A 113,950-nucleotide genomic window follows, 5' to 3' on the forward strand; every position below is an offset into this window, starting at 1 on the left:
CGGATCGATGACATCACCCAGCGCCTGTCCCTGGAAGAAATGATGGTGCAGTCGGAGAAGATGCTCTCCGTGGGTGGCTTGGCCGCCGGCATGGCCCATGAGATCAACAACCCGCTGGGGGCGATCCTGCACAACGTGCAGAACATCCGTCGCCGCCTGTCCCCCGAGTTGCCCAAGAACCTGGAGCATGCGGAGCAGGCAGGCATCGAGCTGGAAACAGTCAACCGCTACCTGCAAAGCCGCGAAGTGCCGCAACTGCTCGATGGCATCCAACAGGCTGGGGCGCGGGCGGCAAAGATCGTCACCCACATGCTCAGTTTCAGCCGGCGTAGCAACCGACAGATGGCCCCCTGCGATTTGCCGGCGCTGATCGACCAAGCCGTGGAAATCGCTGGCAATGACTTCGACCTGGCCATCGGCTTCGACTTCAAGGGCCAGGCCATCATCCGCCAGTTCGACCCTCAACTCGGCCCGGTGCCCGGTACCGCCAACGAACTGGAACAAGTACTGCTCAACCTGCTGAAAAACGCCGCCCAGGCCATCCATTTGCGTGAAGACGACAGTGAGCCGGGGCGCATCATCCTGCGCACGCGCCTCAACCCGCCGTGGGCGGAGATCCAAGTAGAAGATAACGGCATCGGCATGAGCGAGAACGTGCGCAAACGCACTTTCGAGCCGTTCTTCACCACCAAGGAAATCGGCCAGGGCACAGGACTCGGGCTGTCGGTGTCGTATTTCATCATCACCAACAACCACAAGGGCCAGATGGAAGTGCATTCCACCCTGGGCCAAGGCACCTGCTTCACCCTGCGCCTGCCGTTGGCCGGCAGCCAACTGCCCCCTTACGAACTGAACCAACTGGAGCACTGACCATGGGCTTTCGCCTGTCGAAGATCTACACCCGCACCGGCGACAAGGGCGAAACCGGCCTGGGCGATGGCCGCCGCGTGCCCAAGGACCACCCACGGGTGGAAGCGATTGGTGAGGTGGATACGCTGAACAGCCAGCTGGGTTTATTGCTGGCCAGCCTGGAAGAGCAGAGTGGCAAACATCCGGAACTGAAGGATGTGATCGAGGTGCTAACGCCTTGCCAGCATCGTTTGTTCGACCTGGGCGGTGAACTGGCAATGCCGGTGTACAAAGCCTTGAACGCTGCGGAAGTGGATCGGCTGGAAGCCGCGATTGACCGCTGGAATGAGGAAGTGGGGCCGCTGGAGAACTTCATCCTGCCCGGTGGCTCGGCATTGATCGCCCAAGCCCATGTGTGCCGCAGCCTGGCGCGCAGTGCGGAGCGGCGGTGTCAGCAATTGAATGCGGTGGAACCGTTGGAAGGGGTGGGGTTGGCGTACATCAATCGGTTGTCGGATTTGCTGTTTGTGGCGGCGCGGGTGATTGCCAAGCGCCAGGGTGTGGCTGAGGTGTTATGGCAAGCAGCTGCTAAACCCCATTGATTACTCAGTGCCTGATCTGACGCCTTCGCGAGCAAGCCCGCTCCCACATTCGACCGTATTCCAAAGGTGGAACTCGATCGAATGTGGGAGCGGGCTTGCTCGCGAAGAGGCCAGTCAAGACAGCATCAAACTTCCGGCCAGAACGCTCTAATACCTGCAACACCTTGGGCCCCAACTTCCCAAGCCTGCTCTCGCTCGACAGGCCCCACCCCGCCCAACAGAAACACCGGTTTGCTGAACCCACGGATCAACTCTGCCGCCTGCTCCCATCCCAATGGCTGGGCATCGGGGTGAGTCTGGGTCGGCTGTACCGGCGACAGCGTGACGAAATCCACGTCCATCATTTCCGCCAGCGCCAGCTCCTCGGCATTGTGGCAAGACGCCGCCAACCAACGATCTTTAGGAAGCGGTCGACCTTTGCTCGCGTATTTACGCAGTTGTGCCGAGGTCATGTGCCAACCGGCCGAAGGAAAATCCCCCAGCCACTCGAACGGCCCCTTGAGCATCAGTTGTGCCTTACCCGCGCACAGCCCCACCGCATCCACCGCGAGGTCACGGTATTTAGGGTCGTAGCCGTTGGGCGCACGCAGTTGCACCAGCTTGATACCGCCAGCAATGGCTTTCTGAATACCCCGCAGTAACGTCGGGGTTTCCAGTTCGCCTGGGGTGATCAGGTATTCAGCCGGCAAACGCGCCGCCGCCACAATCGGCGCATTGGCCGCCGGGAACTCGTAGTTGATCAGGTCCCGAGGAGCGACCCATTCCAACGGTTGCCATTCAACACCATGAGGCTCGCCGGTAAACGCCGACACTTCCCAGACATCCAGCAACACCTGCTTGTCCGGGTAATCATGCTGCACCTTGATCAGCGGCCGCGCGGTAGTGACCTGTATACCCAGCTCTTCCTGCAATTCGCGGGACAGCGCGTTGGCGACCGACTCATCAGCCTCCACCTTGCCGCCGGGAAACTCCCAGAGGCCGCCCTGATGCTGGGTATCGGCGCGGCGCGCCAACAGGATTCTGCCGTCGACACCGCGGATCACCGCGGCTGCTACATGCACTCGTTTCACCGCGCGTTTCCTCTTAAGTACGGTATTCCGCGTTGATCTTCACGTATTCGTGGGACAGGTCGGTGGTCCAGATGGTTTCGCTGCACGCGCCGCGGCCCAGCTCGATACGGATGGTGATTTCTTCCTGCTGCATCACCGCCGAGCCCTGGGCTTCGGTGTAGGTCTCGGCACGGGCGCCTCGGCTGGCGATGCACACGTCGCCGAGGAACACGTCGATCTTGCTCACGTCCAGATCCGGCACACCGGCACGACCCACTGCCGCCAGGATACGGCCCCAGTTAGGATCGGAGGCGAACAAGGCCGTCTTGATCAGCGGCGAATGCGCCACGGTGTAGCCCACATCCAGGCACTCTTGGTGATTGCCGCCGCCGTTGACTTCAACGGTCACGAACTTGGTAGCGCCTTCACCGTCACGCACGATGGCCTGGGCCACTTCCATGCACACTTCGAACACCGCCTGCTTCAACGCCGCGAACAACGGGCCGCTGGCCTCGGTGATTTCCGGCAGGTCGGCCTGGCCGGTGGCGATCAGCATGCAGCAGTCGTTGGTCGAGGTGTCGCCATCGATGGTGATGCGGTTGAACGACTTGTTGGCGCCGTCGAGGATCAGGCTGTGCAGCACGTCGCGGGAGACTTTGGCGTCGGTGGCGATGTAGCCGAGCATGGTGGCCATGTTCGGACGGATCATGCCCGCGCCCTTGCTGATACCGGTCACGGTGACGGTCACGCCATCGTGCACGAACTGGCGGCTCGCGCCTTTGGGCAGGGTGTCAGTGGTCATGATCCCGGTCGCTGCCGCGGCCCAGTTATCCACCGACAGGTCGTCCAGCGCAGCTTGCAGCGCGCCTTCGATTTTTTCTACCGGCAATGGCTCACCGATCACGCCGGTGGAATACGGCAGCACTTGGCTGGCGTCCACGCCGGTCAGCTGGGCCAACTTGGCGCAGGTGCGCGCGGCGGCCACCAGGCCTGGCTCGCCGGTACCGGCGTTGGCATTGCCGGTGTTGGTCAGCAGGTAACGGATCGTGCCGGCAACGCGTTGCTTGGCCAGGATCACCGGTGCGGCGCAGAACGCGTTGAGGGTGAACACACCGGCGACGGTCGAACCTTCGGCACAGCGCATCACCACCACATCTTTGCGCCCAGGGCGCTTGATGCCGGCCGAAGCGATACCGAGTTCAAAACCGGCAACCGGGTGCAATGTGGGCAAAGGACCAAGACCAACAGCCATGAATGCGCTCCTTAAAGATCAGATAATGTCTGTGCCGTCGTGAGCGACGGCGAAATTAATGGCAAAACGCCGCGACGGCAGAGGCCGGTCGCGGCGCGGGGTGTTGCAGCGTCAGGCAAAAATCTTATTCGATCTGGCCGTGGCAGTGTTTGAACTTCTTGCCCGAACCGCAGTAGCACAGCTCGTTGCGGCCCAGCTTCTGGTCATTGCGAACCGGGGTTTGAGCCAGGGCCACGTCGACCTCTTCGCCCAATGCCTCAGGCGCTTCCAGGCCCGGTGCTTCGTCATGCTGGAACTGCATGCGCGCAGCCAGAGCCTCGGCTTCCTGACGCAGGCGGGCTTCTTCCTCGATCGGGTCTTCGCGACGCACCTGAACGTGGGACAGCACGCGGATCGAATCGCGCTTGATCGAATCCAGCAGTTCGGAGAACAGCGTGAACGACTCGCGCTTGTACTCCTGCTTCGGGTTCTTCTGGGCGTAGCCACGCAGGTGGATACCGTGACGCAGGTGGTCCATGGTCGACAGGTGGTCTTTCCACAGGTCGTCCAGCACGCGCAGTACGATTTGCTTCTCGAAGGTGCGCAGTGCTTCGGCACTCGCCTGCTCTTCTTTCTCGTTGTACGCGGCCAGCAGCTCGGTCATCAGCTTCTCGCGCAGCGTTTCTTCGTACAGGTGATCGTCTTCGTCCAGCCACTGCTGAACCGGCAGGTCCACACCGAAGTCGCTCTTCAACGCGGCTTCCAGACCGGCAACATCCCACTGCTCTGGCAGAGACTGTGGCGGGATGTGTGCGCTGACGGTGGCGTTGAGTACATCCTGACGGAAATCAGCGATGGTCTCGCCAATGTTGTCGGCGGCCAGCAACGTGTTACGCATGTGATAGATCACTTTACGCTGTTCGTTGTTGACGTCATCGAACTCGAGCAGTTGCTTACGGATATCGAAGTTGCGGCCCTCGACCTTGCGCTGGGCCTTCTCGATGGCGTTGGTCACCATGCGGTGTTCAATCGCTTCACCGGACTGCATCCCTAAGGCCTTCATGAAGTTCTTCACGCGGTCCGAAGCGAAGATACGCATCAGGCTGTCTTCCAGGGACAGGTAGAAGCGGCTGGAACCGGCGTCCCCCTGGCGACCGGCACGACCACGCAGCTGGTTGTCGATACGGCGCGATTCGTGACGCTCGGAAGCGATCACCTGCAGGCCACCGGATTCCAGCACGGCCTGGTGGCGTATCTGCCAGTCAGCCTTGATCTGGGCGATCTGCTCAGGGCTCGGGTTTTCCAGTGCCGCGACTTCCACTTCCCAGTTACCGCCCAACAGGATGTCGGTACCACGACCGGCCATGTTGGTGGCGATGGTCAGTGCGCCTGGGCGACCGGCCTGGGCAATGATCTCGGCTTCTTTTTCGTGGAACTTGGCGTTGAGGACCTTGTGCTCGATGCCTTCCTTGTTGAGCAGGTTCGATACGTGCTCGGAAGTCTCGATGGTGGCGGTACCCACCAGGATCGGGCGACCCTGGGCCATGCCGTCCTTGATGTCGTTGATGATGGCCGCGTATTTCTCTTCGGCCGTCAGGAACACCAGGTCGTTGAAGTCTTTACGCGCCAACGGTTTGTTCGGCGGAATGACCATTACCGCCAGGTTGTAGATCTGGTGGAATTCGAACGCTTCGGTGTCGGCCGTACCGGTCATGCCGGACAGTTTGTTGTACAGACGGAAGTAGTTCTGGAAGGTGGTGGACGCCAACGTCTGGCTTTCAGCCTGGATGTTGAGGTGTTCCTTGGCTTCGATGGCCTGGTGCAGGCCTTCGGACAGACGACGACCCGGCATGGTGCGGCCGGTGTGTTCGTCAACCAGCACGACCTGGCCGTCCTGCACGATGTATTCGACGTTGCGATGGAACAGCTTGTGGGCGCGCAGGCCGGCATACACGTGGGTCAACAGGCCCAGGTTGTGTGCCGAGTACAGGCTTTCACCCTCGGCCAGCTCGCCGATCTGGGTCAGCATTTCTTCGACGAACTGGTGACCGGCTTCGTTGAGTTCGACCTGGCGGGTCTTCTCGTCGATGCTGAAGTGACCTTCTTTGGTCACCACGCCTTCCACTTCCTCGATGTGCTGCTCCAGGCGCGGAATCAACTTGTTGATTTCGGTGTACAGGCGCGAGCTGTCTTCGGCCTGGCCGGAGATGATCAGCGGGGTACGGGCTTCGTCGATGAGGATGGAGTCGACTTCGTCGATCACGGCAAAGTTGAGTTCGCGCTGGAATTTTTCATCCATGCTGAACGCCATATTGTCGCGCAGGTAGTCGAAACCGAATTCGTTGTTGGTGCCGTAGGTAATGTCGCAAGCGTAAGCAGCGCGCTTCTCTTCCGGCGGCTGGAACGGCGTAACCACGCCGACGGTCAAGCCGAGGAATTCATACAGCGGGCGCATCCAGTTGGCGTCCCGGCGGGCCAGGTAGTCGTTCACCGTCACAACGTGCACGCCCTTGCCGGACAGTGCGTTGAGGTAAACGCCCAGGGTTGCCACCAGGGTCTTGCCTTCACCGGTGCGCATTTCGGCAATCATGCCTTCATGCAAGGTCATGCCGCCGATCAACTGGACGTCGAAGTGGCGCATGCCCATGACACGCTTACCGGCTTCACGGGCGACCGCAAAGGCTTCGGGCAGCAGCTTGTCGAGGGTTTCACCTTTGGCTATGCGGGCCTTGAACTCTTGGGTCTTGGCGCGCAATTGCTCGTCCGAAAGGGCAACCATCTGCTCTTCGAAGGCATTGACCAGCTGCACCGTCTTGAGCATGCGTTTGACTTCGCGCTCATTCTTGCTTCCAAAAAGTTTCTTTAACAAAGGCGCAAACATATCGGCAGGTTCTTCCACACATAGGGATGGAGGGCGCACCGTGAGTGGCCCGAGCAGCCCTCACGGCCGCATGCGAACGCGCATTCTACCCGGATTCGTGGGTGAGGAAAGTGGCGTTGTTCCCCGATGCTGGCATGGTGCTGTGAGAGGGCTTGTTTAAAATAAGGGCTTTTGTCGGAACTTCAACCCATGGAGCGAAGAAGTTACCAATTGATTTCATGAACAAAACCCTACGAATGCATTGGCTGGGGGCGTTCAGGCGCGTTCTGCTAAGATGGCGGCTCTGTTACTTAAGGTGTCCAATAATGGCGTTTCGCCCCTTATCAGCCCGCGCTCCCGCCGTGTTGCTTCGCGATGCCAAGCCGCTGAAAGCCATCTTTGGCCATGCCCAACGCCTGGGCCGCCTGCAACGACTGCTCGAAACTCAATTGCAACCGGCCGCACGCGAACATTGCCGCGTGGCGTCCTGGCGTGAAGGCAACCTGCTGCTTATTGTCACAGATGGCCACTGGGCGACACGCTTGCGCTATCAGCAAAAACGCCTGCAGCGTCAATTGATGGCCTTCGATGAATTCGCTGGCTTGACGCGCATCCAGTTCAAGGTACAGCCGCCCACCACCCAACCTGGCGTGGCGGAACACGTTCATGATTTGTCGACCCATGCGGCCGAAGCCATTCAGGCAACGGCCGACGGGATCAGCAACCCAGGCTTGCGCGCGGCGCTTGAACGGCTGGCGGCCCACGCCAAAGCCAAGCCCTGAGTCGCTACTTGCGTTTGCTGCCGCCCAACAACGACCCCAACAAACCACGGACCAATTGTCGCCCCATCTGATTGGCGGCTTGCTGCATTGCGGACTTCAGCGCCTTACCTGCGGTTGTGCCGAGAAACGCCCCGGCCCTGTCGGTGAAACTAGGCTCCTCGGCGGCCGGCTTGGCCTCTTCGGTCGGCCCAAGCTCTTTGCGTGCCATCAGCACTTCATAAGCGGACTCCCGATCAATCGGCTTGTCATACCGGCCCTGCAACGGTGAACTGGCCACCAATGCAGCGCGTTCGGCCTCGCTGAGCGGCCCGATCCGCGACTGCGGCGGTGCAACCAATACACGCTGGACGACTTCCGGCGTGCCTTTTTCCTGCAGCGTGCCCACCAACGCCTCGCCCGTGCCCAACTCGGTCAATACCGAAAGGGCATCAAAGGCCGGGTTCGGCCGAAAACCGTCGGCTACGGCGCGTAGGGATTTCTGCTCTTTCGTCGTGAACGCCCGCAGGCCATGCTGGATGCGCAGGCCGAGTTGCGCCAGCACGCTGTCCGGCAGGTCGCCTGGCGACTGGGTGACAAAATACACGCCAACGCCTTTTGAACGGATCAGCCGCACCACTTGCTCCAGTCGCTCCTGCAACGCCTTGGGCGTGTCGGCGAACAGCAAGTGCGCCTCATCAAAGAACAGTGCAAGTAACGGCTTGTCGGCATCACCGCGCTCGGGCAGTTGCTCGAACAACTCCGCCAGCAGCCACAGCAGGAAGGTCGCGTACACCTTCGGCGCTTCGTGAACCAGACGGCTCGCGTCCAGCAGATGGATGCGACCAAGCCCGTCACCCGTGGGCTGCAGGATATCTTCCAACTGCAGGGCCGGCTCGCCGAACAAAGCTTCGGCGCCCTGCTGCTCCAACACCGCCAGGCGTCGCAACAACGCCTGGCTGGAACCGGTGGTCATCAGCGCCGCGTCTTCGCCCAACAGTTCGGGGTGGTAGCGCAGATGATTGAGGAGCGCCTTGAGGTCCTTGAGGTCCAGCAACAACAAGCCTTCGCGGTCTGCGACCTTGAACGCCGCGTAAAGCGCCGATTGTTGGCTGTCGGTGAGTTCCAACAGGCTACCGAGCAGCAATGGGCCCATTTCGCTGATCGTAGTGCGCAACGGATGACCGGATTGCCCGTGGATATCCCACAGCGTGACCGGATAAGCCTTGGCCGTGTAATTGAGGAACGGCATGCCGGCGATGCGCTCGGCCACCTTGCCCTGCGGGTTCGCCGCAGCGCCCAGGCCGCACAAGTCACCCTTGATATCCGCCGCAAACACCGCCACGCCGGCATCACTGAAGGCTTCGGCCAGGCGTTGCAGCGTAACGGTCTTGCCCGTGCCGGTGGCACCGGCGATCAACCCGTGACGGTTGGCCAGGCGCATGGCCTGGGCGATGGGCTGGCCGTCGAGGCCGGCGCCGATTAGCAGTTGCGTGGAGTCAGGCATTTCGTCACCCATGGTTAATCTTTAGTGCGGCCAGGTCGATACAGAGAAGTGTGAGACCCACAAAGTCTAAAAATAGGTCAGATAGTTCCCACAGGGACCACCGGAACCATCACAAGAAGTATCACACCTTTTTTGACGCTGCCATTTGCGCCTCCCATAAGGACGCGCTTCGGATATTAAGACCTTAGCGGACCCTACAAGCCATGAATAAAAATCTGCGCTTCAGCCACAAAATCCTGCTTGCAGCCTCCCTTATCGTCATTGCCGCATTCGCGCTGTTTACCCTCTACAACGACTACCTGCAACGCAACGCGATACGCGACGATCTCAACAACTACCTGCATGAAATGGGCGATGTCACCGCCAGCAACATTCAAACCTGGCTTAACGGGCGTATAGCCCTGGTGGAAAACGCCGCGCAAAACATCGCCATCAACCCCGAGCCTTCGGCTGTTGCCAGCCTGCTGGAACAGAAAACCCTGACGTCCTCCTTCATGGCGACCTACGTCGGTGACAGCAAGGGCGCCTTCACCATCCGCCCCGACACCAAGATGCCAGACGGTTTCGACCCGCGTGTTCGCCCCTGGTACAAGGGCGCCCAGAGCAGCAACGGTTCAACCCTGACCGAGCCCTATATCGATGCGGCCACCGGCAAGTTGATCATTTCCGTTGCCACTCCCAGCAACCAAGGCACCCAAAGCATCGGCGTGGTCGGCGGTGACCTGAGCCTGCAAACCCTGGTGGATAACATCGGCGCGCTGAATTTCGGCGGCATGGGCTATGCGTTCCTGGTCAGCGCCGACGGCAAGGTACTGGTACACCCGGACAAAAACCTGGTGATGAAGACCCTGGCCGACGTGTATCCGAAAAATACGCCGAAGATCAGCGCAGACTTCAGCGAAGTCGAGGCCAACGGCAAAGACAACATCGTGACCTTCACTCCGATCAAGGGCCTGCCCTCGGTAAACTGGTACCTCGGCATTTCAGTCGATAAAGACAAATCCTTCGCCATGCTCAGCGAATTCCGCACCTCAGCGGTCATCGCCACGCTCATTGCGGTGGTGATCATCATCGCCCTGCTCGGCATGCTGATCCGTATCCTGTTGCAACCACTGCACGTGATGACCCGCGCCATGCAGGACATCGCCGATGGCGAGGGCGACCTGACCCGCCGCCTGACCATCCAGAACCACGATGAATTCGGCACACTGGGTAACGCCTTCAACCGCTTCGTGGAGCGCATTCATACGTCGATCCGCGAAGTGTCTTCGGCCACCGAACAGGTAAATGAAGTGGCACTGCGGGTGGTCAGCGCCTCCAACTCGTCGATGGTCAATTCCGATGAGCAGGCCAATCGCACCAATAGCGTCGCTGCCGCCATCAATGAACTGGGCGCTGCGGCCCAGGAAATCGCGCGCAATGCAGCGCAGGCCTCCCATCAGGCCAGCGATGCACGGCATCTGGCTGAGGATGGCCAGCAAGTGGTGGAACGCAACATCAAGGCGATGAACCAGTTGTCGTCGATGATCAGCGCCTCCAGCAGCAACATCGAAGCGCTCAATAGCAAGACGGTGAACATCGGCCAGATTCTCGAAGTGATCACCAGTATTTCCCAGCAAACCAACCTGCTGGCACTGAACGCCGCCATCGAAGCAGCCCGTGCCGGGGAAGCCGGGCGTGGGTTTGCAGTGGTTGCGGATGAAGTGCGCAACCTGGCGCATCGCACTCAGGAATCGGCGCAACAGGTGCAGAAGATGATTGAAGAACTGCAAGTCGGCGCGCGAGACTCGGTCAGCACCATGGGTGAAAGCCAGCGCCACAGTCTTGAAAGTGTCGATATCGCCAACCTGGCCGGCGAACGCCTGAACAGCGTGACCCAACGCATCGGCGAAATTGATGGCATGAACCAGTCCGTCGCCACCGCCACAGAGGAACAGACCTCGGTAGTGGAGTCGATCAACATGGACATTACCGAGATCAACACCCTCAACCAGGAAGGTGTGGAAAACCTGCAATCTACGTTGCGTGCTTGTGCCGACCTGGAACAACAGGCTGCACGGTTGAAACAATTGGTTGGCAGTTTCCGGATCTGATCAGGCGTCCTTGGTCTCGGACTTGGCCTGCTCCTGCTCCCACAGTTCGGCGGCGCCGGGAAACTCGGTGCCGTCCTCGCTGCTCAGGTCATCCGGGTCGTATCGACTCAAACAGCCCTCCCCTAATGTGGCGGGGGCTTTTGAAGTGGCTTTGTCCAGCGGATCACTCATGATTCAATCCTCGGCAGCGTACAAAGAAAAAGGGCCTGGATCGATTTAACGCCCAGGCCCTTCATTCTTCAATCACAACAGGTCGATCAGAACACGACCGTCTTGTTGCCATGCACCAGCACGCGGTCTTCCAAGTGGTAACGCAGGCCACGGGCCAGCACCATCTTCTCGACGTCACGGCCAAAACGCACCATGTCCTCAATGCTGTCGCTGTGGCTGACACGCACCACGTCCTGCTCGATGATCGGGCCGGCGTCCAGTTCTTCGGTGACGTAGTGGCAAGTAGCGCCGATCAACTTCACACCCCGCAGCGACGCCTGGTGGTACGGCTTGGCGCCGACGAACGACGGCAGGAAGCTGTGGTGAATGTTGATCACCTTGCCAGCGTATTCGCGGCAGAGTTCCGGTGGCAGGATCTGCATGTAGCGCGCCAGCACCACCACGTCGGCTTCGTGCTGCTTGACCAGACGCGAAACCTCGGCGAACGCCGGCTCCTTGTCCTGTGGATTGACCGGCACGTGGTAGTACGGGATGCCATGCCACTCGACCATGCTGCGCAGGTCGTCATGGTTGGAAATCACACACGCGATCTCGCAGTCCAGCTCATCGCTGTGCCAGCGATGCAGCAAGTCGGCCAGGCAGTGGGATTCACGGCTGGCCATCAACACCACGCGTTTTTTCTGCTCGGTGTCGGTGATATGCCAGGTCATCGAAAACTCTTCGGCGATGGGCGCAAACGCGTCGCGGAAGGCATCAAGACCAAAAGGCAGCGAATCGGCACGAATCTCGTGACGCATGAAGAACCAACCGCTGAGATTGTCCGAGTGATGACTCGCCTCGGTGATCCAACCGTTGTGGGAGGCCAGAAAGTTACTGACCTTGGCAACGATGCCAACCCGGTCCGGGCAAGCAATCACCAGCCGAAAAGTGCGCATTAGGGGGAAACTCCAGAACTTCGCAAAGGCCGCCATTCTAGCGATTGCGCAGGAAAACTGCAGTATTCGTTGACGCTTATTCTGATCGCTGGCCGATGGCTTGCCCCTTAATAGCCTATGGTTTTACCACCTTTATATGAATCTACTCCCTCAACCTACGGCTGTTCCCCGTATTTCAACGAGATTATCTTAAGGCCTACGCCCTAGTAATTAACTCGAATGCATAGCAATGCTACAAACATTCAAAGTAATTCACATAAATGCGAGCTTAAATGTTTACTTGGGCAAACTGCCTGACTATTATTGGGCCACTATCCCTGTCAATCAGCGCTCTACATAAGGTAGTCCACATGTCTCTGATCAACGAATACCGTGCCACCGAAGAAGCTATCAAAGAGCTGCAAGCCCGTTTGAAGAACCTGTCCCAAGACGACAAACTGCAAACCGAGCTGGAATTCGAAGGCAAACTGCGCGCCCTGATGGGTGAGTACTCCAAATCCCTGCGTGACATCATCGCGCTGCTGGATCCAGAATCGAAAGTTAAAGCACCGCGTGGCGCTGTGAAAACTACCGGCACCAAGCGTGCTCGCAAAGTCAAACAGTACAAAAACCCACACAACGGCGAAGTGATTGAAACCAAAGGTGGCAACCACAAAACCCTGAAAGAGTGGAAAGCCAAGTGGGGCGGTGACGTGGTTGAAGGCTGGGCTACCCTGCTGGGCTAAGCCTCGCCAGGCCTGCGCCTGATACGCGATACATTAAAAACGCCAGCTTGCTGGCGTTTTTTATTGCCTGTGTATTGTATGAAAGCCGACTACAGATTCACCTTATGGGCCAGCGCGTCGGCATATTCCTGCCACTGCTCAAGCACCTGCGCCTGAAAAGGCGTCGCACTAACGGCAAATTCCTGTTTAGCCTGCTTAAATGCTGCAAGGGTATTTGGCGCCCCCCACTCTGGGTCCGACAAACGTTGCTGACAGAAAAGCTGCCAGCGTTGTTGCTCCTCACTGTTCAAGGTATCGGGGAAGTTACGCGCTCGGTAGCGAAACAGTAATTCAGGTAAACGATGATCATCAAAAGGCCATTGCTGGCGAGCTAATTGCGCAGGCTCGGCCATCCGGACTTGTTCACATAAGCGCCGATCACGATCTCCGATAAAGCCATCGTAAAGCTGTTGCTCCGGGTCTGAACTCGGCACGAAATCTTCCTCGGCATAAATGGCCGCCAATTTATCGCGCCAAAGTTCCTGTGCGTCAGTTAGCCGCAGGGCGCGCGCCTGAAAAAGATCCATGTCCAAGTGCAGACGCTCACGATCTTCTGCCCGAAGCACATTCAAGGGAGCAACCACAGGGCAGCGATTGATGTGCACCAACTTGAGCGGCACCGGCAACTCGCCCTCGGCAAGATCGTCACGACGGGTATAGAGACGCTGACGCAAGGTATCGGCATCCAGGTCCAACAACCCTTGGGGATCGAGCCCAAGGTCGCAGACGATCAGTGCATTGCGATTGCGCGGGTGCCACGCCAATGGCAATACCACGCCCAGGTAATGACGCTCGGCGGAAAAACGCCCTGAGATATGCACCATGGGTTGCAGCAATCGCACCTGGTCCATCACCGCCTGCTTGCTGCGCAGTTGAAATAGCCACTTATACAGCTTGGGCTGTTTCTCACGAACCAATCGGGCCAGGGCAATCGTGGCTCGCACGTCGGACAGAGCATCGTGCGCCTGGCCATGATCGATACCGTTGGCTTCGGTCAGGCGCTCCAGCTTGAGCGTGACGCGCCCATCCTGTTGCGGCCATGCAATACCCTCCGGGCGCAGGGCGTAGGCGGTGCGGATCACGTCGATGAGATCCCAACGACTGTTGCCGCCCTGCCACTCACGTGCGTAAGGGTCGAAAAAGTTGCGGTACAGGCTGTAGCGCGTCATTTCATCGTCAAAGCGCAAGGTGTTGTACCCGGCGCCACACGTACCCGGAGCCGCCAGCTCGGCATGCACCCGAGTCATGAAATCGGCCTCGGCCAGGCCTTTTTCCGCGAGGATTGCTGGGGTGATACCGGTAATGGCGCAAGCGACGGGATGGGGCAGGATATCGTCGCTGGGCTGGCAATAAAGATTGACCGGCTCGCCTATCTCATTGAGTTCGTGGTCCGTTCGAATGCCCGCTACCTGGAGCGGGCGATCACTGCGCGGATTGATGCCGGTGGTTTCATAGTCGTACCAGAAAATGGAGGTCACGGGCTATTCCTGTACTGAAGATCGACAAAGTCTAGGCGCTGGACGGCGTCCGCGACCAGCACCAAATCAACTGTACAAACATCCAGCAAAACCTTGAATGGTTGCTTCCATCGCCGACACTGCTAGCATCCGTGTCTCCCAGCCACTCTGCACTGCCAAGGATCGCGATGCCGTCAGCCCCATTGGATACCCGCTACCAGATCGAAACCCCGGAGGGCATCGACCTGCCGCTGCGCCCCGCTGGCCTGATGCCACGTGCGCTGGCCTTTGCCTTCGACCTGGGGTTGCGCGGGGTGGTGATGGGCGTTCTACTGGTGCCATTGGCCTTGCTTGGCAATGTTGGCATCGGCCTGGGCTCGCTGCTGCTGTTCCTGATCAGTTGGTGGTACATGGTGCTGTTCGAGGTGCTCAACCAGGGTTGTTCGCCCGGCAAGCAAGTCATGGGATTGCGTGTCGTACACGATGACGGCACCCCGGTCGGCTGGTCCGCGTCACTGATCCGTAATCTGCTGCGGTTTGTCGACATGCTGCCCTTCGGTTACTTCCTGGGCGCGATCAGTTGCCTGCAGCATCCTCATTTCAAGCGCCTGGGCGACCTGGCCGCCGGTACACTGGTGATCTACCGGGAACAACCGCTCATGCGCCCCAAGATTCCTCAAGCGGCCGCCCTACGCTTGCCCTTCGCCCTGGAGCTGAGTGAACAACGGGCCATCCTTGGCTTTGCGGAACGCCAGGGTGAGCTTTCCACGGAACGCGTTCACGAGTTGGCGTCGATTCTCGCTACCCCGTTGCAAGTGTCCCCGGCCCGCTCCGTGGAACAACTCAACGGCGTGGCCCGTGGCCTGTTGGGGCCAACATGAAGCAGAGTCTTTTCGAAAGCCGTCACCAGCCTCAATGGCAGGCCTTTGCCCAACACCTGCAACAGTTGGAACAAGGCAAGGTTAAAACCAGTGACATGGCCGATTTCCCCCATCAGTACCGACGCCTGTGCCAGCACCTGGCCCTGGCCCAGGAACGTGGCTACAGCAGCTATTTGGTAGACCCCTTGCAACAACTGGCCTTGCGCGGCCATCAACAACTCTACCGCCATCGCAGCCAATTGACGGCAAATGTGCTGAGTTTCGTACTTGCCGATTTTCCCCGGTTGGTGCGGGAACAGTGGCGTTTCGTGCTGGTAGCGAGCCTGCTGTTCTTTGGCAGCCTGGTGGGTATCGCGTTGCTGGTCTACCTGTTTCCCGACCTGACCTACAGCATCGTCAGTCCCCAGCAGGTTGCCGAGATGCAGGGCATGTATGACCCTGATGCCAGCCACCTGGGCCGCACCGCTGAGCGTGCCTCGAGCGAAGACTGGATGATGTTCGGCTACTACGTGATGCACAACATCGGTATCGCGTTCCAGACCTTTGCTGCCGGATTACTGTTCGGGCTGGGCAGCGTGTTCTTCCTGATTTTCAACGGCCTGGTCATCGGTGCGGTCTCCGGGCATCTGACCGAAATCGGCTACGGGCAGACCTTCTGGTCATTCGTGATCGGGCATGGGGCCTTCGAGCTGACGGCCATCGCCCTCGCCGGTGCCGCGGGTTTGCAACTGGGCTGGGCGCTGATCGCTCCCGGGCAGTTGACCCGCGGCGAATCACTGCGGCTGGCGGCGCGCAAGAGCGTGCAAATATTATGCGGCGTCATGCTCTTCCTGTTGATCGCAGCCTTCATTGAGGCGTACTGGTCATCCACCACCCTTATAGCTCCCTGGGTCAAATATCTGGTTGGCGCGGCGCTGTGGCTGCTGGTAGTCGCTTACTTGAGCCTTGCCGGAAGGACTCGCCATGCGCCTCAGTGATGCCAGCGTGGTAATCCGCCCACGTACTGCCTGGGAGGCGATGGACCTTGGCGTATTGATGGCCCGTGAGCATCGCCTGCTGTTGATGGGCAGTTGGACGTTGGTGACGCTGCCAGTGTTCGCCGTGCTCACGGCACTGCTGTGGAGGTACCCGTCCACCGCAATGTTCCTGTTCTGGTGGCTCAAGCCGGCCTTTGATCGCCTCCCCCTGTATATCTTGTCCAAGGCCCTGTTTGGCGAAACACCCAGCATCAAGCAGGCCGTTCGTCAGTGGCCGCGCCTGCTCAAGGGTCAACTGTTGGCCAGCCTGACCTGGCGCCGGTTCAGTCTGAGCCGCAGCTTTGTGATGCCGGTCAGCCAGCTCGAAGGCCTGGATGGGCCCGCACGCCAAAAACGACTGGGTATACTGCAGCAACGTAATGCCGGGGCCGCACGCTGGTTGACCACCATTGGGGTGCACCTGGAGATCGGCTTGTGGTTCGGTTGCATGGCGCTCTTCTACCTATTCATTCCCCAAAACGTCGAGATGGATTGGGATTGGCAGCGCCTGGTACTGGCGACAAGCTCGGAAGGGTTATGGCTGGAACATTTGGGCAACGCCTTCTACGCCTTGATCCTGGTGTTTTGGGAACCCATCTATGTAGCCTGCGGTTTCAGCCTCTACCTCAACCGCCGCACTGTATTGGAGGCCTGGGACCTGGAGTTGGTCTTCCGTCGCCTCCGTCAACGTCTGAGCAATGTGGCGCCGCTGCTGTTGCTGATGATCGGGCTGACGCTGCTGCCATTCAGCGCGCACGTCATGGCAGAAACGTCCAGCCCCTCAAAACCACTGAGCACTCAGAGCGCAAGCCAATCTGTCCAGTCCCTACTGGAAAAGCCCCCCTTCAAGAACCCGGAAACCGTCACGCGCTATCGCTTTGGCGAGGAAAAACCGTCGGTTAAAAACAAAGCTCACAGCGACGGCAAGCTTCCGGACTGGCTGAAGGCGCTGTTGGATAACTTCAACAGCAATACTTTCAAGTCGATCGCCCTGGGTTTGGAGGTGCTGTTGTGGGGGCTTCTGATCGGCGCCCTGTTCCTGCTGGCGTGGCGTTATCGTGAGTGGTTGCGCACCTTTGTCAGTCGGCGCAGGCCTCACACGATCAAGGTTGGCGGCCCCGCTCCCACGCAACTGTTCGGCCTTGAACTGGACACGCAGACGTTGCCCGACGATGTGGCCAGTGCCGCCGAGCATTTGTGGGCCACCCATCCCAGGGAAGCCCTTGGCCTACTGTATCGAGGCCTGCTCAGTCGGTTGTTGCATGATTTCAATGTGCCGCTGAAAAGCGCTGATACCGAAGGCCAGGTCCTGGAGCGGGTTCAACGGTTGCAACAACCGCAGCTCCTGGCTTTCAGCGATGAGTTGACCCAACACTGGCAGAACCTTGCCTACGGTCATCACCTGCCTCCCCCCTCAGCCCAGCAAAAACTGTGCAGTGATTGGCGCACCCTGTTCAATCCGGGGAGCAATCAATGAACCGGCCGTTACTGTGGGTCGGGCTATTGTTGGCATGCGTGTTTGGAGCCGGTGCCTTCTACGTGTGGACCAAGGCAATTCCCTACGACGAGGTGGTGGATCGTGGCCCTTCTCCAGAAGCCTTGGCCAACCCCTACTTGGCAGCCGAACACTTTCTACGCCAACAAGGCGTGGCCGTTGAGCACGCCAACAGCCTGGAGCGACTGACTACCCTACTGGGCAAGGGCAACAGCCTGTTGCTGCTCGGCGAGCGCAGCAACATGTCACCCCGCCAGGTAGAGCAACTGCTGAGCTGGGCCAAATCCGGTGGTCATCTGTTGCTGGTGGCCGAGGCGTTGTGGGATGAGGAGACTGGCAAAAGTGGCGACCTGCTGCTCGATCGCTTGCATATCCACCAAACCTTGAGTGACGAACCTGAGGAACCTGCGCCTTCAAGTAAAAAGCCCCTTAAAAACAAAAGCCAGGACCTCACCAAACTCTACGTCGACAATGAAACCGCCTCGGCGTACTTCAGTTTCGACACGGATTTCAATCTCACCGACCCTAGGCACCAGGCCCAATTTTCCGCCAACAGCTCAAGGTCGAGCCACCTGATGCAACTCGACCTCGGGGAAGGCAGCGTCACAGTGATCACCGACAGTGACCTGTGGAAAACCCCGAACATCGGCAAGCACGACAATGCCTGGCTACTGTGGTACCTGAATCAGGGCACGGCCGTGACCCTGTTGTTCAACAGTGACTTCGACGACCTGTTCACGTTACTGATGCGCTATTTTCCCCAGGCCCTGATCGCACTTATTTCGCTGATAGCCCTGGCACTGTGGCGGGCCGGTATGCGTCAAGGCCCGACTCGATCTCCAACCTCCAATGCTCGCCGCCAATTGCAGGAACACCTTAAAGCCAGCGCCGACTTCCTGCTGCGCCGCAGCGGCCAGGGCACGCTGCTGCATGCTTTGCAGCGCGATATCCTGCGCGCGGCCCGGCACCGTCACCCCGGTTTTGAACACCTCGACAGTGCAGCTCAGTGCCGGGTGCTTGAACACCTGACGCGCCAACCCCTTCATGTCATCAGCCAGGTCCTTGACCCACTCCCGCAGAAACGGCTTTCCAGTGCCGATTTCAGCCGGCAGGTCGCGTGCCTGCAAACCCTCAGGAATGCCCTATGAGCGAACTTCCAAGCGCCACTGCCCTGACCAGCGAAACCTTGCAACGTGCCAGCAGGCAAGCCCAGGACCTGCGTACGGAATTGCGCAAGGCGGTGATTGGCCAGGATCCGGTGATCGACGATGTCCTGACCGCGTTGATCGCCGGCGGCCATGTGCTGCTCGAAGGCGTGCCGGGGCTGGGGAAAACCCTGCTGGTGCGTGCCCTGGCACGTTGCTTTGAGGGGGATTTCGCACGAATTCAATTCACCCCGGACCTGATGCCCAGCGATGTCACCGGCCACGCCGTGTATGACCTGCACACTGAACAGTTCAAGTTGCGCAAAGGGCCGGTGTTCACCCATTTGTTGCTGGCCGACGAAATCAACCGTGCCCCGGCCAAGACCCAGGCAGCCTTGCTCGAAGCCATGCAGGAGCGGCAAGTCACCCTCGAAGGCGAGGCGTTGCCCATCGGTCAACCGTTCATGGTGCTGGCGACCCAGAACCCTATTGAACAGGAAGGTACTTACCCCCTGCCGGAAGCGGAGCTGGATCGCTTCATGCTCAAGGTGCGCATGGATTACCCCGATGCGCAGCAAGAACTGGACATGGTGCGTGAAGTCACCCGCTCGTCTCGCGCCGACATGCTGGATGTACATCCCTTGCGCACCGTGCTGCAGGCCGAAGACGTGCTGCAGCTTCAACAGATAGCCAGTGAACTGGCACTCGACGAACAAGTGCTCGACTATGCCGTGCGGCTGGCACGCGCTACGCGCAGTTGGCCGGGGTTGGCCATCGGCGCTGGCCCACGCGCTTCCATCGACCTGGTACGTGGCGCACGTGCCCGCGCCCTGTTGCGCGGTGGTGAGTTCGTCACCCCGGACGATATCAAGGGTTGCGCGCTGGCAGTGCTGCGCCATCGGGTACGCATCGCGCCAGAGCTGGATATCGACGGGCTGGAGGTCGACCAGGTGCTCAAGCAACTGCTCGATCAGATCCCGGCGCCTCGGCAATGACGCGCCCATGAAACCGACCCGTCTGCTGTTGAACTGGCTTGGCGTATTGCTGGGCTTGGACATCCTGCTGGGGATTGCGGCAGCGTTGCAGTTCAAGGTGCCCGACACCTTGCACTCCATCGCGTGGGGTCTGCTACTGGCGCTGTTACTGCTCGCGCTGCTGGATGCGATGCGTCTGCGTAGCCGCCCTTCGCCCCGTGTGCAACGACAAATGCCCGGAAGCCTGGCACTGGGCCGCTGGGGGGAAATACGCCTGGCTCTCGAGCATGACTTCCCGCAGCCACTGAGCGTGCAGGTGTTCGATCATGTCCCTGACGGGTTGTTCGTCGAGCACATGCCCCAATCCATAGACCTGCGCCCCGGTGAACGCAGTGAACTGGGTTATCGTCTTCGCCCCTTGAGGCGTGGTCATTTCAGTTTCAACCGCTGTGAAATTCTCCTGCCCAGCCCCATGGGCCTGTGGTCAGCTCGGCGACTGATCGACGTGAGCGATACCACCCGCGTCTATCCGGACTTCGCCCGTCTCTACGGCGCCCAACTGCAGGGTGTGGATAACTGGCTGAGCCAACTGGGTGTACGCCAACGGCAGCGCCGCGGCTTGGGACTGGAGTTTCATCAGTTACGCGAGTTTCGCGAGGGTGACAGCCTGCGGCAGATGGACTGGAAGGCCACGGCACGGCAACGCACACCCATCGCCCGTGAATATCAGGATGAGCGTGACCAGCAGATCGTGTTCATGCTCGATTGCGGCCGCCGCATGCGCAGCCAGGATGACGAACTGTCGCACTTTGACCATGCCCTCAACGCCTGCCTGCTGCTCAGCTACGTCGCGTTGCGCCAGGGGGATGCGGTTGGGCTGTGCACCTTTGCCGGTGACCAGCCACGCTACCTGGCGCCGGTCAAAGGCAGTAGCCAGTTGAACCGGTTGCTCAACGCGGTATATGACCTTGATACCACTCGCCGGGCTGCCGATTATCAGGCTGCAGCAAGCCAACTGCTGGCTCGACAGAAACGGCGCGCTTTGGTGATCGTGATATCCAACCTGCGGGATGAGGATGATGAAACACTGCTGACGGCCGTCAATCGCATCAGCCGCCATCACAGGGTGCTGGTGGCCAGTTTGCGCGAGGAAGCCCTTGATCAACTACGCCAAGGCCCCGTACAAACCCTGCCCGAAGCCTTGGCCTACAGCGGCACCATCGACTACCTGAATACCCGCAACGAACTGCACGACCGGCTCAGCGCCCAGGGCCTGTCCTTACTAGACACTTTACCGTCTGAACTGGGACCGGCCTTGGTCACACGTTACCTGGGGTGGAAGAAAGCCGGCGTGCTCTGATGAGGGCGCGCCAACTCTCTTCATCTATGCCGAAGCCTGCAACGGATCAAAGCTGAAGTAATTCACCAAGACGTTGATCAACTGCCCATATTCCTCGGGCGCCTGGAGCACCCTGAACCCGGAATCGTAGTGTTGCGGGTTGATGTCCTCATGGCTCCACAGACAGGTCACCGTGAGATCGATGGGGTGGAAAGTGTCGTCAGCGCCTGGAATCTTCAAGCGCAGTTCGAAGTCCACGTCGACCATCATGGGCAATTGGCTGATTAACATCAGCCCGTCTTCCGAGACATTGCCCAAAAACCCGATAGGTTTGTCGGTGAGACGATTAAACACTTGCAGGAAATAGGGTAGTTGATGCCGCTCGATCCGTCGGTCGGTAAACATTTTGAGATCGCCATCCAATGGCCATTACTGCGGCCGTGCCAGTGATTCGGAACGGGCGACAATCGCCCCCTCTCCATGGATCTGGGTGCGACGACAGGCAATTGCCTGTCGCTAGACAGCCACCCAGTCAGGGCCCCACATCCGTTTGCATAGAAACTTATACAAACGAACATTCAAAGGATAGCCCAAGACTGGCGACGGGCCAGTTATTGAATGACGAATATCATCACAAGGGCGCTGGACGCGGTTGCGCGACGCTTGCACCGGGGTAATGCCCCAGTTGTTGCAGGGTGTCGAGCCTCGCACGGGCACGGTAGGCGTACTCACTCGACGGGTATTGATTGATGATGAATTGATAAGTCTGTACTGCGTCGACGAACAGTTTCTGCCGTTCCAGGCACTGGCCGCGCAACATCGAGACTTCCGGCTGTACATAACGTCGGGTGCGACTTTCACGGTCGACCTGGGACAACTCCAGGGTAACGCGCTCGCAGTCACCGACCTTGTAGGCGCGGTAGGCATTGTTCAGATGATGGTCCATCGACCAGCGGGTGCAGCCGACAACACTGACGGCCAGGGCAGCAATGAGCAAAATTCGCATGAGGGTTCTCCTGTCTTGTGCAGTGTATCGACCCCCCGTCGAAAATCTTCAAGGATGTTCGTATTCAGCCGCAACGAAAACAAGTCAATCGTCGATAAGTAGTGCAAACGAACAATGACTACAACGAAAGAGCATAGTAGCCTTCCTCAGCGCTTGAACTCAGGAGTCTGTGCATGTCCGTCCGTCGTACCAAAATCGTCGCCACCCTTGGCCCGGCCAGCAACTCGCCGGAAGTCCTCGAACAGCTGATTCTGGCTGGTTTGGACGTTGCCCGTCTGAACTTCTCCCACGGCACCCCGGACGAGCACAAGGCTCGCGCCAAGCTGGTGCGTGACCTGGCCGCCAAGCACGGCCGCTTCGTGGCACTGCTGGGTGACCTGCAAGGCCCGAAAATCCGTATCGCCAAATTCGCCAACAAGCGGATCGAGCTGAAGATCGGTGATCAATTCACCTTCTCCACCAGCCACCCGTTGACCGAAGGCAACCAGCAAGTCGTGGGTATCGACTACCCGGACCTGGTCAAGGACTGCGGCGTCGGCGACGAGCTGTTGCTGGACGATGGCCGTGTGGTCATGCGCGTCGAAACCGCGACCCCGACTGAACTGCACTGCGTCGTGCTGATCGGTGGTCCGCTGTCCGACCACAAAGGCATCAACCGTCGTGGCGGTGGTTTGACCGCACCGGCCCTGACGGAAAAAGACAAGGCCGACATCAAGCTCGCCGCCGAAATGGAAGTGGACTACCTCGCCGTGTCCTTCCCGCGCGACGCCGCCGACATGGAATACGCCCGTAAACTGCGCGACGAAGCCGGTGGCACTGCCTGGCTGGTGGCGAAGATCGAACGCGCCGAAGCCGTGGCCGATGACGAAACCCTCGACGGCCTGATCAAGGCTTCCGACGCAGTGATGGTTGCCCGTGGCGACCTGGGCGTGGAAATCGGTGACGCCGAGCTGATCGGCATCCAAAAGAAGATCATCCTGCACGCACGCCGTCACAACAAAGCGGTGATCGTGGCGACCCAGATGATGGAGTCGATGATCCAGAACCCGATGCCGACCCGCGCCGAAGTGTCCGACGTGGCCAACGCCGTGCTCGACTACACCGACGCCGTGATGCTCTCAGCCGAAAGCGCCGCTGGCCCGTACCCCCTGGAAGCCGTGCAAGCCATGGCACGTATCTGCCTCGGCGCTGAAAAGCACCCGACCAGCAAGACCTCCAGCCATCGTATCGGCAAAGAGTTCGAAAGCTGCGACCAGAGCATCGCGCTGGCGGCCATGTACACCGCGAACCACTTCCCGGGCGTGAAGGCGATCATCGCGCTGACCGAAAGTGGCTACACGCCGTTGATCATGTCGCGCATCCGTTCCTCGGTGCCGATCTACGCGTTCACCCCGCACCGCGAAGCCCAGGCTCGCGCTGCGATGTTCCGTGGCGTGTACACCATTCCGTTCGACCCGGCCTCGCTGGCACCGAACGAAGTCAGCCAGAAGGCTATCGACGAGCTGGTCAAACGTGGCGTCGTAGAGAAAGGCGACTGGGTTATCCTGACCAAGGGCGACAGCTACCACACCACCGGTGGCACCAACGGCATGAAGATCCTGCACGTGGGCGACCCGCAGTACTGAGTAACACGCTGAAAAACAAAAGCCCCGCCCTGTGAATGGCGGGGCTTTTTGCATTTAAAACCGATTGATGTGTTGGCTTGGAGGGCCCCTTCGCGGGCAAGCCCGCTCCCACAGTTAACCGCGTACATCCTGAAGGAACTCGGTCAGAATGTGGGAGCGGGCTTGCCCGCGAAGAGGCCAGACCAATCACCAAAGCTTCATCGCCGAGTGATAAAAGCCGACAACGCCGCAACCGCCTCCGGCGACCTCAACCGCTGGACAAACAAAGCGCCCTCTTCCTCAATCACCTGCCGCAATTGCTCACGATCCACACCCTTCATCAACTGCTTGGTCACCTGCACCGCACCCGGCGCCAAGGCCTCAAACCGCTCGGCCATTTCCCGCGCCTTGGCCAACGCCGCCTCCCCGCTGCCCAGCGCCTCGGTAGCAATCCCCCAGGCTGCCGCCTGCTCGCCGGTAAAGCCTTCGCCCAGCAGCAATAATTCCGCAGCCTTCGCGTGCCCCAACAACCTCGGCAGTATCAGACTTGAACCAAACTCCGGGCACAGCCCCAGGTTGACGAATGGCATGCGCAGCCGTGCATCACGGCTGATGTAGACCAGGTCGCAATGCAGCAGCAGGGTCGTGCCGATACCCACCGCAGCGCCCGCCACGGCGGCAATCACCGGTTTGCGGCAGTTGAGCAGGCTTTTCATGAAGTAAAACGGTGGACTGTCGAGATCGCTGGGCGGCTGTTCAAGAAAATCGCCAATGTCGTTGCCTGCGGTAAAACAGTCACTGTTGCCCTGAATCAGCACGCAGCGGATGCCCTCATCCGCATCGGCCTGCTCCAGGGCCTCGGCCAGTTGCGTGTACATGGCGCGGGTCAGGGCGTTTTTCTTGTCGGGGCGATTGAGCTGCAAGGTCAGCAACCCGCGTTCGCGGTGTTGCAGGATGGCATCGGTCATGGCGAATCTCGCGGCTGTAGAATTCAGCGCTCAACCACGGGGCAGGAACATATCGGCCAGCAGTTGATTGCGCGGCAGGCCCGCCAGGAACAGACGCTTGGAAAACGCCTCGACACTGGCCGGGTGCCCGCAGAGTAAAGCCAGAGTTTGCCGCGAAACAAGCCGCAGTTGCGCCAATGCCTGGGTCGCCTGCGCCGCCGTCCACAGCTCCACCGTCACGTTGGGATGCTGTGCCGCCAGTTGCGCCAGGGGTTCGGCCAGGTAATGCCCCTCTGCATCATGGGCCAGGTGAATCACGCGAATGTCGCCCTGATGATCCTGGCGCAAGGCCTCACGCAACACCCCCCAAAGAGGGCCAAGGCCGGTGCCGGATGCCAGCAGCCACAACGGCCGACTTTGCCAGTCAGGATCGTATTGCAGCGCACCACCGCGCAATTCGCCCAGACGCAGACGGTCGCCCAGTTGCAACTGGCGAGCAAGATCACTGAACTCGCCAAGCAGACGGCAATCGAGGTGAAACTCCAGGAACGGGTCATCTTGGGGCAAGCTCGCCAGGGAATAGGGCCGCGCCACTTGTCCCGCCCACAACACCAGGTGCTGCCCGGCCCGGTAGCGCAGGCCACGTTCAGGCTGCAGACGCAGGCGCAGCACACTCGGGCTCAACCAATCCACACCCACCACCTGGGCTGGCAACCCGTCACGCGCCGGGTCAAAGGTCTCAACGCGCAGGTCCCCGCTCACCTGGCACTGGCAAGCCAAGCGCCAGCCGTCCTGGCGTTGCGCCGGGCTCAAGGCCTCGGGTTGTTTGTCCTCGACCTCCCCCAGGCATCGCACCAGGCACGCATGGCAACTGCCGGCGCGGCAACTGTAGGGCACGGCCACACCGGCCTGGTTCAAGGCATCCAGCAGGTTGCTGCCGGAAGATACCGACCAATGGCGTTCGCCGACGTAGAGTTCAGGCATATAAGGGCTCAATCACAAGGGGCGCGCACAGGGAATCATGCCTGCGACAGTTTGACCATAGTCGGGTGTATCGGCCACCGAGCCGGGTTATACTGCCGCGCCTTTTTAGCGTCGCGCCTGCACCATTTTGGCGTGCCTTGGAAAGGTGAGCTCAGCCGACCGATGCAACACTGAGCCCACCTTTATTGAATGTTCCCTTATAGAGGAGCGCGACTCATGACCGTGATCAAGCAAGACGACCTGATTCAGAGCGTTGCCGACGCCCTGCAATTCATTTCCTACTACCACCCCGTGGATTTCATCCAGGCCATGCACGAAGCCTACCTGCGCGAAGAATCGCCAGCGGCCCGTGACTCCATCGCCCAGATCCTGATCAACTCGCGCATGTGCGCCACCGGCCATCGCCCGATCTGCCAGGACACCGGTATCGTTACCGTGTTCGTGCGCGTGGGCATGGACGTGCGTTGGGATGGCGCCACCATGGGCCTGGACGACATGATCAACGAAGGCGTGCGTCGCGCCTACAACCTGCCGGAAAACGTCCTGCGTGCTTCTATCCTGGCCGACCCGGCAGGCGCGCGCAAAAACACCAAGGACAACACCCCGGCGGTCATCCACTACTCCATCGTCCCGGGCAACACCGTGGAAGTGGACGTGGCGGCCAAGGGCGGCGGTTCCGAGAACAAGTCGAAAATGGCCATGCTCAACCCGTCCGACTCGATCGTTGACTGGGTATTGAAGACCGTTCCGACCATGGGCGCCGGCTGGTGCCCACCGGGCATGCTCGGCATCGGCATCGGCGGCACCGCCGAGAAAGCTGCGGTGATGGCCAAGGAAGTGTTGATGGAATCCATCGACATCCACGAGCTGAAAAAGCGCGGCCCACAGAACCGTATCGAAGAGATGCGCCTGGAGCTGTTCGAGAAGGTCAACCAACTGGGCATCGGCGCCCAGGGTCTGGGTGGCCTGACCACCGTGCTCGACGTGAAGATCATGGACTACCCGACCCACGCCGCGTCCTTGCCGGTGTGCATGATCCCCAACTGTGCCGCCACCCGTCACGCGCACTTCGTGCTCGACGGTTCGGGCCCGGCATCGCTGGAAGCCCCACCGCTGGACGCCTACCCGGAAATCGTCTGGGAAGCCGGCCCATCGGCCCGTCGCGTCAACCTCGACACCCTGACCCCGGAAGAAGTGCAGAGCTGGCAGCCGGGCGAAACCGTATTGCTCAACGGCAAGATGCTCACCGGTCGCGACGCCGCGCACAAGCGCATGGTCGAGATGCTGAACAAGGGCGAAACCCTGCCGGTTGATCTGAAAGGTCGCTTCATCTACTACGTCGGCCCGGTTGATCCGGTGCGCGAAGAAGTGGTTGGCCCAGCCGGCCCGACCACCGCGACGCGGATGGACAAGTTCACCCGTCAGATCCTCGAACAAACCGGCCTGCTGGGCATGATCGGCAAATCCGAGCGCGGCCCGACTGCGATCGAAGCGATCAAGGACCACAAGGCGGTGTACCTGATGGCCGTGGGCGGCGCCGCCTACCTGGTGGCGCAAGCCATCAAGAAGTCGCGCGTGGTGGCCTTCGCCGAGCTGGGTATGGAAGCGATCTACGAGTTCGACGTGAAGGACATGCCGGTCACCGTTGCTGTCGACAGCAAAGGCGAATCCGTGCACATCACCGGTCCTGCCATCTGGCAGAAAAAGATCAGTGAAAGCCTGGCGGTAGAAGTGCAGTAAGCGCTTCCCCTGCAAACATAAAGGCGACTGTGGCCATGGCCCAGTCGCCTTTTTTATGGCTCATGGTATGGTGCACTCCCTTACCGTGCCTGCCCCTCACCGTATGATCGTGATCCCTCGCCCCCTGCGCCTGACCTTCTATTCCCTGCTGATCATCGCCGGCGCGCTACTGGCCGCAGCCTGGGCCACGCGCCATGCCGAACGCCAGGCGCTGGTGGACGACGCCGCCCGTGCCAATCAGCAGCTCGCGCTGTACGCCAACTCGCTGCATACCCTGATCGAACGCTACCGCGCCCTGCCTGCGGTGCTGGCGCTGGACTCGGAGATGATCAATGCCTTGAAGGGCCCGCTGGATACCGAGACCCAGGACCTGCTCAACCGCAAACTGGAGCGCATCAACGGCGCGGCGCAGTCGTCCACCTTGGAATTGATGGACCGCACCGGCCTGGCCGTGGCCGCCAGCAACTGGAACCTGCCGAGCAGTTATGTGGGGCACAACTACGCGTTTCGCCCCTACTTCAGCCAGACCTTGAGCCAGGGCACCGGGCGCTTCTATGCGGTGGGCGTAACGACCGGCATCCCCGGTTACTTCCTCTCCAGCGCGGTGGTCGACGAACACGAACAGTTCCTCGGTGCGATGGTTGTGAAACTGGAGTTCCCCGAACTTGAGCGCGAATGGGCCCAGGGCAATGACCTGCTGCTGGTCAGCGATGCGCGTGGCATCGTGTTCATCGCCAATCAACCCGGCTGGCGTTACCGCAACCTGCGACCGTTGACGGCCAGCGACCTTGCCGAGCTGAAAGCCACACGCCAATACGACAAGAAACACCTGCAGGCGCTGGAAACCAGCATCCTGCAACGCTTCGACGAAAACAGCCATTTGATGCGCGTCAACGGTCCGGATGGCAGTGCCAATTACATCTGGGAATCTCTGCCGCTGAAGGCCGAAGGCTGGACCCTGCACCTGCTGCGCAAGCCGCAGTTCGCCTTTGAAGATCAGCGCAACGCCGGGTTGGCCGCCGCCGGTTCCTGGCTGGCGCTGGTGTTCCTGGTGCTGTTCCTGACCCAACGTTGGCGCCTGGCCCGCTTGCGTCAGCGCAGTCGCGAAGAGCTTGAGCAACTGGTGGAAGAACGCACCCAGGCGCTACGTACGGCCCAGGATGGCCTGGTGCAATCGGCCAAGCTCGCGGCGCTGGGGCAGATGTCCGCCGCCCTCGCCCACGAAATCAATCAGCCACTCACCGCCCAACGCATGCAATTGGCCACATTGCGCCTGCTGCTGGATCACGGTCGTGTCGACGATGCCTACCAGGCGCTCACGCCACTGGACGACATGCTCACGCGCATGGCCGCCCTCACCGGCCACCTCAAGACCTTCGCGCGCAAAAGCCCGAGCGGCCTGCGTGAACGCCTGGACCTGGCCACCGTGGTCGACCAGTCGCTGCACCTGCTCGATGCGCGCCTGCGCGATGAATCCATCGGCGTGGTGCTCGACCTGACCCGCCCCGCCTGGGTGCGCGGCGATGCGATCCGCCTGGAACAGGTGCTGATCAACCTGCTGCGCAACGCCCTCGATGCCATGGCCGATAAACCGCGCAAACGCCTGGAAATCCGCCTGCATGCCGACCAACAGCTGTGGAAGCTGACCGTCAGCGACAGCGGCGGCGGGATTGCCGACGAGCACCTGAACAGTGTGTTCGACCCGTTCTTCACCACCAAGCCTGTGGGCGATGGCCTCGGCTTGGGGCTGGCGGTGTCCTACGCTATCGTGCACGAATTGGGTGGGCGCTTGATCGCCGGCAATCGTGGCGACGGCGCGGTGTTCACCCTGACGCTGCCTATCGCGCTGGAGACGCCCGACCTATGTTGAACGCGGTGATTGTGGTCGATGACGAAGCCAGCATCCGCACGGCCGTCGAGCAATGGCTGAGCCTGTCGGGTTTTGTGGTTCAGCTATTCAGCCGTGCCGAGGCCTGCCTGGCGCAATTGCCCAAGGATTTCCCTGGCGTGATCCTCAGCGATGTGCGCATGCCCGGCCTCAGCGGTCTGGAGCTGCTGGCCGAAGTGCAGCGCCGCGATGCCGATTTGCCCGTAATCCTGCTCACCGGTCACGGCGATGTGCCGATGGCCGTCGAAGCCATGCGCGACGGTGCCTACGACTTCCTGGAAAAACCCTTCAGCCCCGACGCCCTGCTCAACAGCCTGCGCCGAGCCTTGGACAAACGCGGGCTGATCCTGGAAAACCGACGCCTGCACCAGCAGGCCGATCATCGGGCGCAGTTGGAAACGACCCTGCTGGGTGTGTCGCGAGGTTTGCAAACCTTGCGCCGCCAGGTGCTGGACCTGGCCAGCCTGCCGGTCAACGTACTGATCCGTGGCGAGACCGGCAGCGGCAAGGAAATGGTCGCCCGTTGCCTGCATGATTTTGGCCCTCGGTCGAAGAAACCCTTTGTCGCGCTCAACTGCGCCGCCATCCCCGAGCAGTTGTTTGAAGCCGAGCTGTTCGGCCACGAAAGCGGCGCGTTTACCGGCGCCCAGGGCAAGCGCATCGGCAAACTGGAATATGCCCACGGTGGCACGCTGTTCCTCGACGAAATCGAAAGCATGCCACTGGCCCAACAGGTGAAACTGCTGCGTGTGTTGCAGGAACAGAAACTGGAGCGACTGGGCTCCAACCAAAGTATCCACGTCGACCTGCGCATCATCGCCGCGACCAAGCCGGACCTGCTGGAAGAGGCCCGCGCCGGGCGCTTTCGCGAAGACCTGGCCTATCGCTTGAACGTCGCCCAATTGCGCCTGCCGCCCTTGCGTGAACGCCGCGAAGATATCCCGCTGCTGTTCGACCACTTTGCACAGAGTGCCGCCGAGCGCCTGGGCCGCAACGTCGAGCCCCTGAGCGGCGCGCAACTGGGGCGCCTGCTCAGCCACGACTGGCCGGGCAATGTGCGCGAACTGGCCAACGTCGCTGAACGCCAGGTACTCGGCCTTGGCGAGCCGGAACCGGAAGGCATCGAGGCCGGGCAATCCCTGGCCGCTCAGCAGGAGGCCTTCGAAGCCCACTGCCTGAAAGCCGCGCTGACCCGGCACAAGGGTGATATCAAGGCGGTGCTGGCCGAGCTGCAACTGCCACGCCGTACCTTCAATGAAAAGATGCAGCGCCACGGGCTCGCCCGCGACATGTTCCTGAAGGACGAATGAGCGGATTTCCGCTCATCACCTGAAAATCATCAGCGGCTTTCCGCTCAAAAAAATCCTGCAACCCTTCTATTCCGGGCCTTCATCCATCTGGCACAGCTCCTGCTATAGCTCGAGCCAGGCTGCGCACGCGCCGCTCCATAAAAACAACTAGATGAAGGATCCTTCAATGGATAACTCCAACGCCCTGCCTCTGGGGTCGGCGGCCGCGCCGACGAAAGAGCGCACTACCTCCAGCCGCATCAAATCGATTTTCAGTGGTTCCGTCGGCAACATGGTCGAGTGGTACGACTGGTACGTCTACGCCGCCTTCTCGTTGTACTTCGCCAAGACCTTCTTCCCAAAAGGCGACACCACCGCCCAACTGCTCAACACCGCCGCGATCTTCGCCGTGGGCTTCCTGATGCGTCCGATCGGTGGCTGGCTGATGGGCCTATATGCCGACAAAGTCGGGCGTAAAAAAGCCCTGATGGCCTCGGTCTACCTGATGTGCTTCGGCTCGCTGCTGATTGCCCTGAGCCCCGGCTATGAAATGATTGGTATCGGTGCGCCGATCCTGCTGGTGTTTGCCCGTTTGCTGCAGGGGCTGTCGGTCGGCGGCGAATACGGCACCTCCGCCACTTACCTCAGCGAGATGGCGACCAAGGAACGCCGTGGTTTCTACTCCAGCTTCCAGTACGTGACCCTGATCTCCGGCCAGCTCATCGCTTTGGCCGTGCTGATCGTGCTGCAACAACTGCTGACCACCGAGCAGCTGTACGCGTGGGGCTGGCGTATCCCGTTCGCCATCGGCGCACTGTGCGCAGTCGTCGCGCTGTACCTGCGTCGAGGCATGGAAGAAACCGAATCGTTCACCAAGAAGGAAAAAGCCAAGGAAAGCGCAATGCGCACCTTGATGCGCCATCCCAAGGAGCTACTGACCGTGGTCGGCCTGACCATGGGCGGCACCCTGGCGTTCTACACCTACACCACCTACATGCAGAAATACCTGGTGAACACGGTCGGCATGAGCATTTCCGACTCCACCACCATCTCGGCGGCGACGCTGTTCCTGTTCATGTGCCTGCAACCCATCGTCGGCGGGCTGTCGGATAAAGTCGGCCGTCGCCCGATCCTGATCGCCTTCGGCATCCTCGGCACGCTGTTCACCGTGCCGATCCTCACCACCCTGCACACTATCCAGAGCTGGTGGGGCGCGTTCTTCCTGATCATGGCGGCGCTGATCATCGTCAGTGGCTATACCTCGATCAACGCCGTGGTGAAGGCCGAGCTGTTCCCTACCGAAATCCGCGCCCTGGGCGTGGGCCTGCCGTACGCCCTGACTGTATCGATCTTTGGCGGTACTGCTGAATACATCGCGCTGTGGTTCAAGAGCATCGGCATGGAAACCGGCTACTACTGGTATGTGACCGCGTGTATCGCGGTGTCGCTGGTGGTCTATGTGACCATGAAGGACACCCGTAAGCACTCGCGCATTACCACGGACTAACGTTTCACCCGCAATGCAAGAGGGGCTGTGTCAGCATATGGCACAGCCCCTTTTTTTGTTTTGAAAACCACCAACTGTGCAGTGCACTATGACCGCCTCCCAGAACTGCGCACCAGGAACCCCGGCCATGTCCGACGATATCCATTTCTACGAACCCGCCAACGGCCACGGCCTGCCCCATGACCCGTTCAATGCCATCGTCGGTCCACGGCCGATCGGCTGGATTTCGTCCCACGACAGCGAAGGCCGCCTGAACCTGGCGCCCTACAGTTTTTTCAATGCGTTCAATTACATTCCGCCGATCATCGGGTTTTCCAGTGTCGGGCGCAAAGACAGCCTGAACAACATCGAACAGACCGGCGAGTTTGTGTGGAACCTGGCAACCCGCCCGCTGGCCGAGCAGATGAACCAGAGTTGCGCCCCGGTTTCACCCGAGGTGAATGAGTTCGAATTGTCCGGCCTGACGCCGGTAGCGTCGAAGATCGTGGGCGTGCCACGAGTGGGCGAGAGCCCGGTGTCGTTCGAGTGCAAGGTGACGCAGATCATTCAGCTTCAGCGCGCCGACAAAGCATTGGTGCCGAGCTGGCTGGTGCTCGGCGAGGTGGTCGCGGTGCACATTGCCAAGTGGCTGCTCAAGGACGGCATCTATGACACCGCCGCCGCCGAGCCGATTTTGCGCGGTGGCGGCCCGGCGGATTACTTCCAGTTGGGCCCTGAGGCCCTGTTCAAGATGCATCGACCCAAGGCTTAGGATTCAGCAGCCCACGCCAACTGACCTTCTTCGTCGACATCGACCAACCGCTCCAATTGCAGCGTGGCCGCATCGTCGGCGTCGGAGGCGGTCTTGAACGTCTGGCCATCAAGGATCTTGTGAAAGCGCGGTGCGCCCATGCCATCCAGTGCCTTGACGGCGACGGCGGCGCTGTAGCCACCCTCCCCCGGTACTACGGCGGAAACGGCTTCGTGGTGGGCAAATTGTTTACGTGCCATGTTGCAGGTCCTGGCCAATGGAAAAGTCGGCCATTCTAACCCTCAACCGGCCAGCTGCAGGTACTCGCCGTAGGCATGGGCGGCGGATGCATCGGTAAAGGTCTGGAAGTCCATGCTGCGGACCACCATGTCGTTCAACAGCTCGGTAAAGATCATCAGGGCCGGGGAGTTGAAGTAGGCGCTCATCGCCTGCTCGCTGCTCCAGAAGCCAGAGACCAGCCACACATCGGGATCGACCTGGGAATGCTGCAACGAGAATTGCAGGCAACCCTGAGCCTGACGGCCCGGTTCGATCAAACTGCTCAAGCGTGCACCGAGTTCGGTGCTGCACCCGGTGCGGGCGCGGATAAAGGCCATATGGCTCGCGGGAATGGGGGTGGACATGTTCGACTCTCCCGTTGAGAAGTGATGCTCGGCAAGCACTGTGAGGGCGTGTTGCCACAGGATCAAAGATAACGGCGCGAATGCGAGCGCGGTTAGTCAATTCCTGTCGGCTTATTGCACAATCCTGCGAGAAGCGTAGAGAGGACGTCTGGCGCAGCTGTTTTATTCCATGGGCCAACGCCTTGTTTCAGGGAGATGACAGGTGTTGCGATTGCCTGATTCACGATGCGCCGCAGGATCAGGCAAGGATTGTGCAGAATCGACGTAACACTTTTTGAAAAGCCGCCGCTAAGCTGAGCCCATCGAAGTAGCCAGTAGAGGACGCTCCATGTCGTCGCCCGAACATAAAGCCATCCCCCTCGATGCCGAGATGGAAAAGCAGCGCGCCGAACTGGCCAGCATCGTGCACCGGCACACCTGGGAGGACGGCTCCTACGGTACCGCCATCACCACCTTGTTCCTGAACCGCCATAACACGCCGCGTGACTTCATGCCGGTGTTGGTGGAGCCCGCTCTGTGCATCCTGGCCAGCGGCAGCAAGGAAGTGCGCCTGGCTGACGAGATCTTTGCCTATGACCCACTCAATTACCTGGTGTTCTCGGTGGCGATGCCGGTGGCTGGGCGGATCATCGAGGCCACCCCGGAAGACCCGAACCTGTCGGTGCGCATCAATATCGACCCGGCGCAGCTCACGGCCTTGATCGCGGAAGCAGGCCCGATGGGCGTGCCGTCGCGTCCGACCTCCCGTGGCATGTATGTCGACCGCATCGACGGCCAACTGCTCGACGCCGTGCTGCGTCTGGCGCGCCTGCTGGACTCGCCCAAAGACATCGCCATGCTGGCGCCGCTGATCAACCGCGAAATTCTTTATCGCCTGCTGCGGGGTCCACAGGGTTATCGCCTGTATGAAATCGCCGTGGCCAACAGTCAGAGCCATCGGGTCAGCCAGGCGATCAAATGGTTGAACGGCAACTACGAGCAACCGCTGCGCATCGACGATCTGGCCAAGGAAGTGAACCTGAGCGTCTCGACCCTGCACCACCGCTTCAAGGCCATCACCGCCATGAGCCCGTTGCAGTACCAGAAGCAACTGCGCTTGCAGGAAGCCCGGCGGTTGATGATTGCCGAAGGGTTGGAGGCGTCGGCGGCCGGGTATCGCGTGGGATATGAAAGCCCGTCGCAGTTCAGCCGGGAGTACAGTCGGTTGTTTGGGGCGCCGCCCCTCAGAGATTTGGCCCGGCTGCGCCAGAGCATTTAGTCGAGCGTGCGCGGCAGTTGCAGGGTCACCCGCAACCCACCCTCACGCAAATTCTGCAGACTCACTTCCCCGCCATGGCTATGGGCAATGTTGCGCGCAATCCCCAGCCCCAGCCCGTAGCCCTGTTGCTGCCCGGCCAGGCGGAAGTGCGGTTCGAAGACTTGCTCCAGGCGTTGCTCGGGCACACCGGGGCCTTCGTCATCCACATGCAGGATAAATTCCACGCCATCGTCTTCGATGCGCAGATGGGCGTTCTGCCCGTACTTCAATGCGTTGTCGATCAGGTTGCCGATGCAACGCTTGAGCGCCAGCGGCTTGCCCGGATACGTCGTCAACGCCCGGCCATGCTGGGTCACGCGACCATTGCCGTTCGGCGCCAGGTACGGTTCCACCAGGCAGTCGAGCACATGGTTCAGGTCGACCGGCTCGATGTTTTCGTGGATATCCGTGTCTTTCACGCATTGCAGCGCGCCCTTCACCAACAACTCCAGCTCATCCAGGTCGCGGCCAAACTTGGTTTGCAGGTTCTCGTCTTCCAGCAATTCCACGCGCAGGCGCAGTCGGGTGATCGGTGTGCGCAAGTCGTGGGAAATCGCGCTGAACAACTGGCTGCGCTCGGTCAGGTAACGGCTGATGCGCTCGCGCATGGCATTGAACGCACGGCCCACTTCCACCACTTCGCTGCCGCCACCTTCGGCCACCGGCTCTACGTCGGCGCCCAGCGACATGTCCCGCGCGGCCCGTGCCAAGCGCTTGAGAGGGCGACTTTGCCAGTGCACCAGCAGGCCGATGAACAGCAACAGGAAACCGCTGGTCAGCACGATAAACCACACCTGCTGGGACGGCAGGCCTTGTTCTTCCAGACTGGTGTAGGGCTCGGGTAGTAGCGAGGCGATGTACAGCCATTCGCCGGGCGCGAGCTGGATTTGGGTGACCAGTACCGGCGGGTTTACCGGTTCTAGGGTCAATGCGTAGTGGGCCCATGAACGCGGCAATTCATCGAGTTTGAGACCGGCATTGAAGATGCGCAGGTCTTCGGCGCTGACGAACTCCACCGAGATATGCACATCGGCGCCGAGGGTCTGTTTCAGCACTTCATCGACCGCTTCAAGCACGGCCTGCTTACGCGGGGTCTGCGGCAGGATGGCCATGTCCAGCGGACGATCATTGAGGGTCACGACGAAACGCGTGCCGCCCATGCTGCGCAATTGGTCGAGGACCAATGGGCGATAGGCCACCGGCAATGAACGGAAATAACTCACGCTGGCGGTCATCGAATGCGCCAGGCTGCGGGCGCTGGTGACCAGGCCTTCGAGCTGGGTGGCACGCAACTGCGAGACCCAGATCACGCTGGACAGCGCCTGGGCAAACAACACTGCCAGCAGCGTCAGCAGCAGCATGCGCCCCAGCAAAGAACGGGGCACCGGGAAGCGGCGGCGGCGCTCAGTCAGATGTTCAGTGGGCATTGCCGGCAACCACGCTGGCTGCCAGTTGATAACCGCTGCCGCGCACGGTACGGATCAGCCTCGGGGGTTTTTCAGTGTCGCGCAGGCGTTGGCGCAAACGGCTGACGGCCATGTCGACGATACGGTCCAGCGGCATCAGGTCACGGCCACGGGTGGCGTTGCCGATGGTGTCGCGGTCGAGGATCTGCTGCGGGTGGTCGAGAAACAATTTGAGCAGGGCGAAATCGGCCCCGGAAAGGATCACTTCCTCGCCATCCACATGGAACAGGCGGTGGCTGATCATATCCAGGCGCCATTCATCGAACACCAACACTTCGCCACCACTGCTGCGTTCCTGGCCAAACTGGCAGCGACGCAACAGGGCTTTGATCCGCGCCTGCAACTCGCGGGGGCTGAAAGGCTTGCCGATGTAGTCGTCGGCGCCCAGCTCCAGGCCGATCACGCGGTCGGCCTCGTCGGAACTGGCGGTGAGCATGATGATCGGCACCTGCGCCTGGCGTGGGTGCTGGCGGATCCAGCGGCAAAGGCTGAAGCCGTCTTCGTCCGGCAACATCACATCGAGGATGACCAGGTCGCACGGCGCCTCGTTCATCGCCTGGCGGAACCCCGCGCCATCCGGCACGCCACGCACCTGGAAACCGGCGCGACTGAGGTAGGTCTGCAGCAATTCGCGGATTTCCTGGTCGTCGTCGACGAGGAGAATCGATTTACTGATTACGCTCACGGGGTCCTCCTTGTTGTTATAAGTGTTGCAGGTCAGGCAAACGCCTGTTCCAACGCGACGCCGGCCCCGGTCAACCCGGAATACGGCGCGGTTACCAACCACACCGGAATGCCCTTGAAGTAGTCGCTCATGCAGCCCTTGTCGGCGAAACTCTTGGCAAAGCCGCTGTTGATAAAGAAGTCGGCAAACCTCGGTATCACCCCACCCACGATATACACGCCACCGCGTCCACCGGTGGTCAGCACATTGTTGCCGGCGACGCGGCCCAGCCAGATGCTGAACTGGTCCAATACTTCCATCGCCACCGGGTCGCCGGCCAAGCCTGCGGCCGTGATGGCCTCGGGGGTTTCCAGTACCGGCGTGTGGCCGTCGACCGCGCAAATGGCACGGTACAAACGCGGCAACCCGCCACCGCTCAAGGCGGTTTCGGCACTGACGTGGCCGATCTCAGTGTAGATGTGCTGCCACAGCTGGGTTTCACGCGGGCTGCTCAGGGGCAGGTCGACATGCCCGCCCTCCCCCGGCAACGCCGCAAAACGACCTGCGCCGAGGTCCAGCAGCGTCCCGACACCCAGGCCAGTGCCAGGGCCAATCACTACCGCCGGGCGCAATGGCTCCGGCGTACCCTCGCAAACCACACGGAATTCGTCGGGCTTGAGGCGGGTCATGCCCAGGGCCATGGCCGAGAAGTCATTGACCAGCAGCAGTTCATCGACCTGCAACGTCTTGCAAAACGCAGTCTTGCTCAGGCGCCAGTGGTTGTTGGTGAATTTAAATTCATCGCCGCTCACCGGTCCAGCCACCGACAGGCACACCGCACCGATGTCGCCGATTTGCAGGCCTTCCTCGTTGAGGTAAACCTTGATCACGTCTTCAGGGCTGGAGTGATCCGCCGTGGCATGCACGCGGATCGAATGCAGTTCCTGATCGCGCCACAACGCGAAACGGGCGTTGGTGCCCCCGATATCACCGACCAGCGCAAGCTTCACTTAAGCGTCTCCAAGGCAGAGGTAAAGGCGCTGGCGCCCTGCTCTGCGGAGCTTGCGGCCAAGCGCATAAATGCAAACAGCTCGCGACCGGCCCCCACGTTATTGCCCAACAGGCCCGTGGCAGGCGCGCGCGCTGCAAATTCGTCGGCGTCCACCTTAAGCTCCAAGGTGCCCTTCACGCCATCCACGCGAATGATATCGCCATCGCGCACCCGCGCCAGCGGCCCGCCGCTCTGGGCTTCGGGGTTGACGTGAATCGCGGCGGGGATCTTACCCGACGCGCCGGACATGCGCCCGTCTGTTACCAGTGCGACTTTGAAGCCACGGTCCTGCAACACACCGAGGAACGGCGTCATCTTGTGCAATTCGGGCATGCCATTGGAGCGCGGGCCCTGGAAGCGCATGACGGCGACGAAGTCTTTTTCCAGCTGGCCGGCCTTGAACGCGTCGGCCAGGTCTTGCTGGTCCTGGAACACCACCGCCGGTGCTTCAACAATCTGATGCTCCGGCGCCACGGCCGAGACTTTCATCACACCGCGACCGAGGTTGCCTTCCATCACGCGCAAACCGCCTTCCGGCGAGAACGCACGGGCCACGGGGCGCAGGATGCTTTCATCGAGGCTTTCGATCGGGCCATCGCGCCAGATCAGTTCGCCGTCGACCAGGAAGGGCTCCTGGGTGTAGCGGCTCAAGCCAAAGCCTGCCACGGTGTTGACGTCTTCGTGGAGCAGGCCGGCCTCAAGCAGTTCGCGGATCAGGAACGACATGCCGCCCGCCGCCTGGAAGTGGTTGATGTCGGCCTTGCCGTTTGGATACACGTGGGACAGGGTCGGCACCACCTCGGAGAGGTCGGCCATGTCGTCCCAGGTGAGGATGATGCCCGCCGACATGGCGATGGCTGGCATGTGCAGGGTGTGGTTGGTCGAACCGCCGGTGGCGTTGAGGGCGATGATGGAGTTGACGATGGATTTCTCGTCGACGATCTCGCCGATCGGCATGAAGCTGCCGTTGGCCTTGGTCAGGCGAGTGACCTGGTGCGCGGCTTCGCGGGTCAGCGCATCGCGCAGCGGCGTGTACGGGTTGACGAACGAGGCGCCCGGCAGGTGCAGGCCCATCACTTCCATCAGCAGCTGGTTGGTGTTGGCGGTGCCGTAGAAGGTGCAGGTGCCGGGGCTGTGGTAGGACTTCATCTCCGATTCCAGCAGCTCTTCGCGGGTGGCCTTGCCTTCGGCGTAGCGCTGGCGCACATCGGCCTTCTGCTTGTTGGAGATGCCCGACGGCATCGGCCCGCCCGGCACGAAGATCATCGGCAGGTGGCCGTAGCGCAGCGCGCCCATCATCAGGCCGGGGACGATTTTGTCGCAAATGCCCAGCATCAGCGCGGCGTCGAACATGTTGTGGGACAGCGCTACCGCCGTGGACATGGCAATGACTTCACGGCTGAGCAGGCTCAACTCCATGCCAGGCTCGCCCTGGGTCACGCCGTCGCACATCGCAGGGGTGCCGCCAGCGAACTGGCCAACCGAGCCGACTTCGCGCAGGGCTTTCTTGATTTGTTCAGGGAAATGTTCGTACGGCTGGTGCGCCGAGAGCATGTCGTTATATGACGAAACAATTGCCACGTTGGCGGCATTCATCATGCGCAGACTATTTTTATCTTCAGTGCCGCAACCGGCCACGCCGTGGGCGAAGTTGGCGCATTGCAGCTTGCCGCGCATCGGACCGTCGCTGGCTGCGCCGCGAATGAGCGCAAGGTAGGCCTCGCGGGTGGCGCGGCTACGGGCGATAAGCCGTTCGGTGACCTCAAGAACGCGGGGATGCATGTGTAGAACTCCAGGCTAACGGATGTGGCGACCTGAGTGTCTATGCTGATCAAACGCCCGCAGCGCATGGGATGGCAGGGAGTCGTTTGGATCATCGGACCAGTTGATTCAGGTCACTCGTTGTAGATTGAACAAAATATTGCCACTAAAAAGGCTTGTTTTCTATTTTTATGCGAATAATCTTGTAATTCTTACAACAAATCGACGACAGGCACTTTCCAATGACTCTTCGTATCGCAATCAATGGTTTTGGCCGTATCGGCCGTAATGTCCTGCGCGCACTGTATACCCAAGGCTACCGCCAGGATTTGCAGATCGTCGCCATCAACGATCTGGGCGACAGTTCGATCAACGCCCACCTGCTCAAATACGACACCGTGCATGGCACTTTCGACGCAGAGGTCGCCCACGATCAGGAAAGCCTGACCGTCAATGGTGACCGGATTGCCGTCAGTGCCATTCGCAACCCCGCCGACCTGCCGTGGGCTGCGCACAAGATCGACGTGGTGTTCGAATGCACCGGCCTGTTCACCGACCGTGACAAGGCTGCCGCCCATATTACCGCCGGCGCGCGCAAGGTGATCATCTCGGCACCGGCCAAGGGCGCGGACGCCACCGTGGTCTACGGTGTGAACCACGACATTCTGCGCCAATCCCACCAGATCATCTCCAACGCGTCGTGCACCACCAACTGCCTGGCGCCTGTGGCGCAAGTGCTGCACCGCGAGCTGGGCATCGAAAGTGGCCTGATGACCACGATTCACGCCTACACCAATGACCAGAACCTGACCGACGTCTACCACACCGACCCGTACCGTGCGCGTTCGGCCACCCAGAACATGATCCCGAGCAAGACCGGCGCGGCTGAAGCCGTCGGCCTGGTGCTGCCGGAACTGGCGGGCAAGTTGACCGGCATGGCGGTGCGTGTCCCGGTGATCAACGTGTCGCTGGTGGACCTCACCGTGCAGCTGAAGAAAGAAGCCACTGCCGAACAGGTCAACGCGTTGCTCAAGGATGCCAGCCAGCATTCCAAGATCCTCGGTTACAACACCTTGCCGCTGGTTTCCAGCGACTTCAATCACAACCCGTTGTCGTCGATCTTCGATGCCAATCACACCAAAGTCAGTGGCAAATTGCTGAAAGTGTTGGCTTGGTATGACAACGAGTGGGGCTTCTCCAACCGTATGTTGGATAACTGCCTGGCGCTGTGTAACGCCGAATAACCCTCACGGGAAAAGGCTCACAGAAATAGCCACTTGCCATTTGCGTTGATGATAAGCATTATCATTCACTGCAAATCGGTCTGGTATCACTGTGAGCCAATCTCGCTTCAACCACGTTTTTCTCACCCAACGGGTGGTTCTGCTTCGCACCTTGCAGCGGATGGTGAATAACCACAGCACCGCCGAGGACCTGTTGCAGGAAACCTACCTGCGCGTGACTCGGGCCCTGAGCGAGCGGCCAATCGATCACCTTGAACCTTTTGTCTATCAGACGGCGCGCAACTTGGCGCTGGATCACCTGCGTGCGCGCAGGATTCAGGCCCGCACGCTGCAGGAAGATGTGCCGCTGGACGTCCTGCAAAGCGTCGCCGCCCCCATCAGCACACCCGAAGATGCCACTCAGGCCGAGCAAATGCTTGAAGCCTTGAGCGTCAGCCTGGGCCAGTTGAGCGCCCGCCAACAGCAGATCTTCATCCTCAGCCGCCTGCATGGTTGCAGCTACCAAGAGATCGCCGATCAGTTGGAAGTGTCCTTGAGCACCGTACAAAAGGAACTCAAATTGATCATGGCCATCTGTGTAGGTGTGGCCGAACGGCTGGATCGGCCTTAAGCTTCACCCGAAAGAAGCGTCGACCCAGGCTGTAGGAAAGTTGAATAGAACGTGGCGAAGACCCGAGGAACACCGTGACGGACCCGAATAAACTGCAGCCCCATGAGCTGGCTCATGAGGTGTTGCAAGACACGGCTATGGACCAAGCCCTCGACTGGCTGATCGCCTTGCAGTGCCCGCAACCCGGGCAGCAAGCCGAATTCGAAGCCTGGCTGGCCAGCGATCCCGCCCACGTTCATGCTTTCGCCAAGGCCCAGGCCGCCTGGGGTGGCGCGCCGGTGCACAGTGCCGCCGTCGCACTGGCCGTACCGCGCAAACCCAGCACTTGGCGCCGCATCAAACCGCATTGGAAACCACTGGCTACCGCCGCCGTGCTGCTGATCGGCCTGTTCAGCTTCAGCAACCTGCCGGTACGCCTGCAAGCCGACCACCTCACCGTGGTGGGCGAACGCCAGCGCCTGCAACTGGACGACGGCTCCAAGGTGCTGCTGAACACCAACTCGGCGTTTTCCAGCAGTATCAAGGACCACCAGCGCATCGCCCGCCTGTACCAGGGCGAGGCGTTTTTCGAAATCGTGCCCAGCCACGGCCTGCCCCTGGAAATCGACGCCGGCCCCGTGCGTGCCAGCGTGCGCGATACGGCTTTCGCCGTGCGTTACCTGAATGGCGAAGCCCAGGTGCAAGTGCAACGCGGCGATGTCGACCTGAGCAACACCTTCGATGATGCCCGCGTGCGCCTGAGCGCCGGTGAAAGCATCCGCATCGGGCCCAAGGGCTTCGGCCAGCCGGCCAAGCTGGACGCCAACAAGGACCTGGCCTGGGTGCAAGGCCGGCTGATCTTCGAGAACTGCCCGATGAGCGAAGTGCTCGCCGAGTTGCGTCGCTATTACCCGGGTTGGATCGTCAACACCAATGACCAACTGGCCAGTGTCGCCGTCACCGGCAATTACCGCCTCGACCAGCCTCTGGATGTGGTGCGATCCCTGGCCCACATCACCTCGGCCAAGCTGTCGGAATACCCGGCGCTGGTGATCTTGAACTAAATGAGAATTATTTTTACTCGATAGCTGAGGGTGGTACGTCTCGTCTTAGCCAATGCAACTGATTCCTATTTGTTTCAGTTCGCAACTATAAGATTCGTACCCGGAGCGCTCTCGATGTCCTCTTGTTTCAACCGCCGGTCCTCTTCGCCCGTTCTGTCCTTGCTGACGGCCGCCATTTTGCTGGCCGGTGCGCCAGTGATGAGCGCCACCGCCGCCGAACCTGCTGCGCGCAGTCACGGCAACTACAACTTCAGCATCGAGCAGCAATCGCTGGTCTCGGCCCTCAACGCCTTTACTGCCGTGACCGGCTGGCAAGTCGGCCTGCCCGCTGAGTTGGGCCAGGGGGTGTCGTCCCCTGGCGTGCGCGGCCCGCTGCCGCCGGAAAAAGCCCTGGACCGGCTGTTGGTGGGGACCAACCTGAGCTATCGCAAACTGGGCAGCAACAACATCGTCCTGGAAAAACGCGCAGCGGGCAGCACCCTCAACCTGCAACAGGTGACCATCAGCGCCACCCGCAATGAGCAGGACGTGAGCAGCGTACCGAGCACCGTCAGCGTGCATGACCGCGAAGAGCTGGACCGCCAGAACGTCAACACCATCCGCGAGCTGGTGCGCTATGAGCCCGGCGTTTCGGTCGGTGGCGCCGGCACCCGCGCCGGTAACGCCGGTTTCAACATTCGCGGCATCGACGGCGACCGCATCCTCACTCAGGTCGATGGCGTGGAAGTGCCGGATAACTTCTTCAACGGCCCCTACGCCAAGACCCGTCGCAACTACGTCGACCCGGAAATCGTCAAGCGCGTCGAGATCCTGCGCGGCCCGGCCTCGGCCCTGTACGGCAGCAGCGCCATTGGCGGCGCAGTGAGTTACTTCACCCTCGACCCGGACGACATCATCAAGCCCGGCAAGGACGTCGGCGCCCGTCTCAAGACCGGCTACAGCTCCGCCGATGAAAGCTGGCTGACCTCCGGCACCTTCGCCGGCCGCGTGCAGGACTTCGACGGTTTGCTGCACCTGAGCCAGCGCAACGGTCATGAAATGGAGTCCTACGACGGCAACAACGCCACCGGCCTGGCCCGTACCGGCGCCAACCCGGAAGACGCGCGCACCACCAACATCCTGGCCAAGCTAGGCTGGAATTATGGTGAAGACAATCGCCTCGGCCTGACCTACGAGAAGTACAAGGACGATCGCGACACTAACCAGAAGAACGCCATAGGCGGGCCGTTCAACACTGGCGCCCCCGTCTCCCCCAACCTGTACCGCGCACGCTCGGGCAACGACACGATCACCCGTGAGCGCTTCGGCCTGGAAAACAGCTTCGCGCTGGAGTCGCCGGTTGCCGACCGCATCAAGACCAGCCTCAACTATCAGATTGCCAAGACCGACCAGACCACCGCCGAGATCTACCAGGCAGGCCGTCGCGTGCTGCGGACCCGCGATACGCTCTACCAGGAAAAACAATGGGTATTCGATGCCCAACTGGACAAGGCCTTCAGCATCGGTGAGACCGATCACCAGGTGACCTACGGCACCACCCTCAAGCAGCAGAAAGTCACCGGTTCCCGTGAAGGTGCCGCCACCTGCCTGGCCGTCGGCAGCGGTTGTACCGCCATCGGCGCCCCCAGCCCGTCTGCCACAGACAGCGTGAGAAAGGCCAGCGACTTCCCGGACCCGACCATCAATACCTACTCGCTGTTTGCCCAGGACCAGATCGCCTGGAACAACTGGACCTTCCTGCCCAGCGTTCGCTATGACTACACCCAGCTCAAACCCAAGCTGACCGAGGACTTCCTCAACGCCACCGACCCGAACCGGATCTACCCACACGACGACGACACCAAGACCTGGCACCGTGTTTCGCCGAAATTCGGCCTGACCTACGCGCTGACTGACCACTACACCTGGTTCGGCCAATACGCCGAAGGCTTCCGCACGCCGTCAGCCAAGGCCCTGTACGGCCGCTTTGAGAATATCCAGCAAGGGTACGTGGTCGAGCCAAACCCGAGCCTCAAGCCGGAAACCAGCAAAGGCATCGAGACCGGGATTCGCGGTAACTTCGACGCGGGTAACTTCGATGTCGCAGTGTTCTACAACAAGTACAAAGACTTCATCGACGAGGACAACACCTCTGTCGCCCCCACCGGCACGATCTTCCAGCCGTTCAACATCAAACGCGCCACCATCAAGGGCATCGAAGCCAAGGGCCGCATGAACCTGGACGCGTTTGGCGCGCCCCAAGGCCTGTACACCCAAGGTGCGGTGGCGTACGCCTATGGCCGCAACGACGAGACCGGCGAGCCCCTCAACAGCGTCAACCCGCTCAAGGGCGTGTTCGGTCTGGGTTACGACCAGGAACAATACGGCGCGCTGGTCAGCTGGACACTGGTCAAGAAACAGAACCGCGTCGACAGCACCACCTTCTTCTCGCCAGACGGCGACAAGTCCAAGGGCCCGTTCAAGACCCCAGGCTTTGGCATCGTCGACCTGACCGGCTTCTACAAGGTCACCAACGACGTGACCATCAATGGCGGCCTCTACAACCTCACCGACAAGAAGTACTGGAACTGGGACGACGTACGCAGCTACGACGGCGTCGGCGAAGCCGGCGTGACCTCCCCGGCCAACCTCGACCGCCTGACCCAGCCGGGTCGCAACTTTGCGATCAACGTGATCTGGGACATCTGATCCGCCCCACTCACCTCGTCGAAATCTCATCGACGAGGTGAGGATTTTTTACTGTACCGCGTCTTCTTGTTCGTCTAGTTGATAACAGCTCTCTTTAGGGCACCCAGGCGCTCCCCTTCTCAAGGACTTTTTCATGACCGCTTCTCCAACCGCAGAACGCCCAAACCTTCGCTCCCAGCGCCTGAACCAGATCACCAATGAACCACACACCAAGCTTGACGCCCTGGTCAAAGCCCACGCGCCGTTTGAAACCCAGGCCAATTTCGCCCGCTTCGTGGTCGCGCAGTACCTGTTCCAGTCGGAACTGGTAGCGCTGTACAACGATGCCGAGCTGATCAAGATCGTGCCGGACCTGGCCGAGCGTTGCCGCGCCGAAGCCGCCAAGCTGGACCTGGGCGACCTCGACACCGAAGTGCCTGCACCGGTCGCCGGTGCCGTGAAGAGCCCGAGCAAAGCCGAAGCCCTGGGCTGGCTGTTCGTGTCCGAAGGCTCCAAGCTGGGCGCTGCGTTCCTGATCAAGCGCGCCGTGGGCCTGGGCCTGAGCGAAACCTTCGGTGCCCGTCACCTGGGTGAGCCCGCCGGTGGTCGTGCCGAAGGCTGGAAGCGCTTCACCCGTACGCTCGATGCCCTGGAATTCAGCGCCGAAGAAGAGGCTGCGGTGGAAAAAGGCGCAATCGACGCGTTTGTACGCTTCACCGTCTTGCTGGAACAAGCGTACGCTAGCGCCCCTGAACTGGCCTGATACCCTGTAGGAGCGGCTTCGTCCGCTCCTGCTTCCTCGACTCTGTAAATCGCTCCCATGACCGGCAAAACCCAATCCACCTCGAAAATCGCCCGGATCCTCTTCGGCCTGCTGGCCTACGTCAGCCTGGGCATCGGGCTGGTGGCGATTGTCGTGCCGGGTTTGCCCACCACCGAATTCATCCTGCTCGCCGCCTGGGCCGCCACCAAAAGCTCGCCGCGCCTCAGCGCCTGGCTGGAAAACCATCGGCTGTTCGGGCCCATCCTGTTCAACTGGCGCAACGGCAAGATCATCGCCCGCCGGGCCAAAGTCAGTGCCACGGTGAGCATGCTGCTGTGCGCCATCCTGATGCTGGTGATGCTCGACCATGGCTGGCCGATCTACCTCGCAATCGCCGGAATGAGCCTGGGCAACCTGTGGATATGGTCACGCCCGGAACGGCTTGCAACGCCCGTATAACGGCGCGTGTAGGGTTTTTCCTACCGCTCATCGCCTCTCTCTCATGAATTGATTCATGACGCCGATGTTTCAGACATAGCGCTGAATGGACTTGGCCTGCACTGCGTGCTTTCCAACAAGTCCATTCGTGAGTGAACCTATGTTCGACACCCTCTCCATTCGCTTGAAAATCGTGCTGCTGTCAGGCCTTTGCCTGTTGGGGGTGATCGCGCTGATCATCAGCATCAACCTCTACGAAACCGACCAGAACGACCATCTGATCAGCGCTTCAAGCTCGCGAATGCTCACCAACAGCGTGCAGAACCTGCTGCAATCCAAAGCCGCCGAACAGGCCGTGCAGTTGCAGAAAACCTTTGGCGAAAACCTGTTGGTGGTGACGGCCCTTGCCGACCAGGTCAAGGACCTGCGCGCCCTGGCCGCCAAGCGTTCACTGGAGCCTGGCGCCTTGCGGGAAGAACTCAACCTGAGCCTCAAGACCACCTTCGAGCGCAACAGCAAGGTGCTGGGTATCTGGCTGTCGTTCGAGCCCAATGGACTGGATGGCAAGGACAGCGAATTCGTCGACGACAAGGCCCGCGTGTCCAACGAAAAAGGCCGTTTCTCCAGCTACTGGAGCCGCGCCGGCGGTGAAGGCCTGAACACCATCATGGTCGAGGAAGACTTGACCAAGACCACCCCCAACCTCAGCGGCACGCCCTACAACATCTGGTACACCTGCCCACGGGACACGCGCAAGGTTTGCCTGCTGGATCCCTACGCCGATGAAGTGGCCGGCAAGCAGATGCTGATGACCACCATCGCCTTGCCGCTGATCGTGGACGGCAAAGTCATCGGCGTGGTGGGTATCGACATCGCCCTCAACACCCTGCAGGCCGTGACGGACGCGGCGCAAAAAGAACTGTTCGACGGCGCGGCGCATCTGGAGATCCTGTCCAGCACCGGCCTGATCGCGGCCTACAGCGGCCAACCGGACAAGGTTGGCAAAAACCTGATCGACACCCTCGGCGCCGAAGGCAAGGAAATCGTGCAGTTGCTGGCCGGCGACTCGCCCATGATCCGCGAGCAGGAGGACACTATCCGCGCCGTTCACCCGGTCAAGCCGATTGCGGACGCGAAATCCTGGGGCGTGGTGATCAAGCTACCCAAGAACGTGATGCTGGCTGACACCTTGAAGCTGCAAGACGTGCTCGACAAAGCCCAGGCCGCCGGCACACTCAAGGCCTTGCTGGTCGGCGCTGCCGCCGCGCTGCTGGGCCTGCTGCTGATCTGGCTGACCGCCACCGGCGTCACTCGCCCAATCAACAGCGTGGCCGCCATGCTCAAAGATATCGCCAGCGGCGACGGCGACCTGACTCAACGCCTGGCTTACGCCAAGAAGGACGAGTTGGGTGAACTGGTCAACTGGTTCAACCGCTTCCTCGACAAGCTGCAACCGACCATCGCCCGGATCAAGCAAAGCATCACCGAAGCCCGTGGCACCGCCGATCAGTCCTCCGCCATCGCCCGCCAGACCAGCGAAGGCATGCAAGTGCAGTTCCGCGAAATCGACCAAGTGGCTACGGCCTCCAACGAGATGAGTGCCACTGCCCACGACGTCGCCAACAGCGCCTCCAATGCCGCCAGCGCGGCACGCGGGGCGGATCAGTCGGCGCGCGAAGGCATGTCGATCATCGAGCAGAGCACTCGCGACATCACCACCCTGGCCGAAGAAGTCAGCAAGGCCGTGGGCGAAGTCGAAGCCTTGGCGGTCAACAGCGAGCAGATTGGTTCGGTGCTGGAAGTGATCCGCAGCATCGCCGAGCAGACCAACCTGCTGGCGCTGAACGCCGCCATCGAAGCGGCACGCGCCGGAGAAAGCGGACGTGGTTTTGCGGTGGTGGCCGACGAAGTGCGCAACCTGGCCAAGCGCACCCAGGACTCCGTGGAGGAAATCCGCCTGGTGATCGAACGCATCCAGAGCGGCACCCGTGGCGTGGTGGCGACCATGCACTCAAGCCAGAGCCAGGCCCAGAGCAATGCCGGGCAGATCCATCAAGCGGTGCAGGCCTTGGGCAAGATCAGCGATGCGGTGACTGTGATCAGCGACATGAACCTGCAAATTGCCAGCGCCGCCGAACAACAGAGCGCCGTGGCCGAAGAGGTCAACCGCAACGTCTCGGCGATCCGCACCGTGACCGAAACCCTCACCGGCCAGGCCACCGAGTCGGCGGCCATCAGCAGCCAACTGAATGCGTTGGCCAGCCAGCAGATGAAGCTGATGGATCAGTTCAGGGTTTAAACGCCGGTCCAGGCACTGACAAACGCCGCCACATCTTCCTTGGGCGCTGTGCGCGGTGGATTCTGCGGCGTGCCCAGGTAGAGGAAGCCAATCACTTCCTCGTCTGCCGTCAGCCCCAGGCCTTTGGCGACGTGGGCCGAATAGGACAGTTCACCCGTGCGCCACACGGCGCCAATCCCCTGGGCATACGCCGCCAGCAGGATGCCGTGGGCCGCACAGGCGGCTGCCAGCAATTGCTCGGATTTCGGCACCTTGAAGTGTTCCTGCAAACGGGCAATCACCACCACCACCAACGGCGCGCGCAATGGACCGTTCTGGGCCTTGTCGATGGCGGCTTGTGGCGCATCGGCGTCTTGCAGGCGCGCAGCCTCGGCCAACAGCGTGCCCATTTGCTCACGGGCGGCACCTTCAACGGTGAGGAAGCGCCAAGGGCGCAATTGGCCGTGGTCAGGCGCGCGCATGGCGGCGGCGAACAGCACGTCGCGCTGCTCCTGGGTCGGTGCCGGTTCCAGCAGACGCGGCACGGAAACACGGTTGAGCAAAGCGTCGAGAGCCTGCATTGGCCACCTCCAGAGAAAAATGTGCGGCCATTCTAGCGGGAATGAATCGGATTCGACCAAACGATAATTGCTCTTATTCATTGCGCCCCGCCCTGTTAGACTTTGCGACCTTATTTTTTGCCTTCGTCCGGGAAACTCGATGTTCCGTTCGCTTTTTCGCCTGTCCGCAGCCGTGCTGGCCTTGAGCCTGGCCGCCTGCGATGACGCGCCCAGGTTCACCAAGGCTGAGCCGGGTGAATCACGTGCGGGCGGTGCTGCGACGGTGAACAAGCGCGACCAGAACGCGTTTTCCCTGCCCTCGGCCAACCTGTCGCCCACCCGCCGCCTGGATTTCAGCGTGGGTAACAGCTTCTTTCGCAGCCCCTGGGTGATCGCGCCGTCCACCACCACCGCGCGTGATGGACTTGGCCCGCTGTTCAACACCAATGCCTGCCAGAACTGCCATATCAAGGATGGCCGTGGGCACCCGCCGTTGCCCGACGCACCGAATGCGGTGTCGATGCTGGTGCGCCTGTCGATTCCGGATGCGGCGCCCTATGCCAAGCTCATCGAACAGGTCGGCGTGGTGCCCGAGCCGGTCTACGGCGGTCAATTGCAGGACATGGCTGTGCCGGGCGTGCTGCCGGAAGGCAAAGTGCGGGTCGACTACACACCGGTCAACGTGACGCTCAAGGACGGCACGGTGGTCGAGTTGCGTAAGCCGGACCTGCAGATCACCCAGCTCGGCTACGGCCCGATGCATCCGGATACACGCTTCTCCGCACGCATCGCCCCACCCATGATCGGCCTGGGCCTGCTCGAAGCCATCAGCGACGCCGATATCCTGCGCAATACCGACCCGAAGACCGCCGACAAAGAAGCCATCGTCGGCCGCGCCAATTGGGTCTGGGACGACGCCCAGCAAAAAACCGTACTCGGGCGTTTTGGCTGGAAAGCCGGGCAACCCAACCTCAATCAACAAAATGTTCACGCGTTTTCTGGTGATATGGGCCTCACCACCTCTTTGAGACCCTTCGATGACTGCACCGATGCCCAAGTCGCCTGCAAGCAGGCCCCCAACGGCAATGGCCCCGATGGCGAGCCGGAAGTCAGCGACAACATCCTGCGCCTGGTGCTGTTCTACACCCGCAACCTCGCCGTGCCGGCGCGCCGTGGCGTCAACACGCCGCAGGTGCTGGCCGGTAAGAACCTGTTCTACCAGGCCGGTTGCCAGGGTTGCCACAAACCCGCGTTCACCACGGCGGCCAATGCCGCTGAACCTGAGCTGGCCAACCAAGTGATTCGTCCGTACAGCGACCTGTTGTTGCACGACATGGGCGAAGGCCTGGCCGACAACCGCAGCGAATTCAAGGCCGGTGGCCGCGACTGGCGTACGCCGCCGTTGTGGGGCATTGGCCTGACACAAACCGTGAGTGGCCACACCCAGTTCTTGCATGACGGCCGCGCCCGCAACCTGCTGGAGGCCGTGCTGTGGCACGGCGGTGAAGCACACGCGGCGCAGCAGCATGTGTTGTCCTTTAATGCCGAGCAGCGCGCTGCGTTGCTGGCGTTCCTGAATTCTTTATAAGCTTCGCCCCAATTACAGAAGGGAGCTCGACATGTTCCGTCCCAAGTTGTTGTTCACCAGCCTGGCCGCCCTTGCCCTCGGCGCCTGCTCGCCGCAAGACCCGCAAGCGGTGACCTCGGCGGCCATCGCCAAGCAAGTGATCCTGCCGACCTACAGCCGCTGGGTCGAAGCCGACCGCCAACTGGCCGTCAGCGCCCTGGCCTACTGCCAAGGCAAAGAGAGCCTGGACACCGCGCGTGCCGACTTCCTGCATGCGCAAAAGGCCTGGGCCGAGCTGCAACCGCTGTTGATCGGCCCGCTGGCCGAAGGCAACCGTTCGTGGCAGGTGCAGTTCTGGCCAGACAAGAAGAACCTGGTCGGTCGCCAGGTCGAGCAACTGGTCGCCAGCCAGCCGCAGATCGATGGCGCCGCCCTGGCCAAATCCAGTGTGGTGGTGCAAGGCCTCTCAGCCTATGAATACATCCTCTACGACGCCAAGACCGACATCGCCGACGACGCGCAAAAAGCCCGTTACTGCCCGCTGCTGGTGGCCATCGGCGACCGTCAGAAGGCCCTGGCCGAAGAGATCCTGGCCAGCTGGAACAGCACCGACGGCATGCTGGCACAGATGACCAAGTTTCCGAACCAGCGCTACGCCGATTCCCACGAAGCCATTGCCGATCTGCTGCGCGTCCAAGTGACCGCACTGGACACTCTGAAGAAAAAACTCGGCACGCCAATGGGCCGCCAGACCAAGGGCATCCCGCAGCCCTTCCAGGCCGATGCATGGCGCAGCCAGTCGTCCCTGCAAAGCCTCGAAGCCAGCCTCGCCGCCGCCCAGACCGTATGGGTCGGCGTCGACAACAAAGGCCTGCGTGGCCTGCTGCCGTCCGAGCAGAAGCCGTTAGCCGACAAGATCGACGCCGCCTACGCCGCGTCGCTGAAACTGTTCGCCAGCAACCAGCGCACCCTCAATGAACTGCTGGCCGATGACGCCGGGCGCCAGCAGCTCAACGATATCTACGACAGCCTCAACGTCGTCCACCGCCTGCACGAAGGCGAGCTGGCCAAGGCGCTGGGGATCCAACTGGGCTTTAACGCCAACGACGGTGACTGATGATGCTCAGGCGACAGGCTTTGGCGGTTGGCAGCGTACTGCTCAGTGCGCTCACGTTGGGCGGCTGGACGCTGTTCAAAGGGAAAGACAAGCGCCCGCTGCTGCTCTCGGCGCGGGATGATGCAGACGGCAAGCACTATGCCGTGGGCTATCGCCTGGACGGCAAGCCGGTGTTTGCCACCCAGGTCGGCCAGCGCTGCCACGACATCATCAACCACCCGACGCTGCCGATTGCACTGTTTGTCGCCCGTCGCCCAGGCACCGAGAGTTACCTGATCGACCTGCGCGATGGCACGCTGCTGCAAACCATCACTTCCAAGGCGAATCGCCATTTCTATGGCCACGCGGTCATTCACAAGAGTGGCGACTGGCTGTACGCCACCGAGAACGACACGACCGACCCCGGCCGTGGCCTGCTCGGTGTGTATAAGTTCGAAGGCGAGCGGCTGGTGCATACCGGCGAGATGTCCACCCACGGCATCGGCCCGCATCAGGTGTCGTGGATGCCCGACGGCGAAACCCTGGTGGTGGCCAACGGCGGCATTCGCACCGAAGCCGAAAGCCGCGTGGAAATGAACCTCAACGCCATGGAACCAAGCCTGGTGCTGATGCACCGCGACGGCAGCCTGATCAGCAAGGAAACCCTGAACCAGCAGATGAACAGCGTGCGCCATATGGGGATCGCCAGCGATGGCACCATCCTCACCGGGCAGCAGTTCATGGGCGCGTCACAGGAGCGTTCCGAGTTGCTGGCAATCAAGCGGCCGGGCCAACCCTTCGTGGCGTTCCCGGTGGCTGATGAGCAGTTGCAGGCCATGGGGCACTACACCGCCAGCGTCGCGGTGCACAGCGAGTTGCGCCTGGTGGCGTTGACCGCTCCACGGGGCAACCGCTTCTTTATCTGGAACATGGACAGTGGCGAGCTGCGCCTGGATGGGCCACTGCCCGACTGTGCCGGTGTCGGCGCCGTCGAGGATGGTTTTGTCGTGACCTCGGGCCAAGGTCGTTGCCGGTTCTACGATTGTCGTCAGAAACCGTTGGTGGCAAAGCCGTTGGAATTGCCCGCCGGGCTCTGGGATAACCACTTGCATCTGATCTGAGCTGGCGCACAGCAAAAAAAAGGGCCTCGCATCGCAAGGCCCTTTCCTGGGGGTTTGAATCGTTTCAACTCTGTGGCCTCATTCCTTGAGACATGCCAAACATGAACAGCAACAACTCATGATCAGGCTTGGCTGCGGTGCTCGCCTTGGCGACACGCGGCAACAGGCATTGCGCGCCACCCTGCGTTGCACTGAGCACCTGTGTGCGAGGCTGTTCCCAGGCCGCCAGCGCCAAGGCTGCAACGCCCAACGCCCCGACCAGAAACAAACCTCGTGCTATTTCTAGCTTCATCTGGTTAAACCCTTGATAGCGCTGCCAAACGCCGTCTCGTAAAAGTAGCTGAGTTTCTTCCAGTCCGTGTCGTTCCACGACGAATGGCGGCGCAGTTGCAGCATGTCATGGGAAGCGGCCCGATAAGCGGTCAAGCGCTGACGGCATTTTTCGAAATCCAGCAGCGCCACCTCGACGTTGGCCGAGTCGCCCTGGCCGGTCACCCTTACAAAAATGTGCTTGATGTACAGGCAGCCATGCTGCCAGCGCCCACGGTGCATACGCGCCAAGGTGCCAGCAAGCTCCTTGAGCACGCGCTCATGCACCAGTTCGCCGTACTGTTCACGGCCGCCGGCGGCGTACCAGTTTTCAATTTCGTCGAAGCCGTCCAGAGCGGCGGTCACTAACAGTGCCTGCCAGCGGTGCTCAGGGTCGCGGCGCGCCGCGCAAAAAACCATCTCGGGTACGCGTACATCCAACAGGCGCAGGCCCTTGATGGCATCCCGCTCACGCAACACAGTGGGACGGCCAAACGGGTGCAACCAACTGCGGTAGATATGCCCGGTCTGGCGCTTGCTGTAGAGCAAGCGTCCATTGGCGCTCATCACGCGTTGCACACCACTTTCACCCCCACGCCGACGGTTGGGTTCTTCGACCCACTCGCCTTGCTGGCGCCAGAAATAATCAAAGCGTTCTTGGGGCGCTACATGACTGCCTGCTACGCACTCAACTGCCATCCTGTTACCTCTTGCGCAATACATACACTCGCCACATGGCGTAGAGCGGAATGAAGTCCAGGGACTCCTGAACACGGAAACCGGCTTCTTCGAATTCTGCTTCAACAGTAGCAGCCGGTAACACAAATCTATTTTGGTAACCTTCCTGCTCACCTTTTTTGCGACGCTGCTCTTCGAGACGCTTGCGTTTCCAGGCTTTGAAATTGCCATCGACCCACAGCGAAACGATCACGCTGTCACGGGTAACGCGCTGAAACTCCCGCAATATCGCCAGTCGGTGCGCCGGATCACCAATGTGGTGCAACAGGCGCATGCAAAAAATGCTGTCGACCGAGTTATCCGGCAGATCGATATCAAACGCTGACGTCTGCAAGGGTCGTACCCGTTTCACCACATCGGCGGGCTGGGCGACCGTTGCCACCTTCAACATCGACGCCGAGTTGTCGGCGCCAATGATGACGCGGTTGGGCTTTTCGGCCAGCAGCGGCCAGAAACGCCCGGCACCGCACGGCAAGTCCAGCACCAGGCCAGGCTCACCGGCCATCGCCAGCGCGCCACGGGCCAATTGCTCGTCGCGTTTGTGGGACAACCGGCGGGCCAGATTGTCCTGATGCTTGAGCAAATACTCTTGGGCGTGTTCGTCGTCGTACTTTTCGGAAAATTCGAGTTTGGTCGGGGTAGACATCAACGGATCTCCAGTTGCTGATGCCTACAACCTTAAGCAGCAGTCTGTGATCAACAGGTCAACCCGTTGTGAAAAACTTGTCCTGTCCAATCCCCATACATTTCAAGACTTTACAGACACAAGCAATGGCATGGGGCCATCTTCGCCGAATGACGGTGATCTCTGGCAGGATAGCGGCAGAGGGTGGAGTCAGGCGTTGACCTGACTCAGTTGCACATGAAAGCGGCAGCCATTGGGCTCCATGGTGCTGAGGCTCACGGTCCAGCCCTGGTTCTCGCAGATGCGTTGAACCAATGACAAACCCAGGCCGAGGCCGTCACCACGTTTCTCGTTGCCACGCACGAACGGCTCGAACATCGCTTCGCGCTTGTCTTCGGGAATCCCCACGCCGGAGTCTTCCACTACAAACCCACTGGGCTCCAGGGTCAGGCGGATAAAGCCGTGTTCGGTGTAATGCAACGCATTGCGCAGCAGGTTTCCCATGACAGCGTGCAAGAACGTCGCATTGTACCGGGTGTCCAGGGGGTTGCCCGGCTGATAGATCAACGCCAGGCCCTTGCGCTCGATGGGGTCACGCCAGATACCGAGCAGGTCATCGGCCACTTGCTCCAGGCTGACCTGGGGCGACATGGTGCCGTCGTCGTGTTCGGCACGGGCCAGCATCAGGAAGGTCTGTACCAGTTCGCGCATCTCTTCGCAGGCCCGGGCGATACGCAGCACCTGGTTGCGCCCACGCTGGTCGATGGCCGGGTTTTCCAGCAGCAGCTCGCAGGAGCTGGCCAATACCATTAACGGTGTGCGCAATTCGTGGCTGACATCACTGGTGAACAACTGCTCACGGGACAGCGCCTGACGCAGGCGTCCCAGGGTGGCATCGAAGGCCACGGCCAGTTCACCCACTTCATCCGCCGCGTAATCCGGTGCCAACGGCGGCGCCAGGCCCAGCAGTTGGTCACGGTGACGCACCTGACGGGCCAGCCGCACAACCGGCGCCATCACTTTGCGCGCCAGCACCCAGCCGAGGAATACCGCCAGCGCCAGGCTGAGGACGAAACCCACCAGCACCACGGCAAACAGCACGCGCTCGCGCTCTTCAAAATCGCTTTGATCCTGCAGCAACACGTAGCGCCGACCGTCGACCACTTCGACCATGGCGTGATACGACAACGCTTCGCGGAACACTTCATGGAAGCCGGGCTCAAGGTGACGCAGATCCTTGGGCAACTCAAAATCCCCAGGGCCACCGCTGAAGTAAAACAGCTGATCCGGCTCGGGCCGGTGCCGCCAGTCTTCGACCGTGTCCATCAGCAGCAAGCGCTGCAGGTCACCGCCCAGGCCCGCCGAGATCAACTTCTCTTCCACCAGGTGCACCGTCGCGACGATGCCCATGGCGAAGGCCCCCGCCACCAACGCACTCATCAACGCAAAGGCGATGATGATCCGTTGGGCAAGGCTTTGCTTAAACTCCATCTCGACCCTCAGCCAGGCGATAACCGACGCCGTGCACCGTTTGCAGCAGCGGCTTGGCGAACGGTTTGTCGATCACTTGGCGCAATTGGTGGACGTGGCTGCGCAGGCTGTCGCTGTCCGGGCAGTCGTCGCCCCACAGGGCTTCTTCGAGAATTTCGCGGCGCAACACGTGCGGGCTCTTTTGCATCAGCACCGCCAGCAGTTTCAGGCCAACTGGGTTGAGCTTGAGCAGGCGGCCTTCGCGGGTCACTTCCAGGGTGTCGAGGTCGTAGCTCAGGTCACCCACTTGCAGGGCTCGGCGCCCGCCACCCTGGGCACGGCGCAGCACCGCTTCAATACGCGCGGCCAGTTCCGACAGGGCAAACGGTTTGAGCAGGTAGTCATCGGCGCCAGACTTGAAGCCCTGCAACCGGTCATCCAGTTGGTCGCGGGCGGTGAGCATGATCACCGGTGTGTCGCGGCGCGCATCTTCACGCAGGCGTTTGCACAGGGTGTAGCCATCGATGCCGGGCAGCATGATGTCGAGCACGATCAGGTCGTAATGCTCGGTGGCGGCCAGGTGCAGGCCCGACAAACCGTCCTGCGCACAGTCCACGGTATAGCCTTTTAGCCCCAGGTAATCGGCCAGGTTGGCCAGAATATCGCGGTTGTCTTCAACCAATAGAATTCGCATGGGCAGTGTCTCCGTACGCGGTAACGGCCGTGTTGGCTCGCGCAGCTTAAGGCCAACTGTGACTCAGGGATAGACCTGGAAGGCCCGTCGATTAAGGTTTTCAACCGATATTTTAGTTGAACGAGATTTTCACTATAGCTTCACAAACCAACGACAGGACACTTGCGAAAATGGGCGCCAAACGAACGCCCCTTGCCTCCCTTATTCAAGGGCGTAACACTTGCGCCCATTCTCCGGCGACGACGCCCTTTCATGTCCGACACCCTGCTGCTGATCGAAGATGACCGCCCTCTGGCCGCACTGACCGCCGAGTTTCTGCGCGCCGAAGGGTTTACCGTGTCGGTGGAGCATCGCGGCGATCGCGCGACCCAGCGCATCCGTGATGAGCAGCCGGCGTTGCTGATCCTGGATGTGATGTTGCCGGGCATCGACGGTTTTACCCTGTGCCGACAGATCCGCGACCACTACCCCGGCTTGATCCTGATGGTGACGGCGCTGGACGAAAACGCCGAGCAACTGACCGGGTTCAACGTTGGCGCGGATGACTATGTGGTTAAACCCGTCGACCCACTGCTGTTGCTGGCCCGTATCCGTTCGTTGCTGCGTCGCCATCCGCAAGCCTCGCGTGCTTATTACCAGTGGGGCACGTTTCGAATGGACCTCAACCACCACTTCGCCTGGCTCGATGAGGTGCCCTTGCAGTTCTCAATCGCCGAGTTCGAGTTGCTCACGATCTTCGCCCGCCATTGCGGGGTGCTGCTGACCCGCGAAAAGCTTCTGCAAAGCCTGCGTGGCCTGGAGTACGACGGGCTCAATCGTTCCGTGGACATGCGCGTGTCGCGTCTGCGCAAGAAGTTGATGAGCATGGACTGCCCGGTGACCATCCAGACCATCACGGCCCAGGGCTACCTGTTTGTCGAAATCCCGCAAGGCGCCCAGCATGCGCTCTAACGTGCGGCCATGGATGGCAATCCTGGCGGGCACCAGCTGGGGCGCATTGACGCTTTATCTGTTGTGGCTGTGCGCGAATGCCTCGGTGTTTGTCGGTGAATACAGCTTTTTGCGCTTGATGGCCGGGCCGGGTTACCTGGTGGCGGAGCAGCTCAAGCCGTTGCCGGCCGAGCAGCGTGAAGCGCGCATGGACGCGCTGCGTGCGCGCTTCCAGTACCCGATCAGCCTGGTCAAGCTGGACGCGATCGAACTGCCGCCCGAAGCCCTGATCATGCTCAAGCACCAACAACCGGCGCAGAGCAGCGATGAAGACATCACCTACTTTCCGCTCGACGACACCACCCTGATCCAGTTCGGCCCGATGTGGGGAACGGCTGAGGTCAAGGACCTGCTGCAATTCCCGGTCTATGGCATCACCGCGTGCGTGGCTGGCCTGCCGTTGGTGCTGTGGATGTGGCTGGGTCTGCGCGCTCGCCGCCAGCGTCGCGCCGAAGTGGAAGCACTCAATGCCTGCCTGGGCACCCTGGCTCGCACGCCCAACGCCATGCTGCCGGCCATGGGCAAGGAATGGACGCCGCTGCTGCAAACCGTGCAACAACATGCGCAGGATATTACGGCCATGAGCGAGCGTCACCGGGAGGTGTCCCAAGCTGTTTCCCACGAACTGCGCACACCCTTGGCACGGATGCGTTTCGCCTTGACCTTGCTGAGCAAAAGCGACGACTCACTCACCCGTACCCGCTTGCAGGAACGCCTGCAAACCGATGTGGAAGAACTCGAAGCCCTGGTCCGCGCCAGCCTGACCTTTGCCCGGATGGCCGGTGCGCCCACCGACCTGCAACATGAACCCATCCCTATCCGCGACTGGCTGCATCAGGAGTTTGCCTTGCTCGACGGGCACCAACGCCGCCTGAGCCTGGACACCGAGCCGGCGGACCTGCAATTGATCGGCGACCGCGCCTTATTGCACTTGATCGTACGCAACCTGTTGAGCAATGCCGTCACCTACGCCCGCGAACAGGTGTGCGTCAGCGCGGCCTGCCAGGATGAGCACCATCTTGTGCTGCACGTGGACGACGACGGCCCTGGCATCCTTGCCGAAAACCGCGAAAAGGTATTCGAACCCTTTGTACGACTGGCCATGGGCGGCGATGAGCCCGGCGGCTTCGGCCTCGGCCTGGCGCTGGCCAGGCGTGCGACCCAATGGCATAGCGGCAAGCTGTCCGTTACGCGCAGCCCTTTGGGCGGTGCACGCCTGACCCTGATCCTGCCCCTACGCCCCCAGTAACCCGCGTGTTACAGCCTGTGACAGTGAACCGCTGGCATTCTCCGTAACCTCGCCACCTGATCCAGGATTAGCCCTGTGCCCTGGGTCCTGTCCTTTGGATCAGGTTGGAGAGCCCGTTCATGCGTCCCCCCAAGAAGCATTTGCTCGCGTTGATGCTATCGCTGTGTATCGCCGCCAGTTCACTGCTGGCCTGCCACTGGGGGAGGCCCATACCCCGCACAAGCGCATATGTGCCTGCCGAAGAGCCTCTCGACAGTACGACTGCACCGTGGTCCGCTGCACGTGTGCTCTTTATCGGCCAACCCACCCAGGCCCGCGGGATGACATTCAAGAAGCTGTTGCGTCGACGCGCGATTGGCTGAGCAACAGTCGCCCACAAAAAAGCCCCGCCTGCATCACTGCAGGCGGGGCTTTTCAGTTAGCCGGGTGAGGCTGGCTTACATCATGCCGCCCATGCCACCCATGCCGCCCATGTCTGGCATACCGCCGCCAGCCGAGCCTTCAGCCTTCGGCTTGTCAGCGATGGCCACTTCGGTGGTCAGCAGCAGACCAGCGATCGAAGCAGCTGCCTGCAACGCGGAACGGGTCACTTTGGTTGGGTCCAGGATACCCATCTCAACCATGTCGCCGTATTCGCTGGTTGCAGCGTTGTAACCGTAGTTACCTTTGCCGTTCTTCACTTCGTTGACCACAACACTTGGCTCATCGCCGCTGTTGGAAGCGATCTGGCGCAGTGGGGATTCAACGGCGCGACGCAGAACTGCGATACCGACGTTCTGGTCAGCATTGTCGCCTTTGAGGTCAACCAGAGCTTCCAGAGCACGGATCAGCGCAACGCCACCGCCAGGTACCACGCCTTCTTCAACGGCTGCACGGGTAGCGTGCAGGGCGTCTTCAACGCGGGCTTTCTTCTCTTTCATTTCAACTTCGGAACCCGCGCCAACCTTGATCACTGCTACGCCGCCGGACAGTTTGGCCAGGCGCTCTTGCAGTTTTTCACGGTCGTAGTCGGACGAAGTCTCGGCAACCTGGGCGCGGATCTGGGTGATGCGAGCCTGGATGTCCTGCTCTACGCCAGCACCGTCAACGATGATGGTGTTTTCTTTGGAGATGGTCACGCGCTTGGCACTGCCCAGGTTTTCCAGGGTGGCGCTTTCCAGGCTCAGGCCGATCTCTTCGGAGATAACGGTACCGCCAGTCAGAACAGCGATGTCCTGCAGCATGGCCTTGCGACGGTCGCCGAAGCCTGGAGCCTTGACGGCTGCAACCTTCACGATGCCACGCATGTTGTTCACTACCAGCGTCGCCAGGGCTTCGCCTTCAACGTCTTCGGAAACGATCAGCAGTGGGCGGCCGGCTTTGGCAACGGCTTCCAGCACTGGCAGCATTTCGCGGATGTTGGAGATTTTTTTGTCGACCAGCAGGATCAGCGGGCTTTCCAGCTCGGCAACCATGGTTTCTGGCTTGTTGACGAAGTACGGGGACAGGTAGCCACGGTCGAACTGCATGCCTTCTACAACCGACAGTTCGTTTTCCAGGCCAGTGCCTTCTTCAACAGTGATCACGCCTTCTTTGCCGACTTTTTCCATGGCTTCGGCAATGATGTCGCCGATGGAGCTGTCGGAGTTGGCGGAGATGGTGCCTACCTGAGCGATAGCCTTGGTGTCAGCGCAAGGCTTGGACAGGTTTTTCAGCTCGGCAACAACAGCGATGGTCGCCTTGTCGATGCCGCGCTTCAGGTCCATCGGGTTCATGCCGGCAGCGACGGCTTTCAGGCCTTCGTTGACGATCGACTGAGCCAGAACGGTAGCGGTGGTAGTACCGTCGCCTGCATCATCGTTGGCACGGGAGGCAACGTCTTTGACCAGCTGCGCGCCCATGTTTTCGAAACGGTCTTCCAGTTCGATTTCTTTGGCTACGGAAACGCCGTCCTTGGTGATGGTCGGAGCGCCGAAGCTCTTCTCGATGATCACGTTACGGCCTTTCGGGCCCAGGGTCGCTTTTACTGCGTCAGCCAGGATGTTGACACCGGTGAGCATTTTCTTGCGGGCGGAATCGCCGAATTTAACTTCTTTAGCAGCCATGATCGATAATCCTTAAATACTTTGGAGTAACGGGAAAATGAGCGGGGAAATTACGCTTCCAGTACGGCGAGAATCTCGTTCTCAGCCATGACCAGCAGGTCTTCGCCGTCAACTTTCACAGTGTTGCTGCCGGAGTAAGGGCCGAATACAACCTTGTCACCGACTTTAACGGCCAGAGCACGCACTTCACCGTTTTCCAGGGTTTTGCCTGGACCCGCAGCGACGATCACACCGTGGTTGGCTTTTTCAGCAGCCGAACCTGGCAGAACGATACCGCCAGCGGTTTTCTTTTCTTCTTCGCTACGACGGATTACGACGCGGTCGTGCAGAGGACGAAGCTTGCTCATTGTCGATCTCTCCTAATTGTGTTTTTCATCGGCCGGTGTCAATACCGGCGGGTTGTATTCCGGCTGAGCCGGTCGCGCCTCGCCAAGCAAGACGCGGAAGTCTGTCTGGTGTCGCCACCAGAAACCTTGCGGTGACCGTTACATAAGGGCGCATAAGCTTATTACAAGGGGCCTCGGCGTAATTTTTTTGCGTGTGCCGACGGCTCAAAGCAACACGGCACCCAGAGGTGCCGTGCCAGTGAAGCGGTTATTTGCTGTCGCGGTGTTCGAACTCGCCTTCGATCACATCGCCTTCACGCCCCAGCGGCTGGCGCGGGGCCGGACCGCCACGGGGTTGCAGGTCGTCGGCGAACGCACGCTGGCGAACCGCAGCCTCTTCGGCGCGCTGGCGCATCTTGCCGGCCAGCAGTTTGCGGGTGAACGGCAGCAACATCACCAGGCCCACCACGTCGCTGATGAAACCCGGCAGGATCAACAGGCCACCGGCCAGGGCCATCATCAGGCCTTCGAGCATGGTCTGGGCGGGCAGTTCGCCGCGATTCAGGCTTTCACGGGCACGCAGCGCCGTGGCCAGGCCGGCGACGCGCAGCACCAGGACGCCGAGCATCGAGCCGAGAATGATCAGCAACAGGGCCGGGAAAAAGCCGATCGCACTGCTGACTTGAACGAATACGAACAGCTCCAACACCGGGAACAGCAGAAAGAGCAACAAAAAAGGGCGCATCAAATGGTTCCTCAACGCAAGAATGCCTTGCCAGTCCACCTTAGATGACGTCGCCGTTTCGTGAATTCAAGCGTCAGCGGCTTCTTTTTTCGGCCAGACCTCGGCGTGAGCCAATGAAACCAGGGCTTCGCGTACTTGTGTCGGCGTGTTGCAAGACTCCGCAAACGGCAACCAATATAAGGATTGGCCTATACGCAAGTGCATGCCTTCGCTGTCGATGCCGGCCAACTGGGCAGGCTCGGACGTCGGCAGGCCGGTGAGGTCGACGTAATGGGCAATGGCCTTGGTGTGATCGCTGTTCATGTGTTCGATCATGCTGCGCTCGGCCTTGCCCGCGAACGGGTTGGCCAATGTCAGCTGGTCGACCCAATGAATCGCGCCAAAGCCGCCGATGTAACGGTGACGCACCGGCTTGAGTACCCAGAAGTCAAAATCGTGGGCCTTGTGATAGTTGGCTGAATCGGGGAAGTAGCGGTAATAACGCTCGGCAGCCGCCTCGATGGCAGCGCCCTCCTCCAGTTTTTCGGCTTCGGCCAGGTAGGTCAGGCGCCCGACGGCCTGCACGTCATCCGCCTCGCGCTCACCCACCAGCAGCGAGCACTTGGGGTCTTTCTGCAGGTTGTGAGTGTGCTGGGCAATGCGACTGATCAGGATCAGCGGGCGGCCCTGCTCATCCAGGCAATACGGCACGACCGAACCGAAGGGGAAGCCAGGCATGGCTTTGGACAGTGTGGAGAGAGCCCCACGGTATTCCTTGAGCAACAGCTCTCGGGCGTTCTTGGCAACCTGTGCGCTCAACGTATGACTCCTCGGATAATCAGCCGCCCACGGCCTATAGGGCCTATGGGAATGAATCTCAACGCAAGGTAATCATTATCGGCAAAGGTTGCCAAGCAGGTTTTGTTCGCCCGTGTTACCAGGCCACGCCGAAGCCTGCGGTGTAGCGAGTTTTGCTCAGGCTGCTGTCGGAGTCGCCGCTGATCACGTCGCGCTCGGCCTTGAGGTTGAGCGACGCCCACTCGGTGACTTTGTAGCGCAGGCCCATTTCTGCATCCAGCGAGTATTCGGCCGGGCCGCCGATAGGCTTGCCCACTTCGCCGTTGGTGAAGAACTCGACGGTCTTGCCCACCAGGTAGCGGTTGTAGTTCCACTTCATGGCCAGGGAATAGAAGTTGTCCTTGCCGCCGTCGGCGTATTCATAGTCAGTGCGGTTGACCAGCGAGCCCAGGGAGAACGCGCCGAGTTCATCGTCCCAGAACTGATAGCCGGGGCCGGTGCCGACGGTGCGTTGGCGGGACAGGTCTTCAACCTTGTCGCGCTTGTAGGTCAAGCGGCCCTGCCAGAACCAATGCTCGGTCAGGAAGCGGTCGAGGTCGTATTCCAGGGCCCAGTTGTCGGTGGTGGTGACATCATCCTGGAACTCGCGGTTGTACTCGCCCTGCCCGGTGTGACGCCATTGGCCATGGCGGGCGGTGGTCTTGAAGTCGATGTCGTAGTCGTTGGTGTCTTTGTCGGCGCGTTTATAGTCCAGCGCCATGTCCACGTTGCCTTTCCACACCAGGTCTTCGATCACCGGCTTGGGCTTGATGATCTGTTGGATGCTGGCCAAATCGACGGTCTTGGGCGCTTCACCATTGGCCAGCACCACCTTGCCATCATCCGCTGCTTTCAGCGACTTGGCCTTCTCGCCGGTGTAGGCGTCCTGCTTGACCAGCAGCTCCTGATCACTCTCCAGGGTTTTCACCTGCTTCCAGTCCACCGGGATGGCACCTGCGTAATCGGTCTGGATCAGCAGCTTGCCACCGTCGAAGACCTTGATCTTGCCGGTCAGGCGGTCACCGTTCTTCAACCAGACGGTATCGGCGAGCAAGGGCGTGGAGGCGCTGAAAACAGCGAGGCACAGCAGGGTTCTGGACAACATAAGCGGATCGGGAGCTCAAGGTTGGCGAAAAGGGGCGATTATCGTGTTAGATAGCTAGGACTGACTCAAGGATTTAAGTTGAGTTCAATTCTCATCAACACACTTACAGACCTTTCCTACAATTGTGCCGTCGGTATCAATGGATATGCCCACCGTGAATCAACCCGCTGAAACGCCACAAAGCCCCGCCGAAATGCGCCGTACCGCGCTCTACCTGACCCTGGCCCAAGTGCCCGCAGGCTGCGTGGTGAGCTACGGCGAGCTGGCCCACTTGGCGGGCCTCGGCCGTGCGGCGCGTTGGGTGGGACGCACCCTCAGCCAACTCCCCGAAGACACCAAGTTGCCCTGGCACCGCGTGCTGGGTGCCGGTGGTCGGATAAGTCTGCCGGTGGGCAGTGCCTCGGGTGACGAGCAGCGGGCGCGTTTGCGCGATGAAGGTGTCAATATCCTGAACAATCGCGTTGATATTCAGCGCCATGGCTGGCGCCCGGTAGAGCACAGCGGTTAGAGTGCGCGCTTTGTTTCCGCAAATCTGAGGCAGACTCCAGCCCATGCCCCGTAAAACCTGGCGCGCCGCGCTCGCTGCCTATGCCAGCCCCTCGACGTTAGTCCTGTTGTTGCTCGGCTTTGCCGCCGGCCTGCCTTACATGTTGGTGTTCTCGACGCTTTCAGTGTGGTTGCGTGAAGCCGGTGTGGCCCGCGAGACCATCGGCTATGCGAGCCTGATCGGTTTGGCATATGCCTTTAAATGGGTGTGGTCGCCGCTGCTCGACCAGTGGCGCCTGCCGCTGCTCGGCAAACTCGGACGCCGTCGCTCCTGGCTGGTGCTGGCCCAGTCGCTGGTAATCCTTGGATTGATCGGCATGGGTTTTTGCGACCCACAGAAACACTTGTCCTGGCTGATCGCTATCGCGGTCATCGTTGCCTTTGCGTCCGCCACCCAGGACATCGCCGTCGACGCCTACCGCCTGGAAATCGCCGACGACAGCCGCCAGGCTGCTCTGGCCGCCAGCTACATGTCCGGCTATCGCATTGCAGCCCTGCTCGCCACGGCGGGTGCGCTGTTTTTTGCCGAAGGCTTCGGCTCCACCGGTTTCAACTATAAACACTCGGCCTGGACCGGCACCTATGTGCTGTTCGGCGTCCTGATGGTCCCGGCGCTGCTGACCACGTTCTTCATGCGCGAACCGAATGTGCCACTGCGCACTCAACTGCAAGCTGGGCGCTACAGCTTCGTACACCAACTGGTCTCTGTATTTGTGCTGATCGTGTTGCTGGTGTCGGTGCCGGCGATGTTCACCCAACTGTTCAACACCGATTTCGAAAGCGTGCTGTTCCATGGCATGAGCCTGTGGGACCTGCTGATGGAAGACCGCGCGTTCCTGCGCGCCATCCTCTATATCACCCTCACTGCCCTATGCCTCTCGGCCATGGGCCGCCGTGGTCTGGCGCCGGTGCTGACGCCGGTCAACGACTTCATCCTGCGCTACCGCTGGCAGGCGTTGCTGCTGCTGGGGCTGATCGCCACGTATCGCATGTCCGACACCGTAATGGGCGTGATGGCCAACGTGTTCTACATCGACCAGGGCTTCACCAAGGACCAGATCGCCGGGGTCAGCAAGATCTTCGGCCTGATCATGACCCTGGTCGGCGCCGGCATGGGCGGCCTGCTGATCGTGCGTTTCGGCATCCTGCCGATCCTGTTCATTGGCGGCGTAGCCTCGGCCGGCACCAACCTGTTGTTCGTGATGCTCGCCGACATGGGCCCGGACCTGCAGATGCTGATCTTCACCATTTCCCTGGATAACTTCAGCTCAGGGCTGGCGACCTCGGCATTCGTGGCCTACCTTTCGAGCCTGACCAACCTGAAGTTCTCCGCCACCCAATATGCGTTGCTCAGCTCGATCATGCTGCTGTTGCCGCGCCTGATCGGTGGGTATTCGGGGGTGATGGTGGAGAAGTTTGGCTATCACAACTTCTTCCTGATCACCTGCATGCTGGGTGTGCCGACGCTGGTGCTGATTGCGCTGCATTGGTTTCAGGAGAATCGGCGGGCGAAGTTGGTTCCCCAGGCAGAAGACTGACCTGTGGGAGCGGGCTTGCTCGCGAATGCGGTGTGTCAGTCGCTGGAGATGTTGACTGATCCTACGCATTCGCGAGCAAGCCCGCTCCCACAGACCCCTCTGCATTCTGATGCCTGTACTCCAGCAGCCGGCGCCCGTACAATCCAGAGTCATTTCAAGTCCAAGCAACCGACAACGGCCTACCATGCGTACCAGTCAATATTTGCTCGCCACACAGAAAGAAACGCCTTCCGACGCGGTTGTGATCAGCCATCAGCTGATGCTGCGCGCCGGCATGATCCGCAAACTGGCCTCCGGCCTGTACACCTGGCTGCCCATGGGCTTGAAGGTGATGCGCAAGGTCGAAGCCATCGTTCGTGAAGAAATGAACGCTGCCGGCTCTCTGGAAGTGTTGATGCCGAGCACCCAACCGGCTGAACTGTGGCAGGAGTCCGGGCGCTGGGAAGAGTACGGCCCTGAGTTGCTGCGCTTCAAGGATCGTCATGGCCGCGATTTCTGCGCCGGCCCGACCCACGAAGAAGTGATCACCGACCTGATGCGCAACGAGCTGAGCAGCTACAAGCAGCTGCCGCTGAACCTGTATCAGATCCAGACCAAATTCCGTGACGAAATCCGCCCACGCTTCGGTTTGATGCGCGGCCGTGAATTCATCATGAAGGACGCGTATTCGTTCCACGCCGACCAGGCGTCGCTGCAGGTCACTTACGACCGCATGCACACCGCTTACTGCAACGTGTTCACGCGCCTGGGCTTGAAATTCCGCCCGGTTGAAGCGGACAACGGCTCCATCGGCGGCGCCGGCTCCCACGAATTCCACGTGCTGGCCGAGTCCGGCGAAGACGACATCGTATTCAGCAACGGCTCCGACTACGCGGCAAACATCGAGAAAGCCGAAGCCGTGCCACGGGAAACCTCCCGCCCAGCACCGGCTGAAGAGCTGCGCCTGGTGGACACGCCAGAGACCAAGACCATCGCGGCCCTGGTGGAAAAATTCAATCTGCCGATTGAAAAGACCATCAAGACCCTGATCGTGCGCGCCGAAGAAGAAGGCAAGCTGATTGCGCTGGTGATCCGTGGCGACCACGAACTCAACGAAATCAAGGCCGCCCAGCAACCTGGCGTGGCCAGCCCGCTGGTCATGGCTACCGACGCCGAACTGCGTGACGCCATTGGCGCTGGCGCGGGTTCCCTCGGCCCGCTGAACCTGCCGCTGCCAATCATCATCGACCGTTCAGTCGAGCTGATGAGCGACTTCGGCATCGGCGCGAACATCGACGACAAGCACTACTTTGGCGTGAACTGGGAGCGTGACCTGCCGGTTCCGACCGTGGCCGACCTGCGTAACGTCGTGGCCGGTGACCCAAGCCCGGATGGCAAGGGCACCCTGGAAATCAAGCGCGGTATCGAAGTCGGGCACATCTTCCAGCTGGGTAACAAGTACAGCCAGGCGATGAACTGCAAAGTGCTGGGCGAGAACGGCAAGCCGGTGATCCTGGAAATGGGTTGCTACGGCATTGGCGTCTCCCGCGTGGTGGCCGCTGCCATCGAGCAGAACAACGATGCGAACGGCATCATCTGGAGCGACACCCTGGCGCCGTTCCAGATCGCCCTGGTACCGCTGCGTTATGAAACCGAGCAAGTACGCGAAGCCACCGACAAACTGTATGCCGATCTGACGGCCGCCGGTTTTGAAGTGTTGCTGGATGACCGGGACAAGAAAACCAGCCCAGGCATCAAGTTCGCCGACATGGAACTGATTGGCATCCCGCACCGGATCGTGGTCAGTGACCGCGGCCTGGCCGATGGCAATCTGGAATACAAGAGCCGGACCGAAGCCGAAGCCCAACCGTTGCCGGTGGCTGACGTGCTGTCTTTCCTTCAGGCGCGTATTCGTCGCTGAAAACCAGATCAAGAGAAGTCATGTTCAAGCGAAACACCAGAGCCCTGGGGGGCGCCGCCTTGTGCGGTGCCCTGCTGGTCAGCGGCTGCGCCAACCAGATGTCGCAACGCAGTGAGCACGAGGAACGGGTCGAGCGTAAGTTGCTCGACCACAGCCTGCAGATCGATGTAGGCGAACCCAAAGTGCTGGAACTGCCGCAACGCCGGGTCCGTATTCACGAGCAGAAGACCTTTGAGGTCACCGAGTTCGAAGTCACCCGTCGTTACGACCGCTACACGCCCTACCAGCCCTGGCGCAAACTCTATGAGATGCCGTTGGGTGCCGTAGCCCTGGTGGCCGGCGCGGGCGCCAATGTGGTGAACGTCTTCGCCCTTGGCAACCTGCCGACCAGCGTGACGCGTGACTGGCTGACCTACGGCGTGGACGGTCTCAACCCGTTCATGAACGTGCAGTCCCACGGCCGTGCGCAACAGAACCTGGCGGGGATCGATGAAGTCCAGCGCGACAAGCGTGTGGAGTATTCGAGCCTGCCCTGGAGCGAACGCCCGGTGCAAGTCACCGCCGGCAAGCAGGTCCATGAGCTGACCACTGACCGCAACGGCGTATTGCGCCTGAATCTGTTGGACACCCCGTTTGCCGAGCAGGACCTGAACCGCGTCACGACCTTGAAGATCAGCGTGGAAGATGGCCAGGACGACGTACATTCGGACTCCACGCTGGCGGTCAGCAGCACCTTGCGCAACAAGTTGCTGGAAGCCCACGGCCTGATCTACGACGACCTGGAAGACGACGAAGTCAGCCAGTGGGTGCACCGCGTCAAGCGCCTGTCTGAGCTGGGCCTGGAAGAAGAAGCCAGTGAGCTGGAACAAAGCCTGATCGAACTGACCCGCAATGATCCCGAGTTGCAGCAGGAATTCCTGCAAGCGCTGACCAAGGATGCGGGGCGACTCGTCGCAGATCCTGGCGCTCGCTGAGATCTAAAGCCTGTTGAAGATCTAAATGTGGGAGCGGGCTTGCTCGCGAATACGGAGTGTCAGTCACCGCATGAGTAGGCTGAACCAACGCATTCGCGAGCAAGCCCGCTCCCACATTTGTGCTCCCGGTTTCTACCAGGAAAATTCGAGTTGTTCATTACCGCTGCTTAGGTCCAGCAACCGCACCCCAATCCCCAGCAACCGCACCGGCTTCCCGCCGCGATTGAACGCCTGCGTCAGCAGCTGTTGATAACTCTCCAGATCCCGCCCTGCCCCCGCCTGCTCCAAGGTGGTCTGGGTAAAGTCATGAAACTTCACCTTAACGAACGGCTTGCCCGCCCGATAACTGCTGTCGATGCGCGCCATGCGTCCGGCCAGGGTTTCCATCAGTTCAGGGAGCTTGGCCAGGCAACTTGAGAGGTCCGGTAAATCCACGTCGTAGGTATTTTCCACACTGATCGACTGGCGGCGACTGTCGTTCTGCACCACGCGGTCATCGATCCCACGGGCCAGGCTCCACAGCCGCTCGCCAAAACTGCCGAATTCGCGCACCAGCGCCAGCTTGTTCCACTCGCGCAACTGCAGGCAGTCTTCGATCCCCAGGCGCGCAAGCTTGTCCGCCGTGACCTTGCCCACACCGTGCAACTTGCTCACGCGCAACTGCGAGACGAAGTCTTCGACCTGGTCGGGAGTAATCACAAAGAGTCCGTTGGGCTTTTTCCAGTCGCTGGCGATCTTGGCCAGGAACTTGTTCGGCGCCACGCCGGCGGACACGGTAATGTGCAACTGGTTGGAGACACGCCGGCGAATATCCTGGGCGATGCGCGTGGCACTGCCGCCGAAATGTGGGCTGTCGGACACGTCCAGATAGGCTTCATCCAGCGACAACGGCTCGATCAGGTCGGTGTAGTCGCGAAAGATCGTCTGGATTTCCTTCGACGCTTCTTTATAAGCATCCATACGCGGCTTGACGATGGTCAGGTCCGGGCACAGCTTCAAGGCGTGACGTGACGACATGGCCGAGCGCACGCCATAGGCCCGCGCCTCGTAGTTGCAAGTGGCGATCACCCCCCGTCGGTCGGCCGAGCCACCTACCGCCAGCGGTTTTTGCGCCAGGCTCGGGTCATCGCGCATCTCGATGGCGGCGTAGAAGCAATCACAGTCGACGTGGATGATTTTGCGCTGCGTCATATAAACGGGGTGTGTACCTACGGGTGGCCAGTATCGCATTCACACCTGTATATAGCACCAGTAGTTTGATTCTTCCGCTTGAGCGGTAGGAAAAATCCCAGATAAATTTATTTTCTCAATCGAATTTGGCTTGCTGATAGAGCTGAAACCCTCGGCCAGACTGGGCTGGCGGGGTATCAAGAGGCCTTGTTGGAGAGCTAACCGATTGAACCACAAGCGCTTTTCTTCGATTCACGGGTTGACACACCCGCGTTCCTCTGTAGAATGCCGACACACAGACGCGGGATGGAGCAGTCTGGTAGCTCGTCGGGCTCATAACCCGAAGGTCGTCGGTTCAAATCCGGCTCCCGCAACCAAACATCAAAAAAGGCTACTCGAAAGAGTGGCCTTTTTTGTGCCTGCTCGTTTTTCCTTCCTGTACGAAAATTGTAAGACAAAAAATCTTTACTCGTCGCGCACTTACCGTCCTTGGTCAACGTGTAACGACAAATTCACACTTATTTGACCCATGAGCCCATTAACGGTTGACACCCCGCCGTTGGGCTGTAGAATGCCGCCCACAGACGCGGGATGGAGCAGTCTGGTAGCTCGTCGGGCTCATAACCCGAAGGTCGTCGGTTCAAATCCGGCTCCCGCAACCAAACATCAAAAAAGGCTACTCGAAAGAGTGGCCTTTTTTGTATCCGGTGAAAAAGTTCTTCTGAAACAATGGCATGGCATCTTTCATGAAACCGCTCGCGGTTTGTAGAGTCCATCTCATTGCACGCTATGCTCAATGCTCAAGCGCTACCCTCTACGACCAATGGCCGCAGTCGCCGCACCCGGTGATACGCGTTAATATTTGTAATTATTTTGTCCATAGGGATTGGTAACTTGGCTGGATACCTCCATCCTGTCGCGCACAATCCACGAGGTGATTGATGCGCGCCAACTCGTCTGAACCACAAGACACTGTCACAGCAGAACAACCGATCACACCCACCCGTTTGCGTTGGCTGGATCTGGTGAGCAAGTACCGGCAACCCATCGGGCTGGCCGTCACTCTATTGTTGTTCGCCATCGCCCTGATCGCCTGCCGCCACCTGCTGCTGGAACTGGACCTCTACGCCCTCCACGATTCGATCCTGGAAGTGCCCAAGCCCGCCCTGCTCGGCGCGTTTGCGGCGGCCGTGGCCGGTTTCGTCATTCTATTGGGCTACGAATTTTCCGGTGCGCGCTACGCGGGCGTGAACCTGCCCGCCAAAACCCTGGCCCTGGGTGGCTTTACCGCGTTTGCCATCGGCAATGCGATTGGCCTGTCGATGCTCTCCGGCGGTTCGGTGCGTTACCGTTTATATGCGCGCCATGGCATCGGGGCTTCTGAAGTCGCCCACATGACAGTGTTCGCCAGCCTGGCGCTCGGCACTGCACTGCCGCCGCTGGCTGCATTGGCGACATTGAGCAACCTGCCCGCAGCATCGACCTACCTGCATTTGCCACAGGCCGTACTGGGCGGTATTGCTGGCGCGGTGCTGTTGTTGTCGGCGGTGTTGTGCATCGGCATTTATCGCCGTCGCCTGCCGGAACAACCCTACCCGGATAACCTGTTGGTCAAAGCCGGTCGTCGTACCTTGCGCCTGCCGGGTCGCCGCCTGACCTTCCTGCAACTGATCATTACCGCGCTGGACGTGGCCGCTGCTGCCACTGTTCTTTATATGCTGCTGCCGGAAGCGCCGCCGTTTGGTCCTTTCCTGCTTGTTTACCTGTTGGCCTTGGCTGCCGGTGTACTCAGCCATGTCCCGGGCGGCGTGGGTGTATTCGAAGCGATCCTGCTGGCGGCCTTCGCCGACAAACTGGGTGCCGCGCCATTGGCCGCCGCCCTGCTGCTGTATCGCATGATCTATGTGGTGCTGCCGCTGTTGATTGCCTGCGTGTTCCTGTTGGTCAACGAAGCGCAGCGACTGTTCCAGACCCAGCAAAGCCTGCGGGTTGCCTCTGGGCTGGCCGCGCCAGTGCTGGCCGTACTGGTTTTTTTGTCCGGCGTGGTCCTGCTGTTCTCTGGCGCCACGCCCGAAATCGACTCACGCCTGGAAAACATCGGCTTCCTGATTCCCCACCGCCTGATTGACGCGTCGCACTTTGGCGCCAGCCTGATCGGCGTGCTGTGCCTGTTGCTGGCCCAGGGCCTGCGCCGACGCTTATCGGCCGCCTGGATGCTGACCATGGTGCTGCTGTTGGTCGGCGCCCTGCTCTCGCTGCTCAAGGGTTTCGACTGGGAAGAAGCCAGCCTGATGACCATGACCGCGATCCTGCTGGCGATCTTCCGACGCTCGTTTTATCGCGCCAGCCGCCTGACCGAACTGCCCTTCTCGCCGCTGTACCTGGTGGCCAGTGTCTGCGTGCTGGGCGCTTCGATCTGGCTGCTGCTGTTCGCCTATCAAGACGTGCCTTACAGCCATCAGCTGTGGTGGCAGTTCACCCTCGACGCCAACGCCCCACGCGGCCTGCGCTCGCTGCTCGGCGCAGCTGTGGTGCTGGTGATCGTGTCGCTGACCTGGCTGCTACGCACCGCGCGCCCGGTGATCCACCTGCCCACCCCCGACGAACTGGAGCGCGCCAGCAAGATCCTGATGGCCTCGTCCCAGCCCGACGGTGGCCTGGCGCTTACCGGTGACAAGGCGCTGCTGTTCCACCCCAATGATGAAGCGTTCCTGATGTATGCCCGTCGCGGCCGTAGCCTGGTAGCGTTGTACGACCCGATCGGCCCGACCCAGCCGCGGGCCGAGATGATCTGGCAGTTCCGTGACCTGTGCGACATCCACCACGCGCGCCCGGTGTTCTACCAGGTCCGCGCCGAGAACCTGCCGTACTACATGGACATCGGCCTCACCGCCATCAAGCTGGGCGAAGAAGCCCGTGTCGACCTGAAACGCTTTGACCTGGAAGCCAAGGGCAAAGAGATGAAGGACCTGCGCTACACCTGGAACCGTGGCTCGCGGGACGGCCTGTCCCTGGAGATCTGCGAACCGGGCACCGCGCCGATGGACGAGCTCAAGGTGATCTCCGATGCCTGGCTGACCGGCAAGAATGTGCGGGAAAAAGGCTTTTCCCTGGGACGCTTCAGCGACGACTACCTCAAGCACTTTCGCATTGCGATCATTCGCTTCGAAGGGCGCCCGGTGGCCTTCGCCAACCTGCTCGAGACCTACAACCACGACCTGGCCAGTCTCGACCTGATGCGCGCCCACCCGGACGCGCCCAAGCTGACCATGGAGTTCATGATGGTCGGCCTGATTCAACACTATAAGAGTCACGGCTACGCTCGCTTCAGCCTCGGCATGGTGCCGTTGTCGGGCCTGCAACCACGACGCGGCGCCCCGTTGACCCAACGTCTGGGTTCGATGGTGTTCCGCCGTGGCGAGCAACTGTATAACTTCCAAGGTTTGCGCCGCTTCAAAGACAAGTTCCAGCCTGACTGGGAACCCCGTTACATGGCCGTGCCCGCAGGACTTGATCCGCTGGTGGCACTGGCCGATACCGCCGCCCTGATCGCGGGCGGCTTGACTGGATTGGTGAAACGCTGATGATTCGACGCTCCTGGCGGTATGTATTGGCCTTTGTAGTGCTGCTCGCCCTGGTCCTGGGTGGCGGCTATTGGTACTGGAACCGCCCTGCCCCGCAGCCGACCCTGGAGCAATTGCCCCAGGCCGATGGTTCGGTGATGACCCGCGTCACCCCGAATGGCACGCCGAAAGCCCGCGTGGCCGTGGCCGTGATGGCCGCCGATGTGCTGACCGACAGTCAACTGATTGCCTTGAGCCAAGGCGGCAAGGCGCAGATCGTCCAGGTGATCCTGCCCAAGGATGACTGCAAGCTGCAGGAGCAAGCGCTGCAAAGCGCCCTGGGCCAGCTCAAGGGCCCCGCGACGCTGGTCAGCGGCATCGGCCCTGGTGCAAGCCTGGCATGGCGCTGGTTGGCCGCACAGAACGACGACAAGGCCAACGCCATCTCCGTCGGTTTCGCCATGACCCAGGAAGGTTGCAAGGACCCGCTGCCGAAAACGGCCGCCCACGGCAATTGGCTAGTGGCCTGGAACGACAACCCTGAGGATGATGCTGCCAGTTTCGTACGCGACACTCCGCGTGCCACCACCAGCATCAGCGACTACGACATTCACTACCCGCAAGAACTGAACAACGAGTTGCGCAAGCAACTGGTGGGTTCGGACAACGGCGGCCTGGCGATTCCGGTGGTTGAAGTGCCGGCCGGCCAAGCGAAAGATACCGTCACCCTGTTCCTCTCCGGTGATGGCGGCTGGCGTGACCTGGACCGCGACGTGGCGGGCGAGATGGCCAAGATCGGCTACCCGGTGGTGGGTATCGACACCCTGCGCTACTACTGGCAGCACAAGACCCCGGAACAAAGCGCCAAGGACCTCACCGAACTGATGCAGCACTACCGTCAGAAATGGGGCACCAAGCGCTTCGTATTGACCGGTTATTCGTTCGGCGCCGATGTGTTGCCGGCCATCTACAACCGTATGCCGGAAAACGAGCAGCAGCGTGTGGATGCAATCATCTTGCTGGCGTTTGCGCGCACCGGCAGCTTCGAGATTGAAGTGGAAGGCTGGCTCGGAAACGCCGGCAAGGAAGCCGCCACTGGGCCAGAAATGGCCAAGCTGCCACCTGAGAAAGTGGTGTGCATCTACGGTGCGGAAGAGGTCGACGAGAGCGGCTGCACGGATAAGACGGCCGTGGGTGAAGCGCTGAAGTTGCCAGGCGGGCATCACTTCGATGAGAACTACCCGGCGCTGGCCAAGCGGTTGGTGGATATCATCGTCAAACACCAGGCCAAAGCCGAATAGCCTCCCCCTCTGTAGTGAGCGGGCTTGCCCCGCGCTGGGCTGCGCAGCAGCCCTAAAACCAAACGCCGCATTCTGCCTGACAGAATACGGCGTTTTTATTGGGGCGGCTTCGCCACCCAGCGCGAGGCAAGCCCGCTCACCACAACAAGCCCGCTCACCATAAAAAAACCGCTGAGATTTAGCGCGGTTCGATGTGGGCAATCATCAACTGCACAGTCTCATTCCCACGAAACTCGTTCACATCCAGCTTGTACGCCAATTCCACCCAACGCACGGTCGGGTTCGGCCAGACCTCACGGTCCACCCCAAACGCAATGCCATCGAGCTTCACCGAACCGCATTCAGTCTTGAGCACCACCTTCAGGTGACGCTCACCCACCACGCGCTGCTCCACCAACTGGAATACACCGTGAAAGACCGGCTCGGGAAAGTGCTGCCCCCACGGCCCGGCATGCCGCAGCGCGCGGGCCAGTTCCAGGTGAAATTCTTCCACCGCCAGAGTGCCGTCTGACAGCAGACGACCGGTCAGGTCTTCTTCACGCAATTGGCGACGCACTTCAGCATCAAAGGCTTCGGCAAACAGCGGGAAGTTTTCTTCGGGCAACGTCAGCCCTGCCGCCATGGCGTGACCGCCGTACTTGGCGATCAGGTTGGGATGCTGGCTCGCAACCACCGCCAGCGCATCACGGATATGAAACCCCTGCACAGAGCGCCCTGAGCCCTTGAGCAGGCCATCACCGGCGTCGGCGAAGGCGATGGTCGGGCGGAAGTAACGCTCTTTCATACGCGACGCGAGAATCCCGATCACGCCTTGGTGCCATTCCGGATCAAACAGGCACAAGCCGTAAGGCATCGACTCCACCGGCAAGTCCTTGAGCTGGGCCAGGGCCTCGCGCTGCATGCCTTGCTCGATGGATTTACGGTCCTGGTTCATGCCGTCCAGTTGCGCGGCCATTTCCCGCGCCGCGGCAACGTCGGTGGTGAGCAGGCATTCGATGCCCAGGCTCATGTCATCCAGGCGACCGGCAGCGTTCAGCCGTGGCCCGAGGATAAATCCCAGGTCGGTGGAGGTGATACGCGCGGCATCGCGCTTGGCCACTTCCAGGATCGCCTTGATCCCTGGCCGCGCACGACCGGCGCGGATACGCTCCAGGCCCTGATGCACCAGGATGCGGTTGTTGGCGTCCAGGGGCACCACGTCGGCGACGCTGCCCAGGGCAACCAGGTCGAGCAATTCACCGATGTTGGGTTGAGGCTTATTCTCGTACCAGCCCAAACTGCGCAGGCGTGCGCGCAGGGCCATCAGCACATAAAAGATCACGCCGACACCGGCCAGTGCTTTGCTCGGGAATTCGCAGCCAGGCTGGTTCGGGTTGACGATGGCATCCGCCGCCGGCAATTCATCACCGGGCAAGTGGTGGTCCGTCACCAGCACCTGCAACCCCGCCGCTTTCGCCGCCGCCACGCCTTCGACGCTGGAAATGCCGTTGTCCACAGTGATCAGCAATTGCGGCTCGCGCTGCAGGGCGACTGCAACGATTTCCGGGGTCAGGCCATAGCCGTACTCGAAACGATTGGGCACCAGATAGTCGACATGGGCCGCACCGAGCAAACGCAAGCCCAAGGTGCCCACGGTACTGGCCGTGGCGCCATCGGCGTCGAAGTCACCCACGATAAGGATGCGCTGGCGCTGCTCCAACGCGGTCACCAGCAAGTCCACCGCCGCGTCGATCCCCTTGAGCTGCTGGTAGGGAATCAACCGCGCCAGGCTTTTATCCAGCTCAGCCTCGGACTGCACCCCGCGCGCGGCGTAGAGACGGGTCAACAGCGGTGGCAATTCACCGAGAAACGGCAGGACGGCGGGTAACGGGCGAGGATCGATACGCATGGGGTGACGGAGACTTCTCTTCTGATACGGAAATAAAACAGGTGACCGGCGGCGATCCAATCAACCGCGTTCGCCGACCAACCACTGCAACTGCACTTCATGCTGGCCACGGTCGTCGGTGACGAACATCGTGCCTTCGCTGATCATCACGTCCCACTTGATGACGCGGGGCATGTCCTTGGCCAGGGTCTCGAGAACTTCCTGAGGCACGGCGGCGATGTGTACGTTTTTCAGGTTATTCGCTACCGGCACGACCTTGCCTTCCCACACGCGCAAGCTGCCGTAGGCCAGCAGGCTGGTGCGCTCGGTGCGACGCGAGCACCAGGTGAGGCGATCGGCGTCGGGCTGGCCGACTTCGATCCAGTGCAGAACCCGATCATCCAGGCTTTTTTCCCACAGGGCTGGCTCGTCTACATCTGACAGTCCGCGCCCGAAAGACAGCTGCTCGTTGTACCAGAGGGCGTAGGCCAGCAGGCGCACAGTCATGCGCTCTTCCGTTTCCGACGGATGGCGGGCGATGGTCTGTTTGACACTCTCGTACACCGAGCGATCAAGGTCGGTGAGGTTGAGTTCGAATTTGTAGGTCGTGGACGGCTGGGCCATGAACGGGCTTCTAGAGACAGAGTAAGGCGGCCAGTCTAACCGATGGCGGGGTCATTCAACGAATCGTGCGCTGCATCATCCTTATCACTGGCCTGCCCGCCTATGTTAAAAGGCATCACATTACCGCTCTTGCGCAGACAAGGATCCTCATGCCGTTCAACGCCAAACCGCTTGCCGGACTGAAAGTCATCGAACTCGGCACCCTGATCGCCGGCCCGTTTGCCTCACGTATCTGCGCGGAATTCGGCGCTGAGGTGATCAAGGTCGAATCGCCCGACGGCGGCGACCCCCTGCGCAAATGGCGCAAGCTGTACGAGGGCACGTCGCTGTGGTGGTTCGTGCAGGCGCGCAACAAGCAGTCGCTGACGCTGAACCTCAAGCACCCGGACGGCCTGGCCATCCTCAAGCAGTTGCTGGCCGACGCCGACATCCTGATCGAGAATTTCCGCCCCGGCGTGCTGGAGAAACTCGGCCTGAGCTGGGAAACCCTGCACGCCCTCAACCCCAAGCTGGTGATGGTGCGCCTCTCCGGCTTTGGCCAGACCGGGCCGATGAAAGACCAACCCGGGTTTGGCGCCGTGGGCGAATCCATGGGCGGCTTGCGTTACATTACCGGCTTTGAAGACCGCCCGCCGGTCCGCACCGGTATTTCCATCGGTGACTCGATCGCCGCGTTGTGGGCGGTGATTGGTGCGTTGATGGCGCTGCGTCATCGCGAAGTCAACGGCGGCCTGGGCCAGGTGGTGGATGTGGCGCTGTACGAAGCCATCTTCGCCATGATGGAAAGCATGATCCCGGAGTTCGACGTGTTTGGCTTTATTCGCGAACGCACCGGCAACATCATGCCCGGTATTACGCCGTCCTCGATCCACACCAGCGCCGATGGCAAGCATGTGCAGATTGGCGCCAACGGCGATGCGATTTTCAAGCGCTTCATGTCCGCTATTGGCCGTGAGGATTTGGCCAACGATCCTGTACTTGCCAGCAATGACGGGCGCGATAGCCGCCGTGATGAACTGTACGGCGTGATTGATCGCTGGGTGAATTCGCTACCGCTGGATCAGGTGATAGAGATCCTGAATAAGGCCGAAGTACCCGCCAGCCGCATCTACAGCGCCGAGGACATGCTCGGCGACCCGCAATTCCTGGCCAGGGAGATGTTCCTCAAGGCCAAGTTGCCTGGCGGCAAGGACTTCAAGATGCCCGGCATCGTGCCCAAGCTGTCGGACACACCAGGCAGCTGCGAGTGGGTCGGGCCACAATTGGGTGAGCATAACAGTGTGGTGCTGGGCGGACTGGGTTACGACGCTGCCGCCATTGTGCGTTTACGCGAGGCAGGCGCGATCTGATGGTCCGCAGGCTTACTCAGCTTTGCCTGAGTGCCCTACTCGCCTGGGCCCCGATCGCCAGCGCAGAAGACACGCTGGTCTGGTTATTGCGCGACTTGCCACCACTGACCATTTTCGAAGGCCCAAGCAAAGGCCAGGGCGCGCTGGATCAGTTGCTGCCGATACTCATCGAACGCCTGCCGGAATATCGGCACCAGGTGCTGCACGTCAATCGCGCGCGGGGCATGCAAATGCTGCGTGAGCCCACGTTCACCTGTGACCCCTCATTGTTGTGGACAGCCGAACGAGCCAGGTACATCGTGTTTTCCAGCCAAGCATTTGTGGTCGCCAGCAATGGCGTCACCGTGCGGCGCAACCAGCAAGAAGCCATGGCGCCCTACATCGCGCAAGGCCAGTTTGACTTGCAGGCGTTCCTCGATGACCACAAAACCCGGGTGGGTGCCATCGCAGAGCGCAGCTACGGGCCTGTCATCGATGAACGGCTCAAGCACGCCGATGCGCACAAGCTCGCACTGCATTACGGTAACGATGCCTTGGGTAGCCTGTTGCAGATGCAGCGCCTGGGCAGGCTTGAGGCGGTATTGGGTTATTGGCCGGAAATCCGTTATCACGCGATGCAACAGGGCATCGCCTCGGACGACCTGATCTTTTACCCCATCCAAGGCTCGGCACCTTACCAACACACGCACATTGGCTGTTCGGACACGCCTCAGGGACGCCAGGCCATCGAGCGGATCAACCAGGTATTGCACGAGATCCCACAGGAGCAGGTACAGCAGTCCTACGCCTCATGGCTGGACCCGGTCATGCGCGAACAGTATCTGCGGGATAACCCAAGCTTTTTCCAGGATTCGCCGGAGCCGTGACAAATCGCGGGCAAAAAGAAACCCCGAAGCGTGGGGAGACACTTCGGGGTTAAACTTGGCCTACAAAGACCAGTACAACAAGGCACAAACACCGGAGCACAATGTTTGCTCTTGCTGTTACGAAATCTGACCGGCCACGTTGTAGGAAGTTTCCACAGTTAAACAATTCTTCATGCGGCGGTGGCGCTGCGGGTCTGAGCTGCGTTGCGCAAGGCCGCGATGACCGAGGGCTCCAGGCGCCCTTCAGCGATTTTAATGTCGCGTAGCAGACAGTCCACCACATCCACCAGCACGCGCTTGTCCATCAATTGGGCGCGGTCGACTTCACGTTCGACCACGATGGCGCCAGCAGGATTCTTCACGGTTACCAGGCACTCGTCCTGCACACCAGAGGTGGTCAGCGTAACCTGATAAGGGCTCAGTGCTTCTTCGAGCAATAGGCTGATACTTTCCATCTCGATCACCACTCAATAGTTCGGGAACAATCGTTTCAACGGGAGCTGCATCTATCCTAAGTGACTGTTTGTGACGTAGGAAAGTTCGCTTTATCGTCTTTATGGGGCCGTCAGGGGGTGACGGACTCCAGCATGCGCTTGCAACATGACAGGGAAAAAACGGCGGCACATAACTGCTAACGCAATGGGCGGCTGTTTTGGGGTTGGCCGAGGGCTGAGACCCGAAGTGAATCCTCCACTCGGTGAGCGCTGGTAATGCTGCTACGCAGATAAAAGCGCATGTCAAAAGGCCCTTATTGCGAAGGATGAAGACGATGTTGGAACACAACAGAGAACAGGCTGCGCTGGAGAAGATTCACGCTGACATTTCACGCATCTATGCCGAGCAACGCAAACTCAATACCGAAGCTCACAAGATAACCCGTGAGAACTTCTGGTATCCCATGGGTATCGTTCTGGGCATGTTCACGGCAACCGGAACCATAATGGCTATCGCGCAGAAGCTACTCTCATGAACAATCGCGCCTAGCGGGCCTGCCAGCCATAAAAAAACGCCGCTGACCCAAGGAAGGGAAAGCGGCGTTTTTGTCTGCGCGGTGCGCCTTACAACGGCTTGCCCCGGTTGCCATGCTGGCTGACAAACGCCTGCACAGCCTTCAAGTCATTGGCCAGCACAGTGCAACGCTCTTCACGCTCAAACAAATCGGTCAGGTGCACTGGCAATTCCAGCGCCTTGCCAACGCCGGCCTTCTCTACCGCTTCCGGGAATTTGACCGGGTGGGCGGTGCCCAGGATCACCATCGGGATGTCCAGGCTGCGACGGCATTCGCGGGCGGCCTTCACACCGATAGCGGTGTGCGGGTCCAGCAGCTCACCGGTCTGGGCGTAGACTTCAGCGATGGTTTCGCAGGTCTGAGCATCGTCCACAGCCAGGGAGTCGAACAGCTTGCGGGTTTCGGTCCAGCGCTCTTCGTCAACGCTGAAACCGCCACCGCTTTTGAAGGTGTCCATCAGGCCGGCAATGGCTGCGCCGTTGCGACCGTGCATGTCGAACAGCAGGCGCTCGAAGTTCGACGAGACCATGATGTCCATGGACGGCGACAGCGTGGCGTGCAGGGTTTCCTTGACGTACTGGTTGCCGCTCATGAAGCGGTGCAGGATGTCGTTGCGGTTGGTGGCGACGATCAACTGGTTGATCGGCAGACCCATGTTGCGCGCCAGGTAACCGGCGAAGATGTCGCCGAAGTTGCCGGTCGGCACCGAGAACGACACCGAACGCGCAGGGCCGCCCAACTGCAGGGACGCGTGGAAGTAGTAGACGATCTGGGCCATGATCCGCGCCCAGTTGATCGAGTTCACCGCTACGAGGCGCGTGCCTTTCAGGAAGCTCTGGTCAGCGAAGCTGTTCTTGACCATTTCCTGGCAGTCATCGAAGTTGCCTTCGATGGCGATGTTGTGGATGTTCTCACCAAAGATGGTGGTCATCTGGCGACGCTGCACTTCCGATACGCGCTTGTGCGGGTGCAGGATGAAGATGTCCACGTTTTCGCAGTGCTTGCACCCTTCGATGGCGGCGGAACCGGTGTCACCGGAGGTGGCGCCGATGATCACCACGCGCTCGCCGCGCTTCTCCAGCACGTAATCGAGCAGGCGACCCAGCAGTTGCAGGGCGAAATCCTTGAACGCCAGGGTTGGGCCGTGGAACAGTTCCAGTACCCATTCGTTACCGTTCAGTTGGCGCAGCGGTGCGATGGCGTTGTGGGAAAATACGCCATAGGTTTCTTCCAGAATCTTCTTGAAATCCGCATCCGGAATGCTGCCCGTGACGAACGGGCGCATCACGCGGAACGCCAGCTCGTGGTACGGCAGGCCGGCCCACGAGGCGATTTCTTCCTGGGTAAAACGTGGCAGGTTTTCCGGCACGTACAGGCCGCCGTCAGTGGCAAGGCCTGCCAGTAAAACGTCTTCGAAATTCAGGGCCGGTGCCTGGCCGCGGGTGCTGATATAACGCATGACTGGCTCCTCTAGAGCATTCTTGGACAAGGGCCGCCGAACCTGCGGGGCCCTTGCAGCAAAACCATTAGTTCAGGTGTTCGACGCGAATCCGCACCACCGGGCCGACCACGCCTTGCAGGGCTTCCAGGGCAGCGATGGCATCATTGATGTGCTGTTCGAGCACGCGGTGAGTCAGCAGGATCATCGGCACCTGGCCGTTTTGCTCCTCGACTTCCTTCTGCATGATCGACTCGATGTTGATACCACGCTCCGACAGGATGCTGGCAACCTGGGCCAACACGCCCGGATGGTCCTGGGCCTGGATGCGCAGGTAGTAGGCACTTTCGCAGGCTTCGATCGGCAGGATCGGGTGCGCCGACAGCGAATCCGGCTGGAAGGCCAGGTGCGGCACGCGGTTTTCCGGGTCGCTGGTCATGGCGCGGACCACGTCCACCAGGTCGGCGATCACCGACGAGGCGGTCGGCTCCATGCCGGCGCCGGCGCCGTAGAACAGGGTCGAACCCGCCGCATCACCGTTGACCATCACGGCGTTCATCACGCCATTGACGTTGGCGATCAGGCGGTCGGCCGGGATCAGCGTCGGGTGTACACGCAACTCGATACCGGCCGGTGTGCTACGCGCCACGCCCAGGTGCTTGATGCGATAGCCCAAGGCTTCGGCGTAGTTCACGTCGGCAGTGGTCAGCTTGGTGATGCCTTCGGTGTAGGCCTTGTCGAACTGCAGCGGAATACCAAAGGCAATGGAGGCCAGGATGGTCAGCTTGTGCGCCGCATCGATGCCTTCCACGTCGAAGGTCGGGTCGGCTTCGGCGTAACCCAGGGCCTGGGCTTCGGCCAGCACGTCTTCAAAGGTACGGCCCTTCTCGCGCATTTCGGTGAGGATGAAGTTACCGGTGCCGTTGATGATACCGGCCACCCAGTTGATGCGGTTAGCGGACAGGCCTTCACGGATCGCCTTGATTACCGGGATGCCACCGGCCACGGCGGCTTCGAACGCGACAATCACACCCTTCTCACGCGCCTTGGCAAAGATCTCGTTGCCGTGCACGGCGATCAGCGCCTTGTTGGCAGTGACCACGTGCTTGCCGTTCTCGATGGCCTTGAGCACCAGCTCACGGGCCACGGTGTAACCGCCGACCAGCTCGATGACGATATCGATTTCAGGGTTGGTGGCAACGGCGAAGACATCGTTGGTAATCGCAATACCGGTCGTTTCGAACTGAGGCTTTGGCGAACGCGTGGCAATTTGCGCCACTTCAATCCCGCGACCTGCACGGCGGGAAATTTCCTCAGCGTTACGCTGAAGTACGTTAAAGGTGCCGCCACCGACGGTCCCCAACCCACAGATGCCTACTTTGACCGGTTTCACTGAAGAACTCCCCATGAAACGGCCGACGCTAGGTCGGCCGTGGAAAACAGCCGCACGACTGCGGCTTGCAATTAACGACCCGCCGACGTGTCAGCGAGCCTTGATCGTCGACGTTTCGACGATAACGATTTATTTGGCACTGAGCGCCAGTTTGGCAACTTGTGGTGCCGGCTGGTAGCCCGGAATCACTTGGCCGTCAGCCAAAACGATGGCCGGTGTACCGTTCACGCCGATGGACTGCCCCAGGGCGAACTGCTTGGAAACCGGGTTGGCACATTTGGCCGCCTTGATTTCCTTGCCATCGACCATCTTGTCCATGGCGGCTTTCTTGTCGGCCGAGCACCACACCGCTTGCAGCTGCTCGTCACCCGGCGAACCCAGGCCCTGGCGCGGGAACGCCACGTAGCGGACTTCCACGCCCAGCTTGTTCAACGCCGGCACTTCGGCGTGCAGCTTGTGACAGTACGGGCAGGTGGTGTCGGTGAACACGGTGATGTGGGTCTTGGTCTCGCCGATGGCCGGGTAAACCACGGTTTCCGCTACCGGGATGCCGTTGATCAGCTTGGACACGCCCAGGCGCTCGGCTTTCTCGGTGAGGTTGACCGGCTTGCCGTCCTTCAACTGGAACAGGTAGCCCTGGACGATGTACTGGCCGTCGGCACTGGCGTACAACACGCGGCTGCCCTTGAGCTTGACTTCATACAGGCCGGCCATCGGGCTGGCGCTGATGCTTTCGATCGGGGTATCGAGTTGCAGGTTGGCCAGGCTTTTGCGAATGGTCTGCTCGGCAGCGTCATCGGCAAACGCAAAGGTGGAAACCAACGCAATGGCTGCGGCGGCAATAATCTGGGTCAAGCGCATGGGAACTCCTGAAGGCAGATGCAGGGACGGGAGCAGTAGCGCCGATGTGAAAACTCGGGCATGGGCCGTCCCCTTTGCTAACCGGCAAAGCCTACCACAGTTGGGCCGCAGGGCAGCCCGTGGCGGGATAAATTGGCGGTTTTCAGCCGCGTGGGTGGTGCTTGGCGTGCATATCCTGCAAACGGGCTCGGGCAACGTGGGTGTAGATCTGGGTTGTGGATAAGTCGCTGTGGCCGAGCAGCATCTGCACCACGCGCAAATCCGCACCGTGGTTGAGCAGATGCGTGGCGAAGGCATGACGCAAGGTGTGCGGCGACAGGGTCTTGCCGATCCCCGCAACCTTCGCCTGGTGCTTGATGCGATGCCAGAAGGTCTGCCGGGTCATCTGCTCGCCGCGCAGGCTGGGAAACAATACGTCGCTGGGCCGTCCGCCCAGCAGCTCACTGCGCGCATCACGCATATAGCGCTCGACCCACACAATCGCCTCCTCGCCCATGGGCACCAGCCTTTCCTTGCTGCCCTTACCCATTACCCGCAGCACGCCCTGGCGCAGGTTAACTTGCTCCAGGGTCAGGCTGATCAACTCGGTCACCCGCAGGCCACAGGCGTATAGAACCTCCAGCATGGCGCGGTCGCGTTGGCCGATGGCTTCGCTGAGGTCGGGGGCGGCCAGTAAGGCCTCCACGTCAGTTTCTGACAGAGACTTAGGAAGAGGCCTACCTAATTGCGGCATGTCGACTTGTAGAGTCGGATCCACCGCTATCAACTTTTCACGCAACAGATAGCGATAAAAGCCACGCACTCCGGAGAGAAATCTCGCCGTGGAACGTGGCTTGTAGTTTTGCTCAAGGCGCCAGGCCAGGTGGTCGAGAATCAGCTCGCGCCCAGCATTGATCAGCTCGAGGTTTTTCTCCTGCAGCCAACCGTTGAACAGGGCCAGGTCACTGCGGTAGGCCTGGCGTGTATTGTCCGACAGGCCTTTTTCCAGCCAGAGGGCGTCGAGAAAACGGTCGATAAGCAGGTGATCAATGGCAGGCATGGGCACTCAAGCGACGCGGCACGGGGCTTTGCGGCAATTAATTAGTGAACTGTGATTAGGGTCACTAGTCTTTCATAGCCCGCTATTTCAAGGAACAGGAAGCTTTAATGAACGAACAACAGATTTTGCTGGCCTTCGGCGGCATTGGCGTGGCCGCACTCGGCTGCCAATGGCTGGCCTGGCGCCTGAAACTGCCGGCCATTCTGTTCCTGTTACTGACTGGGATTCTGGCAGGACCGGTACTGGGCTGGCTCGACCCTCAGGAAATGTTCGGCCCGCTGCTGATGCCACTGGTGTCGCTGGCGGTGGCGCTGATCCTGTTTGAGGGCAGCCTGACCCTGCACCTGTCGGAATGGAAGGAAATCGGCAGCGTGGTGCATCGCCTGGTCACGCTTGGCGCGCTGTCGACCTGGGCGGTGATCACCTTGGCGACTCACTGGCTGCTGGGTTTCGACTGGATGCTCGCACTGCTGTTCGGCACGCTGACCTTGGTCACAGGCCCGACCGTCATCGTTCCCATGTTGCGCGTGGTGCGCCCCAAGGCCTCCATCGCCAACATCCTGCGCTGGGAAGGCATTGTCATTGACCCTATCGGCGCCCTGCTGGCCGTCGTGGTGTACAGCTTCATCATCAGCCGCGCTTCCGGCGATGGCTTGAGCCATAGCCTGCTGACCTTCGGCGGGGTGATCGTCTGCGGCAGCCTGTTCGGGATAGCTGGCGGCTGGGTATTGGGGCAGATCATGCGGCGGCAGTGGTTGCCGGAATACCTGCATAACCTGGCGACGCTGGCCGGGGTGCTGGGGGTATTTATCGCCTCCAACGAAGTCATGCATGAATCCGGCTTGCTGGCGGTGACCCTGATGGGCATGTGGATGGCCAACATGAAGGGCGTGGATGTGCGGCACATTCTGCACTTCAAGGAGAACCTCAGCGTGCTGCTGATTTCCGGCCTGTTTATCCTGCTGGCGGCACGCCTGGACTTGAACGCCTTGATTGCGCTGGGACCGTTCGTATTGATCCTGTTGCTGATCATTCAATTCATCGCCCGCCCTTTAAATGTCGCGCTGTCGACCGTCGGTTCGAAACTGAATTGGCGGGAGCGCGCGCTGCTGGCATGGATCGCCCCGCGCGGGATTGTGGCGGCTGCGGTGTCGGCAATCTTTGCGATTCGCCTGGATGAAGCCGGGCACGCAGGTGCGCTGCTGTTGGTGCCACTCACCTTTGCGGTGATCATCGGCACCGTGGTGCTGCAAAGCGCGACCGCACGTCCCTTGGCCCGCCTGCTGAAAGTCGCCGAGCCCGCCCCCAGTGGCTTTCTGATCGTCGGCGCGAACGGCCCGGCACGCATCCTTGGCAAGGCCTTGCAGCAACTTGGCAGCCGCGTGCTGCTGACGGACTCAAGCTGGGAAAATATCCGCGCCAGTCGGATGGAAGGGCTTCCCACCTATTTCGGCAACCCGGCCTCCCAGCATGCCGAATCGCACCTGGACCTGGTTGGGCTTGGGCATTTGCTGGCGCTCTCCCCGTCCGGCGAACTGAACACCCTGGCCGCCATGCGTTTTCGTCACGACTTCGGCCACCGCCTGTTCACCCTGAGCAGCAGCCAGGAGAGCCGCCGCACCGATAAACACCGGGCCAGCCATGAGCACCGTGGCCAGTTGCTGGGCAGTCAACCCTTGAGTTACACCAAGCTCGCCAGCCTGTTGGGCCAAGGCGCCGAGCTGTATAGCACGCATCTCACAGAGGGCTTCGGCTGGGAGCAATACCAAACGCTCCATGGGGAACGCGCCACGCTGCTGTTTGCCCGAGATGTCAGCGGGTGGGTGCATGTGGTCACCCCGGACAGCAGTGTGAAGCCCGTAGCCGGTTGGACCTTGCTTGCGGTGATCCAACCCGAGAACCACACAACCGGCTGATCAGTCGGCAAACCCAGGCAATACCGGTACAGGGCGTTTGTCGGCGTCAATCGCGACAAAGCTGAACACGCCCTGGATCGCCTTCTCGCGACCATCGGCGCTCATGCTCTCGACGAACACTTCCACTTCAACCTTGAGGCTGGTGTTGCCGACCTTGATCACGCGGCCGATCAGCTCAACGATGGAGCCGGCCGGGATCGCGTGGTTGAAGTCGATGCGGTCGGTGGAGACCGTCACCAGCGGCAGGCGACAGAAACGGGTGGCCGTAATGAACGACACTTCATCCATCCAGGCCAAGGCGGTGCCGCCAAACAAGGTGTTGTGGTGGTTGGTGGTCGGCGGGAACACGGCCTTGGTCACGTGGGTCACGGACAGGTCGGTGCGGCGCTGGATTTCTTCGAGGCGGGTGGTCATGGACAAATACCGGCAGATAGACAAATTTCAGGCACAAAAAAGCAGCCCGTAGGCTGCTTTTTTCTGCATCAGGAAGCTGGACTTAAGCCAGTTTTTCCTTGATGCGAGCTGCTTTACCGGACAGGTCACGCAGGTAGTACAGCTTGGCTTTACGTACGTCACCGCGACGCTTGACGGCCATGCTGTCGATTTGCGGGCTGTAGGTCTGGAAAGTACGCTCTACGCCAACACCGTTGGAGATTTTACGAACAGTGAAAGCACTGTTCACACCACGGTTACGCTTGGCGATTACCACGCCTTCGAACGCTTGCAGACGCGAACGGTCGCCTTCCTTCACTTTCACCTGAACGACAATGGTGTCGCCCGGGGCAAAGGTAGGGATCTCTTTGGTCATCTGCTCTGCTTCGAGTGCAAGGATGATTTTGTTAGTCATGCTGTGCTCCTAAGGTAAGTCAATGGACCTACCATCGATACGTTGTTAACTATCGTCCCGCGCGAGGATGTATTCCTCGAGCAGCTTCTTCTCTTCTCCAGAAAGCGAGCGGCTTTCCAGAAGATCGGCGCGTCGTTCATAGGTCCGACCAAGGGACTGCTGTAAACGCCAACGCCGGATGTGTGCGTGATTGCCACTTAGCAATACGTCGGGAACACGCTGATCCGCATACACCTCCGGTCGGGTGTAGTGCGGGCAATCCAGCAAACCATCCGTGAAGGAATCTTCCTCCGCGGAGTCCGCATGCCCTAAAGCTCCAGGCAGCAGTCGTGTAACCGCATCTATCAGGACCATCGCCGGCAGCTCGCCGCCAGACAGGACATAGTCCCCAATCGACCACTCTTCATCGACATGAGCTTCAATAAAACGCTCGTCAATGCCTTCATAACGACCGGCAATCAGGATCAGTGCTTCCTCATTCGCCAGTTCGCGGACCCCAGCCTGTTTCAGCTGACGGCCTTGAGGGGACAGGTAAATTACCTTCGCCCTCTCCCCGGCGGCAGCCTTGGCCTGAACCAACGCGTCTTCCAGGGGCTTGATCTTCATCACCATGCCCGGACCACCGCCAAATGGGCGATCGTCTACAGTGTGATGTCGATCCGTCGTGTAGTCTCGCGGGTTCCAACAGGTGAGCTGCAACAGCCCCTGTTTCACCGCCCGACTGGTGATGCCGTACTCGCTGATGGCGGAAAACATCTCGGGAAACAAACTGATCACTTCAATGCGCAAATTAGCCACGCTTAGAAGTCCGCGTCCCATTCCACCTTCATCTCGCCCGCGACCAGGTCGACGGCCAACACGCATTGCGCCGTATAGGGCAACAGGCGTTCGCGATCATCCAGGCTGCCAGCGCAAGGCTTGACCACCATTACATCATTGGCGCCGGTTTCCAGAAGATGATCGATTTTCCCGAACAATTGCCCGAGTTGATCAATAACCTTCAGACCTTCCAGCTGGTACCAGTAGTACTCGCCGTCGGTCAATTCAGGGAACAGGTTGCGCGGCACGCAGATCTCATAACCGGCCAGAAGACGAGCTTCTTCACGGTCATCAAGACCCTTGAGCTTTGCGACCAGGAACTTGTCGCTCCCGCGTCCACTGACCAGCTCAACCTGCTTCACACTACCTTCGCGCTTGAGCGTCCAGGTCTTGTACTGCAACAGGTTTTCAGTCGGATCAGTAAAGGAATACACCTTCACTTCGCCGCGAACGCCATGAACAGAGTAAATCTTGCCGATAACGATCAAATCATCAGCAACAGCTGGCGTCGCGTTCATATTGCTCAGGCTGCGGCCTTAGCCGAGTCCTTCAACAGTTTTGCAACGCGCTCGGATGGCTGTGCACCCACGCTCAGCCAGTAGGCTACGCGCTCTTGGTTCACGGACAGACGAACTTCTTGACCACGAGCAACAGGGTTGAAGAAACCAACCTGTTCCTTGTGCGAACCGTCACGCGGGTTGCGGCTGTCGGTTACGGTCAAGTGGTAAAACGGGCGCTTTTTGGAGCCGCCAAGGGCAAGACGGATTGTTAGCATGTGAACATCGTTCCTGTAGTCGGTGCTGCAAATCTAAATGCACAGCGGGCATAGGTGCCCGAAAGGCCGCATATTCTAAGGAATATCCGGACTTTTGCAAATGTCTTTTTCTGGCGCCTATCAGCGTGCCACTCAGATCTGCTATAGAGCCGTCGGTTAAAACGGCGAGTCAGCGCCCGCCAACGGCGGGTTTGCTGGAGATCCCACGTCCTTGTGGGTCGGAGCAAAAGCGGGCTTTTGCTCGAATTCTTTACATTTTGGGCATACCGCCGCCGGGCAACATACCGCCCATGCCGCGCATCATCTTGGCCATTCCGCCTTTTGCGGAGAATTTCTTCATCATCTTCTGCATCTGCTTGTGCTGCTTGATCAAGCGACCGATGTCCTGCACCTGGGTGCCGGAACCCATGGCGATCCGGCGTTTGCGCGAACCGCTGATCAGCTCAGGGTCGCGGCGCTCGGCCGGGGTCATGGAATTGATGATGGCTTCCATCTGCTTGAACTGCTTCTCTGCCGCACCCTGGGCATTGCCCATCTGCGCCAGGTTCACACCGCCGATGTTCGGCAGCTTGTCCATCAGGCCGCCGAGGCCGCCCATGTTCTTCATCTGTTGCAGCTGGTCGCGGAAGTCTTCGAGGTCGAAGCCCTTGCCCTTCTTCAGCTTCTTGGCCAGTTTATCGGCCTTGTCCTTGTCGAGGGTAGCTTCGGCCTGTTCGATCAGGCTGAGCACGTCGCCCATGCCGAGGATGCGCGAGGCGATACGCTCCGGGTGGAACGGTTCGAGCGCTTCGCTCTTCTCGCCCATACCGATGAACTTGATCGGCTTGCCGGTGATGGCACGTACCGACAGCGCGGCACCGCCACGGGCGTCACCGTCGACCTTGGTCAGGATCACGCCGGTCAGTGGCAGCGCATCACCAAAGGCCTTGGCGGTGTTGGCCGCATCCTGGCCGGTCATGGCGTCGACCACGAACAGCGTCTCGACCGGGTTGATCGCGGCATGCAGCGCCTTGATCTCGCCCATCATCTCTTCGTCGATGTGCAGGCGACCGGCGGTATCGACGATGACCACGTCGATGAATTTCAGCTTGGCTTCTTTAATAGCCGCGTTGGCGATGTCGACCGGCTTCTGGCTCAGGTCGGACGGGAAGAAGGTCACGCCCACTTCGCCCGCGAGCATTTCCAACTGCTTGATAGCGGCCGGACGGTAGACGTCAGCCGACACCACCATCACGGACTTCTTCTTGCGCTCTTTAAGGAAGCGCGCCAACTTGCCAGCGGTGGTGGTCTTACCCGCACCCTGCAGACCGGCCATCAGCACCACGGCCGGTGGCACGGCGCTGAGGTTCAAATCTTCGTTGGCCGCGCCCATCAGGCTTTCGAGTTCGGCCTGGACAATCTTCACGAACGCCTGGCCCGGTGTCAGGCTGCGGGACACTTCGGTGCCTACCGCGCGCTCTTTGACCGAGTTAACGAAGTCCTTCACCACCGGCAAGGCGACGTCGGCTTCCAGCAACGCCATGCGCACTTCGCGCAGGGTGTCTTTAATATTGTCCTCGGTCAGCTTGGCCTTGCCGGTGACGTGGCGCAGCGTCTGCGAGAGACGGTCAGTCAGATTTTCAAACATGCGCGATCCTTTCAGGCCCTATTCATAGACCGAGGTAATGGCGGCCCAGGCTGTGGTAAATCGCTATTAAAAACAGCGCTCGGCGAGCCTGCGGCGTGGGCAGGTCGCGGATTATAGCGAAGACTGCCGCCATGCACACCCGCTGTCTGGCCTGAGAGTCTTTCGTGTTACGCGGGGGTATGCCAAACTCAGCGCCTTTCGGGCTTGCCTAACAGGATTTATGCTCCCTTTGTCACCCAGTTTGCTACCCAGCCTCGCCGCCGCCATTTTGTATGCCGCTGCGACTCTCTACCAGGGCACTCGTCTGGCCCAAGGCGCCAAGGCGGACAAACGCCTGCTCGTCGGCTTGGGTGTGCTCGCCCTGCTGGCCCATGCTGCCAGCCTGTTTACCCATTTGATGACCCCCGTCGGCCTGGGCCTGGATTTTTTCAGTGCCGCCAGCCTGATCGCAGCCGCCGTCATCGCATTGACCCTGCTGGCCTGCTACCGGATTCCCGTCGAGAATCTGCTGGTGCTGCTATTCCCGCTGGGCATGCTGACGGTGCTGATGGCGCAATTCGCCCCGACCGGCACGGTGCAAGTGATTGATGAAGAACCGGGCATCCTCGCGCATATCCTGCTGTCGATCCTGGCCTACGGCATGTTCACCATCGCGGTGTTCCAGGCCCTGCTCCTGCTGCTGCAAGACCACCAGCTCAAGCACAAGCACCCCTCGGGGCTGATCAAGAACTTCCCGCCGCTGCAAACCATGGAAAGCCTGCTGTTCGGCTTCCTGTGGGCCGGTTGGACGCTGCTGTCGCTGTCGCTGATCTCCGGCTGGCTGTTCGTCGAAAACCTGTTCGCCCAGCACCTGGTGCACAAGACCCTGCTGGCGTGCCTGGCCTGGGTGGTGTTCAGCGTGTTGCTGTGGGGCCGCAACCGCCTCGGCTGGCGCGGACACAAGGCGATCCGCTGGACCCTGGCCGGTTTCTGCCTGCTGATGCTGGCCTATTTCGGCAGCAAGCTGGTCCGCGAATACATCCTGCATATCTGACGGGCAGCCATCATGGACAACTTGCCCCTGGAGCCAATGCTCGCGGTAATCGCCCTGCTGGTCTTATGGGCCGCATTGTTCACCGCCATCGAAGCCGCGCAACAACACCTGCTGGCCCTGCGCCCCGGCACACGCCAGGGCGACAAGGCCGCCGCCCGCCTGAGCTTCCCGCGCAACAGCCTGATCTTGTGCAACAGCCTGTGTCGCGCCGCCGTGGTGATCCTCTGCACGCTGCTGGCTATCTACGCCTGGGCGCAGAATGGGCCTTGGCTGGGCTGGATGATTTCCTGCGCGATCCTGTTGATACTGGCTGACTACCTGCCCCGCGCCCTCGCCGTCCGCCATCCGCAGGCCGTGCTGGGCTTTGGCAATACGCTGTTGGGCGTGCCGCTGAAAATCCTTTACCCGCTGGCCTGGCTGCTCAATGGCATCAGCCTGTTGCTGCTGCGCCCGTTCGCACGTAAATCCGGCATCGTGAAAAAGAGCGACGAACCGCTGCCCGACCATGACGACGAGCCGGAAGCCGAATCCGACGAAAGCCGCACCCCAGGCATGCCCGGCATCCACGCCCTGGACAACATCACCGTCAACGACATCCTGGTGCCACGCAGCGAAGTGGACGGTATCAACCTGGATGACTCGATCGAAGCAATCATCGAGCAACTGCGCACCTCCCAGCGCACGCGCCTGCCGGTGTTCCACAGTGACATCAACCAGGTCCAGGCGGTGCTCAATACCCGGCAGATCCAACACCTGCTGCCCGACGCCAGCCTGACCAAAGAGGCGTTGCTCGCTGCCTGCCACGAACCCTACTTCGTCCCGGAAAGCACGCCCCTGCAACTGCAACTGCTGAACTTCCACAAGCAGCAGCGGCGCCTGGGCATGGTGGTGGATGAATACGGCGAAGTGCTGGGTATCGTGACCCTGGAAGATATCCTCGAAGAAATCGTCGGCGAATTCGAAAGCGAACAGAGCGCCGACAACCCGCACATCGAGCCCCAGCCGGACGGCCGCTACATCATCGATGGCGCCGCCTCGATCCGCGAGCTGAACAAAAGCCTGAACTGGCACCTGCCCAGCGACGGCCCCAAGACCCTCAATGGCCTGGTCACCGAAGCGCTGGAGACCATTCCCGATTGCGCGGTATGCCTGAAAATCGGACGCTATCGCCTCGAAATCCTCGAGACCGAGGACAACCGCGTGAGCAAGGTGCTGATCTGGCACACCAGCCGGATGCCGGTCGCCGTTTAACCCCCTTGTTGGATCCGCAAACCCCTTCCTATAATCGGGGCGGCTTACCAGAGCCGCGCCCGACCGCGTGCTACCCGCACCCAGCGTGTCCAGGCACCGCTTTATCGTGTCTGACCGGTGTTCGCTCCCATCCCGAGCCCTCCCGCGCACAACCCTGATCCATGGGTGTTCGACCAATAATAATCCGCGTCCAAACGCGCAATGACCATCAGGGACACCACCATGAGCACCACGTATAACGAGGCCGCGCCCGCCGCCGCCCCGACCAACTCGACCGCACGGGTCGCCACGGCGAGCATCGTCGGCACCGCCATCGAGTTCTACGACTTCTATATCTACGCCACGGCCGCTGCGCTGGTGATCGGCCCGGTGTTCTTCCCGCAGACCTCCGGCACCGCACAGATGCTGGCGTCGTTCCTGACGTTTGGTATCGCCTTTATCGCCCGCCCGCTGGGCTCGGCGCTGTTCGGCCACTTTGGCGACCGCATCGGGCGTAAGTCCACACTGGTGGCGTCCTTGCTGCTGATGGGCGTGTGTACCACGCTGATAGGCTTACTGCCCGGCTATGACAGCATCGGGGCCTGGGCGCCGATCCTCTTGTGCGTGCTGCGTTTCGGCCAGGGCCTGGGCTTGGGCGGTGAATGGGGCGGCGCGGCGCTGCTGGCGACCGAGAATGCGCCCAAGGGCAAACGTGCCTGGTTCGGCATGTTCCCGCAGCTGGGCCCTTCGATCGGCTTCCTGGCGGCCAACGGTCTGTTCCTGATCCTGGCCATGAGCCTGAACGACGAACAATTCCGCAGCTGGGGCTGGCGCATCCCGTTCATCCTAAGCGCTGCGCTGGTGATGGTTGGTCTGTATGCACGGCTGAAGCTGCACGAGACGCCCGTGTTCGCCAACGCCGTCGCCAAGGAAGCGCCGGTCAAGGTGCCGCTGGTGGAATTGTTCAGCCAGCATTGGCTGCCGGTGTTGCTGGGCGCTGCGTCGATGGTGGTGTGTTATGCGCTGTTCTACATCACCACCGCATTCTCCCTGAGTTACGGCGTTTCAACCTTGGGCTACAGCCGCGAGACCTTCCTCGGCCTGCTGTGCTTTGCGGTGCTGTTCATGGGACTGGCGACGCCATTGGCGGCCTTGGCCAGCGACCGCTACGGGCGCAAGCCGGTGCTGATTGTCGGCGCGATCCTGGCGATCCTGTCAGGCTTCACCATGGAGCCGCTGCTGACCCACGGCTCGACGTGGGCCGTAGCGCTGTTCCTGGCCTTGGAGCTGTTCCTGATGGGCGTGACCTTCGCGCCGATGGGCGCCATGCTGCCGGAGCTGTTCCCGACCCGCGTGCGTTATACCGGTGCTTCGGCGGCGTATAACCTGGGGGGGATTGTGGGCGCGTCGGCCGCACCGTTCTTCGCGACCAAGCTGGTGGCGATGGGAGGGCTGAGTTATGTCGGTGGGTATGTGTCGGCGGCAGCGTTGCTCAGCTTGATTGCTGTGCTGTGCCTGAAAGAGACGCGGGACAATGATTTGAACAAGGTCGTCTGATAGACCGCTTTCGCCGGCAAGCCGGCTCCTACAGGAGCTGGTTTGCCGGCGATAGACGCGACGCGGTTACAGCTCTACAACAACAGCCTTCGAAGCACGGGTCGCTTTAGCACGAGCCGCTTCAATCGACTCATCCCGCGCCAACGCCACACCCATCCGACGCTGGCCATTCACTTCCGGCTTACCAAACAGACGCAACGCCGTGTCCGGCTCGCTCAATGCCGCGCCAAGGTTGGCGAACGCCGTCTGAGTCGACTGCCCTTCCACAAGGATCACCGCCGAAGCCGAAGGCCCGAACTGACGGATCAACGGGATCGGCAAGCCCAAGATGGCGCGAGCGTGCAGGGCAAACTGCGACAGGTCCTGGGAAATCAGGGTCACCAAACCGGTGTCATGCGGGCGCGGCGAGACTTCGCTGAACCACACCTGATCACCCTTGATGAACAGCTCAACGCCAAACAGGCCACGCCCACCCAGTGACTCGGTCACTGCCTTGGCAACGCGCTCGGATTCGGCCAAGGCAATCGGGCTCATGGCCTGCGGCTGCCAGGATTCCTGGTAGTCGCCCTTCTCCTGACGATGGCCAACCGGTGCGCAGAACGTGGTGCCGCCGACATGACGCACAGTCAGCAGGGTGATTTCATAGTCGAAGTCGATAAAGCCTTCAATGATCACGCGGCCTTTGCCGGCACGGCCACCTTCCTGGGCGTAGTCCCAGGCTTTCTGCACGTCATCAGCGCTGCGCAAGAGGCTCTGGCCCTTGCCCGACGAACTCATCACTGGCTTGACCACGCACGGGAAGCCCAGGTCTTGCACGGCCTTGCTGTAGTCTTCGAACGTATCGGCGAAGTGGTACGGCGAGGTCGGCAGGTCCAGCTCTTCAGCGGCCAGGCGGCGGATGCCTTCACGGTTCATGGTCAGCGAAGTGGCGCGCGCGGTCGGGATCACGGTGAAGCCTTCGGCTTCCAGTTCTACCAGGGTGGCGGTGGCGATGGCTTCGATTTCCGGCACGATGAAGTGCGGTTTCTCGGCCTCGATCACCGCACGCAGCGCGGCGCCGTCGAGCATGTTAATCACATGGCTACGGTGCGCCACCTGCATGGCCGGCGCATTGGCGTAGCGATCCACGGCAATCACTTCAACGCCCAGGCGTTGCAGTTCGATTACCACTTCCTTGCCCAGCTCACCGCAGCCACACAGCAAAACGCGGGTCGCGGTTGGCGACAATGGAGTTCCGATTCGGGTCATCTCAGGTCCTCAGGGGAGCGGATCATTGGGAGAAAGGCCGGCATTTTACATGAACTGCAGCAATTGGCCTCAGTTGGCGACAGCGCGCTTGCGGATGCGCCAGGCCATGACCAGCCACACCACCGTGACCCCGGCGAATTTCGACACCAGCGCAGTGCCGGCGACCGCAGGCGTCAACGCGCCGATCAGGCCGAAGAAGATAAAAGTGTCGAGGGGAATGCTCAGCGCCGAACTGATCCACAGCCGATCGTGCAGCGGGCGCTTGGTGATGCTGAACACCAGCCAGTCGATGCACTCGGACACCGCGAACGCCGTGGCGCTGGCCAGGGCGATGGCCGGGTCGGACGTGACGTACGACAGCACCAGTGCAGCCAGCATGGCGATGATCGCGCCGTGGCCGAAGCGGGTTTGCACCATGTCGCGCAGGATAAAGACCAGGCCACCCCAGGCGGACCAGATGACGTCCAGGTGCGGGGCGGTGGAGAAGGCGAAGTTGATCAGCACGACGCTGCTGATGTAGGCGATCAGGAAGAGCATGGGGGATGGGCCTGTGGGTGATGGCGCACAGGGTAATGCACCGCAACCTTTGTGGCGAGCGGGCTTGCCCCGCGCTGGGCTGCGCAGCAGCCCTACAACCTGCCACCGGGACATATCAGGCACACTGCGTTGGGCTTATTGGGGCGGCTACGCCACCCAACGCGGGGCAAGCCCGCTCGCCACAAAAAAACACTTGTCACAGAAAGCCTACAGTCAGACGCTGCTTTTTCCGGGCATCATCCACACCAACCCACTCGCCACCGCCCGCTCATGGCACAACCCCAACACCACCCGGCGCTCGGCATTGTCCATGCGGCTCCAACGCGTAATCTCATCCACCGTGCGCTGGCAGCCGGTGCAAATATCGTCATCGTCCAGCGCACAAATGCTCACGCACGGCGACGCAACGGGGCGTTCAGTCGGGTTCATTCTTCCTGCTCGACCAGGTCACGCGCATAACGCTGCGAGTTGTGCACATAGTGCGCGGCGCTGGCTTCAAGCATACGTTTCTGCGCGTCGGTCAATTCACGCACCACCTTGCCCGGCGAGCCCATCACCAGCGAACCATCAGGAATTTCCTTGCCTTCACCGATCAGCGAATTGGCGCCGATGATGCAATGCTTGCCGATCTTGGCGCCGTTGAGGATCACCGCGTTGATGCCGATCAGGCTGTAATCATCCACCGTGCAACCATGCAACATCGCGTTATGGCCAATGGTCACGCCGGTGCCCAGGGTCAGCGGGTAGCCCATGTCGGTGTGCATCACGCTACCGTCCTGCACGTTGCTGTTCTTGCCAATCAGGATCAGTTCGTTGTCGCCACGCAACACCGCGTTGAACCAGACGTTGGCGCCCTCCTCCAGCTTGACCTTGCCCACCAGCGTGGCATTCGGTGCCACCCAGCTGTGTGGATGCGTCTCGACGCGGGCGTCGCCCAGGCGGTATTTCATGGTGTTTCCTCACGGCGTTGCCATTCAAGCGATGGCTTAGATGTTGATGAAACTCTTGGGGGGTTGGTGCAGGCTGATCTGGGCGTCGTCATAGAGCAAATTGATCAACTCGACGATCATGATCGCCGTCAGCCCCCAGATCTTGTATTCGCCGAATCGATAGCTCGGCACGTACCAACTACGGCCCTGGTAATCGATCCTGTGGGTATGTTCGCGCGGGTCCTGTCGGAAGAAGTCCAAAGGCACGCTGAAGACGGCAGCAATTTCGGCATCGTTGGCCAGGTATTCGACGTAATCGGGGATGACGCCGACATACGGCGTAACCCGAATGCCATGCAGGGAGATCAATGGGCTGAGCGGGCCGATGACTTCCACCAGGCCGGGCGGCAGGCCAATCTCTTCTTCAGCCTCGCGCAGCGCGGTGAAAATCAGGTCAGGGTCTTCGGGGTCACGGCGTCCACCGGGAAAGGCCACTTCGCCACCATGGGTCGACAGGCCACTGGCGCGCAGGGTCAGGATCAGCTCAGGTTCGTCACTGCGGGTAATCGGCACCAGCACCGCGGCCTCGGGGAAACGCCCGTCGGTCTCAAGCGTATGGGGGGTGTGATTGCTTACCCGGCGAAGTAGCTCGTCCAGCATGAGTCATCTCGGTCTGTTGGCTACCTTGCATCATGCACCAAAGCTCGCGGGTGCCCAACCCCAAAACCCGCGCCGTGTCGCTAAACGACAACTTGTTGCAGCGCCCTGCCTGCCACGCCAAGATAGACGCACTTTCCAGGAACCCCAGCATGAATTTCTGCAGCCAGTGCGGTAAACCGGTTACCCAGCGCATCCCCGAAGGCGACGGCCGCCTGCGCTTTGTGTGTGATCACTGCTCGACCATCCACTACCAGAACCCCAATATCGTCGCCGGCACCGTGCCCGTGTGGGGCGATAAAGTGCTGCTGTGCCGCCGTGCCATCGAACCGCGCCTGGGCTACTGGACCCTGCCCGCCGGCTTCATGGAAAACGGCGAGACCGTGGAACAGGCCGCGATGCGCGAAACCCTGGAAGAAGCCTGCGCCCGCGTGCACAACTTGAATATCTATACGCTGATCGACGTGCCGCACATCAATCAGGTGCATATTTTCTACCGCGCCGACCTGCTCGACCTGGACTTCGCCGCCGGCCCCGAGAGCCTGGAAGTGCAGCTGTTCGACGAAGCCGACATCCCTTGGTCCGAGCTGGCTTTCCGCACGGTCGGGCGTACTTTGGAATACTTTTTCGCTGACCGCAGGCAACAGTCGTTCCCGGTGCGCAGCGAGGCCGTGCCACCCATGGGCAAGCCCGCGCCATGACACGAGGGATACCGTCTTTGATGCGTTGGGTGCTTGCCCTGCTCTGCCTGTCGTTCACCACGCTGTCGCCAGCCTCCACGGTGCAAACCCTGGGCGGCAAGCCTGTGGAAAAAGTGCTGGTGCTCAAGTCCGCCCATCAGTTGCAGTTGATCAACGACGGCAAACCGTTCAAGACCTACCGCATTTCCCTGGGCAAGAACCCCAAGGGCCACAAGCTGATCGAGGGCGACCGCCGCACGCCAGAGGGCCTGTACTGGATCGACTGGCGCAAGACCAGCGACCGCTTCAACCTGGCCATGCACATCTCCTACCCGAACATCAGCGACGCCGCCCGCGCTCGCCGCGAAGGCGTGAAGCCCGGCAGCATGATCATGATCCACGGCACCCCCGACACCGAGGATTACCCGGAACAGTGGTTCCACACCCTGGACTGGACCGACGGCTGCATCGGCATGCGCAACGTGGACATGCGCGAAGTGTGGAACCTGGTCAAAGACGGCACCCTCATCGAGATTCGTCCGTAATCCCGTACCGTTCGTAAAATAATTCGAAAAAAAATCCTGCCCTGCCCCGCGCCCGCCAGTGAATACCAGTTCACCCCCGCGGGCTGCGCCGTTCTGCGCGCAATAAAGACCTCTCTAATACCACTTGATACCAGGCCCCATTGCGGGGCCCTGAAACCAATGCTTGCACCGTTTTGGCTGCATTGACATGGTATTTAAGTGGTATTAATTTCCGGCCCATACCGGGCGACAACACTCCAATAACCGCATCGGAAACCTGAACGATGAATCCCATCCTGGCCCTGCGCCCCGACGACAAACAATCCACGCCGCTGTACCTGCAATTGGCGCGCAAACTGGAAGCGGCGATTCACGCCGGCCAGTGGACGTCCGAGCAGGCACTGCCGTCAGAACGCGTACTCAGCGAGCAATTGAGCATTTCGCGCGTCACCGCACGCAAAGCGTTGGAAGTGTTGTTTGCCCAAGGGCTGATCCGCCGCAACCAAGGTTCCGGCACGTATATTTCGCCACGCCTGGAACAGCCGCTGTCGCGCTTGTCGGGGTTCAGCGAGATGCTGCGGCTCAAGGGTTTTGTGCCCAGCTCCCAATGGCTGGAGCGTGAGCTGACTCAGCCGACCCACGAAGAGATGATCCGCCTGGGCCTGTCGCCCGCCGACAAAGTGGCGCGCCTCAAGCGCTTGCGTAAGGCGGATGACACGGTGATGGCGATTGAAATGACCACCATGCCCGCCTCGGTGCTGCCACAGCCACAAGCCATCGGCCACTCGTTGTACGAATACCTGGAAGGCATCGGCAAACCGGTGGTGCGCGCCCTGCAGCATATCCAGGCGATCAACGCCTCGGACGAGTTCGCCAAGCTGGTCGGCATCGCCCCCGGCACCGCCATGCTGCTGATGACCCGGGTCGGCTACACCGCCGACAACACGCCGATCGAAATCACCGACACCTATTGCCGCAACGACTACTACGACTTCGTCGCAGAACTGCGTCGCCACGACTATTCCGCTGAACTGCGAATTTAGAGAACTGCCCATGTCCGAAGACAACATCCTCACGCCCAGCGGCTGGATTCGCGGCCGCCTGGTGCACGAACACGGCAAGGTCGTCGCCATCGAAGGTACGCCCTGCGACCCGGCTGAAAACGATCTGCCCTACTTGCTGCCGGGCTTTATCGACCTGCACGTGCACGGCGGTGGCGGCGCGGACATCATGGAAGGCCGCGATGCCTTCGAGACCATCACCCGCACCCATGTGCGCTTTGGTACCACCTCGTTGCTGGCCACCACCATGACCGCTCCGGTGGAGGAAATCTCCCGCGTACTCGGCCAGCTCGGCACCTTCTGCGAGCAACGTCCTACCGGCAGCGCACGTGTACTCGGGGTGCATCTGGAAGGGCCCTACATCAATCCTGGAAAACTCGGCGCCCAGCCCAACTTCGCCCACACCGCGTTGATGGCCGAAGTGGAAGCCTACCTGCGCCTGGCGCCGATCCGCGTGATCACCATCGCACCGGAAATCGCCGGCCACGATGCCCTGATCCGCGCCCTCAGCGAACGCGGCGTGCGCATGCAGATCGGCCACACCCTGGGCAGCTACGAAGAAGGCGTCGCTGCCCTAGCCGCCGGGGCCACCAGCTTTACCCATTTGTACAATGCGATGAGCCCGTTGCATCATCGCGAGCCGGGCATCGTCGGCGCCGCGTTGGCCCACGCCCAATACGCCGAATTGATCCCGGATCTGCTCCACGTGCACCCCGGCGCCATGCGCGTGGCCTTGCGCTCGATCCCGTGCCTGTATTGCGTCACCGATTCCACCGCCGCCGCCGGCATGCCCGACGGTGAATACAAGCTGGGCAGCCACACCGTGACCAAATGCCTGGGCGGCGTGCGCCTGGCCGACGGCACCCTGGCCGGCAGCACGCTGACCATGGACCAGGCGCTGCGCAACCTGGTGAAGATCGGCCTGCCCATCAGCGAAGCCTCACAACGCCTGTCGCAATTTCCTGCGGACTACCTGGGCCTGGAAGAACGCGGCCGCCTGCAACCCGGCAGCTTTGCCGACTGCGTGCGCCTGGACCGCTCCCTGACACTCACCGACGTAATGGTCGAAGGAGAAACCATTGACTTCAAAAATGCTTGAAGAGGCCCTGGCCTCCTGCGACGCCGTCGCCGCCCAACTGCAACGCCTGGACCCGGCGCTGGAAGAAATCGCCGGCCGCCTGCGCCGCCAGCCGCCGCAAGTGGCGATGACCATCGCCCGTGGCAGCTCGGACCATGCCGCCAGCTATTTCGCCTACCTGACCATGCAGCACGTCGGCATTCCGGTGGCATCGTTGCCGATGTCAGTGGTGACCTTGTTGCAAGCGCCGATGAAAGTCAGCGGCCAGGTGGCGTTTGGCTTCTCCCAGTCGGGGCAAAGTCCGGACTTGGTCAACAGCCTGCGTCTGCTACGCAAGCGCGGGGCCCTGAGTATTTCGCTGGTCAACGCCGAAGACTCGCCCTTGGAAGCCGCCTGCGAATTCCATGTGCCGCTGTGCGCCGGGCCAGAACACAGCGTGGCCGCGACCAAAAGTTTTATCGCCACCCTCAGCGCCAGCGCGCAGTTGATCGGCCACTGGAATCAGGAAACCGAGTTGCTGCAAGCCTGCCGCGCTCTGCCCGATGACCTGCGTGCCGCCGCCCAGCAAGATTGGACGGTTGCCATCGACGCCCTGCGCGACTGCCAGCAATTGATGGTCATCGGCCGCGGCGCCGGTTTCGCCATCGCCCAGGAAGCTGCACTCAAGCTCAAGGAAACCTCGGCGATCCAGGCCGAAGCCTTCAGCAGCGCGGAGGTGCGTCACGGGCCGATGGCCCTGATTGGTGACAACTACCCGCTGCTGGTGTTCGCCCCGCGCGGCGCCGAGCAAGCCGGCCTGCTGAGCCTGGCCGCCGACATGCGCCAACGCGGTGCCCGTGTATTGCTGGCTGCGCCGGACGATATCGTCGAGCGCGACCTGACCCTGAGCCGCGCCGAACACCCGACCCTGGACCCGATCCTGGCGATCCAGAGTTTCTACGTGATGGCGGCAGGTTTGGCAGAGGCCCGGGGCATGGACCCGGACCAGCCGCGTCACCTGAGCAAAGTTACCCGCACTCACTGAGTCGCGCTTTCCTGATGAGTACCGTGCCCATGTCCTACAACAATAATCAATTGACCCTCAGCGCCCCGCTAAGCGGGCCCGTGCTGACCCTGGGCAACGTTCCCGACGAAGTGTTCGCAAGCCACGCCATGGGCGATGGTATTGCCATCGACCCCCTGAACGATTGCCTGCATGCACCCTGTGACGGCGTGATCATCCATGTCGCACGCACCGGGCACGCCCTGACGATTCGCGCCGAGAACGGTGCCGAGGTGTTGATGCATGTGGGCATCGATACGGTGGAACTGAATGGCGAAGGCTTTGCCTTGCTGGTGAAGGAAGGCGCACGGGTGAGCAAGGGCCAGGCGTTGGTGCAGTTTGACCTGGACCGCATTGCGCGCCAGTGCAAGAGCCTGGTCAGCCTGATCATCCTGACCAATGGCGAGCGCTTTGAATTGCGTTCGGTAGCCGGGCAATCGGTCAAGGTGGGTGAGCCGTTGTTGCAGGTCGTGGCGCGTTCGACGGCAGCGGTTCAAACCGCTGTGGATAACTCGGACGCTGAAGTCAGCGCCAGCGTGCGCATCACCCATCGCGGCGGTTTGCATGCGCGCCCGGCGGCGTTGATCCGCAAGACGGCCCAGGGTTTCAGCAGCCAGGCGCAGCTGCATTTCGGTGACAAATCCGCTTCGTGTGACAGCCTGATTGGCTTGTTGGGACTGGGTATTGGCGAAGGGGATGAGGTACGTGTGAGCTGTCGCGGCAAAGATGCCGACGCCGCGTTGCAGGCCTTGGTCGCGGCGTTGTCCGCCGCCATCAAGGAAGAACACCACGCGCCTGTTATTGCTGCACCTCGTCGGGCAAATACCGAGGCCGGCGTGTTGCAAGGTGTGTGTGCTGCGCCGGGCCTGGTCTGCGGGCCGTTGTTCCGCCTGACCGGTATCGAACTGCCGGCAGACACTGGCAACCACGCCGCCGACGAACAACTGCAACGCCTGGACACCGCCCTGGAGCAAGTGCGCAGCGAAATCCGCATGACTCTGGATCAAGCGCGCCAGCGCAACAACGTCGAAGAAGAGGACATCTTCGCCGCCCACCTCGCGCTGATGGAAGACCCTAACCTGCTGGAAGCCGCGACCGGTTCGATTGAACAAGGCAGCGCAGCCACTCACGCCTGGCGCGATGCAATCCAGGCGCAATGCACGGTACTGCTGGCCCTAGGCAAACCGCTGTTTGCCGAACGCGCCAACGATCTGCGGGATTTGCAACAACGGGTACTGCGTGCGTTGCTGGGTGAAGCCTGGCATTTCGAATTGCCCGCCGGGTCGATTGTCAGCGCCCATGAACTGACCCCGTCTGACTTACTGCAACTGAGTGCGCAACAGGCCGTGGGCATTTGTATGGCAGAAGGCGGCGCCACCTCTCACGTGGCGATCCTGGCGCGCGGCAAAGGTTTGCCCTGTGTGGTTGCGTTGGGCGCCGAAGTCCTCGACGTGCCCCAAGGCCAACGCGTAGTGCTGGACGCCGCCAACGGCCGCCTGGAATTGGCGCCCAGCGACGCACGCCACGCCGAAGTGCACCAGATTCGCGACGCACAGAAACTGCGTCGCCAGCAACAGCAGGCCCAGGCCCAACAGCCGGCGCGTACCACTGATGGCGTGACCGTCGAAGTGGCCGCCAATGTTGCGTCCAGTGCCGAAGCCCAGGTGGCCTTTGAAAACGGCGCCGATGGCGTCGGCCTATTGCGTACTGAGTTTCTCTTCGTCGACCGCCGCACCGCGCCGGATGAACAGGAACAACGCCACGCCTATCAGGCAGTGCTCGATGCCATGGGCGATAAATCCGTGATCATCCGCACCATCGACGTGGGCGGCGACAAGCAACTCGATTACCTGCCGCTGCCAGTCGAAGCGAATCCGGTGCTGGGCCTGCGCGGCATTCGCCTGGCCCAGGTGCGCCCGGAAGTGCTCGACCAGCAACTGCGTGCCCTGCTGCAGGTCTCCCCACTGGAGCGCTGCCGCATCCTGTTGCCGATGGTCAGTGAAGTGGATGAGCTGCTGCAGATCCGCCAGCGCCTGGATGAGTTGTGCGTAGAGCTGGAACTGACCCAACGCCCCGAACTGGGCGTGATGATCGAAGTCCCCGCCGCCGCGCTGATGGCCGAGCAATTGGCCAAGCACGCGGACTTCCTGTCCATCGGCACCAATGACCTGTCCCAATACACCCTGGCCATGGACCGCGACCACGCCGGCCTCGCCGCCCGCGTCGATGCGCTACACCCGGCGCTGCTGCGACTGATCGCGCAGACATGTGCAGGCGCTGCGAAACACGGGCGCTGGGTCGGCGTGTGCGGCGCCCTCGCCTCCGACCCGCTGGCCACGCCGGTACTGGTCGGCCTGGGGGTCAGCGAGCTGTCGGTGAGCCCGCCGCAGATCGGAGAGATCAAGGACCGCGTCCGCCACCTGGACGCGGCGCAATGCCGGCAATTGAGCCAAGGCCTGCTCGACCTGAGCAGCGCCAAGGCCGTTCGCCAAGCCTGTCAACACCACTGGCCGCTGAGCTGACAACAACAAGAAAAAAGGAGACTCGCCATGTACCAACATTTCATCGAAGGCCTGCAACGCCTGGGCCGTGCACTGATGCTGCCGATCGCGATCCTGCCGATCGCCGGCCTCTTGCTGCGCCTGGGTGACACCGATCTTTTGAACATCGCGGTGATGCACGACGCCGGGCAGGCGATCTTCGCCAACCTGGCGCTGATCTTCGCCATCGGCATCGCCGTGGGGTTTGCCCGCGACAACAACGGCACGGCAGGTTTGGCCGGTGCGATTGGTTACCTGGTGATGGTCTCCACGCTCAAGGTGATGGACACGTCCATCAACATGGGCATGCTCGCCGGTATCGCCAGCGGCCTGATGGCGGGCGGGCTGTATAACCGCTTCAAGGACATCAAGCTGCCGGAGTACCTGGCGTTCTTTGGTGGGCGACGGTTTGTGCCGATTGTTACCGGGTTCAGTGCCGTCGGCCTGGGCGTGATCTTTGGTTTGATCTGGCCGCCGATCCAGCACGGCATCAACAGCTTCGGCGTGTTGTTGATGGAAAGCGGCAGCCTGGGTGCGTTTGTGTTTGGCGTGTTCAACCGCCTGCTGATCGTCACCGGTCTGCACCACATCCTCAACAATATGGCCTGGTTTGTGTTCGGCACCTTTACCGATCCCGTGACCGGCGCGGTGGTCACTGGCGACCTCACCCGTTATTTTGCCGGCGACCCGAAAGGCGGCCAGTTCATGACCGGCATGTTCCCGGTGATGCTGTTCGGCCTGCCGGCTGCGTGTTTGGCGATGTACCGCAATGCATTGCCGGAGCGCCGTAAAGTGATGGGCGGGATTTTCCTCTCCATGGCGTTGACCTCGTTTCTGACCGGGGTGACCGAACCGATTGAATTCGCCTTCATGTTCCTCGCACCGTTCCTGTACCTGATCCACGCCGTGCTGACCGGTCTGTCGATGGCGGTCACCAACATGCTGAATATCCACCTCGGATTTACCTTCTCCGGTGGGTTTATCGACATGGTGCTGGGTTGGGGCAAGTCCACCAATGGCTGGCTGGTGTTCCCGGTTGGTCTGGCCTATGCGCTGATCTATTACAGCGTGTTCAACTACTGCATTCGCCGCTTCAACCTGAAAACGCCCGGGCGTGAAGACATCCAGGTGGTGCAGGCTGAGGTGATGACGGATAACCAGCGCGCCACGGCCTACATCCGAGCCTTGGGCGGCGCAGAGAACCTGCTGAGCGTCGGCGCCTGCACCACGCGCCTGCGGTTGGACATGGTGGATCGCAACAAGGCCGTGGATGCGGAGTTGAAAGCGCTGGGCGCCATGGCGGTGGTGCGGCCGGGGAATGGCGGGAGTTTGCAGGTGGTGGTGGGGCCGATGGCCGATAGCATTGCTGATGAGATTCGCCTGGCCATGCCGTCGTTTGTTGCCAGTGCACCGGTGGCGGTTGCGCCTGTGGATAAGCCGGTGACGGTGAATGTGCAGGAAGCCGAGAAATGGCTGAATGCCTTGGGTGGCCGGGCAAATGTTCGCCAGTTGGAAGCGGTGGCGATGACGCGGTTGCGGGTGGAGTTGGGGGATGATTCGGTGTTGTCCGAGGCTGACCTGACTGCGCTGGGTTGCCAAGGCGTTAGCCAACTGGATAGCGGTGTTTGGCACTTGTTGATTGGTGACAAAGCGTCGGGCTTGGGCGAAGCGCTGGAGCGGTTGGTCAATGGCCGTGAGGTCGGGGCCAGGGTGTAGACATGTAGGGACTGTTTTGGCCTCTTCGCGAGCAAGCCCGCTCCCACATTTTGATCTGTGAATACATTCAAAATGTGGGAGCGGGCTTGCTCGCGAATGGATTTAACCGGCGCAGGAAGATTTGAGTTCGGGCACCTCATTCAAATCCAACACTCGATCCACCATCAATTGGATACCTTCAAGCATACGGTGAACTGCCAGCGCGATATCTCGTTGGACGCCATCGACTTCAAAGGCCAGGTACCCCGTCAAAGCCTGTACCGACGCAATATCCTGGGCGGCATTGGCAAGTAAGGTTTCGCTATCGAGGCTGAGCCGTACGGTGAAGAGTTGGTCGGTGGGGTGAGAGTCAGATGGGGGATTTGGGCTGTCTTTGATCATGGTAAACCTCTGGTGTGAAGTTAGAGCTACCAGCATCACTTGCAGATGATGGGTGGCAGCTGTGCGCGGGCCTGCAAGACCGAGAGTCACCAGCAAGTCTCGGTAGACCCGAAGGTCTCCCGCACACAGCCACCATAGATGGCGACCATGAAAAAGCGCCGCAATTATAAAGGCGCTTGTGACTAACTGGTGAGGTTTCGGCGGGCTTGCAGTCCCGGTCACTGAATTGGCAGCGACTGACGAAGGTTAGTTGTGCGAGTTCCGAGGGACAACCTGAAAGACCTGTGGGAAAGATCTGAGGCGCCTGTACCGACGCCATCGCAGGCAAGCCAGCTCCCACAGGGGATTGATGTACGACATGACAACGCGGTCGAATGTGGGAGCCGGGCTTGCCCGCGATGAGGCCCTAACAGCCAACAAAAAACCCGCTGACCAAACTGGCCCAGCGGGTTTCTTGTTTTTGCAGCCTGCGAATCAAAAATCCGCCAACTGCCACACCTCATACGCCGGTGTCTCATACGGGTGACTGAGTTTGAGCGCAGCCACAACAGCCACAATCAACTCATCCGCCACCACCAGCTCCACCTTCCACTCCTCAACCACTTCAACCTGGCCCACCTGCCCAATAAACGGCTGACTGCCGTCCATCGCGCGGAATTGGCCCTGGCCCAGCACTTGCCAGGCGCAGCTGTCGTAGTTGCCGATGCGCCCGCCGCCGGCGGCGAAGACGGCGGTTTTCACCGTCTCCACAGGACTTGCGGGCACAAAGAAGGCGAGCTTGTACACCGTCTTAGTTCACCCACACGCGGGCGTTGCGGAACATGCGCATCCACGCGCCGTCTTCGTTCCACTCTTCCGGGCGCCACGAGTTCTGCACGGCGCGGAATACACGCTCCGGGTGCGGCATCATGATGGTCACGCGGCCGTCGCGGCTGGTGAGGCCGGTGATCCCGCGCGGCGAGCCGTTCGGGTTGGCCGGGTAGCTCTCGGTGACCTTGCCGTGGTTGTCGACGAAACGCATGGCCACGCAACCGGACAGATCGGCTTCCAGCAACGCTTCTTCGCTTTCGAACTCGGCATGGCCTTCACCGTGGGCGATGGCGATTGGCATGCGCGAACCGGCCATGCCTTGCAGGAAGATCGAGTTGGACTCTTGCACCTGCACCATGGCGACACGGGCTTCGAACTGCTCGGAACGGTTACGCACAAAGTGCGGCCAGAACTCGCTGCCCGGAATCAGTTCGCTGAGGTTGGACATCATCTGGCAACCGTTGCACACACCCAGGGTGAAGCTGTCGTTGCGCTCGAAGAAGCCTTGGAACGCATCGCGGGCACGGCTGTTGAACAGGGCCGACTTGGCCCAGCCTTCACCGGCACCCAGCACGTCGCCGTAGGAGAAACCGCCGCAGGCTACCAGGCCTTTGAACTCGTTGAGGTCAACGCGACCGGCGAGGATGTCGCTCATGTGCACGTCGATTGCATTGAAGCCAGCGCGGTCAAACGCGGCCGCCATTTCCACCTGGCCGTTGACGCCCTGCTCACGCAGTACGGCAACCTGTGGGCGGATGCCTTTCTTGATGTAAGGCGCGGCGATGTCCTGGTTGACGTCGAAGCTGAGCTTGGTGCTCAGGCCCGGATTGTCTTCTTCCAGGATCACGTCGAATTCCTGCTCGGCGCAGTCGGCGTTGTCACGCAGGCGTTGGATCTGGTAGCTGGTCTCAGCCCACTGGCGTTGCAGCAAGCGGCGCTGACCGGCAAACACCGTGTCACCGTTGAACGAGATGTTGATCTCGCCGTTGTTGATCGGCTGGCCGATCACGGCTACGCAGTCGTCCAGGCCAGCAGCGCTGAATTGGGCGAGTACGTCCGGGGTAGCGTCCTGGCGAACCTGGATCACCGCACCCAACTCTTCGTTGAACAGGATGCCGTTGATTTCGGATGCATCCTCGGCAACGCTGTCGAGCACGATGTTCAGGCCGCAGTGACCGGCGAAGGCCATCTCGACAACGCTGGTCAGCAGGCCGCCATCGGAACGGTCGTGGTACGCCAGCAGGTGACCGTCGGCGTTCAGGCCTTGGATCACGGCGAAGAAGGCTTTGAGGTCTTCGGCGTCGTCAACGTCCGGCGCGTGTTTGCCGAGCTTGCCATGGGTTTGCGCCAAGATGGACGCGCCCATGCGGTTCTGGCCACGGCCCAGGTCGATCAGGATCAGATCGGTGGTGCCTTTGTCCATGCGCAGTTGCGGGGTCAGGGTCTGGCGGATGTCGGTAACCGGTGCAAAACCGGTGACGATCAGCGACAGCGGCGAGGTGACCGTCTTGTCGACGCCCTCTTCGTTCCAACGGGTGGCCATGGACATGGAGTCCTTGCCCACCGGAATGGTGATGCCCAGCTCAGGGCACAGCTCCATACCGACTGCTTTAACAGTGTCATACAGACGTGCGTCTTCACCGGGGTGACCGGCAGCGGACATCCAGTTGGCCGACAGTTTGATGTCAGACAATTTACCGATACGCGACGCAGCGATGTTGGTGAGAGTTTCACCAATGGCCATGCGGCCCGACGCCGGAGCATCGAGCAGGGCCAGCGGCGTGCGCTCGCCCATGGCCATGGCTTCGCCGGTGTAGACGTCGAAGCTGGTGGCGGTGACGGCAACGTCGGCCACTGGAACCTGCCACGGGCCGACCATTTGGTCACGGGCAACCAGGCCAGTGATGGTGCGGTCGCCGATGGTGATCAGGAAGCTTTTGCTCGCCACGGCCGGGTGGTGCAGCACGCGTTCGATGCTGTCGGCCAGTTCCAGTTGGCTTGGGTCGAAATCATCGCCCAGCTCGGCCTCACGCACGGCCGAACGATGCATGCGCGGTGCTTTGCCCAGCAGCACTTCGAGTGGCATGTCCACCGGGCTGTTGCCGAAGTGGCTGTCGGTAACCGTCAGTTGTGGCTCGGCAGTGGCTTCGCCGACTACCGCAAACGGGCAGCGCTCGCGCTCGCAGATGGCCTGGAAGCGCGCGAAGTCTTCAGCGCCAACGGCCAGCACGTAGCGTTCCTGGGATTCGTTGCTCCAGATTTCGTGCGGGGCCATGCCCGGCTCGTCGTTTGGAATGTTGCGCAGTTCGAAACGGCCACCACGGTCGCCATCGTTGACCAGTTCAGGGAAGGCGTTGGACAAACCACCGGCGCCGACGTCGTGGATGAAGCTGATCGGGTTCTTGTCACCCAACTGCCAGCAACGGTCGATGACTTCCTGGCAGCGACGCTCCATCTCTGGGTTTTCGCGCTGTACGGAAGCGAAGTCCAGGTCCGCCGAGCTGGTGCCGGTGGCCATGGAGGAAGCCGCGCCGCCGCCCAGGCCGATCAGCATCGCCGGGCCGCCGAGTACGATCAGCTTGGAGCCGACCAGGATCTCGCCTTTCTTGACGTGTTCTTCACGGATGTTGCCCATGCCGCCGGCCAACATGATTGGCTTGTGGTAGCCGCGCACTTCATCGCCACGCGGGGTGGTGATGGACTGTTCGAAGGTACGGAAGTAACCGGTGAGGGCCGGACGGCCGAATTCGTTGTTAAATGCAGCGCCGCCCAGCGGGCCTTCGATCATGATGTCCAGCGCGGTGACGATGCGCTCAGGCTTGCCGTACGGCACTTCCCATGGCTGTTCGAAACCTGGGATCTGCAGGTTGGACACGGTAAAACCGGTCAGGCCTGCCTTTGGCTTGGCGCCACGGCCGGTCGCACCTTCGTCACGGATTTCGCCGCCGGAACCGGTGGCTGCGCCTGGGAACGGGGCAATCGCGGTCGGGTGGTTGTGGGTCTCGACCTTCATCAGGATGTGCACCGGCTCCTGCACCGCGCCGTACTGGCGGGTCTCAGGGTCCGGGAAGAAACGACCGGCGACGGAGCCGACGATCACCGAGGCGTTGTCCTTATAAGCCGACAGAACGCCTTCGCTGTGCATCACGTAGGTGTTCTTGATCATGCCGAACAGGCTTTTTTCCTGGCTTTCGCCGTCGATGTCCCAACTGGCGTTGAAGATCTTGTGACGGCAGTGCTCGGAGTTGGCCTGGGCAAACATCATCAGTTCGATGTCGTGCGGGTTACGCTTCAAGCCATTGAAGGCGTTGACCAGGTAGTCGATCTCGTCTTCGGCCAGGGCCAGGCCCAGTTCGGTGTTGGCCTTCTCGAGGGCGGCGCGGCCACCGCCGAGCACGTCAATCGCGGTGAGCGGCTTGGGTTCGGCGTGGCTGAACAGGCCGGCAGCCTGTTCCAGCTGGCTGACGATGATCTGGGTCATGCGGTCGTGCAGGCTGCTGGCGATCAGCTCGGCTTCGGCATCGCTGAACTGACCGGCGACGTAGAACGCGATACCACGCTCCAGGCGCTGGATTTTTTCCAGGCCGCAGTTGCGGGCGATATCGCTGGCCTTGCTCGACCAGGGCGAGATGGTGCCGAACCGCGGCAGAACCAGGAACAAGCGGCCATTAGGCTCTTGAACCGGAACGCTTGGGCCGTACTTCAGAAGGCGTGCCAGCACTTGCTGTTCGTCGGCGGTCAACACGCCGGTAACGTCGGCGAAGTGAGCAAATTCAGCGTACAGGCCTGTAACAGCTGGAACCTTTTGGCTCAGTTGCTCAAGGAGTTTGCTGTGGCGAAAGGCAGAAAGGGCAGGAGCACCGCGCAGGATCAACATCTTCGGGACAGCCTCGGGAAGGGGGTGTGCTTTGAGGCCGTGCATTCTAGCGTAAACCGCCGCCAACGGCACCCGAAACGCTACCGGTGGCTGCTGCCGGACGTCAGTTGGCCGGATTACACCCCTTTCGAGGGGGTATACCCGGCATTCGGCGCAGTTATTTTAACCGTCACAATCGCGCGCCAAGCCCCGTTTCTGCGGGCTGCAGCACAGTTTTGGCGGCGCTAGCAGACAAGACCCGCGCTGTCGAGATATGGCGCCGTGGGCCGTTTGCGTATACTGCGCAGATGTTCTCCCCAACTGCTTTGCGCCCGCGATGCGCCAAATGGCTCATCGCCACCGGACTCTTCCTGATGCTCAGCGCCTGTGTTGATAAACCCAGCACGCTCGAGCGAATCAAGGAGGATGGCGTATTGCGGGTGGTCACCCGGAACAGTCCGGCGACCTATTTCCAGGACCGCAACGGCGAAACCGGTTTCGAATACGAACTGGTCAAGCGCTTTGCCGATGACCTTGGCGTGAAGCTTGAGATCGAGACCGCCGACAATCTCGACGACCTGTTCGGCCAACTGGGCAAACCCAATGGCCCGGTTCTCGCAGCCGCCGGCCTGGTCAGCAGCGAGCAGCGCCAGACGCAAGTGCGTTTCTCCCACCCTTATCTAGAAGTTACCCCGCAGATCATCTACCGCAACGGCCAGTCGCGTCCGACCAACGCGGCCGATCTGGTGGGCAAGAAGATCATGGTGCTCAAGGGCAGCACTCACGCCGAGCAACTGGCAGAGCTTAAAAAGCAGAACCCTGCGATTGAATACGAAGAATCCGACGCCGTTGAGGTGGTCGACCTGCTGCGCATGGTGGACGAAGGGCAAATCGACCTGACCCTGGTGGACTCCAACGAAGTGGCGATGAACCAGGTGTACTTCCCCAACGTGCGCGTGGCGTTCGACCTGGGCAACGCCAGCAACCAGAGCTGGGCCGTGGCCGCCGGCGAAGACAACAGCCTGCTCAACGAGATCAACAGTTACCTGGATAAAGTCGAGAAGAACGGCACGTTGCAGCGTCTGAAAGACCGCTACTACGGGCATGTCGATGTTCTCGGTTATGTGGGCGCCTACACCTTCGCCCAGCACCTGCAGCAGCGTTTGCCCAAATACGAGAAACACTTCCGCGCCTATGCCAAGGAAGAAAAGGTCGATTGGCGCCTGCTGGCTGCCATCGGCTATCAAGAATCACTGTGGCAACCGGCCGTCACCTCCAAGACCGGCGTGCGCGGCCTGATGATGCTGACCCAGAACACCGCCCAGGCGATGGGCGTGTCCAACCGCCTGGACCCCAAGCAAAGCATCATGGGCGGCGCCAAGTACCTGGCCAAGATCAAGGATGAAC

General features: G+C 60.8%; 102 protein-coding genes, 2 tRNA genes and 2 pseudogenes (2 of these 106 only partly in view). 56 read left to right on the forward strand and 50 right to left on the reverse strand.

The genetic code is table 11. The annotated features are described in order from the left end of the window. Both ACP7EW_RS07670 and ACP7EW_RS07675 read left to right on the forward strand, forming a co-directional pair. Window positions 1-870: the final stretch of a sensor histidine kinase gene (locus tag ACP7EW_RS07670; RefSeq protein ID WP_269131877.1), read on the forward strand. Its footprint begins 1,167 nt before the window's first position; the window shows 870 of its 2,037 coding nt (coding positions 1,168-2,037); its start codon lies off the left edge, out of view; its stop codon occupies window positions 868-870. 2 nt (window positions 871-872) lie between these two features. Then, window positions 873-1,451: a cob(I)yrinic acid a,c-diamide adenosyltransferase gene (locus tag ACP7EW_RS07675; protein WP_033898503.1), complete on the forward strand. Its 579-nt coding sequence runs from the start codon at window positions 873-875 to the stop codon at window positions 1,449-1,451. Between the two features lie 125 nt (window positions 1,452-1,576). Here ACP7EW_RS07675 and ACP7EW_RS07680 read toward each other — a convergent pair whose 3' ends face one another. The 3 genes from ACP7EW_RS07680 to secA form a co-directional block, all read right to left on the reverse strand. After that, a complete protein-coding gene (locus ACP7EW_RS07680; RefSeq protein ID WP_426216214.1) occupies window positions 1,577-2,521 on the reverse strand; it encodes a Nudix family hydrolase in 945 nt (314 codons plus the stop codon). A 13-nt stretch (window positions 2,522-2,534) separates the two neighbouring features. Beyond that, entirely contained in the window at window positions 2,535-3,752 is a 1,218-nt protein-coding gene (argJ, locus tag ACP7EW_RS07685; RefSeq protein WP_426216216.1) for a bifunctional glutamate N-acetyltransferase/amino-acid acetyltransferase ArgJ, read from the reverse strand. Window positions 3,753-3,876: 124 nt separating this feature from the next. Next, complete coding sequence (gene secA / locus ACP7EW_RS07690; protein ID WP_426216218.1) at window positions 3,877-6,612, reverse strand: preprotein translocase subunit SecA; 2,736 nt, start codon at window positions 6,610-6,612, stop codon at window positions 3,877-3,879. 305 nt (window positions 6,613-6,917) lie between these two features. Here secA and ACP7EW_RS07695 point away from each other — a divergent pair, with 305 nt between their 5' ends. Next, the gene (locus tag ACP7EW_RS07695) at window positions 6,918-7,373 is read left to right on the forward strand and encodes a DUF721 domain-containing protein (RefSeq protein ID WP_426216220.1); all 456 of its coding nucleotides are present in this window, start codon (window positions 6,918-6,920) and stop codon (window positions 7,371-7,373) included. 4 nt (window positions 7,374-7,377) lie between these two features. Here the strand turns inward: ACP7EW_RS07695 and ACP7EW_RS07700 are convergent, their stop codons facing one another. Further along, window positions 7,378-8,856 (reverse strand): helicase HerA-like domain-containing protein, encoded by a 1,479-nt coding sequence (locus ACP7EW_RS07700; RefSeq protein WP_269131882.1) that lies wholly within the window; start codon window positions 8,854-8,856, stop codon window positions 7,378-7,380. Between the two features lie 203 nt (window positions 8,857-9,059). Here ACP7EW_RS07700 and ACP7EW_RS07705 point away from each other — a divergent pair. Together ACP7EW_RS07705 and ACP7EW_RS07710 are read left to right on the forward strand one after the other, a co-directional pair. Beyond that, a pseudogene (locus ACP7EW_RS07705) lies at window positions 9,060-10,091 on the forward strand (HAMP domain-containing protein); the annotation flags it as partial. 93 nt (window positions 10,092-10,184) lie between these two features. Continuing rightward, the gene (locus tag ACP7EW_RS07710; RefSeq protein WP_370590840.1) at window positions 10,185-10,949 is read left to right on the forward strand and encodes a methyl-accepting chemotaxis protein; all 765 of its coding nucleotides are present in this window, start codon (window positions 10,185-10,187) and stop codon (window positions 10,947-10,949) included. Here the strand turns inward: ACP7EW_RS07710 and ACP7EW_RS07715 are convergent, their stop codons facing one another. Continuing rightward, entirely contained in the window at window positions 10,950-11,120 is a 171-nt protein-coding gene (locus ACP7EW_RS07715; RefSeq protein WP_177004758.1) for a hypothetical protein, read from the reverse strand. Between the two features lie 86 nt (window positions 11,121-11,206). Next, window positions 11,207-12,055, reverse strand: a complete 849-nt coding sequence (gene purU / locus ACP7EW_RS07720) for a formyltetrahydrofolate deformylase (RefSeq protein WP_010208067.1) — start codon at window positions 12,053-12,055, stop codon at window positions 11,207-11,209. 350 nt (window positions 12,056-12,405) lie between these two features. Here purU and mvaT point away from each other — a divergent pair, with 350 nt between their 5' ends. Next, window positions 12,406-12,780 (forward strand): histone-like nucleoid-structuring protein MvaT, encoded by a 375-nt coding sequence (mvaT, locus tag ACP7EW_RS07725; protein WP_016970296.1) that lies wholly within the window; start codon window positions 12,406-12,408, stop codon window positions 12,778-12,780. An 89-nt stretch (window positions 12,781-12,869) separates the two neighbouring features. Here the strand turns inward: mvaT and sbcB are convergent, their stop codons facing one another. Beyond that, complete coding sequence (gene sbcB, locus ACP7EW_RS07730) at window positions 12,870-14,297, reverse strand: exodeoxyribonuclease I (RefSeq protein ID WP_426216223.1); 1,428 nt, start codon at window positions 14,295-14,297, stop codon at window positions 12,870-12,872. A 167-nt stretch (window positions 14,298-14,464) separates the two neighbouring features. Between sbcB and ACP7EW_RS07735 the strand changes: the two genes are divergently transcribed. Genes ACP7EW_RS07735 through ACP7EW_RS07760 form a run of 6 tightly spaced genes read left to right on the forward strand, consistent with a single transcriptional unit; the run spans window position 14,465 to window position 21,147 of the window. Then, window positions 14,465-15,157: an RDD family protein gene (locus ACP7EW_RS07735; RefSeq protein WP_426216225.1), complete on the forward strand. Its 693-nt coding sequence runs from the start codon at window positions 14,465-14,467 to the stop codon at window positions 15,155-15,157. Further along, window positions 15,154-16,134, forward strand: coding sequence for a stage II sporulation protein M (locus ACP7EW_RS07740; protein WP_426216227.1), 981 nt, complete (start codon window positions 15,154-15,156; stop codon window positions 16,132-16,134). The genes ACP7EW_RS07735 and ACP7EW_RS07740 overlap by 4 nt, the downstream gene beginning before the upstream one ends. Further along, on the forward strand, window positions 16,121-17,650 hold the full coding sequence (locus ACP7EW_RS07745) for a DUF4129 domain-containing protein (protein WP_426216229.1): 1,530 nt from the start codon (window positions 16,121-16,123) through the stop codon (window positions 17,648-17,650). The genes ACP7EW_RS07740 and ACP7EW_RS07745 overlap by 14 nt, the downstream gene beginning before the upstream one ends. Next, the gene (locus ACP7EW_RS07750; protein ID WP_426216231.1) at window positions 17,647-18,816 is read left to right on the forward strand and encodes a DUF4350 domain-containing protein; all 1,170 of its coding nucleotides are present in this window, start codon (window positions 17,647-17,649) and stop codon (window positions 18,814-18,816) included. The genes ACP7EW_RS07745 and ACP7EW_RS07750 overlap by 4 nt, the downstream gene beginning before the upstream one ends. Then, entirely contained in the window at window positions 18,813-19,808 is a 996-nt protein-coding gene (locus ACP7EW_RS07755) for an AAA family ATPase (RefSeq protein ID WP_426216233.1), read from the forward strand. Before ACP7EW_RS07750 ends, ACP7EW_RS07755 begins: the two co-directional genes overlap by 4 nt. Window positions 19,809-19,815: 7 nt before the next feature. After that, the gene (locus ACP7EW_RS07760; protein WP_426216235.1) at window positions 19,816-21,147 is read left to right on the forward strand and encodes a DUF58 domain-containing protein; all 1,332 of its coding nucleotides are present in this window, start codon (window positions 19,816-19,818) and stop codon (window positions 21,145-21,147) included. A gap of 24 nt (window positions 21,148-21,171) precedes the next feature. Here the strand turns inward: ACP7EW_RS07760 and ACP7EW_RS07765 are convergent, their stop codons facing one another. Beyond that, a complete protein-coding gene (locus ACP7EW_RS07765) occupies window positions 21,172-21,531 on the reverse strand; it encodes a PilZ domain-containing protein (protein WP_426216237.1) in 360 nt (119 codons plus the stop codon). Window positions 21,532-21,757: 226 nt separating this feature from the next. Then, window positions 21,758-22,132 (reverse strand): tetratricopeptide repeat protein, encoded by a 375-nt coding sequence (locus tag ACP7EW_RS07770; protein WP_426216239.1) that lies wholly within the window; start codon window positions 22,130-22,132, stop codon window positions 21,758-21,760. A gap of 173 nt (window positions 22,133-22,305) precedes the next feature. Between ACP7EW_RS07770 and pyk the strand changes: the two genes are divergently transcribed. Next, the gene (gene pyk, locus ACP7EW_RS07775; protein ID WP_038845943.1) at window positions 22,306-23,757 is read left to right on the forward strand and encodes a pyruvate kinase; all 1,452 of its coding nucleotides are present in this window, start codon (window positions 22,306-22,308) and stop codon (window positions 23,755-23,757) included. A 197-nt stretch (window positions 23,758-23,954) separates the two neighbouring features. Here pyk and ACP7EW_RS07780 read toward each other — a convergent pair whose 3' ends face one another. Continuing rightward, entirely contained in the window at window positions 23,955-24,704 is a 750-nt protein-coding gene (locus ACP7EW_RS07780) for an enoyl-CoA hydratase-related protein (RefSeq protein WP_426216242.1), read from the reverse strand. 30 nt (window positions 24,705-24,734) lie between these two features. Further along, window positions 24,735-25,667: an iron-sulfur-binding ferredoxin reductase gene (locus ACP7EW_RS07785; RefSeq protein ID WP_426216244.1), complete on the reverse strand. Its 933-nt coding sequence runs from the start codon at window positions 25,665-25,667 to the stop codon at window positions 24,735-24,737. Between the two features lie 216 nt (window positions 25,668-25,883). Here ACP7EW_RS07785 and ACP7EW_RS07790 point away from each other — a divergent pair, with 216 nt between their 5' ends. The 5 genes from ACP7EW_RS07790 (at window position 25,884) to ACP7EW_RS07810 (ending at window position 32,842) form a co-directional block, all read left to right on the forward strand. After that, window positions 25,884-27,407, forward strand: coding sequence for a fumarate hydratase (locus tag ACP7EW_RS07790; RefSeq protein ID WP_016971118.1), 1,524 nt, complete (start codon window positions 25,884-25,886; stop codon window positions 27,405-27,407). A gap of 103 nt (window positions 27,408-27,510) precedes the next feature. Further along, window positions 27,511-29,277, forward strand: a complete 1,767-nt coding sequence (locus tag ACP7EW_RS07795; RefSeq protein ID WP_426216410.1) for an ATP-binding protein — start codon at window positions 27,511-27,513, stop codon at window positions 29,275-29,277. Further along, on the forward strand, window positions 29,271-30,605 hold the full coding sequence (locus ACP7EW_RS07800) for a sigma-54-dependent transcriptional regulator (protein WP_426216246.1): 1,335 nt from the start codon (window positions 29,271-29,273) through the stop codon (window positions 30,603-30,605). Before ACP7EW_RS07795 ends, ACP7EW_RS07800 begins: the two co-directional genes overlap by 7 nt. Before the next feature lie 166 nt (window positions 30,606-30,771). Further along, the gene (locus ACP7EW_RS07805) at window positions 30,772-32,091 is read left to right on the forward strand and encodes an MFS transporter (RefSeq protein WP_068935922.1); all 1,320 of its coding nucleotides are present in this window, start codon (window positions 30,772-30,774) and stop codon (window positions 32,089-32,091) included. A gap of 127 nt (window positions 32,092-32,218) precedes the next feature. Then, window positions 32,219-32,842, forward strand: coding sequence for a flavin reductase family protein (locus ACP7EW_RS07810; RefSeq protein ID WP_038845938.1), 624 nt, complete (start codon window positions 32,219-32,221; stop codon window positions 32,840-32,842). Here the strand turns inward: ACP7EW_RS07810 and ACP7EW_RS07815 are convergent. Both ACP7EW_RS07815 and ACP7EW_RS07820 read right to left on the reverse strand, forming a co-directional pair. After that, on the reverse strand, window positions 32,839-33,081 hold the full coding sequence (locus tag ACP7EW_RS07815) for a hypothetical protein (protein WP_033898533.1): 243 nt from the start codon (window positions 33,079-33,081) through the stop codon (window positions 32,839-32,841). The two genes, ACP7EW_RS07810 and ACP7EW_RS07815, sit on opposite strands and share 4 nt — an antisense overlap. Window positions 33,082-33,123: 42 nt before the next feature. After that, window positions 33,124-33,465: an antibiotic biosynthesis monooxygenase family protein gene (locus tag ACP7EW_RS07820; RefSeq protein ID WP_016975490.1), complete on the reverse strand. Its 342-nt coding sequence runs from the start codon at window positions 33,463-33,465 to the stop codon at window positions 33,124-33,126. 328 nt (window positions 33,466-33,793) lie between these two features. Here ACP7EW_RS07820 and ACP7EW_RS07825 point away from each other — a divergent pair, with 328 nt between their 5' ends. Further along, window positions 33,794-34,723 (forward strand): AraC family transcriptional regulator, encoded by a 930-nt coding sequence (locus tag ACP7EW_RS07825; protein WP_016975491.1) that lies wholly within the window; start codon window positions 33,794-33,796, stop codon window positions 34,721-34,723. Here the strand turns inward: ACP7EW_RS07825 and ACP7EW_RS07830 are convergent. From ACP7EW_RS07830 to edd, 4 genes are read right to left on the reverse strand one after another with little or no spacing between them, the layout of a single operon-like run. Continuing rightward, window positions 34,720-36,147 (reverse strand): ATP-binding protein, encoded by a 1,428-nt coding sequence (locus ACP7EW_RS07830; protein WP_161630237.1) that lies wholly within the window; start codon window positions 36,145-36,147, stop codon window positions 34,720-34,722. The genes ACP7EW_RS07825 and ACP7EW_RS07830 overlap by 4 nt on opposite strands. A 31-nt stretch (window positions 36,148-36,178) precedes the next feature. Further along, entirely contained in the window at window positions 36,179-36,913 is a 735-nt protein-coding gene (locus ACP7EW_RS07835; RefSeq protein ID WP_016975493.1) for a response regulator, read from the reverse strand. A 32-nt stretch (window positions 36,914-36,945) separates the two neighbouring features. Continuing rightward, window positions 36,946-37,902 carry a glucokinase gene (locus ACP7EW_RS07840; RefSeq protein ID WP_426216250.1) on the reverse strand — a complete coding sequence of 319 codons (957 nt, stop codon included), beginning with the start codon at window positions 37,900-37,902 and terminating at the stop codon, window positions 36,946-36,948. Then, the gene (gene edd / locus ACP7EW_RS07845) at window positions 37,899-39,725 is read right to left on the reverse strand and encodes a phosphogluconate dehydratase (RefSeq protein ID WP_426216252.1); all 1,827 of its coding nucleotides are present in this window, start codon (window positions 39,723-39,725) and stop codon (window positions 37,899-37,901) included. Before edd ends, ACP7EW_RS07840 begins: the two co-directional genes overlap by 4 nt. A 221-nt stretch (window positions 39,726-39,946) precedes the next feature. On the opposite strand from edd, the gene gap reads away from it, so the two are divergent. From gap to ACP7EW_RS07885, 8 genes and pseudogenes are all read left to right on the forward strand, one after another. Beyond that, window positions 39,947-40,948, forward strand: coding sequence for a type I glyceraldehyde-3-phosphate dehydrogenase (gene gap / locus ACP7EW_RS07850; RefSeq protein WP_038845935.1), 1,002 nt, complete (start codon window positions 39,947-39,949; stop codon window positions 40,946-40,948). Between the two features lie 91 nt (window positions 40,949-41,039). Next, window positions 41,040-41,558, forward strand: coding sequence for an RNA polymerase sigma factor (locus ACP7EW_RS07855; protein WP_033898538.1), 519 nt, complete (start codon window positions 41,040-41,042; stop codon window positions 41,556-41,558). Window positions 41,559-41,632: 74 nt separating this feature from the next. Beyond that, window positions 41,633-42,601, forward strand: coding sequence for a FecR family protein (locus ACP7EW_RS07860; RefSeq protein WP_426216254.1), 969 nt, complete (start codon window positions 41,633-41,635; stop codon window positions 42,599-42,601). A 114-nt stretch (window positions 42,602-42,715) separates the two neighbouring features. Then, a complete protein-coding gene (locus ACP7EW_RS07865; RefSeq protein ID WP_426216256.1) occupies window positions 42,716-45,289 on the forward strand; it encodes a TonB-dependent receptor in 2,574 nt (857 codons plus the stop codon). 133 nt (window positions 45,290-45,422) lie between these two features. Then, window positions 45,423-46,031, forward strand: a complete 609-nt coding sequence (locus ACP7EW_RS07870; protein WP_269131903.1) for a biliverdin-producing heme oxygenase — start codon at window positions 45,423-45,425, stop codon at window positions 46,029-46,031. 57 nt (window positions 46,032-46,088) lie between these two features. Then, window positions 46,089-46,490 carry a YbaN family protein gene (locus ACP7EW_RS07875; RefSeq protein ID WP_426216259.1) on the forward strand — a complete coding sequence of 134 codons (402 nt, stop codon included), beginning with the start codon at window positions 46,089-46,091 and terminating at the stop codon, window positions 46,488-46,490. A 280-nt stretch (window positions 46,491-46,770) separates the two neighbouring features. Then, window positions 46,771-47,910, forward strand: a pseudogene (locus tag ACP7EW_RS07880) (HAMP domain-containing protein); the annotation flags it as partial. Window positions 47,911-48,012: 102 nt separating this feature from the next. Continuing rightward, on the forward strand, window positions 48,013-48,768 hold the full coding sequence (locus ACP7EW_RS07885; RefSeq protein ID WP_370468593.1) for a methyl-accepting chemotaxis protein: 756 nt from the start codon (window positions 48,013-48,015) through the stop codon (window positions 48,766-48,768). On the opposite strand, the gene ACP7EW_RS07890 is transcribed toward ACP7EW_RS07885, so the two are convergent. Then, window positions 48,765-49,328 carry an NAD(P)H nitroreductase gene (locus ACP7EW_RS07890; RefSeq protein ID WP_016975503.1) on the reverse strand — a complete coding sequence of 188 codons (564 nt, stop codon included), beginning with the start codon at window positions 49,326-49,328 and terminating at the stop codon, window positions 48,765-48,767. The two genes, ACP7EW_RS07885 and ACP7EW_RS07890, sit on opposite strands and share 4 nt — an antisense overlap. A gap of 139 nt (window positions 49,329-49,467) precedes the next feature. On the opposite strand from ACP7EW_RS07890, the gene ACP7EW_RS07895 reads away from it, so the two are divergent. The 3 genes from ACP7EW_RS07895 to ACP7EW_RS07905 are packed head-to-tail and all read left to right on the forward strand — an operon-like array spanning window position 49,468 to window position 53,091. Continuing rightward, window positions 49,468-50,895, forward strand: coding sequence for a di-heme oxidoredictase family protein (locus ACP7EW_RS07895; protein ID WP_426216261.1), 1,428 nt, complete (start codon window positions 49,468-49,470; stop codon window positions 50,893-50,895). A 31-nt stretch (window positions 50,896-50,926) separates the two neighbouring features. Further along, on the forward strand, window positions 50,927-51,991 hold the full coding sequence (locus ACP7EW_RS07900; RefSeq protein ID WP_016975505.1) for an imelysin family protein: 1,065 nt from the start codon (window positions 50,927-50,929) through the stop codon (window positions 51,989-51,991). Between the two features lie 2 nt (window positions 51,992-51,993). After that, complete coding sequence (locus tag ACP7EW_RS07905; protein WP_426216413.1) at window positions 51,994-53,091, forward strand: DUF1513 domain-containing protein; 1,098 nt, start codon at window positions 51,994-51,996, stop codon at window positions 53,089-53,091. 64 nt (window positions 53,092-53,155) lie between these two features. Here the strand turns inward: ACP7EW_RS07905 and ACP7EW_RS07910 are convergent, their stop codons facing one another. The 5 genes from ACP7EW_RS07910 to colR form a co-directional block, all read right to left on the reverse strand. Then, window positions 53,156-53,383 carry a hypothetical protein gene (locus ACP7EW_RS07910; RefSeq protein WP_028617789.1) on the reverse strand — a complete coding sequence of 76 codons (228 nt, stop codon included), beginning with the start codon at window positions 53,381-53,383 and terminating at the stop codon, window positions 53,156-53,158. Then, complete coding sequence (locus ACP7EW_RS07915) at window positions 53,380-54,099, reverse strand: lipopolysaccharide kinase InaA family protein (RefSeq protein ID WP_426216263.1); 720 nt, start codon at window positions 54,097-54,099, stop codon at window positions 53,380-53,382. The genes ACP7EW_RS07910 and ACP7EW_RS07915 overlap by 4 nt, the downstream gene beginning before the upstream one ends. A gap of 4 nt (window positions 54,100-54,103) precedes the next feature. Continuing rightward, entirely contained in the window at window positions 54,104-54,784 is a 681-nt protein-coding gene (locus ACP7EW_RS07920; protein ID WP_269131907.1) for a class I SAM-dependent methyltransferase, read from the reverse strand. 189 nt (window positions 54,785-54,973) lie between these two features. Next, complete coding sequence (locus ACP7EW_RS07925; protein ID WP_426216265.1) at window positions 54,974-56,254, reverse strand: sensor histidine kinase; 1,281 nt, start codon at window positions 56,252-56,254, stop codon at window positions 54,974-54,976. Next, a complete protein-coding gene (gene colR, locus ACP7EW_RS07930) occupies window positions 56,244-56,927 on the reverse strand; it encodes a two-component system response regulator ColR (protein ID WP_003175870.1) in 684 nt (227 codons plus the stop codon). Before colR ends, ACP7EW_RS07925 begins: the two co-directional genes overlap by 11 nt. A gap of 252 nt (window positions 56,928-57,179) precedes the next feature. Here colR and ACP7EW_RS07935 point away from each other — a divergent pair, with 252 nt between their 5' ends. The 3 genes from ACP7EW_RS07935 (at window position 57,180) to ACP7EW_RS07945 (ending at window position 59,528) form a co-directional block, all read left to right on the forward strand. Beyond that, window positions 57,180-57,878 carry a response regulator gene (locus ACP7EW_RS07935; RefSeq protein ID WP_426216268.1) on the forward strand — a complete coding sequence of 233 codons (699 nt, stop codon included), beginning with the start codon at window positions 57,180-57,182 and terminating at the stop codon, window positions 57,876-57,878. Then, window positions 57,868-59,166, forward strand: a complete 1,299-nt coding sequence (locus ACP7EW_RS07940) for a sensor histidine kinase (RefSeq protein WP_426216270.1) — start codon at window positions 57,868-57,870, stop codon at window positions 59,164-59,166. The genes ACP7EW_RS07935 and ACP7EW_RS07940 overlap by 11 nt, the downstream gene beginning before the upstream one ends. Before the next feature lie 119 nt (window positions 59,167-59,285). Further along, window positions 59,286-59,528 carry a hypothetical protein gene (locus ACP7EW_RS07945; protein ID WP_426216272.1) on the forward strand — a complete coding sequence of 81 codons (243 nt, stop codon included), beginning with the start codon at window positions 59,286-59,288 and terminating at the stop codon, window positions 59,526-59,528. Between the two features lie 75 nt (window positions 59,529-59,603). On the opposite strand, the gene groL is transcribed toward ACP7EW_RS07945, so the two are convergent. The 5 genes from groL to ACP7EW_RS07970 form a co-directional block, all read right to left on the reverse strand. After that, window positions 59,604-61,250, reverse strand: a complete 1,647-nt coding sequence (groL, locus tag ACP7EW_RS07950; RefSeq protein ID WP_016975515.1) for a chaperonin GroEL — start codon at window positions 61,248-61,250, stop codon at window positions 59,604-59,606. Window positions 61,251-61,300: 50 nt separating this feature from the next. Next, window positions 61,301-61,597: a co-chaperone GroES gene (locus tag ACP7EW_RS07955; protein WP_016975516.1), complete on the reverse strand. Its 297-nt coding sequence runs from the start codon at window positions 61,595-61,597 to the stop codon at window positions 61,301-61,303. A 247-nt stretch (window positions 61,598-61,844) separates the two neighbouring features. Beyond that, entirely contained in the window at window positions 61,845-62,321 is a 477-nt protein-coding gene (locus ACP7EW_RS07960) for an FxsA family protein (RefSeq protein ID WP_038848696.1), read from the reverse strand. Between the two features lie 66 nt (window positions 62,322-62,387). Beyond that, entirely contained in the window at window positions 62,388-63,119 is a 732-nt protein-coding gene (locus ACP7EW_RS07965; protein ID WP_269131912.1) for a HugZ family protein, read from the reverse strand. A 115-nt stretch (window positions 63,120-63,234) separates the two neighbouring features. Further along, window positions 63,235-64,242, reverse strand: coding sequence for a DUF481 domain-containing protein (locus ACP7EW_RS07970; RefSeq protein ID WP_426216275.1), 1,008 nt, complete (start codon window positions 64,240-64,242; stop codon window positions 63,235-63,237). Between the two features lie 145 nt (window positions 64,243-64,387). On the opposite strand from ACP7EW_RS07970, the gene ACP7EW_RS07975 reads away from it, so the two are divergent. The 4 genes from ACP7EW_RS07975 to ACP7EW_RS07990 all read left to right on the forward strand — a co-directional run bounded on the left by ACP7EW_RS07975 (window position 64,388) and on the right by ACP7EW_RS07990 (window position 69,200). Next, window positions 64,388-64,750: an MGMT family protein gene (locus ACP7EW_RS07975; protein WP_177073944.1), complete on the forward strand. Its 363-nt coding sequence runs from the start codon at window positions 64,388-64,390 to the stop codon at window positions 64,748-64,750. Between the two features lie 43 nt (window positions 64,751-64,793). Continuing rightward, complete coding sequence (locus tag ACP7EW_RS07980) at window positions 64,794-66,326, forward strand: AmpG family muropeptide MFS transporter (RefSeq protein ID WP_426216277.1); 1,533 nt, start codon at window positions 64,794-64,796, stop codon at window positions 66,324-66,326. 184 nt (window positions 66,327-66,510) lie between these two features. Then, the gene (locus ACP7EW_RS07985) at window positions 66,511-68,226 is read left to right on the forward strand and encodes a proline--tRNA ligase (protein ID WP_016975522.1); all 1,716 of its coding nucleotides are present in this window, start codon (window positions 66,511-66,513) and stop codon (window positions 68,224-68,226) included. 20 nt (window positions 68,227-68,246) lie between these two features. Then, window positions 68,247-69,200, forward strand: a complete 954-nt coding sequence (locus ACP7EW_RS07990; RefSeq protein ID WP_426216279.1) for a hypothetical protein — start codon at window positions 68,247-68,249, stop codon at window positions 69,198-69,200. A 132-nt stretch (window positions 69,201-69,332) separates the two neighbouring features. On the opposite strand, the gene dinB is transcribed toward ACP7EW_RS07990, so the two are convergent. After that, window positions 69,333-70,391, reverse strand: coding sequence for a DNA polymerase IV (gene dinB, locus ACP7EW_RS07995; RefSeq protein ID WP_314533891.1), 1,059 nt, complete (start codon window positions 70,389-70,391; stop codon window positions 69,333-69,335). Window positions 70,392-70,670: 279 nt separating this feature from the next. Between dinB and ACP7EW_RS08000 the strand changes: the two genes are divergently transcribed. From ACP7EW_RS08000 to ACP7EW_RS08015, 4 genes are all read left to right on the forward strand, one after another. Next, a tRNA-Met gene (locus tag ACP7EW_RS08000) sits at window positions 70,671-70,747 on the forward strand. Between the two features lie 208 nt (window positions 70,748-70,955). Continuing rightward, a tRNA-Met gene (locus ACP7EW_RS08005) sits at window positions 70,956-71,032 on the forward strand. A 279-nt stretch (window positions 71,033-71,311) separates the two neighbouring features. Beyond that, the gene (gene mprF / locus ACP7EW_RS08010; RefSeq protein WP_028617801.1) at window positions 71,312-73,954 is read left to right on the forward strand and encodes a bifunctional lysylphosphatidylglycerol flippase/synthetase MprF; all 2,643 of its coding nucleotides are present in this window, start codon (window positions 71,312-71,314) and stop codon (window positions 73,952-73,954) included. Beyond that, the gene (locus ACP7EW_RS08015) at window positions 73,954-75,234 is read left to right on the forward strand and encodes a virulence factor family protein (RefSeq protein WP_426216282.1); all 1,281 of its coding nucleotides are present in this window, start codon (window positions 73,954-73,956) and stop codon (window positions 75,232-75,234) included. Before mprF ends, ACP7EW_RS08015 begins: the two co-directional genes overlap by 1 nt. Window positions 75,235-75,412: 178 nt before the next feature. Here ACP7EW_RS08015 and recJ read toward each other — a convergent pair whose 3' ends face one another. Next, window positions 75,413-77,122, reverse strand: coding sequence for a single-stranded-DNA-specific exonuclease RecJ (gene recJ / locus ACP7EW_RS08020; RefSeq protein WP_177073939.1), 1,710 nt, complete (start codon window positions 77,120-77,122; stop codon window positions 75,413-75,415). A 60-nt stretch (window positions 77,123-77,182) separates the two neighbouring features. Next, window positions 77,183-77,725, reverse strand: a complete 543-nt coding sequence (locus ACP7EW_RS08025) for a YaeQ family protein (RefSeq protein WP_016977727.1) — start codon at window positions 77,723-77,725, stop codon at window positions 77,183-77,185. A gap of 149 nt (window positions 77,726-77,874) precedes the next feature. On the opposite strand from ACP7EW_RS08025, the gene ACP7EW_RS08030 reads away from it, so the two are divergent. Further along, window positions 77,875-79,074 (forward strand): CaiB/BaiF CoA transferase family protein, encoded by a 1,200-nt coding sequence (locus ACP7EW_RS08030; RefSeq protein WP_426216284.1) that lies wholly within the window; start codon window positions 77,875-77,877, stop codon window positions 79,072-79,074. Then, window positions 79,074-79,940 carry a TIGR02285 family protein gene (locus ACP7EW_RS08035; RefSeq protein ID WP_426216286.1) on the forward strand — a complete coding sequence of 289 codons (867 nt, stop codon included), beginning with the start codon at window positions 79,074-79,076 and terminating at the stop codon, window positions 79,938-79,940. The genes ACP7EW_RS08030 and ACP7EW_RS08035 overlap by 1 nt, the downstream gene beginning before the upstream one ends. Before the next feature lie 170 nt (window positions 79,941-80,110). Here the strand turns inward: ACP7EW_RS08035 and ACP7EW_RS08040 are convergent, their stop codons facing one another. After that, entirely contained in the window at window positions 80,111-80,395 is a 285-nt protein-coding gene (locus tag ACP7EW_RS08040; RefSeq protein ID WP_033898579.1) for a DUF3509 domain-containing protein, read from the reverse strand. A gap of 314 nt (window positions 80,396-80,709) precedes the next feature. On the opposite strand from ACP7EW_RS08040, the gene ACP7EW_RS08045 reads away from it, so the two are divergent. Next, window positions 80,710-80,910: a hypothetical protein gene (locus tag ACP7EW_RS08045; protein ID WP_426216288.1), complete on the forward strand. Its 201-nt coding sequence runs from the start codon at window positions 80,710-80,712 to the stop codon at window positions 80,908-80,910. A gap of 88 nt (window positions 80,911-80,998) precedes the next feature. Here the strand turns inward: ACP7EW_RS08045 and thrC are convergent, their stop codons facing one another. The 4 genes from thrC to xerD all read right to left on the reverse strand — a co-directional run bounded on the left by thrC (window position 80,999) and on the right by xerD (window position 85,680). Then, window positions 80,999-82,408, reverse strand: coding sequence for a threonine synthase (thrC, locus tag ACP7EW_RS08050; protein ID WP_033898581.1), 1,410 nt, complete (start codon window positions 82,406-82,408; stop codon window positions 80,999-81,001). 67 nt (window positions 82,409-82,475) lie between these two features. After that, entirely contained in the window at window positions 82,476-83,780 is a 1,305-nt protein-coding gene (locus ACP7EW_RS08055; protein ID WP_010207988.1) for a homoserine dehydrogenase, read from the reverse strand. A 129-nt stretch (window positions 83,781-83,909) separates the two neighbouring features. Then, window positions 83,910-84,641, reverse strand: coding sequence for a thioredoxin fold domain-containing protein (locus ACP7EW_RS08060; protein ID WP_010207987.1), 732 nt, complete (start codon window positions 84,639-84,641; stop codon window positions 83,910-83,912). Window positions 84,642-84,783: 142 nt separating this feature from the next. Further along, window positions 84,784-85,680: a site-specific tyrosine recombinase XerD gene (gene xerD / locus ACP7EW_RS08065; protein ID WP_016977717.1), complete on the reverse strand. Its 897-nt coding sequence runs from the start codon at window positions 85,678-85,680 to the stop codon at window positions 84,784-84,786. A 107-nt stretch (window positions 85,681-85,787) separates the two neighbouring features. Between xerD and ACP7EW_RS08070 the strand changes: the two genes are divergently transcribed. Beyond that, window positions 85,788-87,596, forward strand: a complete 1,809-nt coding sequence (locus tag ACP7EW_RS08070) for a cation:proton antiporter (RefSeq protein ID WP_426216291.1) — start codon at window positions 85,788-85,790, stop codon at window positions 87,594-87,596. On the opposite strand, the gene ACP7EW_RS08075 is transcribed toward ACP7EW_RS08070, so the two are convergent. The 6 genes from ACP7EW_RS08075 to ffh all read right to left on the reverse strand — a co-directional run bounded on the left by ACP7EW_RS08075 (window position 87,597) and on the right by ffh (window position 91,664). Beyond that, complete coding sequence (locus tag ACP7EW_RS08075) at window positions 87,597-88,010, reverse strand: acyl-CoA thioesterase (RefSeq protein ID WP_016977715.1); 414 nt, start codon at window positions 88,008-88,010, stop codon at window positions 87,597-87,599. Between the two features lie 82 nt (window positions 88,011-88,092). Beyond that, window positions 88,093-88,443: a 50S ribosomal protein L19 gene (gene rplS / locus ACP7EW_RS08080; protein ID WP_003175895.1), complete on the reverse strand. Its 351-nt coding sequence runs from the start codon at window positions 88,441-88,443 to the stop codon at window positions 88,093-88,095. Between the two features lie 45 nt (window positions 88,444-88,488). Continuing rightward, entirely contained in the window at window positions 88,489-89,262 is a 774-nt protein-coding gene (gene trmD / locus ACP7EW_RS08085) for a tRNA (guanosine(37)-N1)-methyltransferase TrmD (protein ID WP_426216293.1), read from the reverse strand. Beyond that, complete coding sequence (gene rimM / locus ACP7EW_RS08090; RefSeq protein WP_016977713.1) at window positions 89,244-89,780, reverse strand: ribosome maturation factor RimM; 537 nt, start codon at window positions 89,778-89,780, stop codon at window positions 89,244-89,246. Before rimM ends, trmD begins: the two co-directional genes overlap by 19 nt. 5 nt (window positions 89,781-89,785) lie before the next feature. Further along, window positions 89,786-90,037 (reverse strand): 30S ribosomal protein S16, encoded by a 252-nt coding sequence (gene rpsP / locus ACP7EW_RS08095; RefSeq protein WP_003175899.1) that lies wholly within the window; start codon window positions 90,035-90,037, stop codon window positions 89,786-89,788. A gap of 250 nt (window positions 90,038-90,287) precedes the next feature. Continuing rightward, window positions 90,288-91,664 (reverse strand): signal recognition particle protein, encoded by a 1,377-nt coding sequence (gene ffh / locus ACP7EW_RS08100; protein WP_003193965.1) that lies wholly within the window; start codon window positions 91,662-91,664, stop codon window positions 90,288-90,290. 220 nt (window positions 91,665-91,884) lie between these two features. On the opposite strand from ffh, the gene ACP7EW_RS08105 reads away from it, so the two are divergent. The 3 genes from ACP7EW_RS08105 to ACP7EW_RS08115 all read left to right on the forward strand — a co-directional run bounded on the left by ACP7EW_RS08105 (window position 91,885) and on the right by ACP7EW_RS08115 (window position 95,484). Then, window positions 91,885-92,697: a cytochrome C assembly family protein gene (locus ACP7EW_RS08105; RefSeq protein WP_016977712.1), complete on the forward strand. Its 813-nt coding sequence runs from the start codon at window positions 91,885-91,887 to the stop codon at window positions 92,695-92,697. Window positions 92,698-92,709: 12 nt separating this feature from the next. Beyond that, window positions 92,710-93,948 (forward strand): transporter associated domain-containing protein, encoded by a 1,239-nt coding sequence (locus tag ACP7EW_RS08110; protein WP_426216296.1) that lies wholly within the window; start codon window positions 92,710-92,712, stop codon window positions 93,946-93,948. Between the two features lie 222 nt (window positions 93,949-94,170). Then, window positions 94,171-95,484 (forward strand): MFS transporter, encoded by a 1,314-nt coding sequence (locus tag ACP7EW_RS08115; protein ID WP_033898588.1) that lies wholly within the window; start codon window positions 94,171-94,173, stop codon window positions 95,482-95,484. A 66-nt stretch (window positions 95,485-95,550) separates the two neighbouring features. On the opposite strand, the gene purT is transcribed toward ACP7EW_RS08115, so the two are convergent. From purT to ACP7EW_RS08140, 5 genes are all read right to left on the reverse strand, one after another. Then, window positions 95,551-96,732 (reverse strand): formate-dependent phosphoribosylglycinamide formyltransferase, encoded by a 1,182-nt coding sequence (gene purT / locus ACP7EW_RS08120; protein ID WP_065874562.1) that lies wholly within the window; start codon window positions 96,730-96,732, stop codon window positions 95,551-95,553. Between the two features lie 69 nt (window positions 96,733-96,801). Beyond that, entirely contained in the window at window positions 96,802-97,269 is a 468-nt protein-coding gene (locus ACP7EW_RS08125) for a preQ0 transporter (protein WP_426216298.1), read from the reverse strand. 213 nt (window positions 97,270-97,482) lie between these two features. Further along, window positions 97,483-97,698, reverse strand: a complete 216-nt coding sequence (locus ACP7EW_RS08130) for a DUF1289 domain-containing protein (RefSeq protein WP_426216300.1) — start codon at window positions 97,696-97,698, stop codon at window positions 97,483-97,485. Then, window positions 97,695-98,219: a gamma carbonic anhydrase family protein gene (locus ACP7EW_RS08135; RefSeq protein ID WP_028617818.1), complete on the reverse strand. Its 525-nt coding sequence runs from the start codon at window positions 98,217-98,219 to the stop codon at window positions 97,695-97,697. Before ACP7EW_RS08135 ends, ACP7EW_RS08130 begins: the two co-directional genes overlap by 4 nt. Window positions 98,220-98,255: 36 nt before the next feature. After that, window positions 98,256-98,858 carry a CoA pyrophosphatase gene (locus ACP7EW_RS08140; protein ID WP_033898592.1) on the reverse strand — a complete coding sequence of 201 codons (603 nt, stop codon included), beginning with the start codon at window positions 98,856-98,858 and terminating at the stop codon, window positions 98,256-98,258. Window positions 98,859-99,007: 149 nt separating this feature from the next. On the opposite strand from ACP7EW_RS08140, the gene ACP7EW_RS08145 reads away from it, so the two are divergent. From ACP7EW_RS08145 to nagE, 7 genes are all read left to right on the forward strand, one after another. After that, the gene (locus ACP7EW_RS08145; protein ID WP_038848657.1) at window positions 99,008-99,556 is read left to right on the forward strand and encodes an NUDIX hydrolase; all 549 of its coding nucleotides are present in this window, start codon (window positions 99,008-99,010) and stop codon (window positions 99,554-99,556) included. Between the two features lie 20 nt (window positions 99,557-99,576). Beyond that, entirely contained in the window at window positions 99,577-100,080 is a 504-nt protein-coding gene (locus tag ACP7EW_RS08150) for a L,D-transpeptidase family protein (protein WP_028617820.1), read from the forward strand. 263 nt (window positions 100,081-100,343) lie between these two features. Next, a complete protein-coding gene (locus ACP7EW_RS08155; protein ID WP_016977704.1) occupies window positions 100,344-101,102 on the forward strand; it encodes a GntR family transcriptional regulator in 759 nt (252 codons plus the stop codon). A gap of 10 nt (window positions 101,103-101,112) precedes the next feature. Then, complete coding sequence (gene nagA, locus ACP7EW_RS08160; protein WP_426216302.1) at window positions 101,113-102,219, forward strand: N-acetylglucosamine-6-phosphate deacetylase; 1,107 nt, start codon at window positions 101,113-101,115, stop codon at window positions 102,217-102,219. Continuing rightward, window positions 102,212-103,222 carry an SIS domain-containing protein gene (locus tag ACP7EW_RS08165; protein WP_016977702.1) on the forward strand — a complete coding sequence of 337 codons (1,011 nt, stop codon included), beginning with the start codon at window positions 102,212-102,214 and terminating at the stop codon, window positions 103,220-103,222. The genes nagA and ACP7EW_RS08165 overlap by 8 nt, the downstream gene beginning before the upstream one ends. Window positions 103,223-103,251: 29 nt before the next feature. Beyond that, window positions 103,252-105,762: a phosphoenolpyruvate--protein phosphotransferase gene (gene ptsP / locus ACP7EW_RS08170; RefSeq protein WP_426216304.1), complete on the forward strand. Its 2,511-nt coding sequence runs from the start codon at window positions 103,252-103,254 to the stop codon at window positions 105,760-105,762. 27 nt (window positions 105,763-105,789) lie between these two features. Beyond that, entirely contained in the window at window positions 105,790-107,496 is a 1,707-nt protein-coding gene (gene nagE, locus ACP7EW_RS08175; protein WP_426216306.1) for an N-acetylglucosamine-specific PTS transporter subunit IIBC, read from the forward strand. A 102-nt stretch (window positions 107,497-107,598) separates the two neighbouring features. On the opposite strand, the gene ACP7EW_RS08180 is transcribed toward nagE, so the two are convergent. From ACP7EW_RS08180 to purL, 3 genes are all read right to left on the reverse strand, one after another. Next, the gene (locus ACP7EW_RS08180) at window positions 107,599-107,877 is read right to left on the reverse strand and encodes a DUF6124 family protein (protein WP_426216308.1); all 279 of its coding nucleotides are present in this window, start codon (window positions 107,875-107,877) and stop codon (window positions 107,599-107,601) included. Window positions 107,878-108,351: 474 nt separating this feature from the next. Further along, the gene (locus tag ACP7EW_RS08185) at window positions 108,352-108,663 is read right to left on the reverse strand and encodes an NGG1p interacting factor NIF3 (RefSeq protein ID WP_426216310.1); all 312 of its coding nucleotides are present in this window, start codon (window positions 108,661-108,663) and stop codon (window positions 108,352-108,354) included. 4 nt (window positions 108,664-108,667) lie between these two features. Next, window positions 108,668-112,564 (reverse strand): phosphoribosylformylglycinamidine synthase, encoded by a 3,897-nt coding sequence (gene purL / locus ACP7EW_RS08190; RefSeq protein ID WP_426216312.1) that lies wholly within the window; start codon window positions 112,562-112,564, stop codon window positions 108,668-108,670. A 287-nt stretch (window positions 112,565-112,851) separates the two neighbouring features. On the opposite strand from purL, the gene mltF reads away from it, so the two are divergent. Next, window positions 112,852-113,950, forward strand: the 5' portion of a protein-coding gene (gene mltF, locus ACP7EW_RS08195; RefSeq protein ID WP_033898602.1) for a membrane-bound lytic murein transglycosylase MltF. Its footprint extends 362 nt past the window's final position; 1,099 of the gene's 1,461 nt are visible here — the first part of the coding sequence; it begins with the start codon at window positions 112,852-112,854; its stop codon lies beyond the right edge, outside the window.

Origin of the sequence: Pseudomonas sp. DWRC2-2 (assembly GCF_049897885.1) — a bacterium.
Taxonomy (GTDB): Bacteria; Pseudomonadota; Gammaproteobacteria; order Pseudomonadales; family Pseudomonadaceae; genus Aquipseudomonas; species Aquipseudomonas azotoformans_A.

What these genes read in the sequence shown, in the direction of transcription:
- ACP7EW_RS08150 (WP_028617820.1), top strand. Translation starts at nt 99,577, where the DNA reads ATGCGTTGGGTGCTTGCCCTGCTCTGCCTGTCGTTCACCACGCTGTCG.
- ACP7EW_RS07905 (WP_426216413.1), top strand. Translation starts at nt 51,994, where the DNA reads ATGCTCAGGCGACAGGCTTTGGCGGTTGGCAGCGTACTGCTCAGTGCG.
- ptsP (WP_426216304.1), top strand. Translation starts at nt 103,252, where the DNA reads ATGTCCTACAACAATAATCAATTGACCCTCAGCGCCCCGCTAAGCGGG.
- ACP7EW_RS07675 (WP_033898503.1), top strand. Translation starts at nt 873, where the DNA reads ATGGGCTTTCGCCTGTCGAAGATCTACACCCGCACCGGCGACAAGGGC.
- ACP7EW_RS07790 (WP_016971118.1), top strand. Translation starts at nt 25,884, where the DNA reads ATGACCGTGATCAAGCAAGACGACCTGATTCAGAGCGTTGCCGACGCC.
- ACP7EW_RS08180 (WP_426216308.1), bottom strand. Translation starts at nt 107,877, where the DNA reads ATGATCAAAGACAGCCCAAATCCCCCATCTGACTCTCACCCCACCGAC.
- ACP7EW_RS07870 (WP_269131903.1), top strand. Translation starts at nt 45,423, where the DNA reads ATGACCGCTTCTCCAACCGCAGAACGCCCAAACCTTCGCTCCCAGCGC.
- purL (WP_426216312.1), bottom strand. Translation starts at nt 112,564, where the DNA reads ATGTTGATCCTGCGCGGTGCTCCTGCCCTTTCTGCCTTTCGCCACAGC.
- rplS (WP_003175895.1), bottom strand. Translation starts at nt 88,443, where the DNA reads ATGACTAACAAAATCATCCTTGCACTCGAAGCAGAGCAGATGACCAAA.
- ACP7EW_RS08040 (WP_033898579.1), bottom strand. Translation starts at nt 80,395, where the DNA reads ATGGAAAGTATCAGCCTATTGCTCGAAGAAGCACTGAGCCCTTATCAG.
- ACP7EW_RS07810 (WP_038845938.1), top strand. Translation starts at nt 32,219, where the DNA reads ATGTCCGACGATATCCATTTCTACGAACCCGCCAACGGCCACGGCCTG.
- ACP7EW_RS07735 (WP_426216225.1), top strand. Translation starts at nt 14,465, where the DNA reads ATGCCGTCAGCCCCATTGGATACCCGCTACCAGATCGAAACCCCGGAG.
- ACP7EW_RS07895 (WP_426216261.1), top strand. Translation starts at nt 49,468, where the DNA reads ATGTTCCGTTCGCTTTTTCGCCTGTCCGCAGCCGTGCTGGCCTTGAGC.
- ACP7EW_RS07935 (WP_426216268.1), top strand. Translation starts at nt 57,180, where the DNA reads ATGTCCGACACCCTGCTGCTGATCGAAGATGACCGCCCTCTGGCCGCA.
- ACP7EW_RS07990 (WP_426216279.1), top strand. Translation starts at nt 68,247, where the DNA reads ATGTTCAAGCGAAACACCAGAGCCCTGGGGGGCGCCGCCTTGTGCGGT.
- ACP7EW_RS07975 (WP_177073944.1), top strand. Translation starts at nt 64,388, where the DNA reads ATGCCCACCGTGAATCAACCCGCTGAAACGCCACAAAGCCCCGCCGAA.
- purT (WP_065874562.1), bottom strand. Translation starts at nt 96,732, where the DNA reads ATGACCCGAATCGGAACTCCATTGTCGCCAACCGCGACCCGCGTTTTG.
- trmD (WP_426216293.1), bottom strand. Translation starts at nt 89,262, where the DNA reads ATGGGACGCGGACTTCTAAGCGTGGCTAATTTGCGCATTGAAGTGATC.
- ACP7EW_RS07980 (WP_426216277.1), top strand. Translation starts at nt 64,794, where the DNA reads ATGCCCCGTAAAACCTGGCGCGCCGCGCTCGCTGCCTATGCCAGCCCC.
- recJ (WP_177073939.1), bottom strand. Translation starts at nt 77,122, where the DNA reads ATGCGTATCGATCCTCGCCCGTTACCCGCCGTCCTGCCGTTTCTCGGT.
- ACP7EW_RS07940 (WP_426216270.1), top strand. Translation starts at nt 57,868, where the DNA reads ATGCGCTCTAACGTGCGGCCATGGATGGCAATCCTGGCGGGCACCAGC.
- ACP7EW_RS07695 (WP_426216220.1), top strand. Translation starts at nt 6,918, where the DNA reads ATGGCGTTTCGCCCCTTATCAGCCCGCGCTCCCGCCGTGTTGCTTCGC.
- ACP7EW_RS07815 (WP_033898533.1), bottom strand. Translation starts at nt 33,081, where the DNA reads ATGGCACGTAAACAATTTGCCCACCACGAAGCCGTTTCCGCCGTAGTA.
- ACP7EW_RS07925 (WP_426216265.1), bottom strand. Translation starts at nt 56,254, where the DNA reads ATGGAGTTTAAGCAAAGCCTTGCCCAACGGATCATCATCGCCTTTGCG.
- nagA (WP_426216302.1), top strand. Translation starts at nt 101,113, where the DNA reads ATGTCCGAAGACAACATCCTCACGCCCAGCGGCTGGATTCGCGGCCGC.
- edd (WP_426216252.1), bottom strand. Translation starts at nt 39,725, where the DNA reads ATGCATCCCCGCGTTCTTGAGGTCACCGAACGGCTTATCGCCCGTAGC.
- ACP7EW_RS07750 (WP_426216231.1), top strand. Translation starts at nt 17,647, where the DNA reads ATGAACCGGCCGTTACTGTGGGTCGGGCTATTGTTGGCATGCGTGTTT.
- ACP7EW_RS07745 (WP_426216229.1), top strand. Translation starts at nt 16,121, where the DNA reads ATGCGCCTCAGTGATGCCAGCGTGGTAATCCGCCCACGTACTGCCTGG.
- pyk (WP_038845943.1), top strand. Translation starts at nt 22,306, where the DNA reads ATGTCCGTCCGTCGTACCAAAATCGTCGCCACCCTTGGCCCGGCCAGC.
- ACP7EW_RS08110 (WP_426216296.1), top strand. Translation starts at nt 92,710, where the DNA reads ATGGACAACTTGCCCCTGGAGCCAATGCTCGCGGTAATCGCCCTGCTG.
- ACP7EW_RS08025 (WP_016977727.1), bottom strand. Translation starts at nt 77,725, where the DNA reads ATGGCCCAGCCGTCCACGACCTACAAATTCGAACTCAACCTCACCGAC.
- dinB (WP_314533891.1), bottom strand. Translation starts at nt 70,391, where the DNA reads ATGACGCAGCGCAAAATCATCCACGTCGACTGTGATTGCTTCTACGCC.
- ACP7EW_RS08015 (WP_426216282.1), top strand. Translation starts at nt 73,954, where the DNA reads ATGATTCGACGCTCCTGGCGGTATGTATTGGCCTTTGTAGTGCTGCTC.
- ACP7EW_RS07710 (WP_370590840.1), top strand. Translation starts at nt 10,185, where the DNA reads ATGGTCAATTCCGATGAGCAGGCCAATCGCACCAATAGCGTCGCTGCC.
- ACP7EW_RS07700 (WP_269131882.1), bottom strand. Translation starts at nt 8,856, where the DNA reads ATGCCTGACTCCACGCAACTGCTAATCGGCGCCGGCCTCGACGGCCAG.
- ACP7EW_RS07795 (WP_426216410.1), top strand. Translation starts at nt 27,511, where the DNA reads ATGATCGTGATCCCTCGCCCCCTGCGCCTGACCTTCTATTCCCTGCTG.
- ACP7EW_RS07970 (WP_426216275.1), bottom strand. Translation starts at nt 64,242, where the DNA reads ATGTTGTCCAGAACCCTGCTGTGCCTCGCTGTTTTCAGCGCCTCCACG.
- ACP7EW_RS07890 (WP_016975503.1), bottom strand. Translation starts at nt 49,328, where the DNA reads ATGCAGGCTCTCGACGCTTTGCTCAACCGTGTTTCCGTGCCGCGTCTG.
- ACP7EW_RS08115 (WP_033898588.1), top strand. Translation starts at nt 94,171, where the DNA reads ATGAGCACCACGTATAACGAGGCCGCGCCCGCCGCCGCCCCGACCAAC.
- ACP7EW_RS07755 (WP_426216233.1), top strand. Translation starts at nt 18,813, where the DNA reads ATGAGCGAACTTCCAAGCGCCACTGCCCTGACCAGCGAAACCTTGCAA.
- ACP7EW_RS07805 (WP_068935922.1), top strand. Translation starts at nt 30,772, where the DNA reads ATGGATAACTCCAACGCCCTGCCTCTGGGGTCGGCGGCCGCGCCGACG.
- xerD (WP_016977717.1), bottom strand. Translation starts at nt 85,680, where the DNA reads ATGCCTGCCATTGATCACCTGCTTATCGACCGTTTTCTCGACGCCCTC.
- ACP7EW_RS08030 (WP_426216284.1), top strand. Translation starts at nt 77,875, where the DNA reads ATGCCGTTCAACGCCAAACCGCTTGCCGGACTGAAAGTCATCGAACTC.
- colR (WP_003175870.1), bottom strand. Translation starts at nt 56,927, where the DNA reads ATGCGAATTCTATTGGTTGAAGACAACCGCGATATTCTGGCCAACCTG.
- nagE (WP_426216306.1), top strand. Translation starts at nt 105,790, where the DNA reads ATGTACCAACATTTCATCGAAGGCCTGCAACGCCTGGGCCGTGCACTG.
- ACP7EW_RS07915 (WP_426216263.1), bottom strand. Translation starts at nt 54,099, where the DNA reads ATGGCAGTTGAGTGCGTAGCAGGCAGTCATGTAGCGCCCCAAGAACGC.
- ACP7EW_RS08075 (WP_016977715.1), bottom strand. Translation starts at nt 88,010, where the DNA reads ATGACCACCCGCCTCGAAGAAATCCAGCGCCGCACCGACCTGTCCGTG.
- ACP7EW_RS08135 (WP_028617818.1), bottom strand. Translation starts at nt 98,219, where the DNA reads ATGAAATACCGCCTGGGCGACGCCCGCGTCGAGACGCATCCACACAGC.
- ACP7EW_RS07960 (WP_038848696.1), bottom strand. Translation starts at nt 62,321, where the DNA reads ATGCGCCCTTTTTTGTTGCTCTTTCTGCTGTTCCCGGTGTTGGAGCTG.
- ACP7EW_RS08045 (WP_426216288.1), top strand. Translation starts at nt 80,710, where the DNA reads ATGTTGGAACACAACAGAGAACAGGCTGCGCTGGAGAAGATTCACGCT.
- ACP7EW_RS07885 (WP_370468593.1), top strand. Translation starts at nt 48,013, where the DNA reads ATGCAAGTGCAGTTCCGCGAAATCGACCAAGTGGCTACGGCCTCCAAC.
- ACP7EW_RS07740 (WP_426216227.1), top strand. Translation starts at nt 15,154, where the DNA reads ATGAAGCAGAGTCTTTTCGAAAGCCGTCACCAGCCTCAATGGCAGGCC.
- rpsP (WP_003175899.1), bottom strand. Translation starts at nt 90,037, where the DNA reads ATGCTAACAATCCGTCTTGCCCTTGGCGGCTCCAAAAAGCGCCCGTTT.
- ACP7EW_RS08125 (WP_426216298.1), bottom strand. Translation starts at nt 97,269, where the DNA reads ATGCTCTTCCTGATCGCCTACATCAGCAGCGTCGTGCTGATCAACTTC.
- ACP7EW_RS07770 (WP_426216239.1), bottom strand. Translation starts at nt 22,132, where the DNA reads ATGCGAATTTTGCTCATTGCTGCCCTGGCCGTCAGTGTTGTCGGCTGC.
- ACP7EW_RS07715 (WP_177004758.1), bottom strand. Translation starts at nt 11,120, where the DNA reads ATGAGTGATCCGCTGGACAAAGCCACTTCAAAAGCCCCCGCCACATTA.
- ACP7EW_RS08070 (WP_426216291.1), top strand. Translation starts at nt 85,788, where the DNA reads ATGAACGAACAACAGATTTTGCTGGCCTTCGGCGGCATTGGCGTGGCC.
- purU (WP_010208067.1), bottom strand. Translation starts at nt 12,055, where the DNA reads ATGCGCACTTTTCGGCTGGTGATTGCTTGCCCGGACCGGGTTGGCATC.
- ACP7EW_RS07800 (WP_426216246.1), top strand. Translation starts at nt 29,271, where the DNA reads ATGTTGAACGCGGTGATTGTGGTCGATGACGAAGCCAGCATCCGCACG.
- ACP7EW_RS07875 (WP_426216259.1), top strand. Translation starts at nt 46,089, where the DNA reads ATGACCGGCAAAACCCAATCCACCTCGAAAATCGCCCGGATCCTCTTC.
- ACP7EW_RS08145 (WP_038848657.1), top strand. Translation starts at nt 99,008, where the DNA reads ATGAATTTCTGCAGCCAGTGCGGTAAACCGGTTACCCAGCGCATCCCC.
- ACP7EW_RS08140 (WP_033898592.1), bottom strand. Translation starts at nt 98,858, where the DNA reads ATGCTGGACGAGCTACTTCGCCGGGTAAGCAATCACACCCCCCATACG.
- ACP7EW_RS07765 (WP_426216237.1), bottom strand. Translation starts at nt 21,531, where the DNA reads ATGTTTACCGACCGACGGATCGAGCGGCATCAACTACCCTATTTCCTG.
- ACP7EW_RS08165 (WP_016977702.1), top strand. Translation starts at nt 102,212, where the DNA reads ATGCTTGAAGAGGCCCTGGCCTCCTGCGACGCCGTCGCCGCCCAACTG.
- ACP7EW_RS08105 (WP_016977712.1), top strand. Translation starts at nt 91,885, where the DNA reads ATGCTCCCTTTGTCACCCAGTTTGCTACCCAGCCTCGCCGCCGCCATT.
- ACP7EW_RS07780 (WP_426216242.1), bottom strand. Translation starts at nt 24,704, where the DNA reads ATGACCGATGCCATCCTGCAACACCGCGAACGCGGGTTGCTGACCTTG.
- mvaT (WP_016970296.1), top strand. Translation starts at nt 12,406, where the DNA reads ATGTCTCTGATCAACGAATACCGTGCCACCGAAGAAGCTATCAAAGAG.
- ACP7EW_RS07865 (WP_426216256.1), top strand. Translation starts at nt 42,716, where the DNA reads ATGTCCTCTTGTTTCAACCGCCGGTCCTCTTCGCCCGTTCTGTCCTTG.
- ACP7EW_RS08130 (WP_426216300.1), bottom strand. Translation starts at nt 97,698, where the DNA reads ATGAACCCGACTGAACGCCCCGTTGCGTCGCCGTGCGTGAGCATTTGT.
- argJ (WP_426216216.1), bottom strand. Translation starts at nt 3,752, where the DNA reads ATGGCTGTTGGTCTTGGTCCTTTGCCCACATTGCACCCGGTTGCCGGT.
- gap (WP_038845935.1), top strand. Translation starts at nt 39,947, where the DNA reads ATGACTCTTCGTATCGCAATCAATGGTTTTGGCCGTATCGGCCGTAAT.
- ACP7EW_RS07785 (WP_426216244.1), bottom strand. Translation starts at nt 25,667, where the DNA reads ATGCCTGAACTCTACGTCGGCGAACGCCATTGGTCGGTATCTTCCGGC.
- ACP7EW_RS07985 (WP_016975522.1), top strand. Translation starts at nt 66,511, where the DNA reads ATGCGTACCAGTCAATATTTGCTCGCCACACAGAAAGAAACGCCTTCC.
- ACP7EW_RS07760 (WP_426216235.1), top strand. Translation starts at nt 19,816, where the DNA reads ATGAAACCGACCCGTCTGCTGTTGAACTGGCTTGGCGTATTGCTGGGC.
- ffh (WP_003193965.1), bottom strand. Translation starts at nt 91,664, where the DNA reads ATGTTTGAAAATCTGACTGACCGTCTCTCGCAGACGCTGCGCCACGTC.
- ACP7EW_RS07910 (WP_028617789.1), bottom strand. Translation starts at nt 53,383, where the DNA reads ATGAAGCTAGAAATAGCACGAGGTTTGTTTCTGGTCGGGGCGTTGGGC.
- ACP7EW_RS07825 (WP_016975491.1), top strand. Translation starts at nt 33,794, where the DNA reads ATGTCGTCGCCCGAACATAAAGCCATCCCCCTCGATGCCGAGATGGAA.
- thrC (WP_033898581.1), bottom strand. Translation starts at nt 82,408, where the DNA reads ATGCGTTATATCAGCACCCGCGGCCAGGCACCGGCCCTGAATTTCGAA.
- ACP7EW_RS07945 (WP_426216272.1), top strand. Translation starts at nt 59,286, where the DNA reads ATGCGTCCCCCCAAGAAGCATTTGCTCGCGTTGATGCTATCGCTGTGT.
- ACP7EW_RS08155 (WP_016977704.1), top strand. Translation starts at nt 100,344, where the DNA reads ATGAATCCCATCCTGGCCCTGCGCCCCGACGACAAACAATCCACGCCG.
- ACP7EW_RS08060 (WP_010207987.1), bottom strand. Translation starts at nt 84,641, where the DNA reads ATGCGCTTGACCCAGATTATTGCCGCCGCAGCCATTGCGTTGGTTTCC.
- ACP7EW_RS07955 (WP_016975516.1), bottom strand. Translation starts at nt 61,597, where the DNA reads ATGAGCAAGCTTCGTCCTCTGCACGACCGCGTCGTAATCCGTCGTAGC.
- ACP7EW_RS07900 (WP_016975505.1), top strand. Translation starts at nt 50,927, where the DNA reads ATGTTCCGTCCCAAGTTGTTGTTCACCAGCCTGGCCGCCCTTGCCCTC.
- secA (WP_426216218.1), bottom strand. Translation starts at nt 6,612, where the DNA reads ATGTTTGCGCCTTTGTTAAAGAAACTTTTTGGAAGCAAGAATGAGCGC.
- ACP7EW_RS08035 (WP_426216286.1), top strand. Translation starts at nt 79,074, where the DNA reads ATGGTCCGCAGGCTTACTCAGCTTTGCCTGAGTGCCCTACTCGCCTGG.
- groL (WP_016975515.1), bottom strand. Translation starts at nt 61,250, where the DNA reads ATGGCTGCTAAAGAAGTTAAATTCGGCGATTCCGCCCGCAAGAAAATG.
- rimM (WP_016977713.1), bottom strand. Translation starts at nt 89,780, where the DNA reads ATGAACGCGACGCCAGCTGTTGCTGATGATTTGATCGTTATCGGCAAG.
- mprF (WP_028617801.1), top strand. Translation starts at nt 71,312, where the DNA reads ATGCGCGCCAACTCGTCTGAACCACAAGACACTGTCACAGCAGAACAA.
- ACP7EW_RS07920 (WP_269131907.1), bottom strand. Translation starts at nt 54,784, where the DNA reads ATGTCTACCCCGACCAAACTCGAATTTTCCGAAAAGTACGACGACGAA.
- ACP7EW_RS07820 (WP_016975490.1), bottom strand. Translation starts at nt 33,465, where the DNA reads ATGTCCACCCCCATTCCCGCGAGCCATATGGCCTTTATCCGCGCCCGC.